Annotated in this window: 108 protein-coding genes, 1 pseudogene and 2 other annotated features (2 of these 111 running past the window's edge); of the genes and pseudogenes, 92 read left to right on the top strand and 17 right to left on the bottom strand. The window is 49.5% G+C overall.

Going from position 1 to position 115343, the window contains the following annotated elements:
- The 3 genes from NYE54_RS11575 to NYE54_RS11585 form a co-directional block, all read left to right on the top strand.
- Window positions 1-860: the 3' portion of a carbohydrate ABC transporter permease gene (locus NYE54_RS11575; protein WP_339272056.1), read on the top strand. Its footprint begins 61 nt before the window's first position; the window shows 860 of its 921 coding nt (coding positions 62-921); its start codon lies beyond the left edge, outside the window; the stop codon is at window positions 858-860.
- Between the two features lie 44 nt (window positions 861-904).
- A complete protein-coding gene (locus tag NYE54_RS11580; protein ID WP_339272057.1) occupies window positions 905-2524 on the top strand; it encodes an extracellular solute-binding protein in 1620 nt (539 codons plus the stop codon).
- A gap of 460 nt (window positions 2525-2984) precedes the next feature.
- Window positions 2985-4055, top strand: a complete 1071-nt coding sequence (locus NYE54_RS11585; RefSeq protein ID WP_339273466.1) for a Gfo/Idh/MocA family oxidoreductase — start codon at window positions 2985-2987, stop codon at window positions 4053-4055.
- Window positions 4056-4061: 6 nt separating this feature from the next.
- Here the strand turns inward: NYE54_RS11585 and NYE54_RS11590 are convergent, their stop codons facing one another.
- Window positions 4062-5036, bottom strand: coding sequence for a hypothetical protein (locus NYE54_RS11590; RefSeq protein WP_339272058.1), 975 nt, complete (start codon window positions 5034-5036; stop codon window positions 4062-4064).
- A gap of 417 nt (window positions 5037-5453) precedes the next feature.
- Between NYE54_RS11590 and NYE54_RS11595 the strand changes: the two genes are divergently transcribed.
- Window positions 5454-6716 (top strand): IS110 family transposase, encoded by a 1263-nt coding sequence (locus NYE54_RS11595; protein ID WP_098748207.1) that lies wholly within the window; start codon window positions 5454-5456, stop codon window positions 6714-6716.
- A 602-nt stretch (window positions 6717-7318) separates the two neighbouring features.
- On the opposite strand, the gene NYE54_RS11600 is transcribed toward NYE54_RS11595, so the two are convergent.
- Together NYE54_RS11600 and NYE54_RS11605 are read right to left on the bottom strand one after the other, a co-directional pair.
- Window positions 7319-7885 (bottom strand): redoxin domain-containing protein, encoded by a 567-nt coding sequence (locus NYE54_RS11600; protein ID WP_339272059.1) that lies wholly within the window; start codon window positions 7883-7885, stop codon window positions 7319-7321.
- A gap of 86 nt (window positions 7886-7971) precedes the next feature.
- A complete protein-coding gene (locus NYE54_RS11605) occupies window positions 7972-8640 on the bottom strand; it encodes a Crp/Fnr family transcriptional regulator (protein ID WP_339272060.1) in 669 nt (222 codons plus the stop codon).
- Window positions 8641-8830: 190 nt separating this feature from the next.
- On the opposite strand from NYE54_RS11605, the gene NYE54_RS11610 reads away from it, so the two are divergent.
- From NYE54_RS11610 to lysS, 12 genes and pseudogenes are all read left to right on the top strand, one after another.
- Window positions 8831-10462: a cobyric acid synthase gene (locus tag NYE54_RS11610; RefSeq protein ID WP_339272061.1), complete on the top strand. Its 1632-nt coding sequence runs from the start codon at window positions 8831-8833 to the stop codon at window positions 10460-10462.
- 194 nt (window positions 10463-10656) lie between these two features.
- A complete protein-coding gene (locus NYE54_RS11615; RefSeq protein WP_339272062.1) occupies window positions 10657-11529 on the top strand; it encodes a hypothetical protein in 873 nt (290 codons plus the stop codon).
- 23 nt (window positions 11530-11552) lie between these two features.
- A complete protein-coding gene (locus NYE54_RS11620; protein WP_339272063.1) occupies window positions 11553-11792 on the top strand; it encodes a glutaredoxin family protein in 240 nt (79 codons plus the stop codon).
- Between the two features lie 375 nt (window positions 11793-12167).
- Complete coding sequence (locus tag NYE54_RS11625; protein WP_144023399.1) at window positions 12168-12383, top strand: hypothetical protein; 216 nt, start codon at window positions 12168-12170, stop codon at window positions 12381-12383.
- A 24-nt stretch (window positions 12384-12407) separates the two neighbouring features.
- Window positions 12408-13088: a hypothetical protein gene (locus tag NYE54_RS11630; RefSeq protein WP_339272064.1), complete on the top strand. Its 681-nt coding sequence runs from the start codon at window positions 12408-12410 to the stop codon at window positions 13086-13088.
- Window positions 13085-14284, top strand: coding sequence for a glutathionylspermidine synthase family protein (locus NYE54_RS11635; protein WP_339272065.1), 1200 nt, complete (start codon window positions 13085-13087; stop codon window positions 14282-14284). Before NYE54_RS11630 ends, NYE54_RS11635 begins: the two co-directional genes overlap by 4 nt.
- Entirely contained in the window at window positions 14285-14956 is a 672-nt protein-coding gene (locus NYE54_RS11640; RefSeq protein WP_339272066.1) for a signal peptide protein, read from the top strand. It begins immediately after the preceding gene.
- Window positions 14953-15345, top strand: a complete 393-nt coding sequence (locus NYE54_RS11645; RefSeq protein ID WP_215156138.1) for a DUF350 domain-containing protein — start codon at window positions 14953-14955, stop codon at window positions 15343-15345. Before NYE54_RS11640 ends, NYE54_RS11645 begins: the two co-directional genes overlap by 4 nt.
- A 34-nt stretch (window positions 15346-15379) precedes the next feature.
- Window positions 15380-16402, top strand: a complete 1023-nt coding sequence (locus NYE54_RS11650; protein WP_339272067.1) for an ion channel — start codon at window positions 15380-15382, stop codon at window positions 16400-16402.
- A 321-nt stretch (window positions 16403-16723) separates the two neighbouring features.
- Window positions 16724-16907, top strand: a pseudogene (locus tag NYE54_RS11655) (ROK family protein); the annotation flags it as partial.
- Window positions 16908-17080: 173 nt separating this feature from the next.
- Window positions 17081-18385, top strand: coding sequence for a Gfo/Idh/MocA family oxidoreductase (locus NYE54_RS11660; protein WP_339273467.1), 1305 nt, complete (start codon window positions 17081-17083; stop codon window positions 18383-18385).
- Window positions 18386-18510: 125 nt separating this feature from the next.
- Window positions 18511-18779 (top strand) — a binding site (T-box leader).
- Between the two features lie 96 nt (window positions 18780-18875).
- Entirely contained in the window at window positions 18876-20402 is a 1527-nt protein-coding gene (gene lysS / locus NYE54_RS11665; RefSeq protein WP_339273469.1) for a lysine--tRNA ligase, read from the top strand.
- 81 nt (window positions 20403-20483) lie between these two features.
- On the opposite strand, the gene NYE54_RS11670 is transcribed toward lysS, so the two are convergent.
- Window positions 20484-21434 carry a GntR family transcriptional regulator gene (locus NYE54_RS11670; RefSeq protein ID WP_339272068.1) on the bottom strand — a complete coding sequence of 317 codons (951 nt, stop codon included), beginning with the start codon at window positions 21432-21434 and terminating at the stop codon, window positions 20484-20486.
- Window positions 21435-21582: 148 nt separating this feature from the next.
- On the opposite strand from NYE54_RS11670, the gene NYE54_RS11675 reads away from it, so the two are divergent.
- From NYE54_RS11675 to NYE54_RS11730, 12 genes are all read left to right on the top strand, one after another.
- On the top strand, window positions 21583-22104 hold the full coding sequence (locus NYE54_RS11675; protein WP_215156132.1) for an HPP family protein: 522 nt from the start codon (window positions 21583-21585) through the stop codon (window positions 22102-22104).
- 769 nt (window positions 22105-22873) lie between these two features.
- Complete coding sequence (locus tag NYE54_RS11680) at window positions 22874-25132, top strand: hypothetical protein (protein WP_339272069.1); 2259 nt, start codon at window positions 22874-22876, stop codon at window positions 25130-25132.
- Window positions 25133-25150: 18 nt separating this feature from the next.
- Window positions 25151-26344 carry a HEAT repeat domain-containing protein gene (locus tag NYE54_RS11685; RefSeq protein WP_339272070.1) on the top strand — a complete coding sequence of 398 codons (1194 nt, stop codon included), beginning with the start codon at window positions 25151-25153 and terminating at the stop codon, window positions 26342-26344.
- 43 nt (window positions 26345-26387) lie between these two features.
- Entirely contained in the window at window positions 26388-27755 is a 1368-nt protein-coding gene (locus tag NYE54_RS11690) for a glycosyltransferase (RefSeq protein ID WP_244878917.1), read from the top strand.
- Between the two features lie 61 nt (window positions 27756-27816).
- Entirely contained in the window at window positions 27817-28623 is an 807-nt protein-coding gene (locus tag NYE54_RS11695; RefSeq protein ID WP_098742905.1) for a response regulator transcription factor, read from the top strand.
- A 176-nt stretch (window positions 28624-28799) separates the two neighbouring features.
- Entirely contained in the window at window positions 28800-30161 is a 1362-nt protein-coding gene (locus NYE54_RS11700) for a nucleotide sugar dehydrogenase (RefSeq protein WP_339272071.1), read from the top strand.
- Between the two features lie 17 nt (window positions 30162-30178).
- A complete protein-coding gene (locus tag NYE54_RS11705) occupies window positions 30179-31087 on the top strand; it encodes a hypothetical protein (RefSeq protein ID WP_339272072.1) in 909 nt (302 codons plus the stop codon).
- A gap of 424 nt (window positions 31088-31511) precedes the next feature.
- Window positions 31512-32999 (top strand): polysaccharide deacetylase family protein, encoded by a 1488-nt coding sequence (locus NYE54_RS11710; protein WP_339272073.1) that lies wholly within the window; start codon window positions 31512-31514, stop codon window positions 32997-32999.
- A gap of 1 nt (window position 33000) precedes the next feature.
- A complete protein-coding gene (locus tag NYE54_RS11715) occupies window positions 33001-34314 on the top strand; it encodes a nucleotide sugar dehydrogenase (protein ID WP_339272074.1) in 1314 nt (437 codons plus the stop codon).
- 19 nt (window positions 34315-34333) lie between these two features.
- Window positions 34334-36205, top strand: a complete 1872-nt coding sequence (locus tag NYE54_RS11720; protein ID WP_339272075.1) for a glycosyltransferase — start codon at window positions 34334-34336, stop codon at window positions 36203-36205.
- Window positions 36206-36237: 32 nt separating this feature from the next.
- Window positions 36238-37995: a polysaccharide deacetylase family protein gene (locus tag NYE54_RS11725; RefSeq protein ID WP_339272076.1), complete on the top strand. Its 1758-nt coding sequence runs from the start codon at window positions 36238-36240 to the stop codon at window positions 37993-37995.
- Window positions 37996-38024: 29 nt separating this feature from the next.
- Complete coding sequence (locus NYE54_RS11730; protein WP_339272077.1) at window positions 38025-39113, top strand: glycosyl hydrolase family 18 protein; 1089 nt, start codon at window positions 38025-38027, stop codon at window positions 39111-39113.
- Between the two features lie 203 nt (window positions 39114-39316).
- Here NYE54_RS11730 and NYE54_RS11735 read toward each other — a convergent pair whose 3' ends face one another.
- Window positions 39317-41464, bottom strand: coding sequence for a YhgE/Pip domain-containing protein (locus NYE54_RS11735; RefSeq protein ID WP_339272078.1), 2148 nt, complete (start codon window positions 41462-41464; stop codon window positions 39317-39319).
- A gap of 29 nt (window positions 41465-41493) precedes the next feature.
- Window positions 41494-41880 carry a hypothetical protein gene (locus tag NYE54_RS11740; RefSeq protein WP_339272079.1) on the bottom strand — a complete coding sequence of 129 codons (387 nt, stop codon included), beginning with the start codon at window positions 41878-41880 and terminating at the stop codon, window positions 41494-41496.
- A gap of 181 nt (window positions 41881-42061) precedes the next feature.
- On the opposite strand from NYE54_RS11740, the gene NYE54_RS11745 reads away from it, so the two are divergent.
- Window positions 42062-42571, top strand: coding sequence for a Crp/Fnr family transcriptional regulator (locus tag NYE54_RS11745; protein WP_076320827.1), 510 nt, complete (start codon window positions 42062-42064; stop codon window positions 42569-42571).
- Between the two features lie 138 nt (window positions 42572-42709).
- Here NYE54_RS11745 and hmpA read toward each other — a convergent pair whose 3' ends face one another.
- A complete protein-coding gene (gene hmpA, locus NYE54_RS11750) occupies window positions 42710-43915 on the bottom strand; it encodes an NO-inducible flavohemoprotein (protein WP_339272080.1) in 1206 nt (401 codons plus the stop codon).
- Window positions 43916-44404: 489 nt separating this feature from the next.
- On the opposite strand from hmpA, the gene NYE54_RS11755 reads away from it, so the two are divergent.
- A complete protein-coding gene (locus tag NYE54_RS11755) occupies window positions 44405-45097 on the top strand; it encodes a YitT family protein (RefSeq protein ID WP_076320829.1) in 693 nt (230 codons plus the stop codon).
- A 71-nt stretch (window positions 45098-45168) separates the two neighbouring features.
- Here the strand turns inward: NYE54_RS11755 and NYE54_RS11760 are convergent, their stop codons facing one another.
- From NYE54_RS11760 to NYE54_RS11770, 3 genes are all read right to left on the bottom strand, one after another.
- A complete protein-coding gene (locus NYE54_RS11760) occupies window positions 45169-45351 on the bottom strand; it encodes a hypothetical protein (protein WP_076320830.1) in 183 nt (60 codons plus the stop codon).
- A 136-nt stretch (window positions 45352-45487) separates the two neighbouring features.
- Entirely contained in the window at window positions 45488-46453 is a 966-nt protein-coding gene (gene msrA, locus NYE54_RS11765; RefSeq protein ID WP_339272081.1) for a peptide-methionine (S)-S-oxide reductase MsrA, read from the bottom strand.
- Window positions 46454-46544: 91 nt separating this feature from the next.
- A complete protein-coding gene (locus NYE54_RS11770; RefSeq protein WP_076320832.1) occupies window positions 46545-47156 on the bottom strand; it encodes a VTT domain-containing protein in 612 nt (203 codons plus the stop codon).
- 517 nt (window positions 47157-47673) lie between these two features.
- On the opposite strand from NYE54_RS11770, the gene NYE54_RS11775 reads away from it, so the two are divergent.
- Both NYE54_RS11775 and NYE54_RS11780 read left to right on the top strand, forming a co-directional pair.
- Window positions 47674-48375 (top strand): TerC family protein, encoded by a 702-nt coding sequence (locus NYE54_RS11775; protein ID WP_098742919.1) that lies wholly within the window; start codon window positions 47674-47676, stop codon window positions 48373-48375.
- A 92-nt stretch (window positions 48376-48467) separates the two neighbouring features.
- Window positions 48468-48782, top strand: a complete 315-nt coding sequence (locus NYE54_RS11780; RefSeq protein ID WP_076320834.1) for a hypothetical protein — start codon at window positions 48468-48470, stop codon at window positions 48780-48782.
- A 102-nt stretch (window positions 48783-48884) separates the two neighbouring features.
- Here NYE54_RS11780 and NYE54_RS11785 read toward each other — a convergent pair whose 3' ends face one another.
- Window positions 48885-49703, bottom strand: coding sequence for an AraC family transcriptional regulator (locus tag NYE54_RS11785; protein ID WP_076320835.1), 819 nt, complete (start codon window positions 49701-49703; stop codon window positions 48885-48887).
- Between the two features lie 140 nt (window positions 49704-49843).
- On the opposite strand from NYE54_RS11785, the gene NYE54_RS11790 reads away from it, so the two are divergent.
- The 10 genes from NYE54_RS11790 to NYE54_RS11835 all read left to right on the top strand — a co-directional run bounded on the left by NYE54_RS11790 (window position 49844) and on the right by NYE54_RS11835 (window position 60044).
- Window positions 49844-50944, top strand: a complete 1101-nt coding sequence (locus NYE54_RS11790) for a Gfo/Idh/MocA family oxidoreductase (protein WP_339272082.1) — start codon at window positions 49844-49846, stop codon at window positions 50942-50944.
- Between the two features lie 172 nt (window positions 50945-51116).
- Window positions 51117-52202: a Gfo/Idh/MocA family oxidoreductase gene (locus tag NYE54_RS11795; protein ID WP_339272083.1), complete on the top strand. Its 1086-nt coding sequence runs from the start codon at window positions 51117-51119 to the stop codon at window positions 52200-52202.
- Between the two features lie 70 nt (window positions 52203-52272).
- A complete protein-coding gene (locus tag NYE54_RS11800) occupies window positions 52273-53241 on the top strand; it encodes a sugar phosphate isomerase/epimerase (protein ID WP_076320838.1) in 969 nt (322 codons plus the stop codon).
- Window positions 53242-53284: 43 nt separating this feature from the next.
- The gene (locus NYE54_RS11805; RefSeq protein WP_339272084.1) at window positions 53285-54007 is read left to right on the top strand and encodes a ThuA domain-containing protein; all 723 of its coding nucleotides are present in this window, start codon (window positions 53285-53287) and stop codon (window positions 54005-54007) included.
- Window positions 54008-54183: 176 nt separating this feature from the next.
- Entirely contained in the window at window positions 54184-54852 is a 669-nt protein-coding gene (locus NYE54_RS11810) for a uracil-DNA glycosylase (protein WP_213645198.1), read from the top strand.
- A 147-nt stretch (window positions 54853-54999) separates the two neighbouring features.
- Entirely contained in the window at window positions 55000-55320 is a 321-nt protein-coding gene (locus NYE54_RS11815; RefSeq protein ID WP_076320841.1) for a helix-turn-helix domain-containing protein, read from the top strand.
- A gap of 181 nt (window positions 55321-55501) precedes the next feature.
- The gene (locus tag NYE54_RS11820) at window positions 55502-56179 is read left to right on the top strand and encodes a hypothetical protein (protein ID WP_339272085.1); all 678 of its coding nucleotides are present in this window, start codon (window positions 55502-55504) and stop codon (window positions 56177-56179) included.
- 178 nt (window positions 56180-56357) lie between these two features.
- Window positions 56358-58796, top strand: a complete 2439-nt coding sequence (nirB, locus tag NYE54_RS11825) for a nitrite reductase large subunit NirB (RefSeq protein ID WP_339272086.1) — start codon at window positions 56358-56360, stop codon at window positions 58794-58796.
- Between the two features lie 94 nt (window positions 58797-58890).
- On the top strand, window positions 58891-59208 hold the full coding sequence (gene nirD, locus NYE54_RS11830) for a nitrite reductase small subunit NirD (RefSeq protein ID WP_339272087.1): 318 nt from the start codon (window positions 58891-58893) through the stop codon (window positions 59206-59208).
- Window positions 59209-59255: 47 nt separating this feature from the next.
- Entirely contained in the window at window positions 59256-60044 is a 789-nt protein-coding gene (locus tag NYE54_RS11835) for a formate/nitrite transporter family protein (RefSeq protein WP_339272088.1), read from the top strand.
- A gap of 529 nt (window positions 60045-60573) precedes the next feature.
- Here NYE54_RS11835 and NYE54_RS11840 read toward each other — a convergent pair.
- Both NYE54_RS11840 and NYE54_RS11845 read right to left on the bottom strand, forming a co-directional pair.
- A complete protein-coding gene (locus tag NYE54_RS11840) occupies window positions 60574-61383 on the bottom strand; it encodes an IS110 family transposase (protein ID WP_339272089.1) in 810 nt (269 codons plus the stop codon).
- Window positions 61347-61688 carry a transposase gene (locus NYE54_RS11845; RefSeq protein WP_339272090.1) on the bottom strand — a complete coding sequence of 114 codons (342 nt, stop codon included), beginning with the start codon at window positions 61686-61688 and terminating at the stop codon, window positions 61347-61349. Before NYE54_RS11845 ends, NYE54_RS11840 begins: the two co-directional genes overlap by 37 nt.
- A 577-nt stretch (window positions 61689-62265) precedes the next feature.
- On the opposite strand from NYE54_RS11845, the gene NYE54_RS11850 reads away from it, so the two are divergent.
- Window positions 62266-62691, top strand: a complete 426-nt coding sequence (locus NYE54_RS11850) for a transposase (protein WP_339272091.1) — start codon at window positions 62266-62268, stop codon at window positions 62689-62691.
- Between the two features lie 161 nt (window positions 62692-62852).
- Here the strand turns inward: NYE54_RS11850 and NYE54_RS11855 are convergent, their stop codons facing one another.
- Together NYE54_RS11855 and NYE54_RS11860 are read right to left on the bottom strand one after the other, a co-directional pair.
- Window positions 62853-63011: an asparagine synthase gene (locus NYE54_RS11855; RefSeq protein ID WP_071223816.1), complete on the bottom strand. Its 159-nt coding sequence runs from the start codon at window positions 63009-63011 to the stop codon at window positions 62853-62855.
- Between the two features lie 88 nt (window positions 63012-63099).
- Window positions 63100-63828, bottom strand: a complete 729-nt coding sequence (locus tag NYE54_RS11860) for a Crp/Fnr family transcriptional regulator (RefSeq protein ID WP_098742928.1) — start codon at window positions 63826-63828, stop codon at window positions 63100-63102.
- Between the two features lie 276 nt (window positions 63829-64104).
- On the opposite strand from NYE54_RS11860, the gene adhE reads away from it, so the two are divergent.
- From adhE to NYE54_RS11960, 20 genes are all read left to right on the top strand, one after another.
- Window positions 64105-66714, top strand: a complete 2610-nt coding sequence (adhE, locus tag NYE54_RS11865; protein ID WP_076320847.1) for a bifunctional acetaldehyde-CoA/alcohol dehydrogenase — start codon at window positions 64105-64107, stop codon at window positions 66712-66714.
- 318 nt (window positions 66715-67032) lie between these two features.
- Entirely contained in the window at window positions 67033-69279 is a 2247-nt protein-coding gene (pflB, locus tag NYE54_RS11870; protein ID WP_339272092.1) for a formate C-acetyltransferase, read from the top strand.
- 43 nt (window positions 69280-69322) lie between these two features.
- Window positions 69323-70066 (top strand): pyruvate formate-lyase-activating protein, encoded by a 744-nt coding sequence (gene pflA, locus NYE54_RS11875; protein ID WP_339272093.1) that lies wholly within the window; start codon window positions 69323-69325, stop codon window positions 70064-70066.
- A 204-nt stretch (window positions 70067-70270) separates the two neighbouring features.
- Entirely contained in the window at window positions 70271-71629 is a 1359-nt protein-coding gene (locus NYE54_RS11880; protein ID WP_076320850.1) for an extracellular solute-binding protein, read from the top strand.
- A gap of 91 nt (window positions 71630-71720) precedes the next feature.
- Entirely contained in the window at window positions 71721-72605 is an 885-nt protein-coding gene (locus NYE54_RS11885) for a sugar ABC transporter permease (RefSeq protein WP_339272094.1), read from the top strand.
- Window positions 72605-73432 (top strand): carbohydrate ABC transporter permease, encoded by an 828-nt coding sequence (locus NYE54_RS11890; RefSeq protein WP_076320852.1) that lies wholly within the window; start codon window positions 72605-72607, stop codon window positions 73430-73432. The genes NYE54_RS11885 and NYE54_RS11890 overlap by 1 nt, the downstream gene beginning before the upstream one ends.
- Window positions 73433-73454: 22 nt before the next feature.
- Window positions 73455-75311: a sensor histidine kinase gene (locus NYE54_RS11895; RefSeq protein ID WP_339273471.1), complete on the top strand. Its 1857-nt coding sequence runs from the start codon at window positions 73455-73457 to the stop codon at window positions 75309-75311.
- Window positions 75289-76074, top strand: a complete 786-nt coding sequence (locus NYE54_RS11900; protein WP_076320853.1) for a response regulator — start codon at window positions 75289-75291, stop codon at window positions 76072-76074. Before NYE54_RS11895 ends, NYE54_RS11900 begins: the two co-directional genes overlap by 23 nt.
- A gap of 99 nt (window positions 76075-76173) precedes the next feature.
- A complete protein-coding gene (gene nagZ / locus NYE54_RS11905) occupies window positions 76174-77814 on the top strand; it encodes a beta-N-acetylhexosaminidase (RefSeq protein ID WP_339273472.1) in 1641 nt (546 codons plus the stop codon).
- 155 nt (window positions 77815-77969) lie between these two features.
- A complete protein-coding gene (locus NYE54_RS11910) occupies window positions 77970-80699 on the top strand; it encodes a copper amine oxidase N-terminal domain-containing protein (protein ID WP_339272095.1) in 2730 nt (909 codons plus the stop codon).
- Between the two features lie 231 nt (window positions 80700-80930).
- On the top strand, window positions 80931-81401 hold the full coding sequence (locus tag NYE54_RS11915) for a Fur family transcriptional regulator (protein WP_076320855.1): 471 nt from the start codon (window positions 80931-80933) through the stop codon (window positions 81399-81401).
- Window positions 81398-81655, top strand: coding sequence for a membrane protein insertion efficiency factor YidD (gene yidD, locus NYE54_RS11920; RefSeq protein ID WP_076320856.1), 258 nt, complete (start codon window positions 81398-81400; stop codon window positions 81653-81655). The genes NYE54_RS11915 and yidD overlap by 4 nt, the downstream gene beginning before the upstream one ends.
- Window positions 81656-81781: 126 nt before the next feature.
- Window positions 81782-82041: a binding site (T-box leader), on the top strand.
- Window positions 82042-82129: 88 nt separating this feature from the next.
- On the top strand, window positions 82130-84118 hold the full coding sequence (metG, locus tag NYE54_RS11925; RefSeq protein ID WP_339272096.1) for a methionine--tRNA ligase: 1989 nt from the start codon (window positions 82130-82132) through the stop codon (window positions 84116-84118).
- 395 nt (window positions 84119-84513) lie between these two features.
- Complete coding sequence (locus NYE54_RS11930; protein WP_339272097.1) at window positions 84514-85608, top strand: zinc ABC transporter substrate-binding protein; 1095 nt, start codon at window positions 84514-84516, stop codon at window positions 85606-85608.
- A gap of 101 nt (window positions 85609-85709) precedes the next feature.
- A complete protein-coding gene (locus NYE54_RS11935; RefSeq protein ID WP_076320859.1) occupies window positions 85710-86459 on the top strand; it encodes a metal ABC transporter ATP-binding protein in 750 nt (249 codons plus the stop codon).
- 45 nt (window positions 86460-86504) lie between these two features.
- A complete protein-coding gene (locus NYE54_RS11940; protein ID WP_076320860.1) occupies window positions 86505-87311 on the top strand; it encodes a metal ABC transporter permease in 807 nt (268 codons plus the stop codon).
- A 17-nt stretch (window positions 87312-87328) separates the two neighbouring features.
- Entirely contained in the window at window positions 87329-88042 is a 714-nt protein-coding gene (locus NYE54_RS11945) for a cytochrome c biogenesis protein CcdA (RefSeq protein WP_213645188.1), read from the top strand.
- Between the two features lie 153 nt (window positions 88043-88195).
- Window positions 88196-88621 (top strand): transcriptional regulator MntR, encoded by a 426-nt coding sequence (gene mntR, locus NYE54_RS11950; RefSeq protein WP_076320862.1) that lies wholly within the window; start codon window positions 88196-88198, stop codon window positions 88619-88621.
- 116 nt (window positions 88622-88737) lie between these two features.
- Complete coding sequence (locus NYE54_RS11955; RefSeq protein WP_339272098.1) at window positions 88738-90297, top strand: family 10 glycosylhydrolase; 1560 nt, start codon at window positions 88738-88740, stop codon at window positions 90295-90297.
- Between the two features lie 78 nt (window positions 90298-90375).
- Window positions 90376-91299, top strand: coding sequence for a patatin-like phospholipase family protein (locus NYE54_RS11960; RefSeq protein ID WP_339272099.1), 924 nt, complete (start codon window positions 90376-90378; stop codon window positions 91297-91299).
- A 48-nt stretch (window positions 91300-91347) separates the two neighbouring features.
- Here the strand turns inward: NYE54_RS11960 and NYE54_RS11965 are convergent, their stop codons facing one another.
- Window positions 91348-91680 carry a hypothetical protein gene (locus NYE54_RS11965; RefSeq protein ID WP_339272100.1) on the bottom strand — a complete coding sequence of 111 codons (333 nt, stop codon included), beginning with the start codon at window positions 91678-91680 and terminating at the stop codon, window positions 91348-91350.
- A 6-nt stretch (window positions 91681-91686) separates the two neighbouring features.
- Complete coding sequence (locus NYE54_RS11970) at window positions 91687-92679, bottom strand: DUF1385 domain-containing protein (RefSeq protein WP_076320866.1); 993 nt, start codon at window positions 92677-92679, stop codon at window positions 91687-91689.
- A 163-nt stretch (window positions 92680-92842) separates the two neighbouring features.
- Between NYE54_RS11970 and NYE54_RS11975 the strand changes: the two genes are divergently transcribed.
- The 29 genes from NYE54_RS11975 to recN all read left to right on the top strand — a co-directional run.
- Window positions 92843-93340, top strand: a complete 498-nt coding sequence (locus tag NYE54_RS11975; RefSeq protein WP_339272101.1) for a YqhR family membrane protein — start codon at window positions 92843-92845, stop codon at window positions 93338-93340.
- Window positions 93341-93417: 77 nt separating this feature from the next.
- On the top strand, window positions 93418-93864 hold the full coding sequence (gene aroQ / locus NYE54_RS11980) for a type II 3-dehydroquinate dehydratase (RefSeq protein ID WP_076320868.1): 447 nt from the start codon (window positions 93418-93420) through the stop codon (window positions 93862-93864).
- A 30-nt stretch (window positions 93865-93894) separates the two neighbouring features.
- Window positions 93895-94965 carry a Xaa-Pro peptidase family protein gene (locus NYE54_RS11985; protein WP_339272102.1) on the top strand — a complete coding sequence of 357 codons (1071 nt, stop codon included), beginning with the start codon at window positions 93895-93897 and terminating at the stop codon, window positions 94963-94965.
- A 91-nt stretch (window positions 94966-95056) separates the two neighbouring features.
- Window positions 95057-95614, top strand: a complete 558-nt coding sequence (gene efp / locus NYE54_RS11990) for an elongation factor P (RefSeq protein ID WP_076320870.1) — start codon at window positions 95057-95059, stop codon at window positions 95612-95614.
- Window positions 95615-95855: 241 nt separating this feature from the next.
- Window positions 95856-97109 carry an aspartate kinase gene (locus tag NYE54_RS11995; RefSeq protein ID WP_339272103.1) on the top strand — a complete coding sequence of 418 codons (1254 nt, stop codon included), beginning with the start codon at window positions 95856-95858 and terminating at the stop codon, window positions 97107-97109.
- Between the two features lie 201 nt (window positions 97110-97310).
- Window positions 97311-97577 (top strand): YqhV family protein, encoded by a 267-nt coding sequence (locus NYE54_RS12000; protein ID WP_076320872.1) that lies wholly within the window; start codon window positions 97311-97313, stop codon window positions 97575-97577.
- 98 nt (window positions 97578-97675) lie between these two features.
- Entirely contained in the window at window positions 97676-98674 is a 999-nt protein-coding gene (gene spoIIIAA / locus NYE54_RS12005) for a stage III sporulation protein AA (protein ID WP_076320873.1), read from the top strand.
- Window positions 98667-99185 carry a stage III sporulation protein SpoIIIAB gene (spoIIIAB, locus tag NYE54_RS12010; protein ID WP_076320874.1) on the top strand — a complete coding sequence of 173 codons (519 nt, stop codon included), beginning with the start codon at window positions 98667-98669 and terminating at the stop codon, window positions 99183-99185. The genes spoIIIAA and spoIIIAB overlap by 8 nt, the downstream gene beginning before the upstream one ends.
- Window positions 99186-99201: 16 nt before the next feature.
- The gene (spoIIIAC, locus tag NYE54_RS12015; protein WP_007129715.1) at window positions 99202-99405 is read left to right on the top strand and encodes a stage III sporulation protein AC; all 204 of its coding nucleotides are present in this window, start codon (window positions 99202-99204) and stop codon (window positions 99403-99405) included.
- A 10-nt stretch (window positions 99406-99415) separates the two neighbouring features.
- Entirely contained in the window at window positions 99416-99805 is a 390-nt protein-coding gene (spoIIIAD, locus tag NYE54_RS12020) for a stage III sporulation protein AD (RefSeq protein ID WP_071223846.1), read from the top strand.
- Window positions 99806-99820: 15 nt separating this feature from the next.
- Window positions 99821-101029: a stage III sporulation protein AE gene (spoIIIAE, locus tag NYE54_RS12025; RefSeq protein WP_339272104.1), complete on the top strand. Its 1209-nt coding sequence runs from the start codon at window positions 99821-99823 to the stop codon at window positions 101027-101029.
- Between the two features lie 41 nt (window positions 101030-101070).
- Window positions 101071-101793 carry a stage III sporulation protein AF gene (gene spoIIIAF, locus NYE54_RS12030; protein WP_339272105.1) on the top strand — a complete coding sequence of 241 codons (723 nt, stop codon included), beginning with the start codon at window positions 101071-101073 and terminating at the stop codon, window positions 101791-101793.
- A gap of 14 nt (window positions 101794-101807) precedes the next feature.
- Window positions 101808-102452 (top strand): stage III sporulation protein AG, encoded by a 645-nt coding sequence (gene spoIIIAG, locus NYE54_RS12035; protein ID WP_339273474.1) that lies wholly within the window; start codon window positions 101808-101810, stop codon window positions 102450-102452.
- A 65-nt stretch (window positions 102453-102517) separates the two neighbouring features.
- Window positions 102518-103390: a SpoIIIAH-like family protein gene (locus tag NYE54_RS12040; protein ID WP_339272106.1), complete on the top strand. Its 873-nt coding sequence runs from the start codon at window positions 102518-102520 to the stop codon at window positions 103388-103390.
- Window positions 103391-103559: 169 nt separating this feature from the next.
- Window positions 103560-104063: an acetyl-CoA carboxylase biotin carboxyl carrier protein gene (gene accB, locus NYE54_RS12045; protein WP_076320879.1), complete on the top strand. Its 504-nt coding sequence runs from the start codon at window positions 103560-103562 to the stop codon at window positions 104061-104063.
- Between the two features lie 54 nt (window positions 104064-104117).
- Complete coding sequence (accC, locus tag NYE54_RS12050; RefSeq protein WP_076320880.1) at window positions 104118-105461, top strand: acetyl-CoA carboxylase biotin carboxylase subunit; 1344 nt, start codon at window positions 104118-104120, stop codon at window positions 105459-105461.
- 118 nt (window positions 105462-105579) lie between these two features.
- Window positions 105580-105993, top strand: a complete 414-nt coding sequence (locus tag NYE54_RS12055; RefSeq protein ID WP_009591235.1) for an Asp23/Gls24 family envelope stress response protein — start codon at window positions 105580-105582, stop codon at window positions 105991-105993.
- 72 nt (window positions 105994-106065) lie between these two features.
- Window positions 106066-106605, top strand: coding sequence for an alkaline shock response membrane anchor protein AmaP (amaP, locus tag NYE54_RS12060; protein WP_076320881.1), 540 nt, complete (start codon window positions 106066-106068; stop codon window positions 106603-106605).
- A gap of 15 nt (window positions 106606-106620) precedes the next feature.
- A complete protein-coding gene (locus NYE54_RS12065) occupies window positions 106621-106854 on the top strand; it encodes a DUF2273 domain-containing protein (RefSeq protein WP_076320882.1) in 234 nt (77 codons plus the stop codon).
- 176 nt (window positions 106855-107030) lie between these two features.
- Window positions 107031-107489, top strand: coding sequence for a transcription antitermination factor NusB (nusB, locus tag NYE54_RS12070; protein WP_076320883.1), 459 nt, complete (start codon window positions 107031-107033; stop codon window positions 107487-107489).
- Window positions 107490-107550: 61 nt separating this feature from the next.
- On the top strand, window positions 107551-108411 hold the full coding sequence (gene folD, locus NYE54_RS12075) for a bifunctional methylenetetrahydrofolate dehydrogenase/methenyltetrahydrofolate cyclohydrolase FolD (protein ID WP_339272107.1): 861 nt from the start codon (window positions 107551-107553) through the stop codon (window positions 108409-108411).
- 1 nt (window position 108412) lies between these two features.
- Window positions 108413-109783 carry an exodeoxyribonuclease VII large subunit gene (gene xseA / locus NYE54_RS12080; RefSeq protein WP_339272108.1) on the top strand — a complete coding sequence of 457 codons (1371 nt, stop codon included), beginning with the start codon at window positions 108413-108415 and terminating at the stop codon, window positions 109781-109783.
- Entirely contained in the window at window positions 109773-110033 is a 261-nt protein-coding gene (xseB, locus tag NYE54_RS12085) for an exodeoxyribonuclease VII small subunit (protein WP_076320886.1), read from the top strand. The genes xseA and xseB overlap by 11 nt, the downstream gene beginning before the upstream one ends.
- A gap of 22 nt (window positions 110034-110055) precedes the next feature.
- Window positions 110056-110931, top strand: a complete 876-nt coding sequence (locus tag NYE54_RS12090; RefSeq protein ID WP_339273476.1) for a polyprenyl synthetase family protein — start codon at window positions 110056-110058, stop codon at window positions 110929-110931.
- Between the two features lie 109 nt (window positions 110932-111040).
- Window positions 111041-112948 (top strand): 1-deoxy-D-xylulose-5-phosphate synthase, encoded by a 1908-nt coding sequence (gene dxs / locus NYE54_RS12095; protein WP_339272109.1) that lies wholly within the window; start codon window positions 111041-111043, stop codon window positions 112946-112948.
- A 20-nt stretch (window positions 112949-112968) separates the two neighbouring features.
- On the top strand, window positions 112969-113841 hold the full coding sequence (locus tag NYE54_RS12100; protein ID WP_076320889.1) for a TlyA family RNA methyltransferase: 873 nt from the start codon (window positions 112969-112971) through the stop codon (window positions 113839-113841).
- Window positions 113842-113909: 68 nt separating this feature from the next.
- Window positions 113910-114401, top strand: a complete 492-nt coding sequence (locus NYE54_RS12105) for a hypothetical protein (RefSeq protein ID WP_339272110.1) — start codon at window positions 113910-113912, stop codon at window positions 114399-114401.
- A gap of 17 nt (window positions 114402-114418) precedes the next feature.
- Entirely contained in the window at window positions 114419-114868 is a 450-nt protein-coding gene (gene argR / locus NYE54_RS12110) for a transcriptional regulator ArgR (RefSeq protein ID WP_076320891.1), read from the top strand.
- Window positions 114869-114919: 51 nt separating this feature from the next.
- Window positions 114920-115343, top strand: the start of a protein-coding gene (gene recN, locus NYE54_RS12115; RefSeq protein WP_339272111.1) for a DNA repair protein RecN. Its footprint extends 1316 nt past the window's final position; 424 of the gene's 1740 nt are visible here — the first part of the coding sequence; its start codon is at window positions 114920-114922; its stop codon lies beyond the right edge, outside the window.

Below are 115343 nucleotides of genomic sequence, written 5' to 3' on the forward strand. Positions count from 1 at the left end.
ACAGGGTGCTGGAGATCGGCCTGTATGTATTCGCTGTCTTGATGCTGATTGTGTTGATCTACCCGCTATACTTCATCATCATTGCTTCGTTCAGTGAGCCGGCGGCGGTAGCGAATGGACAGGTATGGCTTTGGCCCAAGGATTTTACGCTGGCAGGCTATCAAGAATTGCTGAAGCACTCTAATATATGGATTGGGTACCGAAATACGATTGTGTATACGATTGTAGGTACCGCCATCGGCTTGGTGGTTAACATTTCTGCGGCTTACGCGCTCTCGCGAAAAGACCTCGTGGGCCGCAAATATATATCGCTGCTCTTTATTTTTACGATGTTCTTTAATGGCGGTTTGATTCCGACCTTTATGACGATCCGCGATTTCCATCTGTACGATACGTTTCTTGTCATGGTGCTGCCGTTTTCGGTTGCAGCCTTTAACATCATCGTGGCACGGACTTTTTTCCGGAGCAGTATTCCGGAGGATTTATGGGAGGCGGCCCAGCTGGATGGCTGCGGAAATCTGAGATATTTCGTGACCATCGTGATTCCGCTATCGAAAGCAGTCATCTCGGTCATTGCCTTGTGGACGGCCGTGGGTCATTGGAACTCCTATTTCAATGCCCTGATCTATCTAAAAGATACGAACCTGTACCCACTGCAGCTCATTTTGCGAAATATTCTGGTTACCAACCAGATGCAATCCGCTATGGGTACCGGAGAGGCCGCAGCCATAGCGCTGCGACTCGCCAATATTATGCGTTATGCAGTCATTATCGTCGCAACGGTACCGATTATGTGCATCTACCCGTTCGTGCAGAAGTATTTCAATCAGGGGGTGATGATCGGAGCCGTGAAGTCGTAAAGCCGGATAGATCTATTAAAAATAATAATTGGGGGAATGGTTGAATGGGAACAATTAAGGCAATGAGGAGACATCGTCTGAAGCTGGCTGCCGTCATCATGTTGGCCGGAGTACTGCTATTAAACCTGACGGGCTGCAGCGGCGGCAAGAGCAATGATACTAAAACGGATACCGAAGCGGCTTTTAACAAAGAAGGTCTGCCGATTGTCAATGAGCCAATAACGCTGGATGTGCTGACCGTTCGCTGGGGCAACATGGGAGATACGTTCCTCCAGAACCAGTGGCTCAAGGATTTAGAGAAGGAGACCAATGTCAAAATCAATTGGCAAATCATGTCCTCGAATGATTGGGGCGAGCAAAAATCGATCATGCTGGCGAGCGGTACGCTGCCGGATATTATTTTCGGCGATATCGTATTCAGCGATTCCGATATCGTGAACAACCTGTCGTATTTCCGCCCGCTGGATGACTACATCGATCAATACATGCCGAACCTGAAAACGGCGCTGGAAGAAACGCCCGAGATGAAAAAGATGAGCACATTCCCGGACGGGAAAATCTACTCCTTGCCGGCGCGGCTGCCGTCAAGGCCGAAAGCATCGATCCAGCCGATCATTAACAAAACATGGCTCGACCAGCTCGGACTGGATATTCCGGACAACACAGACGAACTGTACGAGGTGTTCAAAGCGTTTAAAGAACAGGATCCAAACGGCAATGGCAAGGCCGATGAGATTCCGGTCAGCGGATCGGGGAACATCAGCATCGACCTGCTGAATCCGTTCGGCATCACGGACATTAACGGCAACAGCATGATGGTCATCGATAACGAGCCCGTGTTCTACCCGGTGACGGGGAACTACAAGGAAGCGATCAAGTGGGCGCATAAGCTGTATTCGGAAGGCCTGATCGACCAGGAGATCTTTACGCAGGACAGCACCATGTCCACGGCGAAGCATCAGAATCCGGATGCGGCGCTGATCGGTTTCTCCAACCAATGGGTGCCGGATGCGGTGTTCGGGAAGTGGAAGGATCAATATATTGCGATTCCGTCCATCGCCGGACCTGACGGAAAAAGGTATCAGGGCGGCGAGCCTCAAGGCATGAGCCTGCGGAGAAACGAGTTCCTTATCACCACGTCGAACAAGTATCCGGAAATTTCGGCTCGTTGGGCGGACCAGTTCTACACCAATGAAGCGAGCATCCAGAACTTCTGGGGCGCCATCGGCACGGTGATTCAGAAGAACGACGATGGGACGTTTACGCTCATGAGTCCGCCGGAAGGCACGAGTGCGGATGCGTGGTACTGGGAGCAATCCGTAAGGGATTTCGGTCCAAAGTACGTAAGCCCGAGCTTCGAGAAAAACATCATACTGGATGAGACCACGGGCGATGGCTTGAAGCTGGTCATCGACAAGTTGGGCAGCGATTATGTAACGACGCCGTTCCCGAACGTGATGTACAGCGCCGAAGAATTCCAGGAGCTGCCTACGCTGACAACGGATATCGACGGTTATGTCGGCACGACCCGGGCGAAGTGGATATCCGAAGGCAATATCGATGCGGAATGGGACGCTTACGTCAAGCAGCTGAACGATATGGGCCTTGAGCGGCTGGTACAAATCCGCAAGGAAGCCTATCAGCGGTATATCAGCGTCAAATAAGGATTGCCTGCATCCGTCCGGGCTGCCCCGCAGATCGAAATGCTGCGGGGCATTGTGGTTCCGGCGTGGGACGGAAACGATTTTTTGATCTGTATTCATGTATCTGCTTCAACGGAGAAGGCGGAATCATACTGGAGAAGCGAAGCGGTCCCCTGAAAGCTTTCCATCGGAAAGCTCGCAACGAAAGCATATGCTATCCCCGGATTTCAACATTATTCACTTCATTCCGAAAAAATCCGGGGGTAACAGGGATCGGAAAAACGATCCGCATGCGTAGTGATGATTATGCTTCTGAATAGCATTCTAGCGAGCACAGGAGGCAATATGAGAAAACATCAAAGTCACGGTGTGGAATGGAATACCGGCATGAGAAACATAATGAACAGGTAGCCAGCCTATATCCGAACAGCATATTCAATCCTAGTGATAGATAGATTTATAAACAAGGAGTGTTTCGATGATGAATAAATTTCGAATCGGCTTAATCGGTTTGGGCGGGATGGCGCAGGAGCACATCCGCTGGATGAATGAAGAGAACATCTATCAGTTCGTGGCCGTGAGCGACGTCAATGGGGAAGCCGTGGCCAGAGTAGGCGATCAGCTGGGGATTAAGGACGGCAAGCGCTATGCGGATTTCAAGGATTTAATTGAAGATCCTGACGTCGATGCCGTCATTTCGGTTACGCCCAACAACGTGCACGCCGATATCATCAGCGCATGCTTGCAAGCGAGCAAACCTTTTTTGGCGGAAAAACCATTTACGCGAGTCTTCGAAGAGGCCATCTCCTTGCTGGAGCTGTATGAGAAACAGCCCGTCCCCGCCATGATCGGGTTTACGTACCGTTATACGCCCGCTTTTCGTTATGCCAGGGAACTGATCCGTACGGGCAAGCTGGGTACGGTCCGTCACTTCTCCATTCAGTACTTGCAGGGGTTTGGCGTGCCGAACCAGCAGGTTCCCTACATGTGGAGATACAACAAAGGCATCACAGGGACGGGGACCCTGGGAGATTTAGGTTCGCATATGATCGATATGGCCCGATTTCTGTTTGGAGAATTTGAAGAAATTACGGCACAGCTACATACCATCATTCCAGAACGTAGGGACCCGGTAACGGGAGCGATGGCCAAGATCGAAGTTGATGATTTTGCCAGCTTTCAGGCACGGATGACCGATGGCATGATGGGCGTGTTCCAGACATCACGCAATGCGTTCGGTTCAGGCAACCAGCATGAGGTGTCCATTTACGGCGATCATGGCACGGTCCACGCCAGCACATTGGATCCGGAACGGGTGGTATGGATTCGCGAAGAAGAGCCCGGGCAGCTCGCTAGAACGACCATGGAAGTGCCGCAGCATTGCAAAGTCAAGCAGTATGCCGATTTTGCCGCGATATTGAGGGGGACGCCTACCGATGGAGTCCCCGGGTTTATGGACGGATACCGGAATCAAGAGGTGCTGGATGCGGTCGTTAGAGCAAGCGAGACCAAGGCCGTGGTAGAGCTTCGAAATACGGGCCAACGAATCTAGAGTTTGTCATAACGTCTTGCCCATCCAGATATACAGCGCCATCAAAGTGAACAGAAACAGGCAAAAGTTAACGCTTACAAATAATCCGCGAAGTACAGCGGAGCGGTGGAATTGAAATGGAGTTTTAAGCTCACCCGTACCTTCGATTAGGAATAAGATCAGTACCGTGTGAATGATCGTATGGCCAATGACTTCTTTGTAACCGAATACAAGGCTTGTCATAATAAAAATGCCAGATACCAGCAGAGCGGTGAATCGGCTCATGATGCCTACGATAAATGCCCACGCTAGCCCTATTTCGACAAAAGCGCTGATCATGACGAAATGCTCAATGGTAAATCCGAAGGTAGGAAGTCCGTAGCTGCCCATTACGGTGCAAGCAAGCTCGGGGATGGTCAGCTTTTCCATAGCAAGCCAAGCAAGGGACATGCCCGTACATATATACATGACGGGAGGAGCCGTTCTTTTTATTGGAGTGCCGCACACAAACAGATAATATACAATACCGAGATAGATTAAATAATCGATGGAATGAAAAATGCCGTAGGTTAATGAAGCTTGTAGATAGAGCAAGAATAGGATGGCACCGCTCACCGGCAATGTGCGTTTATAGAGCAGGCAGGCTGCGGCGGCGGAGAGACCGAGGATAATCCACATGGAATTGGTTTTGAACTCGGGTGCCAGGTACGAGCCGCTCAGAAGCTGCAGCACCAGGCCGATGGCCAGCCCTATGCGCAGAATGACTTCGGAATGGGGCCTTAGTCTGTGCAGCCATTGGTGAATTTTCATGATGGGCCTCATCTTACCCAGGGGATCGTGAAAGGCACAGGTGAGTAACAGGATCAACAATGTAAACGCTAACCAAAACAGGAACGTCAGCGTAACGATACGGGGAAAGGGCAGGGGGACCCATTCAAAGTTGTCCGTAAACCATTTGACATGAATATAGATGTTGCTAATCTTGGAGAAATGCATTACCATTCAATCAGCTCCTCCCTTAACCAACTCTAGTCACCTATCCAAGATAATACAATATTAGATAAAAAAGTATATTGCTGGATGAATATATCCCCCATTTTGAAAATATTATCCCTTAAGAGCATTCATAGACAGCATTTGACTTTACAGTCATAGCGTCACTAAACAAGAGGGTGTCCCAAAGAGCTTAGATCTTGCGGGAGGCCCCCTTCTTGCTGTTAGAAGACGCTCCGTGTACGAATCGTTCCTACCATCGCTGTTGCCCCCACATTTCTTGGAATGGTTCTGAGCAAGACGAAATGGGGGGCAAAGCATTCCTGTATGCTCTTAAATTTCGGCTTTGAAATTGAACGAGCACCTCCTTATGATGAAAGGTGTCCACTACGACAACCACAACATCATAAGGAAGGTGCTCTTATTATGAAGTTTAAACAATCAGTTAAACAAAATCAACGAATTGAACGTATAACCAACCATCATCTCATCATTGGCATCGACATTGCAAAATTTAAACATGTCGCACGTGCGACAGACTATCGTGGCATTGAACGAGGTTCCTACCTTGTGTTCTCTAACGATCTCGAAGGATATGAAAAGTTATATCAGTGGATGCAAGCTCTAATGCTTCAGTTTAACAAGACCGATGTCATCTTCGGCGTTGAGCCAACCGGTCACTACTGGTTCAACCTAGCGTTCTGGCTTAAAGAGAGGCTGCTCGAGCTCGTTCTCGTTAACCCGTTTCAAGTGAAGCGTAACAAAGAAAACCGGGACAACTCTCCAACTAAAAACGATGTCAAAGATGCCTTGGTCATTGCCGACATGGTGAAGAATGGATACTATTCTGAAACTCATATTCACGCCGAGCCGTATCGGGCGCTTAGGCAGCTTGTGGGCACCAGAGACTTTGTGACCAAGCAAGTCTCCAGTGTCGTCAACCAGATGTATCGGTGGACTGACATGTACTTCCCTGAGTTTCAGCAGGTATTTAAGGACATCACCTCGAAGACGGCACTCGCAACGTTGGCCGAATTTGCGCATCCATCCGATCTTCGCCACTTAACGGTTGAAGACGTTATCGCCGGGTGGAGAAAACGACTGAAGCGCGCAGGCAGCCGTAAGGTATCCGCTGCCCTCATCCATGCGGCGCAACGGACAGCTGCCATTCCGAATTGTGTAGAGGAAGCAAAACTTAGTATATCGTTACTGCTGCAACAACTGCAGATGTATAACGACCAATTGAATCAACTGGAAGAAAAGATGAGTCAACTCCTTCGAAGCATTCCCACAGCAAAGCTCCTTCGTACCATTAAAGGCATGAATGATATTACGCTGGCTACGTTATACAGTGAAGCGGGTGATTTGGGCGGCTTTACTCATGGTAACCAAGTCCTTCGGTTAGCTGGCTTACATCTGTCCGAAAACAGCTCAGGTACCTACAAGGGCGAAGTGAAAATCACGAAGCGAGGGCGACCTGGACTGCGAAAACTTCTTTTCATGACGGTCTTTCATATGGTTTCCATTAATCCAGAATTTCGGGCGCTGCATCAGTACAACAAACAAGTGAAGAACATGAAAGGTATGAAGTCGATCATGAAGCTGTGCGGGAAGCTTGCTCGTATGCTTGTAGCTATGGCGAAGAAGCATTCCGTTTACGACATCAACAAAGTAACGGTCGCCGCTTAATAACCGACCACTTGCCTACTGGCTCATTCGCAGGATTCACAAGAAGCATGAAGAACCGATACGCTCGCCTAAAGGGCTCAGACCCGTGGACAAAGCAGTAACGGACTCCATCTCCTTGATAGGTGTAACGAAGGAATGAAAGGGCATAGACCCGTTGAGACATGGGAGGGCAAACCTCAAGGACGAAGATGGAGCATGCGAATAAAGGAAAACTATGGGAATTTCGCACTTCCCCTTATTTCGTTATGCCCACATTCGCCATACGGTCCCCCCTTTTGTCGCCTTCGTTGTCACATTTGTTTTCATAACGAATGAAATCCTGCGAATTAGCGAGCTAGCGCAAGAAAATTGAATCATAAGGAGGGAGGCGAGCGCTGACGCTTGTCCGGAATCGATTCGTCCTCTCCGCTACGCCGTGCGGATTGCTTACTTTTTTAGACGCAAAGAAACCGTTCTTTGGTAAAATGGAGGTTCGAACCAAACCATTTACGAAAGGAACGGTTTCTTTTGTACATTCAATATACCATGGACCAACTCTATCTGCCAATGGATTTGGATTTCCTTTTACCGCTGAATGCGACATAATGACAGGCTCAACCCGGCTAGGGAAGCTGTGTTCCGGCAGCATAACGTTCAACGGTTTCATAAGGCAGATGATCGGTAATAAGACGACCGTAATGCGCAATCCGTATGATGCCGTCCTCATCCAACACAAACTCTGCCGGAATCCGATTAAAATTTGAACCTTCTTCCGGCGTCAGCTTGAAACCTGCCGCTTCTGCTTCATCCGTGAATTGATGCACATTCGGTTGTGCTAAGGTGGCTTGTGTCTTGGCTACCGAAGTCTCGACTCCATAGCGAGTGTAGAGCTCCGCATTCGGATCGGCAATAAGAGGAAATGGAGCATTCTGCTGACCGACATGCTGATGAAGTGCCGCTTCCGGTGATTCGAAAACGCAAATGACATCGAGATGATACTGCTGCTGCCACTGAGGATATCGCTGAATAAACTGGTGCACCCTCAGATTGCATAGTGCACAGGCTGCGTTACGGAAAAAAGCGAGAAGTAATTTACGTCCGCGATGGTTTTCTAGTGAAATGATATTTCCATTTTGATCTACGCTTTGGAATAATGGAGCATAATCTCCGGGTTGGAGCACATTGTTCATTTTGGATTTCCTCCTGGGTTAACGGTATATAGGCGTGAGGCCTATTACCAATGTAGCAGGGAGGACTACATTGCTCTGTGACTAGGTCACATAGCAGTTTCTGTTAGACAGCCCCGGTTTATAATTTTCACCCAGCCTCTTCCTGTTTCCAGCCATCCTTTCTTTTGGAAATGGCCCAGCGTACGGGAGACGACCTCTCTTACGGAGCCAATTTCATCAGCAAGCTCTTGGTGGGTTGTGTGTACTAACGGATGTTCTTCCGAGGTGATGCGCAGCAGAGTCCTGGCAAGGCGCTGCTCCAGCGGTAATGACTGTCTTTCCTGCAGCATATTTGCCATCCGCAGTGTTCCATCAAGCAGCCCACCAAATATAGCGCTACGGATGGGTTCATATACCTGCAGCCAACGGAGAAAGCTGCTTTTCAACACATACAATACCTCTACCTCGGACTCGGCAATGAGAGTCCCCGGATAATCCTGCCCACTAAGCCCGCTAAGCACGAGGAGCGAACAGACTTCACCGGCTGATAGTATGTTTAACACCGATTCGTTGCCATCTTCGTTGATGATTGTGATACGGGCCGATCCGCTGATCAGGAACATGCCATACATCGTGGCATCCTCTCGATGAAAGATTCTCGATTTGGCATCAAAATGTTTTGTGAAAGCTTTAGCGTGGATCCATTCTTCTGGCGGTACGACTTTCAAATAAGGAAAGATGCCGGTTATCTGCTTCTCATTCAGTTCAGGTTTCATGGTTGGTTTCCGCCTTTCGGTAATCATGCACGGACATGCGAAACTGCTATTCTTTATTGTTAACATTTCGGGCTGACAAAGTTCAAGAGAATTTTCTGGATTTCATGCGGGAAGAACTCCTTTAGCGATGCGATGGTTTTGCTATAATGATGTGAGCAAGCGATTTAAGTCAGGGAAAAGGGTGAAGAAGATGAATGAAACGCAATACATAAGGGATACGCCTACGAAGATCAGGAAAAGACAGGGAGCAGTGCTCATGCTGCAGGGCACCGCTTCGGATGTAGGCAAGAGCATCGTAACGACGGCGCTATGCCGCATATTTCTACAGGATGGTTATCGTACGGCTCCATACAAATCGCAAAATATGGCTCTTAATTCCTACGTGACGCTGGATGGCAAAGAGATCGGCAGAGCACAAGGCGTGCAGGCCGAAGCCTGCGGCATTGCCGCAACAACGGACATGAATCCGATCCTGATGAAGCCGATAAAGGACATGTTTTCACAAATCGTGATCCACGGCGTTCCCCACATGCAGATGAGTGCGATGGATTACAGGACGCAGTTCCTGCCGAAGGCCAAAGAGATTGTGCTGGATGCACTGGATCGTCTACGGGAGAGCTACGATATCGTTGTCATGGAGGGCGCGGGAAGTCCTGCGGAGATCAATCTTAAGGATCGGGACATTGTTAACATGAATTTGGCAGGATGGGCGGATTCGCCGGTTATTCTGGTTGCGGATATCGATCGCGGCGGCGTGTTCGCTTCCATTGTAGGTACGCTTGAACTGCTCGAGCCCCATGAGGCGGCCAGGGTCAAAGGGTTTATCATTAACAAGTTCCGTGGGGATTTAGCACTGCTTCAGCCGGGACTGGACTGGCTTGAAGAGCGGACAGGCCTTCCCGTGCTGGGCGTGCTCCCCTATATTCAGGACATGCGAATCGAGGCCGAGGACTCGGTTGTACTGGATGAGCTTCAATATCAAAGACAGGAAAAACGCGACCTCGATATTGTCGTTATCCGGTATCCGCGTATTTCGAATTTTACGGATGTTGAAACGCTGCGCTGGGAGCCGGATGTTGTCGTTCGCTTTGTCCAATCGGTGGATGAACTTGGCACGCCGGACGTCATTATTTTGCCTGGTACCAAGGATACGATCAGTGACCTCGGATTCCTTCAGGATCGGGGCCTGGCCGATGCGATCTTGAGGCAGACGCAGCAGCGGGATGTGCAGTTGGTTGGCATCTGCGGAGGATATCAAATGCTGGGCGAGCAGCTGTCGGATCCGCATGCGGTCGAAGGAAGCGTTCGGGAAGCGAAGGGGCTTGGCCTTCTGCCGATTCGGACTTCCTTTTTGAAGAATAAAAGGACGGTTCGGGTGAAAGGGGAATTGTTACCGGAACATCCGCTGAGGTTCGTTACTTCGGATACAGAGGTCGATTTTACGATTACGGCCTATGAAATCCATATGGGCGTGACCGAATGGAGCGCCGTGTCTGACGGCTCAGGACACCGCCCGCTTTTTTCGATTGAAGCAGATGGTACAGATTCTTTAAAGGCAATAGAAGATATTCAGCCGCACATTGAAGGGATTGCTACTTCTGATGGCCGTATATGGGGAAGCTATTTGCATGGCTTGTTTGACAACGATGTCTTCCGCAGGTCCTGGCTGAACGGCATTCGGATAAAGAGGGGTCTGATTCCAATTCCGGAAACGTTTAAAGCAGAAGAACGCAAATTCGCGGAATTTGACCGTGTAGCGGACATCGTTCGTAATCATGTGGATATGAAAAAAATATATGAAATCATCGGTTATGCGCATTGAAAGATGGGGAATGCATCCGATCATTCGGGTAATAATGATGAATAGGAAGATAACACCATGCACACGGCATGGTGTTATTTGCGTGGAGCGAAAAGAAAAAAGTTGATTAATTATAGGATAGGGGGGTATACTAAATATAGAGGCGGATGAAAAAATTCATCTTTCAGTATATCCCCTGATTGGAGTGATAGCCCATGTTGAATAGGAAGGGCACCATACTAACCTTAACGGGCATACTTGCTTTTGGATTGTTGACAGCATGCGATAACGCGAAGCAGGCCCCTGATACGGGCGGTCATGGCGGAAACCATGAAAAGGAAAGCGGAAGCCGGGAAACGAACGGGCACAGTGAACACGCTGGCGGTCATGAAACGGCCTCAGATCATTACAACGCTGCATTTACATGGAATGAACCGGCAAGAGCAGGTGCTGAATCTGAGTTGACGATCCAAATTACGGATAAAGACGCTGGACCTGTCCAGGATTTTGATGTCAATCATGAGAAACTCCTGCATCTGATCATAGTGAATCGCGATTTGTCCTTCTTCAACCATATACATCCGGATTACAAGGAGAATGGCGTATTTACCGTGAACACGACATTCCCGGCTGGCGGCGAATATAAATTGTTCGCAGATTTTGTGCCTAAGGGTGCTGGAGGGACCACGCTTAGCGAATGGGTTCAGATTGAGGGAGAAGCAGGGAAACCTTCGGCGATTCAACCGGATTCCAGCCTGATCAAACAAGTAAACGGCAAGGAAATTGAGCTGAGTTTAAGCAATACTTTATCGAATGAAGAGGTTGTGCTCACCTATCAAATTCAGGATGCGCAGACGAAGCAAGGCATCAACAACCTCGAGCCTTATCTGGGCGCAGTCGGGCACGTTGTCATTCTGTCCGCAGACGCTGAGCAGTACATCCATGTGCATCCTCTAGACGAGCAGAGTACAGGACCCCAAGCGGAATTTGCTACTACCTTCCCCCACAGCGGTATCTACAAGATCTGGGGACAATTTCAGCATCAGGGTGAAGTGATGACCGTGCCTTTTGTCGTTGAGATACAATAATTTCAGTTGAAGGAGTGATCGATATGACAGAACCATTGAAAATCTACACCATCCCGACTTGCAGCGATTGCCATCATGCCAAGCGTTACTTCAAGGAGCAGGAGGTTCCGTATACAGAGTATGATTGTACACAGAACCCGGAATATCCGGAAGAAGTGCGACGGTTGACGGGAAAACAGATTGTGCCTACGATCGTTATTGGTGACAACGTATTTATCGGATTTGCCGATAACTTTCAGGAAATCCGGGAATTGATGAAATAAATAAGGGTTCATGGAAGTGAAGAAGAAGCATGGATTGTTCCCCGCGGGAGGATCTATGCTTCTTTTAACGTGCGTCTATTTTCACACCGCGCCAATGGCCATAATTGCAACTCGGAGACGATGTTCATGAAATTTGATGCTACACCATATAAAACGTAAATAATGAGGTATTGTACGGCCAGAATGTTCGTTTTCATCAGTTTTTTAATGGTAATTCGCAGGTGTAAATAATCAGTAGCGGTGTTATTATATGGGTTGCGTCTTTTGGAAAAGATCATTGTGGCAAGCGTTGATAGCCCATTGAAATTTCTTGAAACGATTCGGAATATAACACGTATCAATACTCACTGCTTAGATGGAAGGGGTAGACACACAGTGGATAATGGAATGAACGTTATTTTGTTTGAAAAGAAGCCGGACGGTGAGCTGGTGCAGATCGAAGAACGGTCATGGACGATGAACATGGTTGCTGCACTGGAGCATGTGAATTATATCGTTGTTGGCGGCCGGGAATACGAAACGATTGAAGGCAGATTAAATGTAGACACGGGCAAACTTGAGCTTCTGCTCGTTCCGATGCGGAACGATTAATCTTGTCCGAAAGGAGAAACCATCTTGAGTAATGAAAAAGACAAAAAAGATCAGCCAACATCTAAATGGCTGACGCCGGAAGGCAAACCGATTCGGGTCCTGTCGAGCTCGCTGGGCATTGCCTTGTTAGCGAACGCATTTCTGGTATCGGGCGCGGCAGCGAAAGACCTTGCTTCGGAAGCGGTTACTTCATCCGAAGAGCCGCAGCTGGTGTCCTGGTCGACAGAAGAAGTGAAGAAGTATTTTGACAAGAATGTGGATTGGAACATTCCGTTTCCTAGTGAGGAAAAATTCCAGGAAGAGCCGGTAGAAGGAGCCGCTGCAGGATCGGGTTCGGGCGGCGGAACAACGATCGTCAACAACTATGGCGGGTACAATTCCGGTTTCGGCTGGGATGACTTGCTGCTCTATCACATGTTGTTTAACAATGGTTCCTATTATTCATCCAGCGGATGGTACAACAATCATCGCGGTTATTATGCGAATAACGGCAAGCCTTATAAACCCCGCACGTATTCGAGTGGTACGTTCCAGAATAAACCGGTGGTGAACTCCAATGTTCGCCCGAAAACCTCCACTTCATCGTCAGGAACGATTACGCGCCGCTCCACGTCGTCCAAGTCTGGTGGCATCGGCGGAAATTCCAGCGGGTTCAGTTCCTCGGGTTCGAAATCCAGCTCCAGATCTGGTGGTTTTGGAGGATGAGTCACGACAGCGTATTCACCGTATCGGGACAGCCTAGCCCCAATCGGGATGGGCGGGTATCTGAGCTCGCGGAGCTCGGCTTTACCTGGGCGGATCTGGAAGGGGAAGCCTACTGGATAGACCAGATCGTCACCATACGTCATGAGACCTATCGTGAGCTGGAAGAAGCAGCCGCGATATTATGGGCCATGTTGGACAAAACCGTTCGTTATATTCATCGCAATCATCATATATACAGCTTGATTGGCATTCCGCCTATCCTGTGGCAGATGCTGGATGAATGTCCGCTGCCGGAAGAGGGATTGATCAGTAGGTATGCCAGGTTTGATTTCGCTATTGCCCATGATGGCAGCATCAAGCTGCTGGAGCTGAATGCGGACACGCCTACAGGTTATGTTGAAGCTTCCATTGCAACGCCGTGGATGTGCCGTCAGGTCGGTATTGTCTCTCCCAACGAACGGATGCAGGAGCTGGTCGCACAAGCGTGGGGAGCGGAGCGTCCGGATACGGCTGCCTGCATCGCTTATGGCGAACATAAAGAGGACTCCGGTACGATCGAAGCGTTGGTTCGGCACAGCGGGCTGGATATCCGACTGGTGGATTGTCTTGATCTGTGGGTGGATGAAGGTATGCTGAAGGACGGCGATGGCCGGGAGATTCACCGGATGTTCGCCCTATATCCGAAGGAGTGGATGTCCGTCGATGATGGCGGAGATGCTCTTGCTTATGCCATCGAGACGGGACGCCTGCAGCTGTTCAACTCGCCGCACAGCATTTTACTGCAATCCAAAGGACTGCTTGCCGCCATGTGGGGGATGTATGAGCTGGGCCTTTTGTTCGATGAGACAGAACGGGAAGCCATCGTCAATTATATGCTGCCCACTTACAACAAACCGGTATTCTCCGGTAATTTTGTGTCCAAGTCGATGTTCGGCCGCGAGGGTGGTTCTGTCAAGCTGTACGACCAGGCCGGACAAATCGAGGTAGAGGATCAGGACGGATATGATACAAGTGTCATGTTTCCGACGGTCTATCAGCGGAGGGCAGACCTGGCTCGCATCGAGACGGCGGAGGGCCATTTTCATTTACTGACAGGATTGTTCGTCCTGAATGGCACCCCTTGCGGTTTGCTGGGACGTGCGGGCGGTTTGATTACGGGTAATTCCAGCCATTTTATCGCAATGGGAGTGAAATAAATGCAGTTGAAACAAGATAGAAGGCAGCATAGCGGTGCTCCTAAGGGAAAGAGGAAACCTCCGGTCGTTCTGGCGGTACTACTATTATCCCTCATGGTCTTGGCGCTGAGTGCATGCTCCAATAGGTCCACGGTATTTCATACCGGATCGGAGGAAGTATCTTCAACCTCTGCTCGCGTGCCTTGGGACTACCGGATCATTGAAGGAACCGTCGGTGATTTGATTGGCGGCGATATGACCGTGCTGCCGGATAACGAGCTCCTGCCGAACGATAACAACTATGCTACCGGGGACAAAATTTGGACGCTTCAATTCATGGATGCGGAGCTTACCACGGATGCGAATCAACGTAATGATATCCGGTTATCGTCTTGGCAGACCCTTAAGTCGTTCAAGGACAAAAAGACGGCAGAATCGGATTTGACCAACCTGAAAGTCACGGTCAAAACTGACGTGAAGTTGGTTGGGGTTTATAAAACAACGTATAAAAAAGACACCAGGCATTTTGCTGTCATTGAACTGCCGACGGGCAATCGGATCAAGCAGCCGATCGATGAGAAGCGTTATGCCGCAATGGAAAAGAAGGACAAGGTTGATGTTGTATTGGAGGAAGTGCATGATTTCGCCGATTACGACTTGGCCTATGCAAAATTTCGGGGGTGGGCGGATTGACGGTCGTCATTAATATTGTAGTAAGTGTAATCTGCATTATCGTGCTTCAATTACTGGGTATGTTGATTTTCAGCTGGATGACCCGGTTTAACGACATGGAAGAGCTGAAGAAAGGCAATGTCGCGGTTGGTCTTGCCTTTGGCGGCAAGTTTATGGCAACAGCCATTATTCTGGGCATATCGGCGTATACGAATTCATCGATCTGGCACATGATACTGTGGTTTACCGTCGGGTATGTATGCTTGATCGTTGCCTATTGGGTATTTGAGCTGGCTACGCCGGGTCTTAAACTTTCCGAGCACCTGCAAAAGGGGAACGTAGCGATTGGCATTCTGCTTGCGATGGTGTTTATCGGTACAGCCTTTGCAATCAGCAGCCTGATTATTTAGAACGAATGGCACCATGGAGGAGAGGAGCAGAAACGTGCACTTTTTTCTAAGATTATCTTTGAAAATGATGCGTCTGCGCAAAACAACGATCAGCGTTCTTGTGGTACTGTTTGTGGTGCTGTGCTCGACCCTGGCATTTCTGCTGGAGCCCGAAACCTTTCACCATTGGTTTAACGCCCTTTATTGGGTGCTTACCACGATGGCAACCGTAGGTTATGGCGATTACTATGCAGCTACCATGCCAGGCAAGATATTAACGATATTCATCTATATCTTTGGCATCGGGCTGTTGAGTTTGGTGATCGGTAAGGTGATCGAATCGTTTGGAAGCATGCAGCGGCAGAGAGGAGCGGGCAGGTTGAATTTTAAGGGTAGTGGTCATGTCATCATAATCAATTGGAGCAAAAAAGCAATGTCCGCGATCGATGAGATTTTGTCGTATTCGCCGAAGTCCGAGATTGTGGTCATTGATGATACCAGTCAGCATCCTGTCGAACATCTCGAACAGGTTCATTTTGTAAGCGGCGATCCTGCAGCGGATGACGTGCTGATAAGAGCCAACATCCTGGAGGCCAGATCGGCCATAGTCTTTGCGGATGCTCGGATTGACGAATCGGCTCTCGTGGACGGCAAGTCGCTGCTGATTGTTTCCAGCATTGAACGGATTGCGCCAAATGTACATACCACGGTGGAGATCGTGCAGGAGAAGCATGTTCAGAATTTCCGCTACAATCATGTGAACGAGTTTGTGCTCTCGCACGATGCTGTGTCCCGATTAGCCGTACGCGCGGCCCTGCAGGAAGGAAACTCAGATGTGCTGATGCAGCTGCTCAGCCGCCAGCATGGCGATGATATTTACGAAGTGGCTTTAAATCCTGCATGGAATACTTACGGCGATGCCTTTCAGGATCTGCTGCGGCAAGGAGCGACGCTTATATCCGATCGCAACGACCTCAGCATCAACCGCAAGCTCGATGTGCCGATTCCGCGGGATGCGAGATTGTATGTGGTTTCGGACGAGGCGACCTATAAGCGGATTACCGGCAAGCTTGCCTGATAGGTGGATAAGTAAAATTTTGAACAATGGGGCTGTCCCAAAAGCAGGTCTACATACTTGACGAGATAGCTCGCCTTATGAAAAAAACGTTACAAATAAAGAAATGGCAGTACAGAGGAGAACATCCCTGAACCGTCATTTCTTTGTTTTGGTCTATTGCCGCCTTCTTCAGCAGGTTATGGGTGAGCGAAAGCCACCCGACCTCTGGGCGCACTTTGGACAAGCGCCAGGTCATTGACGTCAAGTGCGGTGCATCTTTCTGTAAAAATCACTGCTATCCAGCGTGATTGCCTTTATACTGGAAACTGAAAGAGTACCATACTTGGTACCGGCGTCGGAGCGGGTGCCGTGGTGGACGGCAAGCTGATCCATGGCCTGTCCCAATGGGACATATTATTGTTCGCCTCCGGAGGACACCTACGAAGGCACGTGTCCGTACCATAAGGATTGTCTTGAGGGCTTGGCAGCCGGCCCGTCGCTCGGTAGACGCTGGGGCATGGCCGGCGCGGCATGCCTATCCCTTGGTCGCTTGATGGATAAAGGATTTTTCCCTTTATATAAACGCCTATAAAATTTGGATTGTTCTACAATTGACTTAGGCAGAAGTTCGGGTATACCATACTATGGTAGATTGCCCGATGATGTTGTATCCACTTCATAGTTTCACAAGGAGTAATCATTATGACAATAAAGGCTATATTGATCGGCGCCGGTGTCCGCGGTGCGAACGTTTACGCACCTTATGCCAGGAATCACCCGGATCAATTGCAGTTTGTCGCAGTAGCAGAACCGGATCCGATACGAAGATCTTCGTTTGCGATGCAGTACCATATACCGGATGACCAGATCTACGAGGATTGGCGCGATGTGCTTCAGAAGCCTAGGTTTGCTGATGCTGTTTGGATCTGTACCCAAGATCGTATGCATTATGATGTTGCCATGCTTGCTCTTCGGCAAGGGTATCACGTCCTGCTTGAGAAGCCTATTTCCCCTTCCCCGCTGGAATGCCTGGAGCTGGAGGAGACGGCCCGAAAGAGCAACCGTTTACTGACTATCTGCCATGTTCTTCGATATACCCCATTTTGGTCCGGCATTCACCGGATTATTGAACGGGGCGATATCGGCAGGGTGGTGGATATTCAACTCAGAGAAAATATTGGATACGCGCATATGGCCCACAGCTATGTTCGCGGCAATTGGAATAATACAGCTTCGGCGAGTCCGATGATTTTGGCCAAGTCCTGCCATGACCTGGATTTGATCTCTTGGCTGATGGGGCAGGACTGCGTACGCCTTACTTCTTTCGGATCGCTGTTTCACTTTACCAAAGACCAGGCGCCGGAGGGGGCGACGGAGCGTTGCTCTAGCGGCTGCCCGCATCTGAAGGATTGTTGTTATGTGGATCTCCGCTACTATATGGGAGAAGGCCGGCGGAGAGCCAAGCATTTTTCGGACGATCTGTCCGATGCAATGATTCGGAGACAGCTGCCGAATACGCCGTACGGGCGCTGCGTCTATCACTGTGACAATGACGTCGTCGATCATCAAAACGTCAACATGCAGTTCCAGAACGGCGCAACGGCATCATTCTCGTTGTCCGCGTTTACGCATGACAGCTCCCGCACGGTTCAGATTTCAGGGACGCGCGGCGAGATCCGGGGGAATATGGCAAGACAGGAGTTTACGGTATATTCCTTCGTGGATGGCGGGCGCACGGAGATCCGGGTTGAAGACGAGGGCCGCGAAGGAACCGATTCGATGCTGAACGAGTTTTGCGAGCAGGTCAACTGCTTTACGGGCAGTTCCTTAACCTCGGCATCGGCTTCGATTCAGAGTCACATGATGGCATTTGCGGCAGAGGAATCCCGCTTGAATGAAGGGCAGTGCATTGAGTTAGGAAAGTTGATTACCAATTACAGAGAGGAAGCCAGCATTTTCCGAAACTCGAATGAAAACGGCGTCAATCGTTACTGCACCGTATGAAGACGAGGGGTGCTCCAGAGTCAAACCATGACTTTTGGACATCCCCATTTTTGGTCTGGCTGCCCATTAAGGGATTGACATTCGGATTTGCTTGGATTAATATGGCTTAAATATTACGAACACTTAGAAAAGCGATGAAGAGAAGAGTAGTTAAGATACGTTGTTTGCAGAGAGCTCCTGCCTGGTGAGAATGGAGCAGCAATATTCTTAATGAACAAAGACTCGGAGCTGCGTATGGAATTGGGCGGTTTGCTCAAGGATGTTACGCCGGGACTCTCCCGTTACAGAGATAGGGTATAAGCATCGTGATGCCGTACCTGAAGAGGTGAAGATGGCGACAAATTCACAAACCGGGGTGGTACCACGAAGCGTTTATAAAGCTCTCGTCCTCAAGATGACAATCTTGCGGATGGGAGCTTTTTTTGGTTGATACTAAAAGTAAAGGCAGGGGATCAGAATGCATTGGTCAGAATAATGGGCAGATCAGTTAATCGAGAGGTTTCCTGACAAACCGACTCTGGTATGCGCAGCCGGCATCAGCCCTTCCGGGGCTGTGCATATCGGCAATTTCCGGGAGATCGTAACGGTCCATTTTGTGGCAAGAGCGCTGGAAAAGAGGGGCAGGGACGTTCGTTTTATTTTTTCATGGGATGACTTCGATCGGTTCAGGAAGGTTCCCGCGGGGCTGGATCCGGCGTTTGAAAAGTTTATTGGCATGCCGTACGTCGAGGTTCCTTGTCCGTTCGGATGCCATTCTTCCTATGCGGCGCATTATGAGCAGGAGTTTGAGGCTTCCCTGGCGGCATTCGGGATCCAGCCCGAATTTATATATCAAAGCCGGGAATATCAGTCTGGACGATATCATCCGTTCATTCTGCATGCGATCAAGCACAGGGCCGAGATTTATAATATACTGCATGCCTTCAAAACGGGCGGAGCCCATGAGTATGAGCGAAATAGTTACTATCCTGTAAACGTGTATTGTCAGGTATGCAGAAGGGATACCACCGTCATACAACACTTCGACGAACCCGGAGAGAGCCTGACCTATGCCTGCCAATGCGGGCATCAAGCCACCTTGCCGATCCTTCGGGCAAACAATATCAAGTTGCAGTGGAAAATCGATTGGCCCATGCGCTGGAAGATGGAATGCGTGTCGTTTGAACCCGGGGGCAGAGACCACTCATCTGAAACGGGCAGTTATAACGTAGCCAAGGTCATTTCGGAGAGAATTTTCGGGAATCCGCCACCTTCGTATGCAGCCTATGAGTTTATTCGGATCAAGGGGAATCAGGCCAAAATGTCCAGCTCGACCGGAACCAATTACACCCCAGGCGATCTGCTGAAAATATACCCGCCTGAAATCATCCTGTATATGTTCGCGAAATATCAGCCGGATGCTTCCTTCCATATTGGACTTGATGAAGACGTGATCCGCAATTACACCGAATATGAACGATATCGGAATCAAGATGGTTCCAAGCACATGAGCGGCGATATTCAAGCAACGCTGGAACTTTCCGGGACAGACGGAAAACCGGGGCCGACTCCGAAATTCGGCCAGATCTCCGGCATACTGCCGCTCGTGGATTTTGACCGGCAGCTTCTGCAGGAGGTTTTGCACCGAGTGGGCGAAAAGGTTGAGCCGGAGCTGCTTGAACCCATTGCACGGCGAGCTGAGCATTGGATCAAATACCATTATCCGCAAAAGCAAATCTCCGTGAACGAAGAACAGGACCATGAGCTGTACGGGACGCTGGATTCAGTGGAGAAGCAATGGCTTCATCACTTTTGCGATCTGTTGAAGGATGATAAGCTCGATGATGCCAGCCGACTGGAGAAGATTTATGCGATCTGCCATCATGATGACAGCAAGACGGTGAGGAAAAATCAGAAGAGGTTGTTCGGTCTCATCTACCAGTTTGTCCTTCACCGCCATGAAGGTCCCCGTCTCCCGATCTTGATCCAAGTTGTCGGTGTACATCGACTGCTCGCTCTGCTGGATTTTCGGGAATGACACTTGGGTCAGCGGTCGGATGGATATATTCCAAAGTTAAAAACGCCCCTGTTTAACATTGGGCGTTTTTTCCTATAGAGTTCAGACCATCTCTCTCAGAATGCTTTGGCTGCTTTTTTCCAGCGTCATAGGAAACATTTTCACTTTCCCGGGCGATAAGGCTAGAACCTCTTCATATGCGGCGGCAGATGCATAGACCAGATCAGATTCCTCGATCCGTTGCAGTAGGTCCTCCCGATTATCCAGTCCAGCCAAGCTGGCGTAGACCCCTTCAATACCGGCTTCTTCCATGCGGCTGGCCATCCACTGTGCACCTGCCTTACCCAAGCAGACAAAGCTGATATTACTTCCTGGTGTAAGCCGGGCAATATCAAGTAGGACCGACGTTTCCGCATTCGCGCCAATGACGGATACTTTTTTGTCGCTGCATAGGGCCTTTACTTCGTTATCGTGGTTTAATGTCGTGATTATGAGGTTTGAGTACTCCAGTGCCTCGAATAAGGCTTGTTTTCCCGTCAACAGATCCTCCAGAAATACCGTTTTCACTTCGGCACCCGTCATTTGCTCAATCGCTTTCTGATAAAAGGGATAATCATGTTCTTTACATTCGATGAACAAAATCCGCTGTTTCGTGTTCAGGACAGGCTCCTGCAGCAGCGTATAGGCGAGGGATGCGGCAAAGAACTCGCTCGCGGGGATGTTAACGGAGCTAAGCTCCTCCGTCGTTCGCTTTACCAGCTCATGCATGAGCTTTCTGCGAGTTCTGAGCTCTTCTACCTGTGCGTTGTTTAATACCTGCGTACCTTTACCCTTATGCATCGAGACGATCCCCTCATCCTTCAACTGGTTGTAGACCAGATTTACGGTATTGCGGTTCAGTCCCAGCAGATCCGCCAGCGCACCGGCCGGAGGCAGCATATCAAAGGGTTCGATCTGTCCAATCCCAATCAACCACTTTAATTGCTCTTTGACCTGTGTGCTGACATTAAGGGTGGCGTGCGGGTCGACTCGAAGCATGAGTTTATGCGGCATAACGAAACCTTCTTTCCTAGTCAACTAGTAATTTAACTTTACATAATTATTTGTCAATTATCAAGAAAAGTATTGACATATATGGCTGTAAGTCATTATCTTATATATAACTAAATAACTAGTTAATTATGAATATCGGAGGGTTACAATGAAGGATCAGGCAGCAGCATATGTACAAAAAATGAAAGGTGGGGCTAGAAGTCCGTTGACCGTCCGTCCCATGAATATTGCCATTGGTTTTATCGGCGGCGCTATTTCCATCGGGTTATTAGCTCTTCTGACGTCGCTTGCAGAGAGTATTTGGATCATGGCACCTTTTGGTGCGAGCTGTGTGCTTGCGTTTGCGGTTTGGGATGCGCCGCTATCACAGCCAAGGAACCTCATTGGAGGGCATCTGATTTCCACTTTCACGGGACTTGTAACGCTTGAGGTTCTGGGGGACGGAATCTGGGCTATGGCCATTGGTGTGGGAGCGGCGATCAGCTTGATGGGCATAACCAAGACGACCCACCCTCCGGCTGGTGCAGATCCCTTGGTTGTCATTATGGCTGGCAGCGGCTGGTCATTCTTATTTACGCCGGTGCTTGCCGGCTCGGTCATGATCGTGGTTGTGGCTCTGCTCGTCAATAATGCGGTAAAGGAGCGAAGATATCCGACATTTTGGTGGTGAAGGCAGTTTTTTCTTTGATGAATAAACGGTAATCATGGTAATATCTTCAATCTTATATCGTCAACAACAGACTCGGATCTACAAGGGACCGGGTCTAATTTATGTTGTTTGGCCGCGGATCTGAAATTTCCCAAACTAATTTATATACCACGATGCGAGGGAATCCAAACCGAAATCATAAAAAATAGGAGATACTTACCACTTGATCCCGGGTGTCAAATCTATAGAATATTACACAATCCCGGTACAGGACTCTATTCTTATTTTGTATAAAAGGTTAATATTGCCAAACCTTTACAGAATGCGGTTCTCAGCCGTTTTTTTATACGACTTTGGTATCAAATTTGTAATAACTATGGATAATGATGTAAAAATGACCGGAACTTTAGCAATTTTTCTGCGTTTAACCTTATGATTCACGAAAATTTTCTGAAAATCTTCGTCATCTCGCTGCGTTCCTCTGATGGACTGAAGTCGTGCGGTTCCAGCCTTATCGGGCTGCGATGCTTTCACTGCACACAACTAAACATCAGACTGTGAAGTTGTCAAATGACAGGGACGAGGAGGCAGCGGAACGCTTTATCGGGGGAAAAATGTGGAAGAGGTTTGTTTTACTTCTTTTTGACTACTATCGATATTGGAAAAGTTGGTAAAGAAGGAATATGGTATCGGGAAAGCATCGGCTATACAATGACGAGTATGGCTCAGTCGTCATATGTCGGTGCAGCAACAAGCATGTCATAGAAAGGGCAGGTGAGCAACGAAGACGATGAGCAGGCGAAAATGGTGGGTGATCGCAGCACTTTGCACAATAGTGCTTCTCTGCGGTGCTGCTGTAATTCAAGGATATCTACGGCCGTCATTAAAAACGTATGCGGATGCGGACGGCGTGAAAATGAAATTCAAAACAGAGGGAACCTCCTTTCTGGAATATGAGGATGACGAAGTTTGGAAAGAGGTTTTTGCCAAAGGCGTGAATCTTGGGGCAACCGTACCTGGACATTATCCCGGTGAGCTTCCGGCAACGGAGGAGGATTACCTTCGCTGGTTTAAACAGATTGATGACATGGGAGCGAATGTAATCAGGGTCTACACCGTGCATAATCCGGTCTTTTATTCTGCATTGGTGAAATATAACCGGGATAAAGGCGATGACCCCTTGTACTTCATGCAGGGCATTTGGTCACCGGAGGAGCAGCTAATCGAGCGTAAGGATGCGTATGACGAAGAAATCATCCAGACGTTCAAAGCGGAGATATCGAAGGCTGTTGCTGCTGTCTACGGTGATATCAACGTTGAGCCGAAGCATGGACAGTCGAGTGGCAAATATAAGGTCAATGCAGGCAAGTACCTAATGGCCTGGCATGTGGGAACCGAATGGGACCCTGCCATGGTCGATAACACTAACACGGTACATAAGGATGTTCCTCAGTATGAGGGGTCCTATTTCTCGGGGACGAAGGACGCAAGTCCCTTCGAGAATTGGCTGGCATCTTTATTGGACTATACAGCTGCCGAGGAGCAGAAGTATGGGTGGCAGCATCCGATGACATTTACCAATTGGGTCACAACCGATGTGCTTGAGCATCCGGGGGAACCGCTGTTTGAGGAAGACCTGGTGTCTGTCGATGCGAGGCATGTAGAACCGGTGAACTGGGATGCAGGATATTTTGCCGCATACCATGTGTATCCGTACTATCCGGATTTTTTCCGTACGGACAAAACATTACAGACCATTCCCGATGGGGATGGGGGGTACAACACGTACAAAGCCTACTTGCGAAAATTGAAGGCAGCGTTCGAGGATATGCCGATTATGGTCACCGAATACGGCGTACCGTCATCCATCGGTATTTCACACCATGGTCCTGGAGGTAAGGATCAAGGGGGACACGACGAAGCTGAGCAAGGCTCGGTTAACGTCTCGCTGACCCAGGATATCTACGACGAAGGTTATTCCGGGGCCATCTTGTTCATGTGGCAGGACGAATGGTTCAAGAAGACATGGAATACGATGCCTTTTGAAATACCGGCAGACCGCCGGGCATTCTGGTTGAATGTGCTGACGAATGAGAAGATGTTCGGCGTTCTTGCCATGCAGCCGGGCAAGGCAGAGCAGATCACGATCGACGGAGATCTCAGCGATTGGGATAAGGTCCCCGAAGGGGAAGTCAAGACCTGGTCCGGAACAGCTCCGGGCGTCAAGAGCATGAAGCTGACACATGATGAGGCCTATCTGTATATCGGGATGGAACTGGAAGAAGCATTTGATCCCGAACGTTCCAAGCTCTTTATCGGTGCAGACACGATCCCTGGCGGCGACATTCCCAAGAAAGAGCTGGCTGGACGAACGCTCAAAGGCGGGGCTTTGGAAACTTTAATTCAGTTAGGCCAAGAGGATGAGTCCCAGGTCACCATAGCACCATCATACGATTTCCACAGCCGGTTGTACGGTAAGGAGGGATATTGGATGCTGCCAGGTGAGGAAGCCAAGGGGACCAAGGATGATCCTGTAGTGCCTGGAGGTTCGTTTCATTCCTGGAAGCTGGCCATCAGCCTGCTGATGAATCCGCCGGATACCCGCTTCTCCCATCCGTTTGTGGATGAGAGAGTGGGGATGCTGAAACGGGGGACCAGTGATCCGCAATCTCCGAATTTTAATTCTCTTACAGCCTGGCAGTATCAAGACAGATTCGTTGAGATGAGAATCCCTTGGATGCTGCTCGGATTCGGGGATCCGAGTTCGCTGCAGGTGCTGGATTACAGTCCGCTTCAAGACAAGCGTACATTCAGCACGATCACAGCGGAAGGGATCCGGCTGGCTCCGTGGATCGCACAGCGATCTAAGAACAACGGGGATTCAGCGTCAGGATCGGCGGAATCCATCAACCTGGAGGAGATCGAACCCTATACTTGGGAGCTGTGGGAAGCAACCAAGTACAGTGAACGATTAAAACAAAGCTATTATGATATGCAGGACATATTCACCCGTCTGCCTGAAACGGAGCGGGAACCAGATGCTAAATAAAAGGAGGAGCCATCGGATATGTTTTCAAATTTAGAAATGGCATACGTCTTCGCCTATGTATGTCTCGGCCTTATTGCAGCCGGCATTATCCTGTTGTTCCAAATGAAGATCAAGCACAATGCCATACAAAGAGAAACGGAACGCTTAACAGAAAAACATCATGATTATTTTGTGTATGTGCAGAGTCATCTGCATGACGATACGACGCTGGAGCTTCCGCCGGGCAAATTGACATCGGCAGAGCGCCGAGTCATTCAAGCCAAGTTTATCGAGTGGATCGAGCAATTCAAAGGGGACGCCAGAGAGAAGCTCCTGCGCTTATGCCGGGAAGCTGGATTTGTAGAAGAGGAGATTCGGGCATTATCCAGCCTGGGAAAAGACCGCCGTATTGAAGCGGTCTACCGCCTTGGGGGGATGCGTGCGGAAGAGGCTGTGCCGCAGCTTCAGCATCTGATGAACCGTACGAAATATGGTCCGATGACCATCATCATTGCACGGGCGATTGCCAAAAGCGCAGTTCAGTCACAGCAGATTCGAGAAATGTTGTCCAAGCTGCTGTCCTACGATAAAGCCATTCATCATATGGCTGCTGATATTTTGCTTGAAACCCGGCTGGATTCGGCCAGCCTTATGCGCAAGCTCTTGGATGATCCCGATCCTGGACTGGTCAAGGTTTCGCTTGTAGCCATGTGGGGGCAGGCCATTCCGGCTGTCGTGCCGGCACTCGATCGATTGGTCGGATCCGAGGAAAAGGATGTGCGTGCGGAGGCGGTCAAGCTGTATCTTGGCTCCTACCCGGCCCTGAAGGATGATACCATTGCGGAGCTCATGAATGATCATGAGTGGGAAGTACGCGCAGCAGCGGCAAAAGCGCTGGGACGGCTTCATGCCGCAGGCAGCATTCCGATTCTGGCTTCCGCCTTGAAGGACGAGAATTGGCATGTGCGCAACAACAGCGCGGAGAGCCTGGCCATGTTGGGAGAACAAGGCTTCGAGACATTGTGCCAAGCCGCGTTGACAGGAGAAGGTCCGGCCAGGGAAACGGCCTTGTACCGGATCGAACGGATCATGTCCAACGAAGTCGAATACGAGCAAGTTGAACAAATGGTGGCCTTTAATAAAAAGAAACTGGTGTACGATCGTTATTTCGGTGTTCAAACGAACAAACGGATCGGCACAGTTGCAGGAGTAGGAGGAGATTACACTGCTTAGAGATATCCTGCTCACTTACGGTATGGTGGCGATATATTACGTCATGATCGTTAGCGCGCTTTATTTTGTAATTCTGATGTTTTCTTTCAGAAATATTAAAGATATTTTCAGACGCGCGACGTATTCCAAATACAATACGCTCTCGGGTTCGGAACTGGTTCCATCGGTATCTTTGCTGGTTCCGGCCTATAACGAAGAGCTGACCATTGCGGAGAATGTCCGCTGTCTGATGACGCTGAACTATCCAACCTACGAGGTCATCGTCATCAATGACGGATCCTCCGACGAGACGCTGAAGGTGCTGATTGAGGAGTACGGTTTGACACTGCTGCCCAATCCGGAGGTCCGCGGCAACATCAATACGAACAAGGTTCGCGGCATTTATTATAATCCGCAGTACCCGCAGCTTTACCTCATTGACAAAGAGAACGGCGGTAAGGCGGATTCATTGAACGCGGGCATTAACCTGTCCCGTTATCCGCTGATTTCTTCCATCGATGCCGATTCATTGCTGGAGAAGGATGCGCTGATTCGGATGGCCCGCATGTATATGGAGAATCCCGAGGAAACGGTGGCCATCGGCGGGGATGTTCGAATCGCCAATGGCTGCGTGATTGAGAACGGAGAGGTTAAGGACGTATCCTTGCCGCGCCGGATATGGCCGATGTTCCAATCAATCGAATATATGAAAGCTTTCCTGGGAGGACGAATCGGGTGGAGTCATTTCAACGGACTCATCATCGTATCGGGAGCCTTCGGCTTGTTCCGCAAAGATTATGTCATTGCGGTGGGCGGCTATCGGGGAGGTTACCCCGGGGAAGATATGAACATCATTATCAAGCTGCACCGCTATATGCTGGAAAATAAAATCAAATATCGCGTTTCCTTTTGCCCGGAAGCGGTGTGCTGGACGCAAGCGCCGGACAGCTACAATATTTTGTCCAATCAGCGCAAGCGCTGGGGACGGGGAAACTTGAAGAACATGATCGAGAACCGCGATATGGTGTTCAATCCGAAATATAAAGTCATGGGCTTGTTGACGATGCCCTACAACGTTATTTTTGAAGCGCTAAACCCTTACTTCAGAATTACGGGCCTTCTGGCTCTGCTTGGATATGTTTTGCTGGATATGACAAATTGGCATGTGCTGGTCGTGTTTGGACTCGTCAATTTTTTAAGTGGGTACCTGCTCAGCGTGGGCGCTCTCATCCTGGAGGAGATGGCCTTCCGCCGGTATACCAAATTGTCCGATCTGGTGAAGATGCTCCTCTTCTCGGCACTCAAATTCGTGGGTTACCACCAGTTAGGTGTGCTGTGGAGAGTGCAGGGGCATATTCAATATCTGCAAAACAACAATTCATGGGGTACCATGACCCGGCAGAGCTGGAAAGATAAGAACAAGGCTGCCTGACTTCAAGGCCCGGTTCATATGTAACAGCATCAAAATATAAAGAGAGGTGGGACCTACAGTTATGTCTCAATCCGCAACATTGCAACGCGTGCAGGCCGTTGATTTTTACGGCCGCCTGGAGGAGGAAGTGAGAAACCATAGCCATGGGACAGCATTGCTGTTTCTGTACTGTGCAGGCAATCCGTCCGAGACGGAGGCTGGGCTGGCGGAGGTTCAAAACTTTGTGGACCAGTTGTCCGGCGTGAATGGTGAGGTACTGCAAGACACCAATACCGGTGTATTGGCTGTTACCTTGCCTGGATATTCGCTGGATGCCGCCCATTATCAGGCGCTGCTCCTGAAGCAGCATCTGCAAGGCCGTTTGGAGCAAGCAGATCCGCGTATTACGCTTGCAGCGCTTACCGAAGCGCCGTCAGCGTTGACGCTGAAGCAGATGGCGGAAGCGGCCAAGCTCAGCACCTCTTCGGATATTCATATATTTACGCAGGAGGAAGCAGACAGCGGTCAAAACCGCATTCTCATCGTGGATCAAGATGCCACGGTGAGGGAGTTTTTACAGATCCGCTTGACCATGCAAGGTTATGAAACACTTGAAGCGGTAGATGGTCTGGAGGCACTGGATCTTATCCCGAAATGGGAGCCGGATCTTGTGCTGACCGAGCTCAATCTGCATGGCATCGATGGACTGCCTTTCATTCATCATATCCAGCAGCTGGATGTGAAGGAACCGCCGAAAATTGTGGTATTAACCGAAAAACGTGTGGAGCAAACGATCAGCCAATGCTTCCAAAACGGGGTGGATGATTACGTAACCAAACCGTTCTCGCCGGTGGAGCTGGATGCCCGCATCCGCCGCTGCCTTCATTAAACACATCGTTATTAACGCTTTTAGTTTGATCAGAATTGATGAATGATACGTGATTACTTGAGCTGAGAGGTTCTTTAATCGCAAGGAGAGAGTTCAACAAAACGAGGTCTGTCTTTTGGCGAATGGGCAAAAGAAATAGACAAATAGACTATACATCCGATGGAGGTTGAATACTTGTGAATGAGGAATATGAAACTTTATTGAGTGCCATTGAGAATAAGAAAGCCGTTCTGGGTGTTGTGGGACTGGGCTATGTAGGATTGCCGCTGGCTGTAGAAATGGTAAAACAGGGATTCACGGTCATCGGTATCGATCTGGATTCTGACAAAATTGACCGGATTTACCGCGGCGAGTCCTATATTACGGACATCTCGTCCGAAGAGCTTGCGGCATGCATGGAAACCGGACGCTTTAAGCCGACAACGGATTACAGCATGATTGCTGTGATTGACGCGGTCAGCATCTGCGTGCCAACGCCGCTCAGTGAGAATCAGGACCCGGATACTTCCTACATTACAATGGTAGTCGATCAGCTCAAGCGCTTTATGAAGCCTAATCTGTTAATTACGCTGGAAAGCACGACTTATCCGGGAACCACGGAGGAGCTGATTCAACAGCCGATTGAGAAGCTCGGTTATAAGGTTGGCCAAAACTTTTATTTGTGCTTCTCGCCGGAACGGGTCGATCCCTCCAACAGCCGGTTCAATACACGGAATACGCCGAAGGTCATCGGCGGAACGACGGAAGCCTGCCTAAAGCTGGGCGAAGCGTTGTACAAGCAATACGTGGAGACGGTGGTACCCGTCAGCAACCCGAAAGTGGCGGAAATGTCCAAGCTGTTGGAGAATACGTTCCGCAGCGTGAATATTGCCTTTGTCAACGAGATGGCCATGATGTGTGACCGCATGGGCATTGATGTATGGGAAGTGATCAATGCAGCGGCAACCAAGCCGTTCGGATTCATGCCGTTCTATCCGGGACCGGGCATCGGCGGCCATTGCATCCCGCTGGATCCCATGTATCTGTCCTGGAAGGCCAAGGGTTTTCGCTTCTATAGCAAATTCATTGAGCTGGCACAGTCCACCAACGATAATATGCCTTACTACGTGATCAACAAGACGGCTACGATTCTGAATGAATATGCCAAATCGATCAAGCGCTCCAATATCCTGCTGTTAGGCATGGCTTACAAACCGGATATCAGCGATTTGCGTGAGTCTCCGGGTCTTGAAGTATATGAACAGTTCAAGGAAAATGGTGCCTATGTGGATTATTACGATCCGTATGCCCACAGTTTTGTGGATAAGCAAGGCGGGACGATTCACAGCGTGGAGTATGATCTTGCGAAATTCAGCCGTTACGATTGCATCGTCCTCATTACAAACCACAGCAATCTGGATTATCATTCAATCGCTTCGACCGGCGTGCCGATCTTAGATACGCGAAATGCATTTAAAGCATTCGCCGAACCTCATATTTACAAGATCGGCCATTCTGTTCAGCATGTAGCTGAGCCGGGTGAGGCTGTCTTGATCTAATGAAATGGACGAGAAGAATGAGGCCTATACACGCAAAAGCGAAGTGGATCATCCTGGTTGCCGGCATCTGTCTTTTGCTGCTGATCCTTTTTCTTCTCCCGTCAGGCAAGGTGAATCAGAACAAGGCTACATGGCTGTGGGATGCAAGTCTGATCCGAAGTGAAACGGAGGAGATTGTAGCCTTTAGCGGCAGGGAAGGCATTACAACGATCTTTTTGCAGATTCAACAAGAGGTGACGGACGAGGAGTACCGCCATTTTGTGGCCGCAGCACATCAGCAGGGCATCAGTGTTCACGCCTTGAACGGTCAGCCGGATTGGGCTTATGAAGAAGGCCGGCGAAAAGGGATGGAGCTGCTGACCTGGCTGGAAGCGTACAATCGTACGGCTGCGCCTGAGGAGAAATTCGAGGGCGTGCAGTTTGATGTCGAGCCTTATGTGCTCCGGAGATGGGGCCGCGAACAGGCACAGGTGGTGGAAGAATGGAGCGCGAACATGGAGGTTTGGGTGCAGGAGGCGAAGCGTCAGGGGCTCTCGTTCAGTGCCGCCGTTCCATTCTGGCTGGACTCGATACCCGGACCTCGGGGCGCGGATGCCGACTCGTTCAGCCGCTGGATGATCCAGAATACGGACGCGATTGCCGTGATGGCGTACCGGGACAGCGGGGAGCAGATGTATGAGTTGTCCAAGGAAGAGCTGGAGCAGGCGGATGAACTCGGCAAGTCCGTCTGGATCGGCATGGAGCTCGGAGATACGGAGGAAGGCGAGCATCTGACCTTCTTTGCCAAGAGCGAACAGGAGATGGAGGACGAAGCCCTGCGTGCCGCCAAACTTGGCAGCGACCATTCCTCCTTTGCGGGAATGGCCGTCCATCACTACCAAGCTTGGGTTCATAAACGAACCGCGATGGCTGGGGAAGAGCCTTGATTTGCATGAGATTTCATTACGATTTCCAGGTTAAATGGTAACAGCATGAACAACATGAATCATTCACTATTCAACATACCTTCGAAGGTCTTTATAGACTTTCGGAGGTATTTTTTTGTCTGATAGAAGATGAGGCCCCGGTTGAATCGGAAATTGTTTAGAAATTGTATAGAACTGAATTCTATAATGTGAATCATCAAGCGGCAAGGGGTAAGAGTCGGTTTTGAAAAAACATGGGACAACGGATTACATAAGCTGGACGACCGGGGTTCGTTATTGTAATTCAAAGATATGAAAATGATGAAAATCTATGAATTTTTCAAAAAAGTTATAGCAATTATGATACGTTGGTGATATATTCTATTGGTTTATTCAGGAAGGGCTTTAAGAAAAACCCTGTTTGAAATTTAAAAGGAGTATACAGATGAAAAGAGATTCTAGTAAAACCCGAAAGTTATACATACTTACCAGAATGACCGGACTGTTGTTAACCCTGGCGTTATTGGGTGGTTGCGGTCTTTTTGGAGGTAAGCAAGCTCCCGGCGATGAAGCGGGCGGTTCGACAGCGGCTGTTCAAAAAGTAGAACGGTATACAGGAGAGAAGAGTAGGGAAATCCCGTTTGTTTATACGGCCAAGAAAGAATTAGCGCTTACCTTTAACGGCATGGGCGATAAAGCGACCATGATGGCCCTGATCGATGAGCTGGATGCGTACGGAATCAAGGCGACCTTCTTTCTTCCGGGCATCCGAGTGGCGGAGGAACCGGACATCGCGGATGCCATTTTGTCCAGAGGTCATGAAATTGAGAACAATACGCTCAATCAGCTCGATATGAATCAGCTTGATTACGATCAGATCTATAAGGAGATCAAGCTTGCGAACGATGTCATTGAGCGGGAAACGGGCGTCCAGCCCCGCTATGTTCGGACACGCTCCGGCGATTATCCGGAAGAAGTGCCACTGGCAGCCGCGCATCTCGGGATGAAGGCTGTTGTAAGTTATAACATCAATCCTAAGGACCGCAACATGCAGAGTGCTGAAGAGATTGGAGAGTATGTGACCAGGTTCATCTCCAGAGGCGGCATTATTTCCATGAATACCGACGTCAATCCGGAAGTGATATCTTCTATTAAATACATCGCCCAGGCAGTGGACGATATCGGATATCGATTGGTCACGCTGGATGAGCTGGTGCGAAATGGCGGCGAGCGAAAACCGCTCGAGTTAATTCCGGGATACGACGCTGCGAGAATGAACCCGGATTATGAACAGGCGAAATATGAACTGGTTTATAAAGTCAATACGAACAAAAAAGAAATTGCCCTGACGTTTGATGATTTCGGTAGTGATAAAACGGTTACCCGCATCCTTGATATTTTGGCGGAGCATGACGTGAAAGCCACCTTCTTCCTGCGGGCCAAAGGAGTGGAAAGCAACCCGAATTTGGCGCGGGCGATGGTGGAAGGCGGACATGATGTGGCTAATCATTCCTACAGTCATCCCGTCGTGACATCGCTAACGCCCGAAGAGCTACAGAAGGATGTCGTCAAGGCCCACCAGGTCATTACGGAGGCCATACAGCAGCAGCCTGTCATGCTGTTTCGTCCGCCGACCGGCGTGGTTGATGATGAACGGGCCAAAGCGCTGGCGGCTACCGGTTACCCGGTCATTGCGATGTATGATGTGACGACGCTGGATTGGGATGTTTCCAATAGTGCCGACGATATTGTGAACGGGGTAATGACAAAGACACAACGGGGAAGCGTCATTTTGCTGCATATGCTGGATGACATTCATACCATTGAAGCTCTGCCAAGTGTGCTGGAAGGGCTGAAGAATAAAGGAAATACGTTTGTAAAAATGGCGGACATGATGCAGCTGCAGGACAAAGCCGCAATGGAGATGGAATAATATGGAATTATATGAAAATATGCTGGACCGCGTAGACAGACTGGCGGTCGTCGGTCTTGGATATGTAGGCCTGCCGCTGGCGGTCGCATTCTCAAGAAAGCTGGATGTCATCGGCTTCGATCTGAGCGAGGCCAAGGTGCAGCAGTATCGCAGCGGATTCGATGCTACCGGTGAGATCGGAGATGCTTTGCTTACGAACTGCACGGCTGCCTTCACTTCGGATCCGGACAAGCTTAAGGAGGCTCGCTGCTTTATTGTGGCCGTTCCGACACCCGTGAAAAGCGGAAATGTCCCGGACCTGAAATTCGTGCGCAATGCCAGCCGGTTGGTCGGCCGCGCATTGACCCGGGGAGCGGTTGTTGTGTATGAGTCAACGGTATATCCGGGCGTTACGGAGGAAGTGTGCATTCCGATTCTCGAAGAGGAGTCCGGCCTGCGCCTGGGCGAAGATTTCAAGGTGGGGTATTCCCCGGAACGGATCAATCCCGGAGACCAGGTGCACCGGCTCGAGACCATCGTGAAAATTGTGTCCGGCAATGATCCGGAGGCGCTGGAAACGGTTGCCAGTCTATATGAGCTGATCATTGATGCGGGGGTCCATCGGGCGGAAAGCATCCGGGTTGCGGAAGCGGCCAAGGTTATCGAGAATGCCCAGCGCGATATCAATATCGCCTTCATGAACGAGCTCTCCATGCTGTTCAATCAGATGGATATCGATACGAATGCCGTGCTGCGGGCGGCGGAGACGAAGTGGAATTTCCTCCCGTTCCGGCCGGGGCTCGTTGGCGGGCATTGCATCGGAATTGATCCTTATTATCTGACATATAAGGCCGAGGATACGGGATATCATTCCAAGATTATTTTGGCCGGGCGGCATATCAATGATGGAATGGGGAAATACATCGCCCAGCATGTCATTAAACTTGCGGTTCGCCATGGTATTGATCTGATGAGGGCGAAGGTGGCGGTAATGGGTCTGGCCTTTAAGGAGGACTGCCGGGATATCCGCAACTCCAAGGTCATCGATATTATCCGGGAGCTGCAGGACTACGGGATCCAGCCGATGGTGGCGGACCCGCACGTGGACCGACATCAGGCATATGAGGAATATGGTATCGAGCTGTCGGACATGAGTGAACTGAGAGACATCCAGATTGCGGTGGTCGCTGTTGCTCACCGGGAGTTCAAGCAGCTTGGGGTTGCCGAATTCAAGGACATGTTTAGCTCTGCAGAGGCGAAGCTTCTGATCGACGTGAAGGGAGCTTATCCAAAAACCGAATATGAAGCGAATGGCTTTCATTATTGGAGTTTGTAGATAACGATGGGAGAAAGCAATGAGGATTATAAAAAGAAAGCAACCGAAGATCACCAAGGAAGTTCTTGCGGTTCCGCGTACAGATAGACGTACTCTTTCCTATGTACCCGATCCGGAGCAGATCCGTTTGAACGCGGACCGAAGAGGCAACCGAGCACAGCAGCCTGGGGATGATGTGTCCAGCTCTGAATATTTAAATAAGCTGCGTATGCTCAGCTTGCGTTATGAAGCGGAATTCGAAGTATGGATCGTTCCCAAGGGGAAAAAGAAAAAAGCAGGAATTAAGGGACAGGCTGCCGATATTTCGGCCACCGGCCTGCTGCTCAGGCTGCCGGACGACGCTTCTGGCCTTGAAGTGGGTGACACAGTGAAGGCCCGATTCCGTATCCCGCCGGGCTCCATGCCCGAGGGTTTCGAATCGGCCGTAAGGATGGATGCAAGCGTCGTTCGTCGGGCCACGAATTCGGCAGAATCCGGTGAAGAGCATATGCTGGCCTTAGAATTTGAGAAGCCGCTGACGGAATATTTTCAGCGCAAACGATGGGGCTATTCCGTGTATTCTGCCAGCGCCTTGATGTTCATGGCGGTGCTCTTCATCATACTGATGCGGGCCGAGAGCATTATTTATTTCAAATACAACATGGTGCTGTATTTGTACAGCTTAATCGCAGCTCTGTTTCTGCTGACACGCTACCTGTTCGGGGCGTTATATCGCGATGTGCCGATCAATCCGGATTATACACCGGGGGTTTCGATTATCATCCCCTGCTTCAATGAAGCGGATTGGATCAAACGTACGATTCTCAGCTGTATTAATCAGGACTATCCGGTAGATAAGCTGGAGGTCATTGTCGTTGATGACCGATCGACAGACCAATCGGTACAGCAGATCAAGGATATGATTGAAGTGATTCACTCCGAGGCGGAGCGTTACGCTACCCGCGAACGCTTGTCCTATACGGTGCTGCCGGAGAATGCGGGCAAGCGGGTCGCGCTTGTCAAAGGTGTGGAGATGGCGAAGCATGATTTGGTGGTCTTCGTGGATTCCGACAGCTTTCTGGACCCGATGGCGATTCGCCACCTCGTTCAGCCTTTTCAGGACCCTAAGATGGGTGGCGTTGCCGGCCGAACGGACGTCGAGAATAAATATACCAATAACATGACGAAGCTGCAGACGGTCCGTTATTATATTGCATTCCGGATCATGAAAGCGGCAGAGTCTTGGTTTGACAGCGTGACCTGCCTGTCGGGCCCGTTATCCTGCTATCGGAAAGAGCTCATCATGCAGCATGCGGACGCCTGGCTGAACCAGAAGTTTTTGGGCAGACCCGCCACCTTCGGGGATGACCGAAGCATGACAAACTTTATTTTGAAAACACATCGTACCGGTTACCAGGATTCCGCCATATGCTCGACAATTGTCCCTTCACAGATGAAGGTGTTCCTGAAGCAGCAGATGCGCTGGAAGCGCTCCTGGCTGCGCGAGTCGCTCCGGGCCGGAAGTTTTATTTGGCGCAAAGAGCCGTTTATGGCATTGTTTTTCTACATAGGCCTGATCGTGCCGATTGCCGCGCCTGTCGTGGTTGCCTATAACTTGATGTACGTGCCGATCGTTCATGGCATTTTCCCAGGGACTTTCCTGATGGGCTTGCTGCTGATGGCGCTGCTGATGAGTCTTGCCCACCTGCTGTTTCGCAAGAGCAGGCTCTGGGTGTTCGGCTTCGTGTTCTGTCTGTTCTATGAATTTGTCCTGTTATGGCAGATGCCGGTGGCCTGGTTTACCTTCTGGAAGTCGACATGGGGGACCCGGGAAACGCCGCAAGATATTGAAGCGAGAGAGAAGAAGGAAGCTCGCAAGCGCAAAGGCAAAAAATTCGGATTACCGTTCTGATCGTGTCAAAGCGGTTGAAGTGAGGATGACAAATGGGTAAAAAACGAAATGCAGCCCTCAATGTTCAGCGAAAAAATCGCCGCAAAATCATCAAAGTTACGGCACAGGTTGTTGTATTGGCCGTAGTTGTCGTCCTGCTGGCGAATGCAATTTTCGATTTTCGCACCTATAAGGAGCCGGACAAATCAGCCTGGCGTCAGGATCAGGGCTTTATTGCGCTATCCTATTTTGGAGTCGGTCGCACCGGGACATCCAAGCTCGTATCCAAGAGCCAGCTGGACGCCCAGCTGAGGGCTTTATATGAACAGGGCTACACTACGATTTCGCAGCAAGATATTATGGATTATTATCGTAATGGCAAGAAGCTGCCGGATAAAGCGCTGTACCTGTCCTTTGAAGACGGACGGAATGACTCCGCGCTGTTTGCGCAGCCGCTTCTGGAGAAATACAACTATAAGGCCACCTTCCTGTCCTATGCCAACAAAATGGGCAACAGTGAACGGAAATTTCTGCAGCCGAAGGATATGCTGAAGATGACCCGCACCGGTTATTGGGAGCTTGGGACCAACGGCAACCGGCTGACTTATATTAATATTTTTGATCATGAAGGCCGTTATATCGGCGTTAAGGACGAAAGCGAACTGACCAGCAAATCCAACGTGGAGTATTACAACCACTATTTGATGGATTTCATACGTGACGAGAATATGATTCCGCTCGAGAACCGCGCGGAGATGGAAGAACGGATCCAAGCGGACTATGAAGCGATGAATAAGGTTTACACGAAAGCGCTTGGTTACGTTCCAGGCACGTATATGATCATGCACGCCAATGCGCTGGGCGGAGGCATGAATCAGCTTGTAGCCAATGCCAATACGGAGCAGATTCGGCAGTTGTTTGGGATGAATTTCAACCGGGAAGGAATGGCCTTCAATTCGAAGGATAGCGATCTTTATAATCTGACTCGAGTCCAGCCTGCTCCTTACTGGTCTACCAATCACCTGTTGATGAAGCTGCACAAGGACCAAAGACAACCTATGCAGTTTGTGCGAGGGGACAAGCAGCAGGCCGATAAGTGGGAGCTGCTTGGCGGAGCGGCTGAATTTGCGGATAACCGTTTCGTGATCACATCGCCTCCGGCCCAGGCAGGGATCGTTTATTTGAAGGGCAGCGAAGAGTCTGACATAACCGTCTCGGCGAAGGCACTCGGTAATGTTGTAGGACGGCAGTCCATCTATGTCCGTTACGACCGGACGAAGGGCTCTTACTTAAGGCTTCTTCTGGAGAACAATAACGTGGTGGTAGAACAGAAGAGAGCGGGTCAAGCACCCGAGGAGCTGTTCACCTATACCTTGCCGAAGGTCGAGTGGGGGGAAGAGGACCTGCAATTCGATAAGGCATCGGTATATACCAAGGAGCAGACGCAGTCCGGAGACCGGGATGATGAGAATGAGTATCCGGTCAACATACTTGGCAACCGTTGGCTGGAGATTTCGGTGAAAGGCCATTCCCTGTCCGTGAGTGTCGATCAACAGTTGATTCTGGATCAGCAGTCTGTGGATGTTTCGATTGGTGCAGGGGGCGTGGCGTTTGAATCGCAATATCATGAGCAGAATGAGAAAGATGATATTTATGACGCTGTTTTTGAAGATGTCACCATTAAATCCGAGCCTGCGAGCGGTGATATGAAGCTGCTGTTTACGAACAAGCCGTCCGGACTGACCGGTGTCCTGACAGGCGTGCAGAGAAGTTTGAGCCGGGCGGTTGACTGGGCTGTGGAGACTTTTTAAAATTCGGATGGCGTAGGACGTGAACAAGAATGAAGAATCGCAGGAGGAAATGGGCAGGAGCTCTGGTCCTGATGGCTTTGTGTGCTGCTGTCTCTTTCTGGTGGCTGCGCACCGAAGAGCAGGAGAAAGCGCTGCAGGTTCAGTTACCGCAAACGGGAGTGAAGCTGTCTGCCTGGATTACGGATTGGCAGTGGAGGACGGGCATTACGGATCTGAAGCAGCTTGGTAGTGAGTTTGAAGAAATTCATTTTTTTGCAGCTTACTTCAATCATAAAGATGAACTCCATTTTACTTCGGATTTTCGGGAGGGGCTGCCTGAGTTTCTGGAGATTTCCCGGAAAGGGAAACAGCTTCGCCGGGTACTGACCATCGTAAACGATCGCTTTGATACCGATGGGACGGCGGACCAGAAGGATCCAGAGCTCATCTCCCGGATCGTGGCTACTCCGGAAAGCCGCAGCCTGCATATCGGGCATATTCTGGCTGTGGTATCCCAGCATGGCTTTAGCGGTGTGGAACTGGATTACGAGAAGGTACGCAAGGAAGATTGGGCGAATCTTTCCACTCTGTACAAGGAGCTGTATGAACGTTTACAAGCGGAGGGTTTCTCTCTTCGAATCGTGCTGGAGCCGGGGATATCCCAGTCATCCTTTGAGCTGTTGCCCGCAGGTCCTGATTATGTCCTGATGGCATATAACTTGTACGGAGGGCATAGCGGACCGGGGCCAAAGGCGGATCACGCCATGATAAGGAAGCTGGCAGATAAACTGCAGGGGATTCCGGGAGACCATGCCATCGCATTGTCGGTTGGCGGGTTTGACTGGGCTAATAACGGCAAGGTTGTGTCTTTAACGGAAAAGCGTGCGGTGGAACTGGCGCATTCCATCTCGGACAATCCGAAGCGGGACCCGTCAAGCGGTGCCCTGTATTTTGAATATACGGACGACCAAGGTTTCGGCCATACCGTATGGTATGCAGATGGAATGACCATTGCCGGCTGGATGGATACGGCGAGAGACGCGGGTATATCGAAGATTGCGATCTGGCGGCTTGGGGATATGGAAGAGGATACGTTGCAACAGTTGAAAGCTTATCATCAGCAATCCCAACATAAGTGAATGTATACGAAAAGAAAGGACATCCCATGGCTTCAAGAAGCCGCTCGGGGTGTCCTTTTGCGTAAAATGACTCATGTTGTAGTCAAATAGTCTTTCTGTGTGAGTATACGGACCGAAAGGAGGCTAAGATGGCCGACCAGCCATCCAAGCATGCCCCGAACAACGCATCGTGTGCACAAGGAGCAGTGCGCACGATGTACAAATTAATGGATGAGCTTCGAGGCTTTCGCTTTGCGGACGAGACCGCCGCTGGCCCGGTTGATCGGCTTCTTGAGTGCAATCCCGATCATCAGCGCAATTGCCGCGAAGATCAGCATGAACAGGACATCCCGGACGACAATATCCCATAGAATGCCACCAACGGCTTCCCTCATCATGCTGATGGCGTAGGTGAATGGCAGATACGGATGCAATGCTTGGAAGAACGGCGGTGTCATCTGGATCGGAAACGTTCCGCCTGCGCCTGCAAGCTGCAGCACGAGCAGTACGATGGCCATCGCTTTTCCGACATTACCGAATACGGACACCAGCGTATATACAATCAGCATGAAGATGGTGCTAATCAGCAGCGCAAACAAGATGAACCAGCCCGGATTCACCACATAGGTTCCCAGCAAATAGATATCACCCAGGGTAACGAATAGCGCTTGGAACAGGGCAATGGTCAAAAAGGTTAAATAGCGTCCGAAGTAAACCTCGATGCTGCGGAAGCTTCTCTCTTCATCATGAACCTCAACGGAGAGCAGGGAAACAAGCAGCAGGGCACCTACCCACAAGGATAACGTCGTGAAGAAGGGAGACATGGCGGACCCGTAGTTCGGGATAGGGTAGAGTCGATTCTCTTCCAACGTAACAGGCTCGGCAAAAAACTGGCTTTCGAGCTCGAAATTATTTTGAAGCAAATCGATAACCTCTTGGATATCCCCTGCAGCTTCCATCTCACGCAGCCGATTCGCCAGCTGTGTAATTCGAAGCTCGGCCTCCGGCAGACGGCTTTGGGCCAGCTGTACTTCTTCGCCGCCTACCTTGAGCCCTTTCTGGGCATCTTTGAGCAAATGCTGAATGTCGGGGACGCTGGCAAGCGCCTGGGTCAGCTCATGCTGAACACGCTTGGCCGTGCCCGCGCCCTTGGTGAAGGATTTGCTTATCGCTGGACCGATCTCCGTATCGTATCGGCTTAACACCGTGTTGGTTAGTCCCGTAATGTCATCGTTTAGCTTCTTCAGCTTATCGATGGCATCTGCAGGTGTTTCTTCTCCCCGTTCCACGGCTTGCGCTATGGTTTGGAGCACGGTTTGGGCTGAGGTCCATCGTGCGGCAATATCCTCAAGCTTAGCCGCCCCTGCAGCTGCCGCCGGGGAGATCGAGCCCAGTCGCTTGAACAATTGACCCAGCCGGGTCGCGGCTTGCGCTGCTGTCTTGGCGCGTTCCTGCGCAGCGTTCAGGCGGCTGGCAAGCTCCTTCGGGTCGATGTCGGCTTGTCCTAGAGCGTCCAGCACTTGCGAGAGTGCTCCGGTGGTTGCAGCCAGTACCTCCAAGTCCTGACGCAGAGCAGGCTCCAGCGATTTCGAGGCACCAGCGGCCTCATTCGCGAACTCCGCCAGCGCACCAGCCATAGCCTTGCCGTCCGTGGCGATTTCTTCAAGGCGAGGCAGAGCGGTGCCAGCTTGCTGAACCAATCGGTTGGCCAGCTTAATATCCTTTGCGGCTGTGCCCACCGCTTCATTGAGCTCCGGAAAGCTTTTTTCAAGCCGGAACAGAAGATTTCGTACTTTATTGATGGCCGGGAGCTGGTTCTCGATCTCAATCCCGAGTGTGTTGAAAATCTCGAAGATGGTGCCGTTGGCGGTTTTGATGAAGTTTTTGCTGATTTCCTCTACAACACCGGATGCGCCCTTGGCCGTCACTTTGGGAGAAATGGCGTTGATTTTCTCGTTTGTATAATAGAGGATCTGAGCTTTGACAGGCTCATTGCTCAGCACGGTGCCGATCCGGGCAGAGAAGTTCTCCGGAATAATGATGGCGGCATAATCATCACCGTGCCGTACACCCTGAATGGCGTTCTCACTATCCTCCGTAAACCGCCACCCCAGCTTCTCATTTTGATGGAGGGACTCCACGATTTCTTTACCCAGGTTAATGGGCTGGTCGCGAAGAGTGGTGCCTTTATCCAGGTTGGCAACCGCAATAGATACACCGGAGGTCTGGCCATAGGGATCCCATGAGGCCTCAATGTTAAACCAGGCATACAGAGAAGGAAGAATAGCAAGCCCGGTAATGATGACTCCTGCAGCCCAATTACGGATGATTCTATGGATATCGGCAGAATATATGTGAAAGATATTCTTCATGCGGGCTCCTATCTTGTACGTAGTTGGTGCTAGTATGCCGCAAAGTCCGTGCCAAGATACGAAACGAGCCGATCCTTTATCTCTTCCTTCAGGGAGTGCCATTCGCAGAGAAGACTGCATTCATATCCGCGACACAAATACTGAACCTGCAGCCCTTCCGCGGCTGTACGGCTCTGGCTATGAATCCGGATGCCGCGCCGCCTCATCTGCTGCTGCATGATCCAGGCATGATCCGAATCTTCTTTTTTAATTAGCTGCAGATTTAAGATATAGAGGTCAGCCATTTTGAGTGTAAGGGTCTTGAGAATTTGAATATCCCGCTCGAGAACAGACTGAATGAAGTGATGCAGCACATAATCTCGGATCAGGGCTTCGTCTTCTAGTGAAGGCGGAGGAGGCGTGGAAGGCTTCATCATAAGAGACACATCCTAAGACATGAAATACATAAGAACATATGTTCTATCATACACATGGTATGCCAACAATATACGGCGTGCAACCATTAAATATTGGCAATTGTTTATTGATCCCAGTGGATTCATGGCGGCATATCGTTTACACTCCTGATAACTGCATTCATCAGGAGGCGATTCATTAATGATTCTTCATAAAGGCGAAATATTGTTCAGGCAAGGGGATAGCGGGGACCATCTATATCACATCCGGAGCGGATTGTTCAAGGTGACCCGTCTCCATCCGAACGGCAATATGGTGCTTTTCAATATTTTATATCCTGGTGAAACGGTGCCGCATCATTCGTTGATCAGCCCGAAGGAGACACATGGAACGGCGATCGCTCTGATCCAGAGCGAAGTGGAGCTCATATCGGCTGAAGCTTGGTACCGCCAGCTCGAGGAGGATCCGCAGAAACCGCTCGAGGTCGCCAGATTGCTGCAGGAAAAGGTGCGGTTCATGCAGATGAGGCTGGATCACTTGACGGTAGGAGGGCCTGCGGAGCGGCTTGAACTGCTGATCCAGTGGCTGGATGAGTATTCACAGGGAATACACTTGACCGAGTATCTGACTCAGGAAGAGATCGGACAGCTGATCGGCGTGAGAAGAGAAACGGTAAACCGGCTGCTGCGGGAACAGGGCAAGCACATCTAGTCCGAATTACGAACGATATAAACGGGGCAGGATACATAGGAACTTCTTCGCAGAATAATCTTGTTCAACCCAAAAGGGTGCCTGTCTTTATGCAAGACAGGCACCCTTTGATTAGGCTTGACTCCGTAATATGGTTAATTAATCTTCCAATGTACCTGCCGGGCCAAAGAATTCATAATGAATCCGGTCGGAAGGTACCTCCATGGATTTCAGTTGACTGTTAACGGCACGCATGAACGGAACCGGACCACAGAAGTAGAAGTCGGCTTTCGCATCGACGGTTTTGCGAAGGAAATCAAGATCAATATAGCCTGTTTGGTGGCACTGATCCTCGGATTCCGGCTGTTCATAAATGACGTAAGAGGTTAGCTGCGGATGCTTGGAGGCGAGTGCATCGATATGAGACTTCATCGCATGCTGACTACCGCACTTGGCCGCATGGATATAGGTTACTTTCCGGCCGGGTTGATTCAGCAGTACGGTTTCCAGCATAGCCACCATCGGGGTCAAACCGACACCGCCGCTGATCAAGGCAAGCGGAAGGTCACTGTCCGTATCCAGGGTAAATGTACCCGCCGGAGCTGTGACCTCGAGAACGGTCCCAACCTCAGCCTGACGGTGCAGCCAACTGGAGACGATGCCGGCAGGTTTTCCTTCTAACTCATCCTCACGCTTGACCGTTATTCTGTAGTAAGGCTGACCCGGTGCGGACGAGAGACTGTAATGACGATTATGATAATAGGTTTCACCTTCAGGTTTTACCCGGAGCGTAATGTATTGACCGGGTTCATAAGCGGAAATCTCACCGCCATCTTGTGGGACCAGATAAAAGGAAGTGATGACAGAGCTTTCTTCCACCTTCCGGTCAATCACGAAATTACGGTATCCGCTCCAACCGCCGGTCTCGTTCGCCGCTTGTTGGTACATATCTGCTTCAATGCCGATGAAGACATTGGCAATGGCGCCGTAAGCTTCGCCCCAGGCCTCGATAATTTCGGGTGTTGCGGCATCTCCCAGCACTTCTTTCATGGCGGCGAGCAGTGTTTCGCCGACGATTGGATAATGCTCGGGCAAAATGTTTAATGCCCGGTGCTTGTGTCCGATCTGCTTAACAACCGGCACGATCGCTTCAAGTCGGTCGATATGGGCTGCGGCGGCGTACACGGCATTGGCAAGGGCAAAGGGCTGTTTTCCTTCTCGTTGATTCGCATGGTTGAATATGTTAAGAAGCTCCGGATGATGATGAAATAATTTTTGGTAAAATGCAGTCGTGATTGCCGTTCCATGAGTTTCAAGAACAGGAACGGTCGATTTAACGACTTCAATCGTATGCTGGCTTAACATGTGGACTCCCCCTGATTCATAAGTCGAATTCGTGTTCAATTTAAGTATAGACAAGGGAAGAAAGGGCACTTGTGATTTTGGTCACATCGGATTTAGCGAATATGTGAACAGAACAGCGATATTTTTATGGAGGAGAGTTCTGAAAGCGGGTTTTTTTACATATTTCATATATATATTCCAGTTCATTCTAGCCAGCTGTTTAGCTTGTATGCCAACTGTGTTATAATAATATTAGCAGTCTAATTAAAACGAGAAAGGATCAGGATACCATGTGTCCCCGAAGGACGAATCCCCAAAGGACGATTTGGAAACGTTATGATCTCTCATACACATAGCTTCCTTCGTAGAGCGAAGTCGGACGTCAGAAGACAAGGACGGTCTCTCACGAAAGGATGGGAACTATGGTTCGAAGGATGAACTCCTCCAGGTTGCCTCTATGTAGAGATTGGCCTATGTCTGACCAATCTACTACGACAAGAGGGATCCTGTATGAGGAAAAGACAAAACACAATTATCACGATGTCGGCGATGTTGTTCGGAACGTTTTTAATGGCTTTTACGTATTATCACATTAATTTTCACAATCATTTAACTGAAGGCGGCTTTGTCGGCCTTGCGCTGCTTGGCAAATATGCGCTTGATATTCCGCCTGCATTAAGTATGGTCCTCATGGACATACCGGTTCTGCTGATTGCCTTGTTTATCAAAGGTCGGAAGTTCATTATCAATACCGTTGTTGCGGCGAGCATGTTCACGTTGTTCTACGCATTGATCGAGCGGTATTCCACGCTTGTGATCGATCTGAATCATAACTTGCTGGCAGCCGCGCTGCTGTCCGGTTTATTGACGGGCTTTGGTGCTGGTATCGTGCTTCGCTATGGCGGGGCGACAGGCGGTGACGACGTGATCTCCGTGCTGTTCAGCGAGTGGAGCGGGCTTAAGGTAGGGACGGTGTTTTTCCTAATGGATGCCGTAGTTCTGCTATTATCGCTATTCTACATGCCATTGGTTGAAACCTTATATACTATATTAGCCGTATCGATTGCCGGACAAGTGATCACCATCACAGTGACGTACGGTACCGAGAAAACGGAAAAGAAACCGATTCGGAAGGCGGTCCGTGCCCCAAGCACTCCGGTTACTCCGAAGACAGCGCAGCCAACTGTTAGCGGCCGTTCATAATACGGTCCAACTAAGAGAAGCTCACCCGCATGCAGGGTGAGCTTCTTTCGTATTCTATGATGTTGTTAAGATTACTCCTCGTCTTTGGGATGATTCTCATCCCATTCCTGTGCCTTGGCGGTGGCGATAGCGATGGCACGTCCTTCGTCGTAGTCTTCCTCCAGCAGGGCATTGGCAATTTCCACGGCTTTATTCCTAACTCGCGGCTCTAGATTTTTCATGGATGGCGGATAATCATGTTTGTTCCAAGGCATATTTCGATCCCTCCAGTTCAACTGTTATTCGTATGTAGTGTATATTACCCCGTGTAACCAAATTGAATAAGCGTGTTCAATGGCACAGAAAAAGTGCATTGCCCCCTGAAGGACAATGCACTTGGGATACTTCGATTTATTCAAACAACTGCAAATACTCGCCATAACCTTCCTTTTGCATCTCTTCCTTCGGTACAAACCGCAGTGCCGCGGAATTGATGCAGTAACGAAGTCCGTTCGGTCCAGGACCGTCATCAAATACATGACCGAGGTGCGAGTCTCCTTTTTTGCTTCTTACCTCGGTACGGACCATCATATGGGTGAGATCCATTTTTTCCTTGATGTTGTATTCGCGAATCGGACGGGTGAAGCTCGGCCATCCGCAGCCGGCATCATATTTGTCCGTAGAGCTGAAGAGCGGCTCGCCGGATACGATGTCCACGTAAATGCCTTCTCCGTGATGGTCCCAGAACTCATTGTGGAACGGAGGTTCGGTTGCGTTATTCTGGGTTACTTCATATTGGATCGGTGTCAGGCGCTGTTTAAGCTCGGCGGGGTCTACCGAATCCGACCAATGCTGCTCAATGAAATCCTCGCGTCCCGAGCCTTTGCGGTAGCGTTTGTAATGGCTCGGATTTTTCTTGTGATAATCCTGATGGTATTCTTCAGCTTCATAGAAAGTTCTGGCTGGTATGATGGGCGTTACGATCGGCCCGTCGAATCGTCCGCTGGCAGCTACCTCTTCTTTGGATTGTTCGGCAAGCTTGCGCTGCTCCTCCGTATGGTAAAAAATAGCGGTCCGGTAAGATGTCCCCCGATCATGGAATTGTCCGCCCTCATCCGTAGGATCGATTTGCTGCCAGAAGAGCTCAAGCAGCTTTTCATAAGGGAACACTTCCGGGTTATATGTGATTTGAACGGCCTCGTAATGACCCGTTGTATCAGAGCATACCTCTTCATAGGTCGGATTTTCCTTATGGCCGCCCGTATAGCCGGAAACGACCTTCAGAATGCCCGGCAGCTCATCAAAAGGAGAGACCATACACCAGAAGCAGCCTCCCGCAAAGGTAGCCAATTCACTTGGGGTTGAACGATTATTCATCTATTATCCCTCCATCGTTATAACATTTTAAATGTAAGTCTTACTCTATATTATAATCATTTTGGTCAGGGAAACCAAAACAATGCTCCATTTAATTCTGTCTCCCTTTATACCACCGGATAGCGGCCAGACATAATGCGGTAACTAGCATGAGTCCGCCCGCGATACTTGCAAAGAGGAGCGGGTGATCGGCAAACCCGCTGCCTAGCCAAGCATACAGGAGAATCGCAGGTATTTTACCGATGGCTGAAGCGGTTGTGTACGTCCAAAATGGTATGGATGCGACACCGGCATAAATATTGACGGCCATTTGCGGTATGATGGGCAGTAGGCGCGCGAGCAGGATCGACTGAAAGGGGCGCCGTTCGACCACGGCTGTAAACCTATTGACAGCCGCATATTTACTGAGCAGTCGCCTGCCGGGCTCCTGGTACAAGGACCGTACAGCCGCATACAGGATGACGGCCGCTATCGTGGTTCCGAACCACGAAATGGCGGCAGCCCAGACGGTTCCATATGCATAGCCAAGAATAGCGATGATGACTTTGTAGGGTGCAATGGGAAATAAGGCAAGCAGGGTTGCCAGTAGGATCATCAGGTAGAGTGGGGGATTTCCTCCTAACCAGTCCATGATCTCTTGTCGGTATGCAAAAGCCAGCGTCAGTGCTGTTGTATAAATTGCGGGTATGATCCATCTCTTCATGAAGAATCCTCACTTTGCGAAATTCAACCAGAATAGCACCATGATAGCAAAAAAACAGGAATACTGCTCACATTTGAGACAGCTAAGCATCGTATCTAGGGTGGAAAAAATTGAATATACAAGCGATTTTTCATATGTTATAATATGTCCAACCGAATAGTTCCCAAAGGGGAGTAGCTTCATAAGAAAACCTTCTATCGTGGCCTTTTCAAGGATGAGCGACCGCGATTCAAAGGTAGGTTTTCTTGCGATATAGAATTTTATGGGCTCACTGATAACTTATAAAATCTATATCGTAAGTAAAGTCGTCATTACGGGATTAACCATCCCCGGCTTTATTGGCAACGATTATGTTGTTTAGCGAGACCTTTGCCTGATTTATTTATGAATGAGGTGGAGGTCTATTTTTGCGCCCAAAAAACGCTGTAGACCTTATTAACTAAGGCAACAGCGTTTTTTTTGGATGGAGGACATCGGTAGGTAAATCTAAAAAGAATGAAGAAAGGATGGGAGAAACATGGATTTGATGTCGATGGAATTTTGGACGGCGCTGCTATCAATTGTCCTCATTGACCTTGTGTTGGCAGGCGATAACGCGATTGTTATCGGGCTTGCCGCTCGTAATGTCCAGAAAGCGGACCAGAAGAAGGTCATCCTGTGGGGTACCGTCGGAGCGATTATCATTCGTATCGTGGCCACCCTCCTCGTTGTACAGCTCTTAATGATCCCTGGCTTACGCTTGATCGGTGGGTTTGCTCTGTTGTGGATTGCCTACAAGCTGATAGTGGATGAGAAGCAGCATGAAATTTCCGCTGGCAACCAGATGTGGGCGGCAATCCGTACGATTATTATTGCGGACGCGATGATGGGACTGGATAACGTGCTTGCTGTAGCTGGCGCTGCTGGGGAAAGCTTCATGCTTGTTATTATCGGACTTGCGATTTCGGTTCCAATTATGGTGTGGGGCAGTACCATTATCCTGAAGTTGACGGATCGCTTTCCAATTATCATTACGATCGGTGCTGCGGTGTTAGCCTGGACCGCATCAAAGATGATTGTGGAAGAGCCGATGATTCACAGCTGGTTTGCCAATGGCGTTCTGAAGTATGGTTTTGAAATTCTCGTTATCGCCATAATCATCAGTCTTGGAACTTGGATGAAGAAGAAGAATGACCAAAAAGCGAAGAGCAACCCGGTACAGGTCAAGATGGTCGACTAGTCTAGACTTTGTATGAGCTCAAAGTAAACGGTATAATGTCTTCATGAACGAAGAGAGCGCCGAAGCCCTTTTCGCATGAGGAGGGGTAATACATGGAATTCACGGAAAAATCCGTAGAAGAACGGATTGCGGAATCATACCGTCAGGACGAGGATATGATGATCCTCGTTTTTGCCCAGTGGTGTGTGAATCACGGACTGGACCCAGCGGAACTGTACCGTAAGGCATATCCGAATCAGCCGGATAATGAGCGGCTGGCACGGGTGCTGGAATTAACGGTGCCCAAGGAAGAAGCTGGTGAAATACCGGATCAGACCCTACTTGGTGTCCTGTCGTTATTTGGTAATGAAGACTTGGCTATCGTTGTAGCCGAGGCAGCGGCCACGCTAGGCCCTGATAAGAAGTAAATGTGGAATCATGGCATATCTTACATGTGATTCAAGAGAGAAGCGGGTCGACCAAGGAAAAAACCTTGGTCGACCCGCTTTTTATCGCACAGATAGGACGGCTCAATTTGACGTTCGACTGGCCATGCGGAATTGTTTAGGCGAAACGCCGAATCGGGAGCGAAAAACGCGGTGAAAATAAGTATAGTTGGCAAAGCCGGAAGTTTCGGCGACATCCTCCAGCGAGAGAGGGCTGAACACAATTCGTTCCTTGGCCATGCTCAGGCGAACGTCCATGGTGTATTGCATGATGGTAGTGCCAAACGCTTCTTTGAACAGATGAACTGCCCGGGAGACACTGATGCCGACATGGGCAGCGACATCCTCCAGCTTGAACATCGAGGAGGCATTCTCTTCAATGTAATTTTTCATGCGGTAGGCTAAATACGTCTTGGGCGTGGTCGATGGCTGCTCCGATAACAGGCGATCCACTTCGAGACACAGAATTCGTACCGTGTAATCCGAAATCTCCGGATAAGGATCGGATACACGACGCTGCTCCAGCAGAATTTGCCGAAACAGACTCAGGTAACGCTCTTCCAGTGGAACCCGAATTTTGGTTGGGCGTTTCTTGGAATTCCACCACGCGTCAGCCCATGCCCCCTTAAAGAAAATATGGTAATCTCCGCTTTCGATGGTTAATTCACCCAAAGCGTTATATTCGTCATCTATTCGTAGTTCATAGGGTTGTCCTGGCGTGAAGATTAACAGATCCCCTGCCTCAACGAGTGACAGTTTGTCATCAATTTTGGCACGGCATTTGCCGTCGGTCTGCCATCGCATCAAGTAGGTATCGAAACCGTCAGCCAGGGACATCTTGAAAGGTTTACGATGAAATGAGAAATCCGCTGCTACGACTTGGTTGGAAAGATTTGAATCCATTGCTAAAGTCCCCTTTGAAGAATAAGAAAATAATGACCAGATTGTTCATGTTTTAATCATATTCTTCATTTTAAACGAAAGCATAAAAGAATACCATGGTACTAGTCCGAGCGCATCTAAACACTCAAGGAGTGACAGCGATGAAAAAAATGAAAGCAGGTATAATTGGCTGCGGAACCATCAGCGGCGTATACTTCACGAACTTAAAGAACAGCCCTTGGGTTGAAGTCGTGGCATGTGCTGACCTTATTCCGGACAACGCAAAGAAAAAGGCCGAAGAGTTCAACATCCCGAACGTGTATACCGTCCAGGAGATGCTTGCACAGACTGACATTGAGTTTATTATTAATCTGACCATTCCGGCCAGCCACGCCAATGTGGATATCGCTTCCCTGGAAGCAGGAAAGCATGTGTACAGTGAAAAGCCGCTGGCGATTACCCTTGAGGAAGCTCGCCGTGTGCTAAATATGGCAGATCAAAAAGGACTTCGCGTAGGCTGCGCACCCGATACGTTTTTGGGCTCCGGCGTACAGACGGCTAAAGCCGCTATCGAATCCGGGCTGATCGGCAGACCTGTTGCCGCAACGGCGTTTATGATGGGTTCAGGACCGGAAGCTTGGCATCCTAATCCTGAATTTTTTTACGCGTCGGGTGGAGGTCCAATGATGGATATGGGTCCTTATTATGTATCGGCCCTGGTAGAGCTGCTTGGTCCTGCAAGCCGGATCAGCGCATCCACAGGCATCCAGATTCCAGACCGCGCCATCGGCTCTGGCCCGCGCCAAGGACAACCGATCACGGTTCAGACTCCAACGCATTTGGCAGGAACGCTGGATTTTGAGAACGGTGCCATTGCAACCATGATTACCAGTTTTGATATCTTTGGCGGATCGAATCTGCCTTGGATCGAAATCTATGGCACGCAGGGAAGCCTGAGTCTCGGGGATCCGAACTTCTTTAACAGCGAAGTGAAGCTCCGGAAGCACGGCTCCGATGAATGGGAGCTGCTTGACCCTGCATTTGAATGCGGGAAGAACGAGCGGGGGCTCGGTATCAACGATATGATCCAATCGATTCATGAGCAGAAGGACCATCGCGTCAGTGCCCGTCTGGCATACCACGTGCTGGAGATTATGCAGTCGTTCCAGCAGTCTTCGCTGGAGGGCAGACATATCGTTCTGCAAAGCACATACCGCTACGGCAAACTTCCGGCGCCGCAGCAGATAAACAAGGTGGAGTAGCGAACTGGCAGCCCGGTTCATATTCTTGTACACTGGTTATGAACGACATGCAAACCAGCTTCTGACGGATCTGACAGGATGATGAGTTCTTGGCTAGGATCCGCATGAAAGCGTTGCACTAATATTTGGAGAGTTTTCAAAATGATCAAATGCCTATGGGGAGGAAATGGACATGTCGAAAACATTGAAGATCGGAATTATCGGTTGCGGGGGAATCGCTAATGGCAAGCATATGCCGAGCTTGAAGAAGCAGGCGCAGGCCGAATTGGTAGCTTTTTGCGACATCGCCCTAGAACGCGCGCAGAAGGCGGCTGCCGAATACGGGGTTGAAGGCGCGAAAGTATACACGGATTTCAGGGAACTGCTGCAAGACGGCAGCATCGATGTCATTCATGTGTGTACCCCGAACGATTCGCACTCCGAGATTACGGTTGCATCCTTGGAAGCCGGGAAGCACGTGATGTGCGAAAAACCAATGGCGAAAACCGTTTCCGAAGCCAAAGCCATGCTGGACGCCGCTAAGCGTACAGGAAAAAAACTTACCATCGGTTACAATAACCGTTTCCGGGATGATAGCATGTATCTGAAAGAGGTCTGCGAGGAAGGCGAGCTGGGCGAGATCTACTACGGTAAAGCACTAGCTGTTCGCCGCCGTGCCGTTCCGACCTGGGGCGTATTCCTTGACGAAGAAAAGCAAGGCGGAGGTCCGTTGATCGATATCGGCACCCATGCACTGGATTTAACCTTGTGGTTGATGGATAACTATAAGCCGAAGAGCGTGCTTGGATCCACGTTCCATAAACTGGGTCAACGCGAGAATGCGGCGAATGCGTTCGGTCCTTGGGATCCGAAGGAGTTCAAGGTAGAGGATTCGGCATTCGGGTTCATCACGATGGAGAACGGCGCAACGATTATTCTGGAATCCAGCTGGGCTCTTAACGTCGTTGAGACGGGCGAAGCCAAAGCCGTCCTTGCGGGTACGGAAGGCGGAGCTGACATGAAGGACGGTTTGCGTATTAACGGCGAGAAAATGAGCAGATTGTATGAAACCAAAGTGGATTTGAATGCTGGCGGCGTCGCGTTCTATTCCGGTTCCAAGGAAAATGATGCGGACCGTGAAGCCAGAATGTGGCTGGAAGCCATTGTTGAGGATAAGGATCCTGTGGTTAAACCGGAGCAAGCGTTTGTTGTAACGCAAATTCTGGAAGCGATCTATGAATCGGCGAAGACAGGAAAAGCGGTTTATTTCGATAACTAAATATTACATCATTACTAATACTCATTACTAATACTCATTACTAATACTAAGGTAAACCAGGAGGTATACAATGAAATTAGGCGTATTTATGGTATTGCTGAGCGGACGTAAATTGGAGGATGCTTTGGACTATGTGGCATCCAAGGGGCTTAAAGCGGTTGAGATCGGAACAGGCGGTTATCCGGGTAATGCGCATTGCAACCCGGTCGAGCTGCTGGAGAATGAAACCGCGCTGAAGAACTTCAAAAATGCGGTGGAATCCCGTGGGTTGATTATTAGCGCACTGAGCTGCCACGGCAATCCGCTTCATCCGCAAAAAGCAATCGCGAAAGAGTTTCATGACACATACGTAAAAACGGTAGAACTTGCCGAGAAGCTTGAAGTACCTGTTGTTAACACATTCTCCGGCTGCCCAGGCGACCATGAGGATGCCAAATACCCGAACTGGCCCGTTGCGCCTTGGCCTAACGACTACCAAGAGATTCTGACTTGGCAATGGGATAACAAGGTCATTCCTTACTGGACCGAATGGGGTAAATTTGCCGCAGACCGCAATGTGAAGATTGGTTTGGAATTGCACGGCGGCTTCTCCGTTCATACGCCAGGCACGCTGCTCCGCTTGCGTGAAGCTGCAGGCGAAGTGATTGGGGCCAACCTGGATCCGAGTCATATGTGGTGGCAAGGGATTGATCCTGTTCAAGCGATTCAAATTTTGGGCCGCGAAGGGGCGATCCACCACTTCCACGCGAAGGATACAAGCATTGACCCGATCAACGTGAACAAGCACGGTCTGACCGATATGCAGTCTTATGCCAACATGCTGGATCGCGCATGGCAGTTCCGCAGCGTAGGCTATGGACATGATGTGAAGGAATGGGCTGATATGATGAGTGCCCTTCGTCTGGTTGGATATGATTATGTCGTAAGTATTGAACATGAAGATGGATTGATGTCCATCGAAGAAGGCTTCTCCAAAGCGGTGCAAAACCTTCAGCAAGTGCTGATCGAAGAGCCGCTTGGGGACATGTGGTGGGTCTAACAGCGTAGAGTAAGCCGAATAAGCAATTAGGGGGAACAGCAACATGCTTAACGTAACCATTTGGAATGAATTCGTGCACGAGAAAATCCATGACGAGGTTCGCAGCGTTTACCCGACAGGGATTCATACAGCATTGGCGGAGGGTCTGCAAAATCCGGATTTTGTCATCAGAACGGCAACGCTCGACCAGCCGGAGCATGGATTGACGGACGATGTACTGGATTCAACCGATGTGCTGTTGTGGTGGGGGCATATGGCTCATGACCAGGTTAGTGATGAAATCGTAAACAAGGTCGTTAAACGCGTGCAGGATGGGATGGGGCTGATCGTTCTTCATTCCGGACATTTTTCCAAGCCGTTCAAAGCGTTAATGGGTACGAGTTGTGATTTGAAATGGCGCGAAGCAGGGGAACAAGAGATTATTTGGAGCGTGAATCCAACGCATCCGATCGCGGCGGGAATTACAGGTCCGATCATCATCGAGCACGAGGAAATGTACGGGGAATTCTTCGATATTCCAGCCCCAGATGAGCTGGTATTTGTCAGCAATTTCGAAGGCGGCGAAGTATTCCGGAGCGGTTGCACGTTCAAGCGCGGTCATGGGAACATATTCTACTTCCGTCCGGGGCATGAGACCTATCCAACCTACTACAACCCCGAAGTGCTGAAAGTGATCACCAATGCGATTAACTGGGCTTATTCCACGGCAGGCAAGCAAACCTTCGGCAACAGTCAGCCGGTTCGTGCGCTTCCCGTTTTAGTCTAAGCTATGAGCAGCATTTTTTAAAAAGCAATGAGTTCACGAGTCGTTCAGGGTGTAGTCCTTGAGCGGCTCGTTTTATCGTTAATGATGAATGTTCACGGAAATGTTTTTGCCGGCTAGGGATAGAATATACCTAAGTATGGGGTATTGTATGATATACAAGAAGGGGGGCTGTACACATGAGTGAAGTACAAAGCGCACCTGTAGATCCCGCAACCATCGCCATATGCCAGGCCAAGCTGGCCCATCAACCCGTTGAGGGCTTCCTGCTCGGAAGGGGAGTCCGCTTCGCCAAAATTATGTTTATTGGAGAAGCACCCGGGGCCCATGAGGTTCTGGAAGGCTTACCTTTTGTAGGGCAGGCCGGACAAGAGATGAACGCCTACCTGGAACGCCTGAACCTGACCCGGGAGCAAGTGTATATTACCAGTGCCATGAGAAGCCGGCCTTATAAGGAAAAGGTAATCGTGAGGTCCACGGGCGAGAGTGTCATCAGCCGTTCCAATCGCACACCGACGAAGGCGGAAATATTGGCCCATGCACCTTTGCTTGATGAAGAGATTCGATGGGTTCGCCCGCACATTATTGCACCCATGGGAAATACGGCGCTGCACCGGTTAATCGGAAGCCATGAAACGGTGACATCGCTGCACGGCAAACTGATGGAGGGGCCGGTCCAGCAAGCAACCGATCCGGAGAATCCAGATAGGGGTTATATGTTCTCGGCGGAAACCTATAAGATATTCCCTCTATTCCATCCAGCGGCGGTACTGTATAATAGGAAATTATCCACTTGGATCGAGAAAGATTTGGATATTTTGGCTCGTATATTATGGGATAAGCGCTGATTTTATGGGAAAAAGGGGCTAGGTGGTTTTCAGTTTCTCGGAAATGTGCTAAAATGAAACATACTTACAATTCGTAAGTTTTCTAGATTTTTAATTAAGCTTATGAATTTCTATAAACAAGGTGACTTCGTAAAGAGGTGAAGGGATATGGAAGTTACAAATGTTACGATGTGTCCCCGTTTTGAATCTGCATTTTCTTTTCTGGGCAAACGGTGGAACGGTTTGATTATTCAAACGTTGATGAGCGGGCCTAAGCGCTTTAAGGATATTTCGAATTTGATTCCGTCCATGAGCGATAAGATGCTCTCTGAGCGGATGAAGGATTTGGAATGCGAAGGCATTTTGATTCGCCATGTTTATCCTGAAACACCGGTACGTATTGAATATGAACTGACTGAAAAAGGCAAGGCACTTCGTCCGGTGATGGAGCAAATTTCATTCTGGGCGGAACAATGGGTCGAAAGATGAGTCATCTTAAGACTCCCCTTGATGATTAAACCCTGGCATGAGACATCCTCATTTCAGGGTTTTTTTCTAAATGGAAGTATGATTCCTGTTTCTTTACGGTAAGAATAGGTGGACATGCACCAAGCGGACGCAGCTGCTATATGATGTAAAAAACCCAGCAGCATATCAAGGAGGCGAGCCCATGACCAAGCGAACGTATATCTCCCGTTTTCATTATGGACAAGAGGACATCTCAGAACTTGAAAACGCTTCATTAAAAGTGCTTCATATTTTTGAGAAGACCAAACGGATGCTGAGCCAGTATGTGCCGGATTCCTTGTGGTTAGCTGCGTCTGGAACAAGCCCGGAATCTGCAGAATCCGTTAGCCATAGCGGTGCCGATGCTGTTGATATGTTTCAGAAATGGGTCAAAGCCCCCGGCGGATGGAAGTTCATTGGTTATGAAACCGATCGATTTCATGCGTCCACCGGGCAGAATATAGGACGAACGGGAAGATTTCTGCAGATGATCATCTGGTCACTCTATGAGAAAATCGTAATGCTGCATCCTTTCCTTGGCAGCGAGCCGTTTTTTGACGGGGAAGAGCTGGATGTGATCGCAAATTATTTTGTGCCTACGTATATCAGCGCCGTACCGTTGGTGGAACAAGGAAAAGCCTTTAAGACTATTCAGGCGGGCATCGTTCTATATCAGGAGCATATCCAGGCACCTGCCGTCATTATGCAATCGGATCGAGGCTTATTGGAGGGGAACTGGATGACCGGGGTGAACCTGGACGCGAAGGGATTTGCCGGGATTCGCCCTTATTTGAAAGTTCCTAGCGGCGAACGAGCCTATATGGAAGCCGATATTATATAGAGAGCAAGCCTCCTCATAACCTTGTTCGATGTGGACAGGGTTATTTGGCATTTTTATTTTAAATTTTAATGATTTATGTGAAATATATCACAAAAATTAATGCGATCAGACGATATAATTTATGTGAAAGCAACGGAATACCACGATCTAGATAAATGTGTTGGGGAGGAATCAATCGATGTCCAATATAAAGAGAGAAAAGTTAGTTGTCATCGGCAACGGTATTGCCGGGATTAGTACGGTCGAGCAAATCATTAAATTGGGTGGGAATTTTGACATCACCGTCATTGGACAGGAGCCTCATCCGAATTATAACCGCATCATGCTGTCGTATGTGTTGGAAGGCAGCAAAACCTTGAATGATATTGTATTGAATGATTGGAAATGGTACGAGGATAACCATATCACTCTGCACACGGATGCCACTGTAACTGCCATCGATGGGGAACGCAAGGTCGTGACCGCCGACAACGGATTGACTGTGCCTTATGACAAAGTCATGATAGCAACGGGCTCGAAGCCCTTTATTTTACCCGTGCCGGGCAGTGACAAAGAAGGCGTTATCGGTTTCCGAAACATTGCCGATTGCACGCAGATGCTTCAAGCCGCTAAGGCGTACAAGAAAGCGGCTGTCATTGGCGGGGGACTTCTGGGTCTGGAAGCTGCCAAGGGATTGGTTAGCCTGGGCATGGAGGTGACGGTGGTTCATCTCATGCAGGATTTGATGGAGAGCCAGTTGGATTCGATGGCATCCGGCATGCTGAAAAGGGAGCTTGAACAGCAGGGTATCAACTTCTTATTAGGCAAACAAACAACCGAAATATTGGGAGATACCAGAGTTACGGGACTCCGCTTCAAGGATGGGGATGAGCTTGATGCCGACCTGGTGGTCATGGCAGTGGGCATCAGAGCGAACACCGAGATCGCTAAAGCGAGCGGGATCGAAGTGAACCGGGGAATCGTCGTTAATGATTATCTTCAGACTTCCTGGCCGGATGTGTATGCGGTCGGCGAATGCTGCGAGCATCGGGGCGCGTGCTACGGCCTGGTTGCACCGTTGTTCGAGCAGGGACAGGTATTGGCGAAGCATCTATGCGGTGTGGAAGGCAAGCCTTACGAGGGAAGCATTGTATCGACGAAGTTGAAAATCAGCGGTGTGGATGTATTCTCTGCCGGAGAATTCATGGAGCAAGCCGAGCACTCGGTGATCACCGCAAAAGATGATTGGCGCAAGACCTATAAGAAAATATTAATTCGCGACAATATCATCGTTGGGGCGATATTGTTCGGAGATGTGAGCGATTCGGCAAGCCTTCAATCCATGATTCGGAAAAAGACAGCCATGACGGATGAGATTTACGATTCGATCATGGGTACTGACAGCGCAGGAACAGGAAATGGCAAGGCATTTTCACTGGAGAAGATGCCCGATGATGAAATCGTGTGCGGCTGCAACGGCGTAACCAAAAAAGCCATTGTGGATGCCATTACTCTACAGGGTTTTACGACAGTGGATGAGATTAAAGCTTGCACAGGAGCTACCCGCTCGTGTGGCGGCTGTAAACCTGTCGTGGAGCAAATACTCCAGAGCGTATTGGGCGATGGCTTTAAGGCGGCAGGCAAACAAGGCATATGCTCGTGCACAACGCTTGATCGGGACGAGATTGTCGCCGAAATCCGTGCCAAAGGACTCAAGACAACGAAAGAAGTCATGCATGTTCTAAACTTCAGCAATCCGGAAGGCTGCTCGAAATGCCGCCCGGCCATTCATTATTATCTGGCGATGCTGAACCCGGTAACCCATCAAGAAGAGAGGGAATCCCGTTTTGTCAACGAACGGATGAACGCCAACATTCAGAAAGACGGCACGTACACGGTCGTCCCAAGAATGTACGGCGGCGTTACCACACCGGAGGATTTGAAGAAAATCGCGGATGTATCGCTTAAATATAATGTGAAGGTTGTAAAGGTTACCGGCGGACAGCGTCTGGACCTCATCGGTGTTAAGAAGGAAGATTTACCGAGCGTTTGGGAAGAGCTCGATATGCCGTCGGGTTATGCTTATGCCAAATCGCTGCGGACCGTGAAGACCTGTGTAGGTTCCCAATTTTGCCGTTTCGGTACGCAGGATTCGATGGGCATGGGGGCATTCCTCGAGGAAAAATTCGAGAGACTGGATTTCCCGGCGAAATTTAAATTGGCGGTCAACGGGTGTCCGCGAAACTGTGCCGAGTCGTGCACGAAAGATATCGGGATCGTAGGCAATGACGGTGGATGGGAAATATTCGTTGGAGGCAACGGCGGAACGAAGGCACGTCTGGCTGATTCGTTCTGCAAAGTGAAAACGGATGAAGAGCTGGTCGAAATCTGTGGAGCCTTGATGCAGTATTACCGTGAAACCGGCAAGTACCTGGAGAGAACATCGGAGTGGGTAGAGCGCTTGGGACTGGAACAAATCCGAGCGGTTATCCTGGACGATACCAAGCAGCGTAAGGAACTGGTGGAGAGAATCGAGCTTGCCTTGCAGCAAGTCGAGGATCCGTGGAAGAAAGTGCTGAACGACGAGAAGCTGCGCAATACGTTATTTGAGGATGCAAAACCGGTCAGCAGCAAATAAAAGAGGGAGGAATCTACTTCCTCTTGCCGCCTGAACATGGAGAGTTTTTCGCAGTATGGATGGGGATAGAAAAGAGAAGTGGAGGTCGAATGTTATGGAAACTGGAAAATTTATTACGGTAGGGAATGAACATGATTTTCTATCACAGATCGGAAGGGTGGTCCAACTCGGAGATCGGGAGATTGCCGTCTTCCAGACTTCGGATCATCAATGGTTTGCGCTGGACAATCAAAGCCCTCATCCCAAAGGTGGGCCACTCTCGGAAGCCATTGTATCCGGGCACTACATCTACGATCCGTTATATGACTGGAAAATTGAGCTTTCAACCGGGCTCGTACAGGCTCCGGATAAGGGTCAGGTTCGTGTATACCCGATTCGCGCCGTGGACGGAAAGGTTGAGGTGGGTGTTTAAGGCCAGCAATCGCATAATAAACAGACGAAATCAAGGGGTGGTATCCCATGTTTAAAACAGATGTGGAAGCCGTTGTCAATGCCGCCGTCGGTAAAAAAGAGCAGATGAATCATAATCTGCTGCGCTATATGGTATCGGCTATGCTGGCCGGCGCGTATGTCGGCATAGGGATTGTATTAATCTTTAAGCTGGGGGCGCCGCTCGCAGCTGCCGGTTCACCTTTCCAATCCCTCGTCATGGGAGCTGCATTCGGGATCGCGCTCACGTTGGTGGTGTTCGCCGGGTCAGAGCTGTTTACTGGAAATCACATGTTTTTTACGATAAGCACATTATCCGGACGAACGACGATGGGGGATACGCTGAAAAACTGGGTACTCGTGTTTATCGGCAATCTGGCTGGAGCGATTCTGCTCAGCTATCTGGTGTATGCTTCCGGCCTGTTCAATGGCCTGCCGCCGGACCATCTCATCTTCACGGCTGCTGCCAAGAAAATGAATGATCCGTTTATGGAGCTGTTCTTCAGAGGCATCTTGTGTAACTGGCTTGTCTGTCTGGCCTTGTGGATGGGAATTCGGGCCAAGGGAGAAACGACAAAGCTGATCTTAATATGGTGGTGTCTGTTTGCCTTCATTGCAACAGGGTACGAGCATAGCGTAGCTAATATGACACTTCTGACGCTCGCGACGATTTTACCGGGGCATCCCGAAACCATTTCCATTAGTGGATGGATCAGCAACATGGTGCCGGTCACGCTGGGGAACATCCTTGGCGGCGGATTGTTTGTAGGGATGGCTTATTGGTTTATCTCGTCGGGAAAAGGGAGCAAGCAAAAGTAGGTTTTGTAGGCGACATCGATGAGAAGGAGCAGTTCCGTAAGCAGGTTTGCTCACTTGATAGACAGCCGAAAAGAAGGGGGTGTCCCAAAAGATCTTAGATCTGGCGGAATGCCCCCTTTTCCTGTGAGGAGACGCTCCGTGTACGAATCGATCCTCCCATCGCTGATATGAACGAGAACTGTCAAATAGCAGTTTGTAACTCCCTTGTTTTTCCCAATCCCCCTTTATACAAGAGAGGGTGTAAAAACTGAACTAGAAGGCAAAAGCTATCAACGGTGAGCAGTCTGATATCCGCGGGTTTTGTATACCGCATGTTTTCTCTCCGTCTGCAGAGAGTGCACCACGAACTGTTGTCGTGCGTCGTTTCCTTTGGAGGGATGGCACATAGCGATGGACGTGGATTCTCTCTTACGGCTTTTCCCTTTGCCTTCTAACTCAGTTTTTCATCTTCCACCTGTTTTTTTGGGGAACGGGATCACCTTGAATCAACCATTCTCACAATACGACTAGATTCCAATAGGAATGGTGATCACCTATTTATCCTTTTCTCTTCAAGTTCTCGGGCAATCGACCAAATAAATCCACTTAGTTCACGCGCCACGGCCACAACTGCTTTGCCACTAGGCTTACCCTTTGACAGCATTTTCGTGTATTTTCGATGTAGTCGATGCTGTGCCTTCCAGGATATGGCCTGAATTTCAGGAGATTTTCCTTGTTGACGTTTCTTTAACTCTCCTTGTAGCGCAGGTTTATAGCGGTAACTCCAAGCGGATTCGACCAATAAACGACGAAGGTGCGTATTCCCCGATTTCGTAATGTTTCCCTGCCATCGGCTTTGGCCACTTGAGTATTCCCTCGGCACCAAACCTGTGTACCCCATGAAAGCCTTCGCATTACCAAACCGGGTAAATGAACACACTTCCGCTACGATTCCTGTTGCTGTCGTTTCAGCTACTCCACGTAAGGTTTGAAGGGCTTGTATTAAGGGGGCGTGGTGCCCTTCCGTGGCTTCTTCGTGAATGGCTGCTTCCAAACGCTTCAGACGTTCTTCATTTTCATCCATCTGATGCAGCATTTCCTGCAGAACCAAACGTTGAGAAGCGGACTCGAATGGAATACGTCCTAACCATAACCGGTATTTAGCCGTCCAGCGGCGAAGTGGCTCTTTAGGTGCAATCTGATGACGAAGGAGAAACTTCCCGATCCGCTGCCGGATTCGAGCTCGGTCTTCCTTAACATCTTCACGCATTCGTACCAAATCACGAAGCGCTTCTTCCTCTGGAGTAGGTACATGCACACGTGTTAATTCACCTGCTCGAAGTAATTGTGCCAGACGCATCGAATCCCTACGATCCGTTTTACCCGTTCTCCTGGACGACTAGGCATAAGTGATGGGGCGATAACAATGCAGTCATATCCATGTGCAGTTAGCAAACGAACTAAAGGATATCCTGTTGGACCTGCCTCGTAACAAACGCTTAATTCATTGGGTTGGCCTAACTTCCTCAATACTTTCAAGATGTGATACTCGGTATGAGGAATCGTGCCCAAATACCGAGCGCCTTCTCTTCCTGGATCAGCTACAGATACAGCAATATTTTCCTTCGACACGTCTAAGCCTACGTATTTTATGGTATCCTTCATAGTACAGACTCTCCTTTGCAATTTAGCTCTGATTTTGGTTTTGGTTTAGCTTCTACTACACCATTATTCCCAAAATTAACCTAAGATGTTGCAATTACGGGGAGTCTGTCTCGTTCATGATAACTGTTGCCCCCAAATTTCTTGAAATGGTACTAGGCAAGGATGAAATTCGGGGGCAAAGGCGACCGCTCTCACTTGTCCGGAATCGTTTCGTCCTCTCCGCTACGTTGTGCGAAAACATACTCTAGACATACGAAAAGAAACCGTTTCTTGGTAAAATGGAAGTGCGACCCACCATCTACGAAAGGAACGATTTCTTTGTACATTCAATATACCATGGACCAACTTTATCTGCCAATGGACGGGGAGGATGACATTCCTCCTTATCATCTTGTTCGCATCGTCAATGAATCGGTCAACCGAAGTGGCAACAAGATATCAGCAAGCTAGACAACTGGCAGTACGACGAAGCAGAAGATACATGGACGTGTGCGGCTGGGCGAAAGCTGTGGTTTCGCTATGAAAGTAAGGAAACGATGGTAAGCGGATATGAAATACGAAAGGACACTACCGAAGCGTGAGCTGCGAAGGGTGTTCATGCAAAGCTGCTTGCACGAAAGCTCAAGGGAACCGGGAAATCAGCGTAAGTCTCAGGTATCTTCGTTACAAGCAGCAAGTGAGAGAGAAACTTCGAAGTGAGGAAGGCTATGCGTTGTCGGTGCGGCGAATGGTCGAACCGGAGAGTGGGTTTGGGCAGTTGAAGAATAACCGGGGATTCTGGCGATTTCTGCTTCGAGGACTGACGAAAGTGAGCCTAGAGGTCGGATGCCTTTCGCTTGCCATAATCTGCTCAAGCAAGAGGCAACGGACCGAAAAGCAAGAAATGGCGGTGCAAGGAGATAACATCCTGAGCACCGCCATTTCTTTATTTGACACATTTTTTAATCGGACGAACCGTCCGTCAAGTGAGCAAACCTACTTATGGAGACAGCTCCTTCTTTAACGATATACGAACGAGATGTTTTGGAGGCTTTACCTCCAAGCCAAGCAGATGAAGTGGAACCTAATGAGTAAACAAAGAAACCGTTCCATTGGTAAATGGTGAGTTGTCCTTCCATTTACCAAGAAACGGTTTCTTTTTGTGTACCTTGTCTTCCAAATCCTTTACCGATGTTCCACCAGGTCAATCGCACCAAGCACAATATGAGCCAGTCCGAAGCCGAGAATACCGGTTGCGGCAAGTTTATACTTGCTGCCAAGCAGAGCGGCACCCGAAGCAGAAACCACAGTTCCAAGAACAGCAGGAATCAATCCTTCACGCATGCTGAGCACTCCCTTTAATTTGGTTTGGAAAGACAAGGTTTATTGTAAGCAGATGACTGTATATTATGCACAGAAGGGAGAAGGCCGATTAAATCCGGCAGATTTCGTTCGGACACAGCTCGCAATGGCAGATTTCCTGCAGCATCGGAAGATCTTTAATGACAATCATTCCGCCGGCATATTCGATGGCATCTTTTTTGCGTAAGTCACTCAGCATCCGGTTCACGCTTTCGCGGGTGGCCCCAATCATGTTCGATAGATCGGTGTGGGTAATCTTCTTGTTGATGAGAATGGTATCATCCGCTTGATGCTGTCCGTAGGTGTTGCTCAGACGGATCAGTGTCGATGTTAAAGCACCGGGCTTACCGTACATCATGAGATCCCGGAATTTGGTCTGGGTGATGCGGTGGTGTATGCCCATCCACTTCATAAAATCAATGGCGAAGTCGCAATGCTGACAGATCAGCAGCTCCAGATCCTTGTGCTCAATGACACCGACAACGCTATCCTCCAGCACCTCTGCCGAGAAACTGTGATTGTTGCTGAAGAATGGATCGGCTTGCCCGACCATGTCTCCTGGATGGTACATATATAGAATGAGCTCTTTGCCTTCATCAGTCGATTTGGTTAATTTAATTCTTCCTTGTTTAACGTAGTACAGCTTGTCGGCAAAGTCGCCTTCCCAGAACAAATGGGATCCTTCAGGGAGTACCCTTTCCTTCATGCTGACCAGCAGACGGTTGCGGTTTTGTTCCGAGAAGCACTGCGTGTTCCCTAAGTTTTCGATTTCCATTACATGGTCTACAGTAGTATTCATGTTGGTATCCCCTAACATCCTAAAATTTGATCTGTTTAATCTTTAAATACATTATAACGTGAAAACATTCACTTTTGGGGGAGAATAAGAAGGAAATCGTGGCGAATTTTCAAACTTTGTGATCTCTTTCACTTAAAAGGAGGGAAAGACAGGCATAAATTACACAGAAAAGAAAAATATTTATATTGTGAAATATTTCACATGAATTTAGAGAAGGCTGTGTTACGATCAAAGCGTAGACGAGAAAGAAACATGAACCATGGGAGGATGAGAGATATGGCTGTGAGCAAAGGAACGGTTGAAGTTAAAGGACAAACAGCATCGGAGTACATTCAAGGGCTGATTGACAAGGCGAATCGAGCCAAAGAAAAGTTTATGGAATTGAATCAGGAACAGGTCGACGGGATTGTACAGGCGATGGCCATGGCAGGCCTTGAGAAGCACATGCAGCTGGCAAAGATGGCGGTTGAGGAAACGGGACGCGGCGTGTACGAAGACAAGATTATCAAGAACCTGTTCGCCACAGAGTATATCCACAACAGCATCAAGTATGACAAAACGGTAGGTATTATTGAAGACAACGCCTATGACAGCTTTCAAAAAATAGCAGAGCCGATTGGGATTATCATGGGGATAACACCGGTAACCAATCCGACCTCCACAACGATATTCAAGGCGCTGATCTCCATTAAAACAAGAAACCCGATCATCTTCGGATTCCATCCATCCGCGCAGGCATGCAGCCGGGAAGCCGCGCTGATACTGCGGGATGCCGCCGTGAAACAAGGTGCTCCTGCCGATTGCATCCAGTGGATCGAAGCTCCTTCCATGGATAAAACCAATGCACTCATGAATCATCCTGACGTCGCCTGCATTCTGGCCACGGGCGGTTCGGCAATGGTCAAAGCGGCATACAGCTGCGGCAAGCCGGCCCTCGGCGTAGGACCAGGTAACGTGCCTTGCTTTATAGAGAAGAGCGCGGACCTGGATCAAGCAGTGAACGATTTGATTTTATCGAAGACCTTTGATAACGGCATGATCTGCGCTTCGGAGCAGGCTGTCATTATCGAAGAGCCTATCTATCATACAGTGAAGAAAAAAATGATTGCCAGCGGCTGTTATTTCGTCAACAAGGAAGAGCTGGCGAAACTGACTGCGCATGCGATGGTATCGGAGAAATGTGCGGTTAATCCGTCCATCGTCGGAAAGCCGGCAGCTAAGATTGCCGAGGCTTGCGGTTTCGAGGTACCGGAAAGCACCAAGATCCTGATTGCCGAGCTGGAAGGGGTCGGTCCGGCTTACCCGCTGTCTGCCGAGAAACTGAGTCCGGTTCTGGCCTGTTATAAGGTGAAGGATGCGGAGGAAGGCATAACACGCGCTGAAGAGATGGTTGCTTTTGGCGGCATGGGCCACTCGTCGGTGATCCACTCGCACAATGAAGACATTATTATGAAATTCTCGGATCGGATGAAAACCTGCCGCATCCTGGTGAACCAGCCTTCTTCGCAAGGCGGTATCGGGGATATCTACAACACGAACCTGCCATCGCTGACGCTGGGTTGCGGCTCGTATGGACGTAATTCCACATCGTCGAACGTGACGGCTGTCAATCTAATCAACGTGAAAAGGGTGAACCGCAGAACCGTGAATATGCAGTGGTTTAAAGTACCGGACAAAATTTACTTTGAAAAAGGCTCCACGCAGTATCTTGCAAAAATGCCGGAAATCACCCGTGTTGCGATCGTTACCGACCCCATGATGGTGAAGCTGGGTTATGTGGAGCGGGTAGAGCATTATCTGCGTCAGCGCAGAGTGCCAGTGGCCATCGAGGTCTTCTCGGAGGTAGAGCCGGATCCTTCAACAACGACAGTAGAACGCGGAACGGAGATGCTTGCTAGGTTCCAGCCGGACTGCATTATCGCCCTCGGCGGCGGATCGCCAATGGATGCAGCGAAAGCGATGTGGCTGTTCTATGAATACCCGGATACGGACTTTAACAATCTGAAGCAAAAATTTATGGATATCCGCAAGCGGGTCTATAAATATCCGAAGCTTGGACGGAAAGCGAAATTCGTTGCCATTCCAACAACGTCGGGAACTGGCTCGGAAGTGACTTCGTTTGCCGTCATCACGGACAAAGGGCTGGGGAATACCAAGTACCCGCTGGCTGATTATGAGCTGACACCGGATGTGGCGATTATCGATCCGGAATTTGTATACACGTTGCCTAAAACAGCGGTAGCCGATACCGGTATGGACGTTCTGACACATGCTATTGAAGCCTACGTATCGGTGATGGCCAGCGATTATACGGATGGGCTTGCCATCAAAGCCATACAGCTCGTGTTCCAATATCTTGAGCAGTCGGCGCTTACCGGTGACAAACTCGCCCGCGAGAAAATGCATAATGCTTCGACGCTTGCCGGCATGGCTTTTGCGAATGCGTTCCTTGGCATCAACCACAGTCTTGCGCATAAGTGGGGCGGCCAGTATCATACGGCACACGGACGCACCAATGCGATCCTGATGCCTCACGTCATTCGTTACAACGCCAAGAAGCCAACAAAATTCGCGGCATGGCCTAAATATACCCATTTTGTGGCTGATGAGAGATATGCTGAAATCGCACGGATTCTCGGGCTGCCGGCAAGAACAACGGAAGAGGGCGTAAACAGTCTGATTGGCGCGATCCGGGAGCTGAACAGCAAGCTCGGTATCGAGGAGTCGTTCCAGCAGCTTGGCATCGATCCTAAAGATTTCGAGAAGAATGTTGAGCATTTGGCGGACCGGGCTTTTGAAGACCAGTGCACAACGAGCAATCCGAAGCTGCCGCTGGTGACAGAGCTCGCAGAAGTTTACCGCAACGCATTCTACGGTCGGTTCTAAATAGGATAGGCTCTGAATGCCGATCATGAAGATCCGGGAATATGTTGAGGTAAGTGATGCAAGACAGACTCGGAGTGATAAAAATCACGGAAAAAGATAACTTTGTGATTAATATCACAGATGCGAGGGATCAACAGGACTACAATAAAGGTGTAGCAAGAAGCTGAATCTCAGGTCTTTGATAAAGAAGCTTGAAGGTACAAGGCGGGGTAGTGGCATCATTGATCGTGAAAATAATCACATTTAAAGATCTGAGATAGATCAAGGTGTGGCCTCGCCTGTCCTTGCAAGCCCCAGCAAATCTAGGAGGGATTCAATATGTCGGTGATTGAAAAAGAAACAGGCTGGAAAGGTTTTAAATCAGGTAAATGGACCAAGCAAATTGACGTTAATGATTTTATTGCAGAGAACATTACTCCCTATTATGGCTCTGATGAATTTTTGGCAGGACCCACGGATAACACCAAAGCATTGTGGGATATCGTATCGGATTTAACCAAGAGAGAACGGGACAACGGTGGGGTACTGGACGTGGATGTCCATACACCTTCAACCATCACTTCTCATCAACCTGGCTATTTGGATAAGGATAAAGAACAGATTGTCGGCGTTCAGACCGATGAGCCGTTCAAGCGTTCGATCCAGCCTTTTGGCGGGATCCGGATGATGATTGATGCGTGCAACGCATACGGCTTTGAAATGCCGCAGGCCGTTGTAGATATCTTTAACGGCATACGCAAAACGCATAACCAAGGCGTGTTTGATGCCTATACTCCAGAGATGAGAGCAGCGCGCAAGGCCGGGATTATTACGGGACTTCCCGATGCGTACGGTCGCGGACGTATCATTGGTGACTATCGCAGAATATCGCTATACGGTGTAGATGCTCTTATTCAGGACAAATTGAGAGAACTCGGTGAGCTTGAAGTGGATGCTATGGATGAGCCGGTTATTCGTTTGCGGGAAGAATTGTCTGAGCAAATGCGGGCCCTCAAGGAACTGAAGGAAATGGCGGGTATGCACGGTTTTGACATTTCCAAACCTGCAAATACGGCGAAGGAAGCATTCCAATGGTTGTATTTCGGTTATTTGGCCGCGATCAAGGAGCAGAACGGTGCTGCGATGTCGCTTGGCCGGGTATCTTCTTTCCTTGATATTTATATTCAACGGGATCTGGCTGAAGGCAAGCTAACGGAAGAAACAGCTCAGGAACTGGTCGACCATTTCGTTATGAAACTTCGGATCGTGAAATTCCTGCGTACGCCGGATTATAACGAGCTGTTCAGCGGGGATCCAACGTGGGTAACGGAATCCATCGGCGGCATGTCGATAAACGGTGAGACGAGAGTGACCAAGAACAGCTTCCGTTTCCTGCATACCTTGTATAATTTGGGGCCTGCTCCAGAACCGAACTTGACGGTGTTATGGTCGGAGAAGCTGCCGGAAGCCTTCAAAAAATATTGTTCGAAAGTTTCCATCGAAACCAGCTCGATTCAATACGAGAATGATGATCTCATGCGTCCGATTTACGGAGACGATTACGGCATCGCCTGCTGCGTATCCGCCATGCGCATCGGGAAACAGATGCAGTTCTTCGGAGCCAGAGCAAACCTTGCCAAAGCGTTGCTCTATGCGATCAACGGTGGTAAGGATGAGAAATCAGGCGCCCAAGTTGGACCGGAATATCCGGCTATCGCTGCCGAGGTCCTGAGTTATGATGAAGTCATGAAGCGATTCAAGCCGATGATGGAATGGCTCGCGAAGCTCTATATGAATACACTTAACGTTATCCATTACATGCATGACAAATACAGCTATGAACGGATTGAGATGGCGCTTCACGACCGGGATATCCTGCGCACGATGGCATGCGGCATCGCAGGCCTGTCCGTAGCAGCGGATTCACTGAGTGCAATTAAATATGCAAAGGTGAAGCCGGTACGCAATGAGCAAGGAATTGCAGTGGATTTTGAAATCGAAGGCGAGTTCCCTTGCTATGGCAACAACGATGATCGCGTGGATAGCATCGCCGTTGAATTGGTCGAGACCTTCATGAGCATGATTCGCAAGAACAAGGCTTACCGTGACGCAATGCCGACCCAATCGGTGCTCACGATTACGTCGAACGTCGTATACGGCAAGAAAACAGGAACCACGCCGGATGGACGTAAGGCAGGCGAGCCGTTTGCGCCGGGCGCAAATCCGATGCACGGACGCGATAAGAAGGGAGCTCTCGCTTCGCTGACTTCCGTGGCCAAGCTGCCTTATGAGGATAGTCTTGACGGCATCTCGAACACGTTCTCGATCGTGCCGAAAGCCCTTGGTAAAGAAAGTGATATCCGTGTGAACAATCTGGTTGCGATGTTGGACGGTTATTTTGGCAGCAAGGCACACCATCTGAACGTCAACGTATTTGACCGGGAGCAGTTGATCGATGCGATGGAGCATCCGGAGAATTATCCGCAGTTAACGATTCGGGTATCCGGTTATGCAGTTAACTTCGTCAAACTGACGCGTGAGCAGCAGCTCGATGTCATTAACCGTACGTTCCACGGATCGATGTAAGGATGGAAGACAACCCTAGCGGATACAGAAAGGATGACGCACCATGCTAAAAGGTCATGTACACTCCATAGAAACGTTCGGAACGGTGGACGGTCCGGGTATCCGCTTTGTGCTCTTCATGCAGGGCTGTCTCTTGAAGTGTCAATACTGCCATAATCCGGATACCTGGGGACTGCATGAAGGACGCGAGATGACGGTGGAGGACGTGCTGGCTGAGATTGAACCTTATCTGAGCTACTACCGTTCATCGGGCGGCGGGTTAACCGTCTCCGGTGGTGAGCCGACATTGCAGTATCCCTTTGTCACGGAGCTGTTCAAGGAAGTGAAGCGCCGCTGGAATTTGCATACGACGCTGGACAGCAACGGCTATAATGAACCGGAGAAAATCTCGGAATTGCTGGAGTTTACCGACTTGGTGCTGCTTGATCTGAAGCATATCAACGACGAGAAGCATATCAAGCTCACTGGGAAGTCGAACGAAAGGACGTTAAAGACGGCCCGCTGGCTGTCTGACCATGATCGGAACATGTGGGTCCGCCACGTCTATGTGCCGGGCATCCATGACAGCGAAGAAGACTTGATTGCGCTCGGTCAATTTATTCGGACACTGCACGGCGTCGAGAAATTCGAAATCTTGCCTTACCATCAGATGGGCGTTTACAAATGGAAGGAGCTCGGCATGGCTTATCCATTGGAGGGCGTACCTTCACCTTCCGAGGAAGAAGTGGCACGCGCTTACCGATTGATTGGTGAGATACCTAAGAAAATAGAGATAGTCCAGAGCTAATAGATTTCTAATTAATTTCGTATATGCGTTACGATTACTGACAACAACCTTTCCCCATATGGAAAGGTTGTTGTTTTTTTGTAGAGGATTTTATCCCTTGGCAAGAAAAATATCGGCCTATCGAAAAATGGAATCGCTTTCTATAATGAAGATGTGAGGAAAACGCCTATCAAATAAACAAACACTTCGGGAGGGTCAAAGACAATGAAGAAAAAGGGTCTGGCATTATTAATGTCGCTTCTGTTCGTCTCATCCACGCTTTTGTCTGCATGCGGCGGCGGTGACAAGGCAGCAGAAAAACCGTCAGGTGGTTCGGAAGGAACGGTCAGCAATGAGCCGTTTGAAATCACCATTCGCCATACGCAAGTAGGTGAATCCAAGAAGTTTCGTCTGGCAATGCTGAACGATGTTGTTAGTAAGACCGAAGAAGCGGTGCCCGGGCTTAAAATCAAGCTGGACGCTGTAGACTCTGAAGTGAACCGGAAAGAGAAACTGAGAGGCGAGATGGCAGCCGGTAAGCCGCCGGAAGTATTCGATGTGTTCGGCAGCCCGGATGCAGGCGTATATTCCAAAGAAGGCCTGATGCTTGATTTGACCCCAATTTTGGAAGAGCTAGGCATTAAAGATAAATTTTCTACGCTGGACCCGTTTACACATGACGGCAAGATCTACGGATTGCCGATTGGCATTTCCATTGAGGGTATTTTCTATAACAAGGATTACTTCACCCAAAAAGGTTTGAATGTTCCTAAAACATTGGCTGAATTGGAGCAAATTGCCGAAACGATCAAAGCCGACGGGAAGATTCCTTTTGCCCAATCCTCCAAGGATGCTTGGATTCCGCTCATGACCACGAACAACCTGTGGAGCTATTACGCAGGGCCAGAGGTTACTTACGGCTTCAAAACCGGGGAAACCAAATGGACCGATCCAAAAGTCGTGGAAGGTGTGAAGAAGCACCAGGAATGGGTTGAGAAGGGATACTTCAAAAAAGGCGAGCTCGGCTTCGAATATGCGGATATGAGAAACCAAATGATCACTGGCGAAGCCATCATGATGATGGACGGATCGTGGGCAAACTCCGTATTTAGAGATCCGGCTCAAGCAGGTGATTTGGTAAATAAGGTCGGATACTTCAACCTGCCTCCGGTTAATGAAGGCGACCCTGTCATCGTCATGCAGGACGCAAACAACGGATATGGGTTCTCGGCAGCGGTAGCAGAAGATCCTCGTAAACTTCAAGCGGTTAAAGAATTCATTAAAAATATGTGGACAGATGAAATGCAGCTGCGCGGTCTGAAAGAAGACGGTGTACTGCCGGCAATGAAGATGGAGCTGGCAACAATGAACTCCACTTCGGATGATCCGCTTATGCAGGACATTTTCAAAGGCGTCAGTGAGATCAGCAAGTCCTTCCCTGCCTTCGATGGCCTTGTTCAAGCAGATGTGAACACCGCACTGAGCATGGGCATTCAGCAGGTCATTGGCGGCGAGCTTGATGCCGAGAAGATGCTGGAGAATGTGCAAGCAGCGCAAGAAGCGGCCAATGCTTCAGAGGAGTAACTAAAATTCTAGACGAAAGGGCGCCACCCGCTGCGGTACATGGGGGTGCCCTTTTGCCTAAACAACATCAGACATAAATACGGAGGTTACCATGAACAAAGCGCTGAGAAATCCTCTGATTTACATCGTTTTTGTGCTGCCGGCATTCTTATTGTTTCTGGCTTTTTTCATATACCCGATCTTTACTGCGTTTGACAACAGCTTTACGAGCTGGAACGGCATCTCCAAAGATGTGAAGTACATTGGGCTCGATAACTATGTGACAGCCTTGAATGATAATGCTTTTTGGAAGGCTGTCAGGAACAATGTTTATTTCATTCTCTTTTCCTGTTTGATCCAGGTTCCGACGATCGTATTTTTCTCCCTGTTAATCGCAAACGTGAAGCGTTTGAAGGGGCTTTATAAAACCGCGGTTTTTGCACCATCCATCATGTCGACGGCTGTGATCGGCATTTTATGGGGATTCATTTACAACCCGGACTTTGGCCTGATGAATGAGATTTTAGGGCTGGTTGGAATTGAACCCATCTACTGGTTATCGGATAGCAAATGGGCCATGATTGCCATCCTGATCACGAATGCGTGGCAATGGACTGGCTTTTACATCGTGATGGTTCTTGCCGCAATTCTATCCATACCCAAAGAGCTGGATGAGGCTGCGGCAATTGATGGCGCGACAGGGGTCCAAAGAGCAACCAAAATCACGCTTCCATTAATTATGCCAATTATCTCTGTTGTGATCATGCTTTCGATCGCGGGAGCCATGAAAGCGGCGGACATTATTCTGGTTATGACCAAGGGCGGGCCGGCCGGCTCAACCGACGTTATGGCGACATATATGATTCGATATGCGATTACGAGCTTCAAGCATGGCTTTGGCAACTCGATCGCCGTGCTGATCTTCCTCTTCACGATTATCGTAACGGTGCTCTACCAGGTGCTGGTCGCAAGACGCAACGAAAGGATTGAATACTGATGAGAGCAATAAAGAAACTGATCCCGCACATTTTTCTGATGGCTTACTTGCTCGTCATACTATATCCTTTCCTGTTCGTCCTGTTCTCTTCGGTGAAGGTGGATAACCAGTCTATTGCAACGAACCCTTTTGGTTTGCCAAGCACGCTGATATTTGATAACTATGTTAACGCATGGGTGAACGCCAAGATTAGCACGTATTTCTGGAACAGCTTATACATCGGCGTGCTGTCAGCCTGCTTGTCGATTCTGTTTGCAGCGATGCTGGCCTTTGCCGTGACGCGGATGAGATATAACCGGATTAGCGCCATCGTCTTTCAATGTATTTTGATAGGCATGCTGATTCCGAATAACTCTCTCATGCTGCCGATATATGGCATCATGAGGCAGTTGGATATTTTGAACACGCACATGGCCCTGATTCTACCGTATGTTGCCAATGCCATCCCGTTCTCGGTTATTATACTGGCTGCCTTCATGCGGTCGCTGCCCGGTGAAATCGAGGAGGCTGCGGTTATTGATGGATTGAGGTCCGGAGGGTTGTTTGCTAGAATTATCTTACCTCTGACTGTTCCGGCTATCGTTACCGTATTTATTATCAATTTCCTGGGTAACTGGAACGAATTCTTGCTTGCTAACTACTTCCTATCGAATGATGAATTGAGAACGCTGCCTGTCGGCATGGTCGGTTTCAGGGACGCCTACAATATGAACTACGCACAAATGTCTGCGGGTATCATATTCAGCGTGCTGCCGGTCCTTATCATTTATGCCGTTCTGCAAGAGAAGATCATTGAAGGCGTCACCGCAGGAAGCGTCAAGGGGTAATACTAGGAGCAGGAGCATGCGTATGAATTTGCGGAACAAACTATTCACGGCCTTTTTGGGGCTCATTATTATTCCGTTATTTGTGCTGGGCCTATTTACATTCTTTATTACCTACAATTCGATTGAGAAAAAGTACAGCCAGCAAGCCGAATATTCTCTTAAAGCAATCAGCTACAGCATTCTGAACGTGTTTAAGGAGATGGAGTACGTCACGGATAACGGGATTGCCACCTCTGTCTTCGCCATGGCGCTGAACGCCAAGGATCCCGATGCGCAGAACCTGATTAAGGAATCCAATGCGGACCAGCTGAAATTGAACGACAGACAGCGAAGCTTTCGGAATCTTCTATATAATCATCCAGCGATTAGCTATGCGTTTTTATATCATTTTAATAAAGAGTCACCATCGATTCCTATTTTCAGTAAAGAGGATTTCAGAACGCTGCCTTATGAAAAGTTTAAGAATAGTCCCTTACATGAAGAGGTGGTTCGGCTTAACGGAATTCCCAAATGGCTGGCTCCGCACGAATTTCCGGAGTTGACGGGAGCGGATCCGGTATTCACCCAGATCCGGCTGATTAAGGATGTCACGACACTCCGCAAGCTGGGCATTCTTGTCGTCCAGATCAAGAGGTGGGAGTTTGAAGAGATTTTCCGCAATTTGACACTCCCTAACAATCTGCAGAACACATCTTTTATGTTGGTCAACAATGAAGGCTTCATTCTATTTGACCCCAATAACGATATGGATGGTCAAAATATCAGTCAATATATGAAGCATGACGTTGAGTTTAAGCAAGGCTACCAAAGTTTTAAAGCCAAGTTTAATGGCAAAGAGAATATTGTTTCTATCTATCATCTGAATGATTACGGCTGGAATCTCGTCTCGGTGACTGACTGGAACTCGTTATCGCAAGAGGTTACTTCCTTTGCCAAGTGGTTCTTCGTCATTATGGGCCTCTGTCTGGTTACCGCGATTGTGTTCAATCGTCTGTTTATGAATAGGATTACCGGGACGATTGCTGTTATCGTTAGGTTCATGCGCCGTGTTGAAGATGGGGATTTGAACGCGAGAGTTGAAGAGAAGGGAGAGGATGAACTGCTGCTGCTGTCGAAAGGGTTCAACAACTTGATGAACCGGATCAACAATCTGTTTGCGCAGATCAAGAAGGAGCAGAGGCAGAAGACCGACGCGGAGATGCGTGTGCTGCAAGCGCAGATCAAGCCGCACTTCCTCTTTAACACCTTGGAATCAATCAATGTTCTCGCTGTCCAGAATGAAGGACGCAAGGTCAGTGAGATGGTTTACCGGCTTGCCAGCATCTTGCGGATCAGTATTCAGGAGAAGGAAGAAATTACGCTGGATGAAGAAATCAAGCACTTGCAGAGTTATCTTGAAATCCAGAAGTTTCGATTTGAGGACTTGTTCGAATACGAGATTGACGTGCCGAAAGAGCTTATGCACAGCCGTATCCTGAAGCTGACGCTGCAGCCGCTGGTTGAGAACAGTATACAGCATGGCTTTGAAGGCATTTCTTATACGGGATGGATACGCATCTCTGCATGGAAGGAACTCGGTAATGTCATTATTCGGGTCGAGGATAACGGACTCGGCATGACCGCTGAGCAGTTGTCCATGTTTGAATATATGGTGTCCGAGGATAACGGATCCGAACAGGTGACGTTGCAGAATCTCAAAGTGAACCAGGAACGACGGGGACTTGGGCTGCGGAGCGTGGCTGACCGACTTAGAATTCAGTACGGGGATTATTACGGTCTGTTCATATGCTCAAGCCGCCCCGGCGGCACCGTTATACAATGCGTCATACCCAATTATGACAGGGGGGAAGGGCAGCATGTTGAAGGCATTATTAGTTGATGATGAGGCTCCCATCCTGAACAATCTCAGCAAGGTTCTGCCTTGGGAAGAGATGGGCATGAAGGTTGTCGGACTTGCCCGAAGCGGGATGGAAGCACTTGAAGTAGCGGATCAGTACAACCCGGATCTGATACTGTGTGATATCCGGATGCCCGTCATGGACGGACTGACTTTTATTACGAAGATTCGGGAGAAAGGAAGCCGGGCGGAAATCTTTTTGCTGACGGGGTATCAGGAGTTTGAATATGCCCGGGAAGCAATTAAGCTGGGCGTCAAGGATTACATCAGCAAGCCAATTCATTACGGGGAACTCGAGATGAAGATTCGTGATATCGGGGAGGAAATCCGCAAGAAGAGGGCGAAAGAGAAGTATTACAGCACCGTTTCGCTTATTGATGAGGCTCCGAATCCCGAAGCCGTAAAGAAAACGCCGGAACAATTGGTAACGTCTGCTCTGGAGTATATCAATACCCATATGGGGCAGGATTTGGGGATTGAGGAGCTTTCGGAGCATCTGGGCATCAGCTCCAGCTACTTCTGTTTATTGTTTAAGAACCATGTCGGACTCACCTTTGTGGAGTACTTGACGAGACAGCGGATGGAGGCAGCCAAGTTCCTGCTGGTGAACAGCGATAAGAATATCGCTCAGATCGGCTCCTTTGTCGGTTATCATGAGCGGCGGTATTTTACCAAGGTATTTCAGAAGGCTACCGGCATGACGCCATCCGAATTCCGGGAAATGTCCGGAGAGGCAACGGTATAGGTTTTGATAGGACCCATGCAGGCTGCTAAAGTCATCACTAGATCAATCCCGCCTGGCTTGCAAAGTCCTTTAAATTGATAGAAGGTAGGTATGAAATCAATGAAATGGACGGCAGCAGATTTATCGTTAGAACAAAAGGTAGGACAAATGTTTATATGCGGCTTCAACGCGCTGACGCCGAATGAGCATGCCAAGATACTGATTGAACAATATCAGGTCGGGGGCATCTGCTATTTTCGCCGGAATGTGAAAACGCTGCCTCAGCTTGCCGAACTGTCGGAGTCCTTACAGCAGCTCGCATCGGACAGCCAGAAGTTCCCGCTTCTGATCTCGATTGATCAAGAGGGCGGTATGGTTGCACGAATTGATCATGAAGGCATCAGCCGCATTCCGGGGAATATGGCGCTTGGAGCAGCGGGCAGCGCGGAGGCTTCGTACAGGGTAGCGCAAATCGGGGCGCGCGAATTGCGTTCACTTGGTGTAAATATGAACTTCGCTCCTTGTCTCGACGTGAACAACAATCCTCGTAATCCGGTCATCGGCGTGCGTTCCTTCGGCGAAGATCCTCAAGCTGTTGCCGCTCTTGGGACTGCGGCAATGAAGGGATACCAGGAAGAAGGTGTATCCGCTACGGCCAAACACTTCCCGGGCCATGGCGACACCAGCGTCGATTCTCATCTCGGGCGGGCTTCTGTACCGCATGATTTGGAACGGCTCCGCAGCGTGGAATTGTATCCGTTTGCGCAAGCGATCCAGAACGGCGTGGACGCCATCATGACGGCTCACGTCAGTTTCCCGGCGATAGAGCCGAGCGATCTGCCGGCGACGCTCTCTCATGCCGTGTTAACGGGTTTGCTGAGGGAGGAGATGGGGTTTGAAGGTCTGATCATAACGGACTGCCTTGAGATGCACGCAATCTCCAAAGAGTACGGGATTCCGGAGGGCGCGATACGCGCGATCGAAGCGGGTGCGGACTGCGTACTGGTCAGCCATAATCTATCGGAGCAGACGGCGGCGATTACGGCCGTCATTGAGGCTATCCGCAGCGGGAGACTCCCGGTAGAGCTGATCGACAAGGCTGTAGATCGGATATTGGCGCTTAAGCAGCGTAATGCAAAGCTCGCTGAGGAGCTTCCGGTCTACCCGATTGGCGAGGTTGCGGAAGAGACCAAACAACTGCTGGCTCAAATTGCAGGCAGAGGAATCACGCTGGTGAAAGACGAAGGGCAGCTGCCTCTTAAGCCGGAGCAGGCCGTTGCGGTGATCTGGCCTGAGCTGCTTCAGGCAACCCAGGTGGATGAAGCATGGAGCAAGAGCTACACCTTAGGGGATGCCTTGAGAAGTTACGGGGTTCAGGCAGACGATCTGCGTGTCGGAACGGATATGTCCGACGAAGAGATAGAGCAAGCCGTTAAGGCAGCTGAAGGATATAAACAGATTGTAGTAGCTACGTACACCTCCGAGAGCCGTCTTCCCGCCGGCCAGCAGAAGCTGGTGAACAAGCTGGTTGAACTTGAGGATGTGGCACTTGTTATCGTCGCTACCCGTAATCCCTATGATATCAATGATCTTCCGCCGGTTCCGACGTATTTGTGCAGCTACGAGAACACACCTTATTATATGAATGCAGCCGCGGGTGTCTTAATAGGACGGGTTACGCCTGAGGGTAAGCTCCCGGTAGGAATCAGCGAGACTTATCCGCTTGGCTGGAGCGGTAATCAGGACTATGTCAATAATTAAATAAGGGTTGCTCAAACCGGAGTCTTCCTACCCAGGAATGCTCCGGTTTTCCTATTTTCCAGCCTTTTCTGAGCAACTTTTGGGGAAAGTCCGCGTCTAATAGTATGTCCAATAGAGGCAGACAGACTATACTGAGAGTTTTAAAGGAGTAGAGAATGAATTTCAAGAGAATCTCGATGATTACAGTCCTTGCCGCGGCCCAGGTATCCATGGCATTTCCCGCGGCAGCTGAATCACCGGATATTACAGCTCCGGCGCTAAATAGCCAATCAGCGCTGCAGTCCCCGGTGGAAGGACAAAGCCAGCAGAGTGGAGAACAACAGACGGACTTGCAGCAAGCGGAGGAAACATCAGCAACGCCAAAGGAAACATCTTCTGATTCAGTCGAAGGTACGATTAGCGATCCGAATGCCGAACCTTCTGCACCCAATGAGCAGCAGGAGGATACGGAAAACGATCCTTCCGATAATGAGGTTTCAGAGAACGAAGAGGGCAGCCCATCCGGAGAGCCCGAAGTCAGTACTTCCAAGTTTTCTGCGAATGAACTTGTACTGATGATGAACAGCAATGTGATGTACCATAACGGCAAGAAATACAAAGCGGGTCAGCCGATGGCTGTGAAGCAAGGGGTATCCTATGTCGCCATTCGCGCCATGGTTGAACGTGCAGGACTGAAGCTGTCTTACGATAATAAAACGAAGGAAACCATCATCCTTAAGGATGGTAATGAACTTCGGTTTACGACAGGAAGCAGCAACTATAAAGTCAATGGACAGGTACGTTCGATGAAAGGCCCTGCCTACCAGAGCAACAATGTGTTTATGGTTCCGTTAACCGCGATCACGCAAGCGCTTGAAATTCCATACCAGGTGAACCAGCCCGAGAAGAAGGTTATTCTCGATCTATCCGGTATGGGCAGCGGCAACGGTAATGGTGAACAGCCAGGCGGAAATAACGGCGGGGGATCTGGCAGCGAGGTTCCGAATATACCGAATCTCGGGCCCAATGATCTCATCTTGATGATGAACAGCAACAAGATGTATCAGAACGGGAAAGCGTATACGGCAGGTCAGCCGATGGCAGTTAAGAACGGCGTATCCTATGTTGCCATTCGCTCCCTCGTTGATCGTGTCGGCCTGAAGCTGACCTATGACGGAAAGACTAAGGAAACGATTATTATCCGCGGTAACGATGAGCTTCGTTTTAAGACGAACAGCAGCGTTTACACCGTGAACGGGGTCAGAAAATCGATGAAGGGACCGGCTTACCAGTCCAACAATACGTTCATGGTGCCGCTGACCAGCATTACGCAGGCGCTGGACATCACCTATCGGGTGGACCAGCCGAATAAGCGGGTTATCCTTAGCTTGAGCGCAAAGCCCGTAGCTTCCTTCACGGTGCAGCCTGGTGAGATCCTCGCCGGACAAACAACGGTTACGTATAAGACGAATGCCTATTCGCCGACGGGCCTGGCTATTGTTGACGAGCATTGGGAAGGCCGGGAAGAGATTTTTGACGAACCCGGCGTGCATACGGTTTCCTACTCGGTACAGGATTCCAGCGGGGAGTGGAGCGACCCGTATATATTGAGCATTCAAGTATCCGCTCCGAATACGCCGCCTGTTGCCATGTTCGAAACGGATAAACAGGAATATAAGATCGGTGAGAAAATAACGTACATGAATATGAGTTATGACAACGATCCTGGCGATGAGCTTACGTATAAGTGGGAAAACAACGATCAGGCCTTTTTTACGGCAGGACCGCATAAAGTGCTGTTGATTGTTACTGATAAACATGGAGCGACCAGCTCATACGAGAAGATTATCAACGTAACGAGCGAAGTATTGTATACGCGTGATCAATTCAATCAATTGTTTACGGGCATCGGCGACAAATACACCTTTGACGGATCCGCTGTGCCGACATGGAATCTGATGCCGATTACAAGAAGCTCCGAACCTTATTTGTTGATTCGCAGCAACTCTCCGGAAACCGTCTATCAAGAGGGTATCGTCTACCGCGAGGTCGGCAATGCCAGCACGCGATTCATGATCCACCACTTGAACGCAACCGGGAAGAACATGAAGATGTACGTCGTCGCCACTAACATCAACACTATGACGGCGCGTCTGACAACCGAGTATACGGGAATAGGCGGTCCGATTAATATACCGACTGCCACGGGAAAAGCAGCTGTTCAGCGTTACCTCGAGTCTATGCAATCAGCTGATTCATTCAAGACGATCTCGCTCGCGCCTGGGGAAAGCCGGGTCATTCTGCAAGACTTGAGCGCGCAAACCTTGAAGAATCAGCAGGTGCTGTCCATGTTTGCTGATCTCTATTCGGATTCACCGATCCGGTATGATGTCATCATGATTGATGAAGCCAAGGATCCGATTCAAAAGCTTCCTTACCTGAAGCTCCATCCGAGCGATGGCGTTCATAACCGGGGAACGTACCCGGACTCGACACGGATCATTGAATCCCATGATCTGGTTGGCAACACGCCTACCCGTCTAGCGCTCGGTGACAAGACAAACGATCCGAATCTGGAAGGGTATGACGGCATTAACGGTTCATATCAATCCAATGCCGGGAACTTCGGTGTGCTTTACAAAATCAAGCTGCACCGCGTAGCGCCCAATACGCTGATCACGCTGAATCCGCGTGGAGGCAAGTACATGGGTGCGCTGATGGTGAACGGAACTATCATTCAGACGCCGAATACAAGCGGAGGCGCTATATCTGCACCGAATGAAGCTGCCGTTCTCTATCGTACGGGGAATTACGAGCAGACCGTGGAAATCCTGTTTACGGCGGCGCCGGGAAGCAGCTTGCCAATCAACTTCCTGTTCCAGCCGCTTCCGCAAGTGAAGAACTAATCCACTATTTATTCATAACAAAGGGACAGCCTTACAGCCAGCACATGGTTAGGGCTGTCCTTTTTGTTGGCTCTTGCCAAGGGATCTCGTCAAATGCCAAGTGTTTCGCGTTCCGGCCGGCGCAGTACCTTGCAGGGGTTTAGTCTATCCACAACCGCTTTCATTGACGCTGTCTTATTTTTCAGGCATTATAAGGAGAGAGTATCTTCAAGTAGAGGAGGTTACCTCCGTATGCTTACGACGGAACAGATCATCGACGCCATGTCGGAACATGGGCTGCGCATTACCGATCAGCGCAAGACGCTTGCCAAATTGTTTGGGGAACATCCTGGATATTTGACGGCCAAGGATGTGTACGAATATATGGGCCGGAAGTACAGCGGTTTGAGCTTTGATACAGTGTACCGGAATCTTCGGGTATTGTACGAACTCGGTGTATTGGAGCAGGTAGTGTTCGAGGAAGGCATCAAGTTTCGAGGACGATGCAGCGAAGAGCATCATCATCATCACATGATTTGCCTGCAGTGCCAGAAGACGTACCCGATTACGTTTTGCCCGATGCAGCTGACCGATGCACCGGATGATTTCCAGGTGGTTCAGCATAAATTCGAAGTGTTCGGTTACTGCCGGGACTGCGGCAAGGACAATACCGATAAGGAAACTTCACCAGCCAGTGGAGGAAAGCGGGACAGCCGGGTATGAGCACGGCACGTAGGGTAGTGAAGGTGCCGATACACTTCTATCGGAAATTCATTTCTCCGTTGAAACCGGCGACTTGCCGATTCTACCCGACTTGCTCGGCCTATGCACTGGAAGCGATTGAGGTACACGGCGCGCTGAAGGGCTCCTGGCTGGCGGCCAAGCGAATAGCAAGATGCCATCCGTTTCATCCAGGCGGCATTGACATGGTTCCACCGCGCAAGGATAAGGTGTCGTCTTCATTGACAGAGAAATAGCGTTTTTGGGGTATCCTAATCGATACGAAGCGGAATGGCATGCTGTCTTTGGACATAGCCATCCCACGGAACGCGACTCACCTTGACACACCGCAGCCCGTTTGATTAAAATGTAAGAAATTATAGGTATATCCGAGGAAGAGATAAGTACGAAAAGCTTGCCTTGAACAGAGAGCCGGAACAGCTGGAAACCGGTCTTGGCGAATTTCGGAAAATGGTCTTGGAGGATCCGCTTTTGAGCGCTGCAGTCCAGGTAATAAGGCTGCCGTAAAGAAGCGGCGTGAGCCAGCGTTAATGGACGGCCGGATGACGGCAGATGAGCCTGTTACCCGTAAGGGGACAGGGAATTTGGGTGGTAACACGTGAGAACAACTCTCGTCCCATGGGGACGGGGGTTTTTTGCTGTTTACTGCTGTTTTTCAATAAGAGATTACTTGGTACAAACAATCAATTTCACGGTAAAGGAAGGTTACTATGGCAGACAAAAAGACTTTTTATATTACAACGCCAATCTATTACCCAAGCGACAAGCTGCATATCGGCCATGCTTATACTACGGTGGCCGGCGACGCCATGGCTCGTTACAAACGGCTTCGTGGATACGATGTCCGTTATTTGACGGGGACCGATGAGCACGGACAGAAGATTGAACGCAAAGCGGCGGAGGCTGGGAAAACCCCGCAGCAGTTCGTTGACGACATCGTGGCAGGCATCAAAGACCTGTGGAAGAAGCTGGACATATCCAACGAAGATTTCATTCGCACAACGGAGCAGCGCCACACCAAGGTTGTGCAGGAGGTATTTGAACGTCTGCTGAAGCAAGATGACATCTACAAGGGTGAATACGAAGGCTGGTACTGCACGCCTTGTGAGTCGTTCTTCCTGGAACGTCAGCTTGTCAACGGCAACTGTCCGGACTGTGGCCGACCAGTAGAGCTTGTGAAGGAAGAGAGCTACTTCTTCCGCATGAGTAAATATGTGGACCGCCTGCTCCAGTATTACGAGGAGAATCCGGATTTCATTCAGCCGGTATCCCGCAAGAATGAGATGATCAACAATTTCATTAAACCGGGTCTTGAGGATCTGGCTGTGTCCCGTACGACCTATGAGTGGGGCGTGAAGGTGAAGAGCGATCCAAAACACGTGATCTATGTGTGGATTGACGCACTCCTAAACTATATAACGGCACTCGGATACGGTACGGAGGACACCAGCCTGTATGACAAATACTGGCCGGCCGATGTTCACCTGATGAGTAAGGAGATCGTCCGTTTCCATACGATCTATTGGCCGATCATTCTGATGGCGCTCGATGTTCCGCTTCCGAAAAAGGTGTTTGCTCACGGCTGGCTGCTGATGAAGGACGGGAAAATGTCCAAGTCCAAGGGGAATGTGGTCGATCCGGTTACGATGATTGACCGGTATGGTCTCGATGCGCTTCGTTATTACCTGCTGCGTGAAGTTCCATTCGGAGCGGACGGCACCTTTACGCCGGAAAGCTTCGTGGAACGGGTGAACTCCGACCTGGCCAATGACTTGGGTAACCTGTTGAACCGTACCGTGGCCATGGTCGATAAATATTTTGACGGAGTCGTTCCGGCTTTCTCCGCTGGCGTAACGCAGTTTGATGCAGCGATCGAGGAAGCAGCTAAGTCGGTTTATGAGAAAGTCGAAACCGCTATGGAAAATATGGAATTCTCGGTTGCGCTGACGGCGATCAGCCAGTTTGTCAGCCGCAGCAACAAATACATTGATGAGACACAGCCATGGACGCTGGCCAAAGATGAGAGCAAACGAAATGAACTGGCATCTGTCATGAGTCATTTGGTGGAGACGCTCCGTGTGGCATCGATCCTGCTGCAGCCGTTCCTGACCCGTACGCCGAAGAAAATGTGGGATCAGCTCGGTCTGGCGGAAGGCGAATGGACGACTTGGGAAAGCGGACGCCAGTTCGGAGCCATACCAGCTGGAACGAAGCTTCAAAAGGGCGAGCCGATATTCCCACGCCTGGATACAGAGCAGGAAGTGGCCTACATCGCAGAGGCGATGACAGGCGGTACGAAGGCCGCCCAGGAGGAACCTACGACCTCGGCAGCAGCTTCGTCCGCCGAAAGCACGGAGGAGCCTGTAGAGCTTAAAGAGGAAATCGGCATTGAGGATTTTGCCAAGGTCGAGCTGCGCGTAGCGCAGGTAATCGCTGCTGAGCCGGTTAAGAAAGCAGATAAGCTGCTCAAACTGCAGCTTGATCTCGGATTTGAGCAGCGGCAAGTGGTATCCGGCATTGCGAAGTTCTACAAGCCGGAGGAATTAGTCGGACGCAAAGTGATTTGCGTAACGAACTTGAAGCCGGTGAAACTTAGAGGTGAAATGTCGCAAGGTATGATTCTGGCCGCCTCCTACGGCGACCAGCTGACGCTTGCAACGGTGCCGGATGGCATGCCTAACGGTGCCGTTGTCAAATAAAAAGCTCTCTCATTGAATTAAGTCGCGATAGACGGTGTACCCTATTAAAGGGTACGCCGTTATTTTTTCCTTTAAGAGGTTGTTCAAAAAGTCCGCTTTTGATCACGAAGCGAATCAGGAAGTAGTTCGGCATCGAATCTTGAATTCAGCCGGGCCTTCCGGTGCTCACGTACCCAAAACGTACGCTCCGCTCCTGACGTCCCTAGCTTCATCCAACCTTCTCGGTGCTGAAAATCGACCTTTTTGAACACGCACTTTAATAAGGGGGATATAACATCTCTATTGAAAATTAATAGTAATTTTTACGATTTGGTTGACAATGATGTTTGCCTGCTCTTATAATCTTGTTAGTAAAGATTACGATTAATTGAACGGAGCGGATATGGGAGATGAACATGAACAAGAGAAAGAGAGAAAGCAAACTTAACAGTTGGACCTGGAGTGTGACCTCTATATTGTTGGCGGTACTCATCCTGTCGGGGTGCGGAAGTAAATCTGGCGGCAGCATTGTCGAAGGCAAGGTAAACGTCATTACGACCTTTTATCCAATCTATGAGTTTACGAAGGAAATTGGCGGGGACGACGTCAATGTTGTAAATCTTCTGCCAACGGGCGTGGAACCGCATGATTGGACACCGCGCAGCCAGGATATCGTGAATACTTCCAAGGCTCAGCTGTTTCTCTATAACGGTGCCGGATTGGAAGGCTGGGTACCTGGGTTTCTGAAGGGACTTGATAAAGATACGCAAGTTAAGCCGGTTGAAGTCAGTCACGGGATCAAGCTGATCGATGCCGTGGGAGACGATGGTCATGGACACGGGGCAGCAGCTCATGAAGAAGAGCACGATCACAGCCATGAGGAAGGCACCGAAGCAGAGCACGATCACAGCCATGAGGAAGGCACGGAAGAAGACCATGCGGGCCATGAACACGAGGAAGCGGCCGCTGGGACTAGCGCCGACACACATCATACGGATCCGCATACATGGGTAAGCCCGAAATCGGCACTGGTCATGGCAGAGAATATCAAGAATAGTCTTGTCGAGGTGGATTCCGAGCATAGGGACGGCTACGAACAGCGCTTTGAAGCCCTGAAAGAGAAGCTGGTCAAACTGGATAACGATTTCACAAGCGAGTTGTCCAAAATGCCGAAAAAAGACATTGTCGTTTCCCACCAGGCATTTGGCTATCTGTGCCGGGATTATGGCTTGACGCAGCATGCGATTATGGGACTTTCGCCGGACGCGGAGCCCAGAGCGCAGGATATAGTAAACCTGACCAAAACGGTGAAAGAGAAGGAAGTCAAATATATTTTCTTCGAAGAGCTCATATCGGATAAACTTGCCAAAACGCTGGCGAATGAAGCGGGCGTGGAAACCTTGGTATTGAATCCCGTGGAGGGACTGACGAAGGAGCAGGCAAGCGGCGGTGACAATTATTTCACGCTAATGGAGAAAAATTTGCAAAATCTAACGAAGGCTTTACAATAAGGAAGATGGGGGAGCATATCCCCCTCTTCTTTCGTGTTATGAACGTTTATGATGTTCATATATTTAGATAGAAAGACTACAGAGAGAAAGGCGGCCTGGTTATGGAGCCGGCAGCACAGGATTGCCACCAACCTATTGTACAAATCAAGGATGTATCCTTTCATTACCGCGAGCAACAGGTGATCAAGGATCTCAATTTCACCATAAAAGAGCGGGACTTTGTAGGTATTGTCGGGTCTAATGGGGCAGGCAAAACCACGTTGCTCCGCATGATTGTTGGATTGCTGCCTGCCGCGGAAGGGTCTATCGAACTCTTCGGTCAGCCGATCCGTAAGTTTCAGGACTGGGAGCGAATCGGGTACGTTCCGCAGAAAAATTCGTTTAATCCGCTGTTCCCCGCCACTGTGCGCGAAGTCGTCATGTCCGGGCTATATAATCGGAAGAAAATGTTTCGCCGTTTGAACCGTCTGGACCACCAGAAATGTGAGGATGCTCTGGAAGTGATGCGCATTCAGGATATTGCTGATAAGCGGATAGGCGCTCTGTCCGGTGGACAGCAGCAGCGCGTTTTTCTCGCTCGGGCGCTCATTAATCGTCCGGATCTGCTCATACTTGACGAGCCTACGATCGGCATTGATGCCGATACCCAGGCCGGATTCTTTGAATTGATTACCCATATGCATGCCCATCATCGCATGACGTTTTTGATGGTTACCCATGATTTGGACATGGTTAAAGACTACTTGGGAGAATCGCCGGTATCGCAGAACGGAAAAATTCAGTTTTTTGTCAGACATTCTCATGATATCGAAAACTGCGCAGAAGTGGATCTGCAGCATTCGCTCGTATAATGTATAGAAACAAACTTTTTGAAGCAGGAGAAGGGGACGTTATCATTGCTTGATATTTTGTTTAGCGATTTTTTTCAGCGGGCGCTGATCGGAGGAGTTCTGATTGGTATCACAGCCCCGCTAATCGGGATATTCCTCGTGCTGCGGAGGCTGTCCATGATCGGCGATACGTTGTCACACGTCACGATTGCGGGTGTGGCACTCGGATTTCTGATCGAAGTATATCCGCTTGCCGCAGGACTTGTATTTGCGGTGCTGGCCTCGTTTGCGATTGAGAAGCTGCGAAAGGCATATAAAAGTTATGCCGAGCTGTCAATCGCCATTATTATGTCTGGCGGCGTTGCGCTTGCTTCGCTGTTTTTCACCTTGGGAATGGGCTATAATACGGATGTTATGAGTTATTTGTTTGGCAGCATTTATACGCTGGATTCCACGGATATTTATATGGTGGGCGGTGTAACCGTCGTTGTCATTGCGGTTGTGGTTATGTTCTTCAAAGAGTTCTTCCTGCTCAGCTTCGAGGAGGATGCAGCCAGTGTCAGCGGCCTGCCTGTCAAAATGATGAATATGATCATTACGGTACTGACCGCGCTTGTCGTAAGCACCGCCATCAAAATTGTGGGTGCGCTTCTGGTCTCCGCATTGTTGGTGATTCCGGTAGCGATCAGTTTATTGCTGGCGAGAAGCTTCCGAAGCTCCATCGTATTATCGGTTATCATCTCCGAAATTGCCGTTATCGGGGGACTGATGCTTGCGGGCATATTTAATTTGGCACCTGGCGCGACTATCGTGCTGCTGCTAATCAGCTTGCTTATCATTACGCTTGTCGGCAAAAAGGGCTTTACGACATAAGGGGGTTCTGAAATAAAATGGCTGATATTAATATCGGCATCGCGTTTGCTGCCGGTTTTGCTTCTTTTATATCTCCATGCTGTTTACCGCTGTACCCGTCCTACTTATCTATTATTACAGGCATGTCGGTCAATGACCTGAAGAGCGAACAGAACCGCAAGGAAGTCCGATTCCGGACCATGACGCATACACTCGCGTTCATCCTTGGATTTTCTGCCGTTTACTATACCCTCGGTTGGGGTGCTGGCTTATTCGGGGAGTTCTTCACGGAATATCAGGACCTGATCCGTCAGCTGTCCGCGCTGCTTATCATCGTGATGGGACTTATGCTGATTGGTATTTTCCAGCCTAGGTTTCTAATGAAGGACCGGAAATTCAATTTTAAATCCAAACCGACCGGATACATAGGAACATTTCTGTTTGGCATCGGGTTTGCTGCAGGCTGGTCGCCATGTGTCGGACCGATTTTAACGGCCATCATCGCACTGGCAGCTTCCGATCCGGGAACCTGGTTCCCGCTGATTACCTCTTACTCTTTGGGGTTTGCAGTACCGTTTTTTATCCTGGCCTTTTTTATTGGCTCCACCCGTTGGATTCTGAAGTATTCAAACATCTTGATGAAGGTCGGCGGTATATTGATGATTCTGATGGGGGTTCTGCTCTTCACGGATCAAATGTACAAAATTACGATTTGGCTGCAAGGCATTACGCCGGAGTGGCTTAAATTCTAAAGCTGGGGGGGAAGGCTGGTCCAATTTATAAGTCATTATTGGCATAGGATTGGACCAGGACTTGCCAACCGGTCTCAAAAACATGTATCATTACTAGTGCAGGTAAAACAGTTTTTTGCACGGGTTATGTAATTATAGAAAAGAGGGAATAAGATGCCGACACCTAGCATGGAGGATTATTTGGAGCGCATCTACAAGTTGATCGACGAAAAAGGATATGCGCGCGTTTCGGATATTGCCGAAGGCTTGGAGGTTCACCCCTCATCCGTCACGAAAATGATTCAAAAGCTGGACAAAGACGAATATTTGATCTATGAAAAATATCGTGGTTTGGTTTTGACCAGCAAAGGCAAAAAAATGGGCAAACGGCTCATGGAACGTCATCATTTGCTTGAGGAATTCCTTGAGATGATAGGTGTACAGGATGAAAATATTTATAGGGATGTTGAGGGAATCGAGCATCATTTAAGCTGGGATTCCATTATGAGAATTGAGACGCTTGTGGAGTATTTCAAGCGCGATGAGAATCGACTTCAGGATTTGCGTGACGTTCATAATGAATTAGTCAACGAATCGTAATGTGGCATCTGTCCGCTTGTGACAGATGCTTTTTTAAACTGAATCGTCATATTTCTAGTGTTATACTAATAAGTTAGATTACCTGCAAATTTCATATTTTCGGAGGATTAATAGAAATGAAGCTTCGTAGATGGTTTTTGGTGCTCATTATGTTACTATTGTGTCTCCCGTCGGTGGTCCCAACTGCGCAAGCGAAGGCAGCTCCAATCAGTATTCAGTTGGACGGCGTAACCTTAAACAGTGACGTATCTCCTTACATATTGCCGAAGGTTAACGTAACCATGGTTCCTACGCGGATTATCAGTGAAGGCCTGGGCGCTTCGGTAGCCTGGAATCAGAAGTTAAAGACAGTAACGATCGGGATGGACGGTTCGAGCCTCCAATTGACATCCGGCAGCAAAACTGCGCTTGTGAACGGCTCATCCATACCGCTGGATGCATCGGTTGAAGTTAAGACCGGCCGGGTTATGGTGCCGCTGCGGTTTATCAGCGAGAACCTGGGTGTGCAAGTTGAATGGAACCAAGCGGCACAGCGCATCTCGCTAACGACAGGCACGGACGTCGTTCTTCCACCACCGGTATCCACGGGGGATGAAGTCAGAGGGGCCTGGATATCCACGGTGTTCAATCTGGATTGGCCGAAAACAAAGACCAGCGCAGAACAGCAAAAGGCATCTTACATCGCCTTGCTGGATTCGCTCCAGGAAGTGGGCATTAATACCGTGTACGTGCAGGTACGTCCGGCTGGCGATGCATTGTATCCTTCAACTATAGTGCCATGGTCCAAGGTGCTGACAGGCATTCAAGGAGCAGATCCGGGGTATGACCCGGTAGCTTTCATGGTCGAGGAAACGCATAAACGGAATATGGAGTTCCACGCATGGTTCAATCCTTTCCGGGCAAACACCGATATTTTGACAGCATCACTCGATCCATCCCATGTTGCGCTCAGCCACCCGGATTGGATCGTGAACATAGGTAAGCAGCTGTACATTAATCCAGGGATCCCGGAAGCTCGGCAGCATATCATCGATACCATTATGGAGGTCGTGAACGGATACGATATTGACGGTATTCACCTGGATGATTATTTCTACCCATCCAATACGGTTTTCAACGATGATGCGGCATACCGCCAATATAACCAAGGTGCTTATTCCAGCCTTGCGGATTGGCGCCGGGGAAATATCAATGCATTTGTGCAGACGCTCGGAGAGAGCATACACCGTGTGAAACCTAATGTGGAATACGGAATCAGTCCTTTCGGCGTATGGCGTAACCAATCCGTGGATAAGACGGGATCGGATACAAAAGCGGGTGTGACGGCTTATGACAGCATGTATGCCGATGTGAGGGCCTGGATTCAGAACGGCTGGATCGATTACGTAGCTCCGCAAATCTACTGGAGCATGAGTAACCCTGCCGCCGATTATGATAAGCTGGTTGACTGGTGGGTTAGTGAAGTGCAAGGAACCGGCGTTGACCTTTTGATCGGTCATGCACCCTACAAACTGGGAACCAGTGAGATTGGTTGGCAGAGCGCATCGGAGATCATCAATCAACTGAAGTATAATCAGAATTATGCCGAGGTTAAAGGCAGCATTTTCTTTAGAGCAGAGAATATTTTAAACAATCCGTTAGGCATTAAAGATCAATTGCAATCATATTATAGATAAATCGGCACGTCCTATAGGTATGAAACATCCCCCGCGCTCATACATAGTCATTAGACCATGTGAGGCGGGGGATTTTATATGCAAATCAATGCGGTATTTGAAGGTGGGGGAGTCAAGGGAATCTCGCTTGCCGGGGCTGTCAAGGCGGCGGAGAATGCCGGCATGGAATTCAGCCGCGTTGCCGGAACGTCCTCCGGATCCATCGTGGCATCCGTGCTGGCAGCAGGTTACCGAGCAGATGAGATCAAGCGCATCATTGAGGAGACGCCTTTTCATTCGTTTCTCCAGCGAGCACCGATCTTTAACACGAAGTTGATCGGTCCTGCCTTGCGGGTGTTGATTAAGAAGGGGCTGTATTCCGGAGAAGCCCTGGAGAACTGGATTCGGGAAATCCTGCTTGCCAAAGGGATATTTACTTTTTCGGACATCCCGGCAGGCAAACTATATATTGTGGCTTCCGACATTACGAATGGAAGGCTGCTGGTGCTTCCGGACGATCTTCGCCAATATGGCATAAACCCTGCAACATTTCCCGTGGCAAAGGCTGTGCGCATGAGCTGCAGCATTCCGTATTTTTTCGATCCTGTCATTCTTCGTTTATTGGGCAGGGCTGCCAAGGGCAAAACGTTTGGAGAACAGTTTGTTTATATCGTGGATGGGGGGCTGCTGAGCAACTTTCCGTTATGGCTTTTTGACCGTGAGTCGAAGGGAGGGCCTAAGCCGCTGCCAGTGCTTGGCTTTCAGATGGTCGGAAAGAATAGTAACTTGCCCCATCTGATCGATGGCCCGATCGGCATGTTAACCGCCATGTTCGAGACGATGCTTTCCGCTCACGATGAACGCTATATTGAACAGCAAAATCGCAATCGAACGATCAAAATTCCGACGCTTGGCATTAGCACCACTCATTTTAATCTGACCAAGGAAGAGAGCGAAAATTTGTACAATTCGGGATTAACGGCAGGTACGATGTTTTTCACTTGCTGGAAATCCGAACATTAAAAAAACCGTCCAGCCGGCATGAGTTTGCGCGGTTGGACGGTTTTCTTGTTAGTGATATTTAGGAACATCATCGGATGGGTCGGATTTTCCTTTTTGCCCATCGATAACTTGAAACGGGTACTGTTTACGTTTTGCAGTTGGACTGCTCTTCCGTACGGTGCTGTTTTTTGCCGCCAACTTTGCTGCCGTTCGCTTAGAAGGCTTCACCTTGGGCCGCTTGTTCAAACGGCGAGGCGGAAACTTGTAGAGCACATACACGACAGCAACAATAATGAGTGGAATCAAAATATTCAGTCTTGAACCAGGGTCTAACAGGAGTACCAGTAGCCCTATGGCGGCTAACGTGATCGCCGTCCAAAAAATGATCGCATGCCTTCTCATGGATTATCACCCTTTCGCGGGATCCAGCACACTTCCTGTCACAGATTGGTGAACTGTAACATTCTCGTATTGAGCATCTAACTCACGCATTCTGTTAAAGGATGCGATGGATACTTCAACTTGATCATCATTAGGTTCCTTCGTCGTTAGAAGCTGCAGCCACAGACCGGGATAACCGAGGAAACGGAGTACCGGCATGTCTCGCATGGCATTGGTAAGTTTCAGGAACTCAAAGGAAACGCCAAGCACGACTGGAAGAAGCGCGATTCTTTGAATGACCCGTTGCGTCATGGTATCCCATGGCACCACCGAGTAGACAACAACGCCGAGAACAATGGTCAGCATCATGAAGCTGCTGCCGCAGCGATAATGCAGTCGTGTATATTTCTGAACATTCTTCACCGTCAACTCTTCGCCAGCTTCAAATGCGCTGATGACTTTGTGTTCAGCACCGTGGTACTGGAACAGTCTCTTAATGACAGGTGTCTGGGAGATCGCCCATAAATATACAAGGAGCAGTATTAATTTAATTACGCCTTCAATCAGGTTATGCACAATATAGTGATCAAATGTATTACCAAAAAAGAAATCCTCTACAAAAACAGGAACGAGTGTAAACAGCAGCTTGCCGAATACAAAGGAAAGCACACTGACGGCGGCCACACCGATAATCATGCTTAAACTCCAGCCTGAGTCTTCTTTCTCCTTCTGTTTCTCACGTTCTTCCGGCTCCAGGGTATCGTCAGCATATGCATCCGCAGAGTAATTCAAATGTTTGGAACCCTTAATTGTAGAATCTATGAGACTGACGATGCCGCGAAGAAGCGGAATCTTCCGCAGCTTCCGAACCCATGTCTTGTCTTCGCGAGGCACCTCGAGAAACTTGATTTCGTTATTTTTACGCCGTACGGCCGTCACATTCACATGCTTTCCGCCGAACATAACGCCTTCGATTACAGCTTGGCCTCCATAGCTGATCGGGGTTGACTTATCGGACAACCAGTTCACCCTCCCTGACATGTTTTTCGTTCTATGAACTATTGTATCGAATTTTGAAAGTAATTTCTAGTTGGATTAGCCGTAAGGGAAGCGGAGCATACTACTTTCAGAGAAGAACGGGGTAAGAGCAATAGTTCGATGACTTAGAGAGGAGAATCATTAGATGCATGAACATCAATTTCGACAGCAGAACCAAGTCACCAATCCATTTGTGTTTGCCCTGGAGCTGGGCTATTACGCAGGTCTGATTTGGGGGGGCGTGGTCTGGATATTTTACTGGTTAAAATTCACGAAGGTGCTGCCGGGCTTTTTGCTGGAACCATTCTTCAAGCATGAATTCCTAAAGACGACTGCCGGACAAATCGCCGGTTGGCTGTCCTTTATCGCGTTTTCCGTCATCGCTTCCCTCATCTATGTCACCTTGTTCAGGAAGCTGAAGGGCCCGTGGCCCGGTATTGCTTACGGAATCATATGGTGGGCGGTGCTGTTCGTCGCGCTCCATCCATGGCTTCGGCTGACGGACCCGGTGAAGAAGCTGCCGTGGGATACAAACATCTCAGAGGTTTGTATTTTTATATTATGGGGACTATTTATCGGTTATACGATTGCGCAGGAATTCACCGATGAGAAACTGCGCGAACCGAAGAAGGTAACAGGCTAAGCAATAAAAACTTCTCAACCCTATGCCGCCTATGGTAAAATAGCTTTTGGTTATTTGACGAAAAGGTGGGAAGCCCTATGAAATCCATATGGGTGATAAACGGACCGAACTTAAACCTGCTCGGCTTCCGTGAACCGGGCATTTATGGTTCACTCAGCTTGCAGGCGATCGAAGATAATTTGCGTAAACAGGCGGATCTCGCCGGTATCGGTATTACCTTCTATCAGTCTAATCATGAGGGTGCTATCATTGACCGTATTCATGAAGCAATTGGACAGGCGGACGGCATACTACTTAACCCGGGAGCACTGACCCACTACAGCTACGCTGTACGTGATGCCATCAGTTCTGCCCGTATTCCGACAGTGGAAGTTCATCTATCGAACATTCATGCCAGGGAGGAATTTCGTCATACCTCCGTCATCGCACCTGTTGCTGTCGGACAAATCGCGGGTTTTGGCGCAGCGAGTTACACACTGGGCTTGTCGGCCCTTTTGCAAGTCCTGAACGACCCAGAAGGATAGCTTGGGAAATGGGTGAGAGGAGAGGTTAGAATGAGTAACAAACGAGTGGTTAAACTGCGCGAGAAACTTCAAGGCAAAGGCTTAACGGCTATGCTGGTTGCAAGCCCGATCAACCGCAGATATTTGACAGGCTTTACCGGGTCTGCCGGCTATGTGCTGATCACACGGGATAATGCCTATCTCTTGACGGATTTCCGCTATATGACTCAAGCTCCACAGCAAGCCGTCGGCTTTCAAGTGGTTGAGCATGGACCGAAGGTTATGGAGACGGTCAAGGATTTGCTATCTTCCGAGGGGATTACATCGCTTGGATTTGAACAGGACCATGTTACATACGGCGTATTTTCCACCTATTCGGAACAGCTCGCGCCAATTAGCCTGGTGCCGGTTTCAGGTCTTGTAGAGGATTTGCGGATATTCAAGGATGAGGAAGAATTGAGCATTATGCAGCGGGCTGCCGATTTGGCTGATCAAACGTTCAGCCATGTGCTGACCATTCTGGCTGCCGGCAAAACGGAGCGGGAAATCGATCTGGAGATGGAAATGTTCATGCGCAAGCATGGCGCCACAGCGTCTTCCTTTGATACCATTGTCGCTTCCGGTGAGCGTTCGGCTCTTCCGCACGGCGTTGCCAGCGAGCGTGTCATTCAAGGGAACGAATTCGTTACGTTTGATTTCGGTGCGCTGCTTGACGGATACTGCTCTGATCTCACAAGAACCGTTGCGCTCGGAAGTCCTGATCCTAAACTGAAGGAGATTTATGATATCGTGCTGGAAGCACAGCTTCATGCACTGGATCATATTAAACCTGGTATGACAGGACGCGAGGCAGACGCCTTAACTCGTGATATTATAACCCGTTATGGATACGGGGAATATTTTGGACACAGCACGGGGCATGGTTTGGGTATGGAGGTTCATGAATCTCCGAGACTGTCCAAGCTGAGTGATGATGTGCTGAAGCCGGGTATGGTGGTAACGGTGGAGCCGGGCATTTACTTGCCTGGGCTTGGCGGTGTCCGAATTGAAGATGATATCGTCATTACGGAATCGGGTATTCATATACTAACAAGCTCGTCCAAAGACTACACTGTGCTATAAAAGGCTGTTCAAAAAGATAGCTTTTTGAATTTGTACTTTAGGAAAATGATGTACTATATTAATTAGACCGCATCCTTAGGAGGGAATCTTAGTGATTTCAGTTAACGATTTTAAAACAGGTTTGACCGTAGAAGTAGATGGCGATATATTCACCGTTTTGGATTTTCAGCACGTAAAGCCTGGTAAAGGCGCAGCTTTCGTGCGTTCCAAATTGAAAAACCTGCGCAACGGCAACACCGTAGAGAAGACGTTCCGTGCAGGTGAAACGATTGGCCGCGCGATCATCGACAATCGTGGTGTACAGTATCTTTACGCCAGCGGTCAAGAGCATGTATTCATGGATAACGAAACTTACGATCAGTTCAGCTTGACTAGCGAGCAGCTGGAATGGGAACTGAACTTCCTGAGAGAGAACATGAATGTAAACATCATCAGCTACCAAGGGGAAATCCTCGGGATCAACCTGCCTAACAGCGTGGAGCTGAAAGTTGTTGAAACCGAGCCGGGAATCAAAGGCAACACGGCTACGGGCGCAACGAAGAGTGCGAAAGTGGAAACCGGCCTGAATGTACAAGTTCCGCTGTTCATTAATGAAGACGATGTGCTTCTGATCGATACACGCGAAGGTAAATACATCTCCCGTGCATAGCAGGCTTTAAACGGGACCCTTCAACGATTGACGGGGTGCCAATATCTTCTAAACAACGAGACTCCTGTACGTATGTACGGGAGTCTTTTTTGTGATGGGCGAAAGCCGATGCGGTAAGCCCGAGTTCTTTTTGCCTTGAAAAGCCTTGACGGGATGACTCACTTTCGTATTATACTGTTTTAAAGTGAGAAACCACCTGAATGCTGTTACATACTGATATTAGTGGGGAGTGAAAGAAGCATTGTCACTGTACGTCATGAAATTCGGAGGCAGCTCTGTAGGGGATACAGAACGTATGAAGCGTGTTGCCAGAAGAATTGTAGAGAAACAAGATGAAGGTCATCAATGTGTAGTCGTGGTGTCTGCTATGGGGGATACGACAGACGATTTGATTGACCAGGCAAAGCTGTTGAACGAGAATCCGCCCGCGCGGGAAATGGATATGCTGATGACCACGGGAGAGCAAATATCCATATCGCTGCTATCCATGGCCATTCACGGTCTCGGACGCAAGGCAAAGTCTTTTACCGGCTGGCAGGCGGGGTTCCGAACGGAATCGGTCCATGGCAAAGCCCGCATTACGGATATTATGCCAGAGCGCGTGTTTAAAGCGCTTGACGAAGGGAATGTCGTCATTGTAGCGGGATTCCAGGGAATGTCTGAGGATGGAGAGATTACAACGTTTGGACGCGGGGGATCAGATACCACGGCGGTTGCTCTAGCGGCTGCCATCCAAGCGGATGTATGCGAAATATATACAGATGTGGACGGAATTTACTCCACGGATCCGCGAGTTGTTAAATGTGCGCGGAAGTTGAAGGAGATTTCCTATGACGAGATGCTGGAGTTAGCCAATCTTGGAGCAGCTGTTCTTCACCCGCGTGCGGTTGAGTATGCGAAGCATAATCAAGTCAAGCTTGTCGTCAGATCCAGCTTTAATCATAACGAGGGTACGGTTGTTAAGGAGGAAACAAGCATGGAACAAGGTGTGGTTGTCAGCGGAATTGCATTTGACAAAAATGTGGTGAGAATTAGTATTCTGGGCGTTTCCGATACGCCAGGCGTTTTGGCTCAAGTGTTCGGAGAACTTGCAAAAGAAGCGATTGATGTTGATATTATCGTACAGAGCGGTGTGCAGAACGGCGAAGCAGACTTTTCCTTTACCGTTTCCTTGGCCGATCGGGAGCGTGCGTTGTCAGTTATTGAACAAATCCGGAGCAAAACTCCGTATCGTGACGTTACCTCGGAAGACCATCTGGTGAAAGTATCGATTGTTGGCGCTGGCATGGTCAGTCACCCGGGTGTGGCCGCGCAAATGTTTGATGTCATCTCCCGGCAGGGGGTCAGCATCAAAATGGTCAGCACGTCCGAAATCAAAGTATCCTGCGTCATTGAAGGAACCAATCTGGAAGGTGTCGTGCAGGCGCTTCATACCGCGTACGGATTGGATACGGATCAGCAGGCTTCCGTTGGCGGACCGCAGGTTCGGCGATAACCTGTTTTTATGTAATCATTTTCTGCAATCATATCGATATTAAATAGAGTAATCCCGGTCCATAGCGGCCGGGATTTTTTGCGTTGTCCGAAAGATTCAAAGTTCGCTTCTATGAAATTGAAAAAATAGAGATAAAACGAGAGTACCTCGCATATTTTTAAACATCACACATGTGAACAAGGAATAAGGAGGATATATAGCATGCTGGACAAGTTTGTCGCTAGTATGGCCACGCTTCGTTTTTTCTCTGGCAGTCTCGAGATTGTGGCGGCCATCATCATGCTGCGTCTGAACCAAGTTGATAAAGCGCTGGCTGTGAATTCGGCTCTGGCTTTCATGGGCCCGCTGGTACTGATTCTGACAACAACGATTGGCCTTGTGGGAATGGCAGATAAATTGTCGTGGGGGAAGATCGGCTGGATTTTGTGCGGCGTCTCCTGTCTCTTATACGGCGTTCTAAAAAAATGATAGATTCGCTGCATATTTTTCAGGTACAAGCATACACATGGGATATGAAGTTCTCTTATTAGAAGATGATCAAAAAGGACAACCTGGGGGAAATTGATATGACATTGAATTGGTTAGACCTGTTTCCCGAAACCGTAAAACGAATGCTGCTGAGCCTGTCGAATGAGCTTCTCAATCATGTAGAGGAGGTACGTATCCGGGAGGAACGTCCGCTGGAAATTAATTCGGCGGGCAAGCATCATTTTCTGGACCGGCGGGGCGGGCTTACACTGCGGCCTGATGAAGCGTATAAGCCGACGCGTGAAGATACCCATCGGTTGCTGGATCTAATCAGTAACCATTCCCTCTACACCATGGAAGAGGAATTGCGAAAAGGGTTTATCACGATACCTGGGGGGCATCGGGTCGGGCTCACCGGCCGGACGGTGCTCAGCGGGGGTAAGGTTGAACACATTCGGGATATTAGTGGATTTAATGTCCGGATTGCCAAGGAGGTTCAGGGAGCGGCGGATGACATCATCCCGCATTTACTTGACCGGAAACGGAAAAGGGTGATGCACTCGCTGATCTTATCCCCGCCTCAGCAGGGCAAAACAACGCTGCTCAGGGATCTGGCGAGGCAGATCAGTTACGGCAAGTGGGGGAATTCGGCCGTGCATTGGCCGGGAATGAAGGTAGGCATCATCGACGAACGTTCTGAAATCGCCGGTTGTTTGCGCGGAGTCCCTGGATTCGACGTAGGTCCGCGTACGGATGTGCTGGATGGTTGTCCGAAAGCTGAAGGGATGATGATGATGATCCGTTCAATGTCCCCGGATGTGCTGATTGTGGACGAGATCGGACGGCCTGAGGATGCGGAAGCTGTCATTGAAGCCTTGCATGCAGGAATTAGCGTGATTGCAACGGCACATGGCTCATCCATACAAGATATGCGGGGGCGACCGGCACTCGCCGGTCTTTTGGAGAACCGAATGTTTGAAATGTATGCCGTTCTCAGTAGAACAAGCGACCAAAGATCATACAAGCTGTATGACGGAGGTCAGCGAACGCTTCAGACGGCTGCAGTCGGTCCGCCGGGCGGTGATGCCTATGCTTAAATTGGTCGGGGCTGTGCTTGTGCTGGGAGCCGGAACTTTAGCCGGATTTTTTCAGGCCCAGCAATTCGCAGCAAGACCCAGGCAGCTGCGAGAACTTATTCTCGCGCTTCAACGGCTGGAAACGGAGATCAGCTACGGTTTGACGCCGCTACCCGATGCGCTGGAGCGAATTGGCGATTCCCTTCGTGAACCGCTCAGATCCTTATTTGCCTCAGCCGCGCTTTACATGAGACCCGATTATGGGTTATCCGCACAGGACAGCATCCGCAAGGCACTGGGCGAATACTGGAAGCGAACATCAATGAAAAGTGCCGAGCGTGAGGTGTTGGAGCAGCTAAGCGGCGTTCTTGGCACCAGTGACAGGCAGGACCAGATCAAACATATCGCTCTGGCCGTGGGACAGCTCAAGCATGAAGAAGCAGCGGCAAGGGATGACCAGGTCAAATATGAAAAGATGAGCAAAAGTCTGGGACTGCTCATTGGAGCATTGATCGTCATTTTGATCTTTTAGCGAGGTGCCAAGGGAAATGAACATTGAAGTGAACGCCATCTTCCAGATTGCCGGTATCGGGATCATCATTGCCATGATTCATACCGTCCTGAAACAGATGGGGAAAGAGGATATGGCACATTGGGTAACCCTGATCGGGTTTGTGGTTGTGCTGTTTATGGTAGTCAGATTGCTCGACGATTTGCTCAAGGAAATCAAAAGTATTTTTCTATTCCAGTAGGTGGACTTATATGGAAATTATCCAGGTGGTAGGACTGGGCATCATCGCTACCGTGCTGATCTTGGTTGTCAAGGAACAGAAGCCGCTCTTTGCCTTTCTTCTGGCAGTGGCAACCTCACTTCTCATCTTCCTGTTCCTGATCGGGAAGATTGGAAATGTCTTATCCATGCTGGAAGATTTGGCGGAGAACTCCGGTGTCCAGATCATTTATCTGAAGACCGTTCTGAAAATCATCGGCATTGCCTATATTGCGGAGATGGGGGCCCAGATCGTACGAGATGCCGGACAGGAATCGATCGCATCCAAAATAGAACTGGCGGGAAAAGTGCTCATATTGGTGCTCGCTGTACCGATTATCGGGATCATCATCGAGACGGTCCTGAAGCTCCTCCCGGCTTGAAAAAGGTGGGGGGACATGGTTACAGGAGTTATACTTCGAAATGGCTTGGCTGTGTTTCGTCTACTGATCCTGATGTTGTTTATGTCCGGATTGTTCTGCGGAACAATAAGTGCGACCGCCGCGGCAAATCCGGCCGATGAGTGGGTAGAGCAGCAGACGCAGCAGCTGCCGACAGACCAGGTCGAGAAATACTGGGACCGGCTCATGAAGGATTACGGCGGTTTCTTCCCGGATGGAAAGACGCCGTCCCTGATGGATATGCTGCTGCCGGGCGGCGATGGTCTTAGCTTCAAAGGGGTTATGTCCGGAATCGGAAAGTATTTGTGGCACGAGGTGCTTTATAACGGCAAGCTGCTGGCGACCATTGTGATGCTGAGCATCATGAGTCTGATCCTTGAGAATCTGCAGACGGCCTTCGAAAAAAGCACCGTGAGTCGGGTTGCCTATACCATCTGTTACATGGTTGTCCTGGTCATTGCCGTTAACAGCTTCAGCATCGCGATTGGATATGCCCGGGACGCCATTACCCAAATGATCGATTTCATGATGGCGATGCTTCCCTTGCTCTTTGCACTGATGGCTTCGATGGGCAATGTCGTGACTGTCTCGGTGGCTCATCCGCTAGTCATCTTCATGGTACATACGGTAGGTACGCTGATCAGCACGATTGTGTTCCCGCTTCTGTTCTTCGCGGCTCTGCTGCATCTGGTTAGTTCGCTATCCGAAAAGTACAAGCTGACCCAGCTGGGCAACCTGCTGCGAGGAGTTTCAATGGGCGTTCTGGGCGTGCTGCTTACCGTGTTTCTGGGGGTTATCTCCGTCCAAGGACTTACCAGCTCGGTTACGGACGGTGTGACGATCCGGGCAGCCAAATATGTAACCGGCAATTTCGTTCCGGTAGTCGGCAAGATGTTCGCAGATGCAACGGATACCGTGATCTCGGCCTCATTACTCGTCAAGAATTCCATCGGGCTGGCAGGGGTCATCATTATTTTGTTCCTTTGCGCATTCCCTGCGATCAAGATCTTGACGCTTGCCTTGATATATAACGTCGCAGCGGCCGTCATGCAGCCGCTCGGAGACACCCCGATCGGCACCTGCCTGCAGACGATCGGAAAGACGATGCTGTATGTTTTTACAGCTTTGGCCGCAGTCAGTATGATGTTCTTCCTGGCCATCACGATTCTGCTCACGGCAGGCAACATTACCGTCATGATGAGGTGAGGCAGAATATAGCGGCGGCTAATCTTTAGGAGGAATGACGAATGGACTGGCTTGGAGGTTGGTTGAAAAGCGTCATCATGGTAGTTCTCTTTGCAGCCTTCGTTGATTTGATACTTCCCGGCAAAGCGCTTGAACGATACGCCAGATTAGTCCTGAGCCTGTTGATTCTGCTTACGCTGCTTAGCCCGATTATCACATTGATAACGGATCCCCCTGAGAATCAACTGGCGATGGAGCTGGAGCGGCAGGAGAAAGGTCTGCCGGATGAGGTTCAGCTGGAGCATATTCTGGCACAGGCCGAGAAGCTGAAGGAAACGCAGCAGAGTCAAAGCCTTCAGTGGGCAGGCAACGAATTGGCCCAGGTGATGAAAGAAGAGATTGCGGCAGAAACGGGGGAAGCGGTTCAGGAGGTCAAGGTGGTACTAGCTGCAGTTGCTAGACAGGACAAGGGATATGCAGGCGCTACGATACGATCTGTTGATGTAAGACTGGTTGGAGGTGAATCGGAGAATGCAGAGGTAGAGAACAGCGATGATAAGCAACCCATCGGCATAGAACCTGTGGATTCCGTTCAGGTGAATGTTGAATCCATGCAATTGGAACGGGATGGGAAGGCTGCGGCGAAAGCGAATGCAGAAGCAGTGAGCAAGGCCGAGGAAGCAAGAGCAGAGCCGGTTCGGAAATACATTAGCCGTCGGTGGGATTTGGAGCCGGATCTGATTACGATCTATATGCCAGGGCAGGAGCAGGATAAGAAGCTGTAGCGGAGGTGAGTATGATGGGAAATTGGTTGAAGCGGTTGGAACAATGGCTGGGCGGAGGTGCTGGCGGAGCAAGAAGAATGCAAACCTTCAGGTGGTTTATCATTCTTGGTCTGATCGGCGTTGCGATTATGCTGTTCAACTCCTTCGTCAATGTGAAGAAGCTGGATCATGAGAATATCGGTCGCGAGCCGCCGCCGGAGACGGCTGCGGTCTCAACGACCCAAGGCGGGACTTCAACCAGCGGCGGCGGTGAGTTTGAAAGTATCGAGCAGGATTTTGAAATGCGCACTAAAACCATGCTGGAACAGATTGTTGGGGTTGGGTCCGTCGATGTCATGGTGACTGTGGAATCTACAGAGGAATTGGTCGTCCAGCGGGACATGAAAGATACACAGGAACTGACGGAGGAAACCGATGCTAACGGAGGTAAGCGCCATGTCACAAGTTATCAGCGTGACGGCCAGATTGTCACTTATGAATCTTCCGGAGAAGAAACGCCGATCGTCACCAAGAAGATCAAACCTCAAGTCCGGGGGGTGCTCGTCGTAGCCAAGGGAGCCGAGAATGATGTTGTTAAGAGCTTGATCGTGGATGCGATCCAGCGAGGCCTCAATGTCCCGTCTTATCGTATATCCGTTGTCCCGCGTAAACAGGAATAACCGCAGCCTCTCGAATGATCCGATCATTCGTGCCAAGGTTTTCATTCAAAGGAGGAAACGTTCAAATGAATAACAAAAGACAAACCATATGGTTAGTATCCATGCTCAGTTTGATGGTCATCCTGTCAGCCTACTACTTATTCACCGACGATTCGGGAACGAAAGCGCCGCCGGTTGCCGAGAGCACGCAAGTGGACGGTCAGAAGCCAGGTGCCGGACAAGAAGCAAACGGAACCGCAGGCACTGGCGACGAGCTGGTTGTGAACGAAGTGCTTGAAGAAGGTACTGACGGTGATTCCGGTGCCAATGAGCAAGGAACTGCAACAGGCGATACAGGTGCGGCCGGTACAGAAGACCCTGCAGAAGCAACACAGGGTGAGCAAGGGGATCAAGGAAAAGCAAGCGGCGAAGCCGGTAAAACGGAAGAGCCGGAAGTGAAGGAATCCCAAGAGGGTGCCGAGAATTCCAAAGACGCTAGCAGCACAGACAAAGAGGGCGCCAAGGACTCCAAAGACACAAGCAGCACCAGCAACGGTAAGAAATCGGATGAAGAAGTGCTGGAGCAAGTGGCTGCCAATGCAACATCTGCAGCAGCCCAGTTGGAGTCCTATAAATTGGACCGCTCACAAAAAAATATGAAATTATACGATGAGTTAATGACAAAGATCGACAATCATGAAAACAAGCCGGAGCAAACAGCTCAAGCTACCGAGCAGCTGAAATCGGCCGAAGCGAGAGAAGAAGTGATTCTCAGCATCGAAGAAGCCCTTCAGCAGCAATACGGAAACGCCGTTGTGAAGGAAGAGAGCGAGAAGTATAATGTGGTCGTACTGAGTGAGAAACTCGATGCCAAAGGTGCAGCCGGCATCGTGAGTCTTGTGATGAAGGAACTGAAGGTTTCGCCGGATAAAGTAACCGTTCAATATGTTGCGCCATAAGCTTGTCCGCAGATTTCAACATAAATCACGGATATATTATAAAACCGAAAGAGTCTAAGGATTGCCTTGGGCTCTTTCTATTTCGCTCGATTGTGATATAATACTCTAAGCTATTGACTGACTGTCCTAAGCAAGGGCTTCCAAGAAAGTGAAGGAGTGAACGTCGATAATGTTTAAATTAAACGAAATCAAGGAACTTATTAAGCTGGTGGATCAAACATCCGTGCATGAGCTGGAAATTGAGAGCGAAGGTACACGCTTATCCATTAAGAAACCCAATGCAGCCGAGGTGGTTAACAACTATCAGGCGGCGCCGCAAGCGTTCCTACCGGCACAGCAAGTGATGGCACCACAAATCGTACAGCCGAATACGGGGAATCAAGCACCTGCAGCTGCACCACAGCAGGATTCCGTGGAGGATGGCAACAGCTCATTACATAAAATCGTATCACCGATGGTAGGAACTTTCTATCGTTCCCCATCGCCTGAGGCTGGGCCATTTGTCAGCCCCGGGGACAAGGTGACTGATAAATCGACGGTCTGCATCATTGAGGCCATGAAGCTGATGAATGAACTGGAAGCAGAGATCAAAGGCGAAATCGTAGAGGTTCTCGCACAGAACGGTCAACTTGTAGAATTCGGGCAGCCTCTGTTTCTGGTGAAACCGGAGTAATATGGAGGGACTCGCCAAGAACGAGAGTCGCAAGAGTCCGAAGGAGGTTACTGCATGACATTTCAAAAAGTGCTAATCGCGAACCGGGGAGAGATTGCCGTTCGTATCATCAGGGCTTGCCGGGAACTTGGCATCGCAACGGTGGCCGTATATTCGGAGCCGGATCGGGAATCCCTGCATGTTCGCTTGGCGGATGAGGCCTATTGCATCGGCCCTACGTTATCGAAAGACAGCTATTTGAATTTTACCAATATCATGAGCGTTGCTACACTGACCGAGTGTGACGCCATTCATCCCGGGTATGGCTTTTTGGCCGAGAACGCGGATTTCGCGGAGATTTGTGAATCCTGCAACATTACCTTTATCGGTCCTTCCGCTGATGCGATCAACCGTATGGGAGATAAGGCTGTTGCGAAGCAGACGATGAGGGATGCAGGTGTTCCGGTTATTCCGGGATCCGACGGATTGGTCGAGGATTTAAATGAGGCCGTTATGCTTGCCCGGGATATCGGATATCCCGTCATTATCAAGGCTACTGCAGGTGGCGGAGGTAAAGGAATTCGGATCGCCGAGGATGAAGAATCGCTGGTTAAACAGATTACAAACGCACAGCAGGAAGCCCAGAAGGCCTTCGGCAATGCAGGCGTCTATCTGGAAAAATATTTGACTGGCATGAAGCATGTAGAGATTCAAATTATCGCCGACAAACATGGCAACGCCGTGCATCTCGGGGAGCGTGACTGTTCTGTGCAGCGCCGGAGACAAAAGCTTGTTGAGGAAGCTCCTTGTCCGGTGCTAAGTGAAGAGGTACGCAGCCGGATGGGCGAAGCCGCCGTTCGGGCCGCAAAGGCCGTTAACTATTCCGGTGCAGGTACGCTTGAATTTTTGCTCGGCCAGGACGGTCAGTTCTATTTCATGGAGATGAACACGCGGATTCAGGTGGAGCATCCGGTGACCGAGATGGTGACCGGGGTTGATCTGATTCAGGAAATGATCTCCGTTGCCGAGGGCAACACGCTTTCTTTCACGCAAGAGGAAGTAGTTATTAATGGCTGGTCCATCGAATGTCGGATTAATGCCGAGAATCCGGACAAGAACTTTATGCCTGCGCCTGGAACCATTCAGTTCTATTTGCCTCCAGGAGGTCCTGGCGTGCGGGTAGACAGTGCGGCATATCCCGGTTATACCATTTCGCCTTATTATGATTCGATGATTGCCAAGCTGATTGTATGGGCGCCGACCCGCGATGAAGCCATCGCGAAGATGAGGCGCGCACTGGCTGAATTCGAGATTGAAGGGATCTATTCAACGATCCCGTTCCACCAGAAATTGCTCAAGCATCCTACCTTCTTGAAGGGTGACTTCGATATTAAATTTTTGGAAGAAAATGAGATTTGAAACCTTTGGCCAAGTTTGTCATAAACTTGGCCAAATGGTATAGTATGAGTAATAAGAGCGCATGCCTTAAGCAGTTGGGGTGCATCCGCTAACTTATTCCGAAAGGTGTGTTGAGACAATGGCGGAAACTTTGCCTACAGAATTTGAACGTACAGATATTGGTGAAATTCAGATCGCTCCGGAAGTTATTGAAGTCATAGCTGGACTTGCTACGGTAGAAGTACGTGGGGTTGCAGGGATGAGCGGAGGCTTTGCAGGCGGCATTGCCGAGCTGCTCGGACGCAAAAATTTATCCAAGGGTGTTAAAGTGGAAGTTGGACAACGGGAAGCTGCTGTTGACGTATCCGTTATCGTGGAGTATGGTCATCGTCTTCCTGAAGTAGCCGGAGAAATCCAGCGCAACGTGAAACGTTCGATTGAGAATATGACAGGGCTTACGGTGATTGAAGTCAATGTACATATTCATGATGTCCATTTCATGAAATCCGTAGAGAAGACGGAAGAATTGGATCTGGCTCAACGCGTGAAATAAGAATACTTTCAGGCTAGCCCTGGGCAGCGATGTCGAGGGTTTAATCTAATTTTAAGGAGGCTGTGCTAAATCGTGGCCAAATTAATGGACAGACTTTTGCTGTTTATCTACAGCTTAAGTATCGGTGTCATATCCGTAGTTGCCATCCTCCTGTTGAGTGGCGCTGTTCCGTATGAATTAACAAGCGTTCAGGAACAACGCCTTTTCTGGGCTGGAATTATCGTAGCTGCGGTTTTGTTTTTGCTGAGCATCCGTTTCTTCTATATCTCCGTAAGGCGCGATCGCTCGAACCTGAATTCCATCGATCAGCGCACGGAGTTTGGTGACATTCAAATCTCTGTGGAGACGATCGAGAATCTCTGTCTCAAGGCGGCTTCTCGCGTCCGTGGAGTCAAGGATTTGAAATCCCGGATCAAGGTATCCCAATCGGGTCTTGATATTGCGATACGCGCCGTGGTCGATGGTGAGGAATCGATTCCTACACTGACAACGGAAGTACAGAAGCAGGTGCACGACTTTGTTGAAGATACAACAGGAATACCCGTGTCATCCGTATCCGTATATATTGCTAACGTGGTTCAGGCACCAAGCTTCAAGAGCCGCGTGGAATAGAGGTGAGCTTCCCCAATGCCTTGGAAAGAAATATGGGAGAGTCACAGAGGAAGAATTGCCGGGGTGACCGGCGGGCTTGTGTGCGGACTGATTTACTTATTATCCGGTTTTTGGGATATGCTGTTCTTTGCATTAGTGGTATTTATCGGCTATATATTTGGCAAGCGCAAGGATCTGAAGCAGGGCTCCGTGTTCCACTTTCAGGAATGGGGACGATGGCTTTCCGAGCGCTGGCGGCCGTTTAAATGAACCCTGTGATATGCTTTCTCCGGAAAAAATGCTGAGGACAGGTGTAGTGCGCCTTTTTTGCGGAGAGAGATATTCACAGGTTTTTTTTTGGCCTTTTAAATGTTGTCAAGTCTTGACGGCAAATGGATCATACTAATTAGAAAAATGGATTCAGCAGGGTCCACAGGAGGAACAAAATGAAAAGACGTGTAGTAAGAGAGATTGTCGTTCAAAGCCTTTACCAGATGGAGATGAACGAAGTCGACAGTGTGGAAGCCGTGTCGATGCTGCTCTCGGAAGCGGCCGAAGAAAATGAGACCGAGCGGGTCATCGGCGACGAAGTTCAAGTGAAGGAGTATGTGCTGCAATTGGTCAATGGAACCTGGGAATCCAAGGATTCAATTGATGAACTGCTCGCTCATTATTTAAAAGGCTGGCAGGTAAGCCGTCTTTCCCGTGTGGATCGTCAAATCCTGCGTTTGGCTGTATATGAACTGACATCCCGTGAAGATGTGCCTGGCAAGGTAGCTGTTAATGAAGCGATTGAGTTGTCCAAGCATTTCGGAACCGAGGAGTCAGGGAAATTCGTCAACGGCGTACTGGGCCGGATGATTCAGGAGCTGGATCAAGTCAAGGCGAAGCTGCGTCAGTCTTAATCTGTACGCTTAAGCTCAGCTTGAAACGATATCATTCCATCATATTGGAGGAGAGATTAGGATGACAGCAGCAACGATAATTAGCGGAAAACAGATTTCTGAAGAAATTCGCAAGGGGATTGCGTTAGAAGTAGAACAATTGTCCAAGCAGAATGTACGTCCTGGTTTGGCTGTTGTACTTGTAGGGGATGATCCGGCTTCGCATGTTTACGTTCGTAACAAGGAGAAAGCATGTCAGGATCTAGGTTTTTATTCCGAGGTGCATCGTCTTTCCGCGGAATCCAGCGAGGAAGAAGTGCTGGCGCTCGTGGACAAGCTCAACGCCCAGGAATCCACTCACGGAATTTTGGTCCAGCTCCCTTTGCCCAAGCACATCCATGAGAAGGCCGTCATTGATGCGATTGCAGTGGAAAAGGACGTTGACGGTTTCCATCCGGTTAATGTGGGTAACCTCGTGATAGGCGACGACAGTCTGCTGCCATGCACACCTGCCGGCGTGATTGAAATGATCAAGCGGACAGGCATTGAGATTGCAGGCAAGCATGCTGTTGTAATCGGGAGATCCAATATCGTTGGCAAACCGGTATCCCTTCTCCTCCAGCGCGAGAACGCCACTGTTACGATGTGTCACTCCAGAACGGGGAATATGGCTGAAATCGCTCGTCAAGCGGATATCCTGGTTGTAGCGATCGGCAGAGCGAATATGATTGATGCCAGTTACGTGAAGCCTGGCGCGGTCGTGATCGATGTCGGCATGAACCGTTTGGAGAACGGAAAGCTTGCCGGGGACGTTGACTTTGAGAGCGTGAAGGAAGTGTCAGGTCCGATTACTCCGGTTCCCGGAGGGGTGGGACCCATGACCATTACGATGCTCATGCAGAATACCTTGATAGCCGCCAAAAGGCTGAATGGGTTGAACTGATATGAAGTCGGCAGATCCAGGACGAGTATTATCCGTTAAAGATTTAAACCGTTATATCCGCATGAAAATGGAAGGCGACTCCAGGCTCTCCGACGTATGGATCCGCGGTGAAATTTCGAATTTCACCCATCATTCCAGCGGACATATGTACTTTACCTTAAAGGATGAAGGCAGCCGGATTCGTGCGATCATGTTTGCGACTCATAACCAGAGGCTCCCTTTTATACCGAAGGAAGGCTCTCGCGTTATTGCCAGGGGTAATGTGTCGGTATATGAACGGGATGGTCAGTACCAATTCTATGCGGTTCAAATGCAGCCTGACGGGATCGGCAGTTTGTACCTTGCTTATGAACAGCTGAAGTCGAAGCTTGAGGAAGAGGGTTTGTTTGCAGCCGAGCGCAAGCGGCCTTTGCCGCGTTATCCTAAGACGATTGGTGTTATTACCTCGCCAACGGGTGCCGCTGTTCGGGATATTATGATTACGATCCGGAGACGGTACCCTCAGGCAAGAGCGATATTGTATCCGGTGCTGGTTCAAGGCAAAGGGGCTGCTCCTTCAATCGTGAAGGCTATTCGAACGATGAATGACATGGCTGAGGCCGATGTGCTCATCGTTGGGCGCGGCGGCGGATCACTCGAAGAACTGTGGGCATTTAATGAGGAGATCGTTGCAAGAGCTATTTATCAATCCAATATTCCTGTTATTTCCGCCGTTGGACACGAAACCGATTTTACGATTGCCGATTTTGTAGCGGATTTACGAGCCGCTACGCCAACGGCCGCCGCGGAACTCGCGGTACCGAGCAGTGCGGAACTGAGGGGACAGCTTGTACAAAGACAGCGCCAGCTAAACCAGGGACTTCAGCAGCGTCTTAAGCGAAGTCGTGACCGTTTAGTTTCGCTCCAGCGTTCCCCGGTTCTGGTTCATCCTCGCCGGTATATGCTGCAGCATGCCGAACGGTTGGACATGCTGTCCCAGCGGCTGCAGGGCAACCTGAAATCCCAGCTGTCCCTGGTCCGCCAACGGCAAAAATCACTGCATCAGGGATTAATCCGGTATAATCCGCGAACCCAAGCGGAGTTCGCGGCGAGAAGAAAAGATCAGGTGAGCCGGCAGTTAATGAACGCGATGCAGTCGATCATGAAATCCAAGATGTCGCAGTTGCAAACCGAAATGCGGCATCTCGATGCGCTCAGTCCGCTGAAAATTATGTCCAGAGGATATAGTCTCGTGTATGACGAGCAAGAGCAAAAGCTTGTCAAATCCATCGAAGATGTTCAGTTAGGCGATTTGGTTAACGTGAGGGTCAGCGATGGACAACTGCAGTGTCAAGTGTGGGGAATGAAGGAGGATGAAGAGAATGGCGAATGAAACATTGGAGATCAGTTTTGAAGAAGCGATGGCTCAGCTCGAGACGATTGTAGAGCAATTGGAAGATGGAGACGTGCCGCTGGAAAAAGCCATCGATTTGTTTCAACAGGGCATGAAGCTGTCGCAGATGTGCAGCAAAAAGCTGGAGCAGGTGGAGCAAAAAATCGAAATGATCGTAGAAGAAGGCGGAGAACTGAAGCGTAAGCCTTTTGGTGGATCGCTTGATGAGACAGGTGAACTAGGTGAATAACAGACTTCCGATTCATCAATATATGAATGATATTTGGGACAGACTGGATAGCGAGCTTACCAATCTTTTTCCGCCGGGTTGGAAAGTTCCTGAAACCCTTCGCCAGTCCATGTCGTATTCTTTAATGGCAGGCGGAAAGCGAATGCGTCCGCTGCTTGTCATTGCTGCATGCGAGGCGGGAGGCGGCAACCGTGACGCAGCCCTTCCGGTCGCTTGCGCCGTTGAGATGGTTCATACATATTCTCTTATACATGATGATCTGCCAGCGATGGATGATGATGATTATCGCCGCGGCAAGCCAACAAATCATAAGGTTTTTGGCGAAGCAAGCGCTATTTTGGCTGGTGATGCCTTGCTGACACATGCTTTTTACAGCGTAATCCAGGCTTCCAGAAAGCATGGCATTCCGGCTGAGCGTGTGCTGTCGATTGTGGAGGATCTTGCAGAGTATGCAGGTCCGCGGGGAATGGTAGGCGGGCAGGTTGCCGATATGGAGGGTGAACAAGGGATAACGACGCTAGAGCAGCTTGAGTATATCCATCTGCACAAGACGAGTGATCTGATCATGTTCTCGCTGATGGCAGGCGGGCATCTTGCCGGGTGTTCGGAGTCCCAGATTGAATCCTTGCGAACCTTTGGGCATCATATCGGCCTTGCTTTTCAGATTCAAGATGATATCCTGGATCTGGTCGGGGATGAGTCCAAGCTTGGGAAGCCGGTGCAAAGCGATGTGAAACAGGAGAAAGTAACGTATCCGTACTTCATCGGTTTGGACGCATCCAGGCGTGAAGTTGAGCGCCTGACAGCAGAATCGAAGCGGGTCATTTCCGAAGGGAATTTCAATGATCCCTCCAGATTGCTGGAGATTGCAGATTTTTTGATGGCGAGGGACCACTAAGCACGCTTTACATGCAAACGGTTTTTTTATGATATAATGTCTGTTAATGGCTGAATTCATATCAGCTAATGAAACGTAAACTTAATCAAGGAAAGCGGGGAGATTCTTCGTGCTTCTTCCAAATATCAAGCATCCCGAACAAATTAAACATCTATCGGTGGACGAACTCGAGGATTTAGCAGGGCAAATCCGTCATTTTCTAATCGAAAAGCTGTCCGTTACCGGTGGCCATCTTGCACCGAATCTGGGAGTGGTTGAACTCACGCTGGCCTTGCACTATTGCTTTGACAGCCCTCGTGACAAGATGATTTTTGACGTGGGCCATCAAGCCTATGTACACAAGATCTTGACCGGACGGATGGATAAATTTGATACGCTCCGTAAATACAAAGGCTTGTGCGGCTTCGTAAAGCGTTCTGAAAGCGAGCATGATGTCTGGGAAGCCGGACACAGCAGCACCTCGCTGTCTGCTGCAATGGGTATGGCGATGGCGCGCGATCTGAAAGGTGACAACAACCGGGTTATCGCCATGATCGGTGACGGTGCCCTTACCGGCGGCATGGCGTTTGAAGCGCTCAACCATATTGGCCACGAGCAGAAAAAGCTGATGGTCATCCTGAATGACAATGAAATGTCGATTGCACCGAATGTGGGTGCCATGCACAATTACCTAAGCAAGATCCGTTCCGATCGTTATTATCTTCGTGCCAAGGACGAAGTGGAAATGCTCCTGAAGAAAATTCCTGCCATCGGCGGCAAACTCGCCAAAACGGCAGAGAAGATGAAGGACAGCCTTAAATATATGATGGTTCCCGGCGTTTTATTCGAGGAACTCGGACTTACCTATCTGGGCCCTGTAGACGGACATGATCTAAACAAACTGATCGATACGTTAAAGCAGGCCGACAATGTGGACGGACCCGTTCTGATTCATGCCGTCACAACCAAAGGCAAGGGATACCGGCCGGCTGAATCCGATTCTCATAAATGGCATGGAATCACGCCTTATAAGATTGAATCCGGCCAAGTTCTTAAAGCGGTAGGAAATCCGATGTATACGGAAGTATTCGGACAGACGCTGGTTGAGCTGGGGGAACAGGACAATCGGATCGTGGCCGTCACGCCGGCGATGCCGGGAGGCTCCGGCTTGATCCCGTTCAGCAAGAAATTCCCTGACCGTATGATCGATGTAGGGATTGCCGAACAGCACGCCGCGACCTTGTGCGCAGCATTGGCAATGGAAGGCATGAAGCCTGTATTTGCGGTGTATTCCACGTTTATGCAGCGTGCGTACGATCAAATCGTGCATGATATTTGCCGTCATAACGCCAACGTGATGTTTGCGATTGACCGTGCCGGCTTTGTTGGTGCAGATGGCGAGACTCATCAAGGGGTATACGACGTAGCCTTCATGCGTCATATTCCGAATATCGTCATTATGATGCCAAAAGACGAGAACGAGCTTCGTCATATGATGAAAACAGCACTCGATTATAATGAGGGACCTATCGCATACCGTTACCCTCGGAACAATGTGCGCGGCGTTCCAATGGACACCGAACTGGTACCGATTCCTATCGGAACTTGGGAAGTCGTTCGTCCTGGCGAAGGATACGCCATTCTGGCAGCGGGTCCTATGGTTCAATTGGCTGAAGAAGCGGCGGAGCAGCTCAAACGGGAAGGAATTACGGTACAAGTCGTAAACGCCCGTTTCCTTAAACCGCTGGATGGAGGTATGCTGCGGAATCTGGCCGAGACGGGGACGTCCATGCTGGTTCTGGAGGAAGCTTCGCAAGCGGGTAGTATGGGCAGCGCGGTTTTAGAGTTTTTTGCGGAGCAGGGAATCCATGATGCGGTTGTATCTTTAATGGGGATCGAAGACCGGTTTATCGAGCATGGAAGCATACCGCAGCAGCGTGAAGAAGTAGGGCTGACATTGGATTCGGTTTGTCAGGAGATCCGGAGCTTGAAGAATGCTCGGACAGCCGTACTTGGCAAGAGAAGTTTTATGTCTTAGTAAACCATCGGGAGTATAATATGGATTCATCTCAGAAAGAACGAATTGATGTCCTGCTCGTGGAGCAGGGATATTATGAGAGTCGCGAAAAAGCCAAAGCCGCGATTATGGCGGGTCTGGTCTATGCCGGAACCGAGCGGATCGAGAAAGCCGGCATGAAAATTCCAAGGACGTCCGAACTGAAAGTCAAAGGCTCGGTTCATCCCTATGTCAGCCGTGGCGGATTAAAGCTTGAGAAGGCGATTCGTTCATTCGATATTGATATGAAGGGGCGTACGATGCTGGATATCGGCTCTTCGACTGGCGGCTTTACGGATTGCGCGCTCCAGCACGGAGCAAGTTATGTGTACGCAATCGACGTCGGTTATAACCAGTTGGATTGGTCGCTTCGTAACGATGAACGCGTTTGTGTCATGGAGCGAACCAATTTTCGCTATATGACGCCGGACGACCTGAATGGCCCTCAGCCGGATTTTGCCAGCATTGACGTTTCGTTTATATCCCTTCGCATTATTTTGCCGCCTCTGAAGATGCTCCTGGGTAAACCGGGAGATGTGGCTGCTCTGATCAAACCTCAATTTGAGGCAGGTCGGGAGAAGGTTGGTAAGTCCGGCGTGGTTCGGGATCCGAAGGTTCACAGGGAAGTCCTAACGCAAGTGCTGACTTTTGCAGATGAAATTGGGTTCAAATTAAAGAATCTTACGTTCTCTCCGATTACGGGAGGGGAAGGCAATATAGAATTCCTGGCCCACTGGCGTTTAGAGCCGGAGGTTTCTGAAAGCTCGGAAGAACCGACTCAGGGAGATGGACAAGAATCTGTCCATTTGAGTCAATGGATTGATACCGTCGTAACACAAGCGGCTCATACATTCACAGGAAACTCATCGAAATGATGGGTTTCTTTTGCTGAAAAAGAGGAATTGATGTTCTCATCCGCGAATACAAAATTCGAGGTGAGAGGATGAATGAGCGTTATGATTGGTTATTAATGATATTGCTTGGTTTCGTCGTTGCCTTGCTTATCGGTTATAGGCTGAATCGTTGGCTGATGTCGCCATCACCGGATCGACTGCCGGGCGTCCCGATCAATGAACACATTCCAGATCACCCAGCCATTGGGATGCTCGAACAAGAAGGATATGATGTGGTTGGGGGTAAAGTAAAAATAAACTTATCGTTTGAAACGGGTCAGAGACCCATTTTGAGTCGGTTGTTTATAGATTACGTTGCATCCGATGACAGTGGCGAGCTGTACATAGTCAAGCTGGCACGGGAACGGATGCCGGTCGATTGGACGGGGGCCGGCATTCGCGATCGGTTGATGCCTTTGTTGCTGCTGTATCCCGAATGTGCCGGTCTACTCTATATTGATGTAAACGAGAAGTCGATTCACCGTTTAAGCATGGATTGGTCGGACGAAGAATGGATTGGTCAAGATGATTACAACAGTTAATACTCAGGAGGCTCTTTATGAAGGGACAACGCCATATTAAAATCAGGGATATTATTACCCACCAGGATATTGAGACACAGGATGAGCTTGTAGACGCATTGCGTGCGGAAGGTTTTCAGGTTACTCAAGCTACAATTTCACGTGATATCAAAGAACTGCTGCTCATCAAGGTGCCTACGGATGATGGGCGATATAAATACTCTATGCCGACAGATCAGCGTTACAATCCTGTACAGAAGCTCAAAAGAGCGCTTATCGATAATTTTGTTTACATTGACCGTACCGGTAATCTTGTCGTCATGAAGTGCTTGCCTGGAACAGCTAATTCCGTAGCCGTGCTGCTCGATAATATGGAATGGACCCAGATCATGGGGACCATATGCGGCGATGACACGATATTGCTCATTTGCCGAACGGAAGATGACGGAGAACATGTGGTTGCCCAAATTAAAAATTTCATTTCGTAATCAATGTTGTGACTCATTGGCAGTTTTTAAGCAGTAGCGGAGGTGGGAAACATGTTAAACACGCTATCCATTCGGAATCTGGCGGTTGTAGAAAGCGTGGATGTGCATTTTTATCCGGGATTTCACGTTCTGACAGGGGAGACCGGAGCTGGTAAGTCCATCATAATCGATGCGCTGGGATTAATTGCCGGCGGCCGCGGCTCGGCTGAACTAATTCGCTACGGCTGCGACAAAGCAGAGATTGAGGCTTTATTCGAGCTGCCTGCAGGGCATCCCGTATGGGATACGCTGAAGAAGCTGGGTGTTGAAGCGGATCCAGAAGAGCATTTGTTGATACGGAGAGAACTGACAGCTCAAGGAAAAAGCACCTCCCGTATTAACGGCCAGCTGCTGAATTTAAGCATGCTGCGTGAGGTTGGAGAAAAGCTCATAAATATCCATGGTCAGCATGAACATCAAAGCTTGCTCCGTTCAG

It is taken from the genome of Paenibacillus sp. FSL K6-1330, assembly GCF_037976825.1.
GTDB lineage: Bacteria > Bacillota > Bacilli > Paenibacillales > Paenibacillaceae > Paenibacillus_AQ.

What these genes read in the sequence shown, in the direction of transcription:
- NYE54_RS11680 (WP_339272069.1), top strand. Translation starts at nt 22,874, where the DNA reads ATGAGCAGGCGAAAATGGTGGGTGATCGCAGCACTTTGCACAATAGTG.
- aroQ (WP_076320868.1), top strand. Translation starts at nt 93,418, where the DNA reads ATGAAATCCATATGGGTGATAAACGGACCGAACTTAAACCTGCTCGGC.
- NYE54_RS11840 (WP_339272089.1), bottom strand. Translation starts at nt 61,383, where the DNA reads ATGCGTCTGGCACAATTACTTCGAGCAGGTGAATTAACACGTGTGCAT.
- NYE54_RS11900 (WP_076320853.1), top strand. Translation starts at nt 75,289, where the DNA reads ATGTTGAAGGCATTATTAGTTGATGATGAGGCTCCCATCCTGAACAAT.
- NYE54_RS11735 (WP_339272078.1), bottom strand. Translation starts at nt 41,464, where the DNA reads ATGAAGAATATCTTTCACATATATTCTGCCGATATCCATAGAATCATC.
- nirD (WP_339272087.1), top strand. Translation starts at nt 58,891, where the DNA reads ATGGAAACTGGAAAATTTATTACGGTAGGGAATGAACATGATTTTCTA.
- NYE54_RS11790 (WP_339272082.1), top strand. Translation starts at nt 49,844, where the DNA reads ATGAAAAAAATGAAAGCAGGTATAATTGGCTGCGGAACCATCAGCGGC.
- NYE54_RS11800 (WP_076320838.1), top strand. Translation starts at nt 52,273, where the DNA reads ATGAAATTAGGCGTATTTATGGTATTGCTGAGCGGACGTAAATTGGAG.
- NYE54_RS12090 (WP_339273476.1), top strand. Translation starts at nt 110,056, where the DNA reads ATGAATGATATTTGGGACAGACTGGATAGCGAGCTTACCAATCTTTTT.
- NYE54_RS11610 (WP_339272061.1), top strand. Translation starts at nt 8,831, where the DNA reads ATGAATGAAACGCAATACATAAGGGATACGCCTACGAAGATCAGGAAA.
- accB (WP_076320879.1), top strand. Translation starts at nt 103,560, where the DNA reads ATGTTTAAATTAAACGAAATCAAGGAACTTATTAAGCTGGTGGATCAA.
- NYE54_RS11685 (WP_339272070.1), top strand. Translation starts at nt 25,151, where the DNA reads ATGTTTTCAAATTTAGAAATGGCATACGTCTTCGCCTATGTATGTCTC.
- NYE54_RS11740 (WP_339272079.1), bottom strand. Translation starts at nt 41,880, where the DNA reads ATGATGAAGCCTTCCACGCCTCCTCCGCCTTCACTAGAAGACGAAGCC.
- NYE54_RS11605 (WP_339272060.1), bottom strand. Translation starts at nt 8,640, where the DNA reads ATGAAACCTGAACTGAATGAGAAGCAGATAACCGGCATCTTTCCTTAT.
- NYE54_RS11885 (WP_339272094.1), top strand. Translation starts at nt 71,721, where the DNA reads ATGAACAAAGCGCTGAGAAATCCTCTGATTTACATCGTTTTTGTGCTG.
- NYE54_RS11820 (WP_339272085.1), top strand. Translation starts at nt 55,502, where the DNA reads ATGACCAAGCGAACGTATATCTCCCGTTTTCATTATGGACAAGAGGAC.
- NYE54_RS11795 (WP_339272083.1), top strand. Translation starts at nt 51,117, where the DNA reads ATGTCGAAAACATTGAAGATCGGAATTATCGGTTGCGGGGGAATCGCT.
- spoIIIAF (WP_339272105.1), top strand. Translation starts at nt 101,071, where the DNA reads ATGGACTGGCTTGGAGGTTGGTTGAAAAGCGTCATCATGGTAGTTCTC.
- NYE54_RS11855 (WP_071223816.1), bottom strand. Translation starts at nt 63,011, where the DNA reads ATGCGTGAAGGATTGATTCCTGCTGTTCTTGGAACTGTGGTTTCTGCT.
- NYE54_RS11955 (WP_339272098.1), top strand. Translation starts at nt 88,738, where the DNA reads ATGAAGCTTCGTAGATGGTTTTTGGTGCTCATTATGTTACTATTGTGT.
- xseB (WP_076320886.1), top strand. Translation starts at nt 109,773, where the DNA reads ATGGCGAATGAAACATTGGAGATCAGTTTTGAAGAAGCGATGGCTCAG.
- NYE54_RS11745 (WP_076320827.1), top strand. Translation starts at nt 42,062, where the DNA reads ATGATTCTTCATAAAGGCGAAATATTGTTCAGGCAAGGGGATAGCGGG.
- NYE54_RS12065 (WP_076320882.1), top strand. Translation starts at nt 106,621, where the DNA reads ATGCCTTGGAAAGAAATATGGGAGAGTCACAGAGGAAGAATTGCCGGG.
- msrA (WP_339272081.1), bottom strand. Translation starts at nt 46,453, where the DNA reads ATGAATAATCGTTCAACCCCAAGTGAATTGGCTACCTTTGCGGGAGGC.
- NYE54_RS11595 (WP_098748207.1), top strand. Translation starts at nt 5,454, where the DNA reads ATGAAGTTTAAACAATCAGTTAAACAAAATCAACGAATTGAACGTATA.
- NYE54_RS11910 (WP_339272095.1), top strand. Translation starts at nt 77,970, where the DNA reads ATGAATTTCAAGAGAATCTCGATGATTACAGTCCTTGCCGCGGCCCAG.
- NYE54_RS11880 (WP_076320850.1), top strand. Translation starts at nt 70,271, where the DNA reads ATGAAGAAAAAGGGTCTGGCATTATTAATGTCGCTTCTGTTCGTCTCA.
- NYE54_RS11780 (WP_076320834.1), top strand. Translation starts at nt 48,468, where the DNA reads ATGGAATTCACGGAAAAATCCGTAGAAGAACGGATTGCGGAATCATAC.
- NYE54_RS11760 (WP_076320830.1), bottom strand. Translation starts at nt 45,351, where the DNA reads ATGCCTTGGAACAAACATGATTATCCGCCATCCATGAAAAATCTAGAG.
- adhE (WP_076320847.1), top strand. Translation starts at nt 64,105, where the DNA reads ATGGCTGTGAGCAAAGGAACGGTTGAAGTTAAAGGACAAACAGCATCG.
- NYE54_RS11965 (WP_339272100.1), bottom strand. Translation starts at nt 91,680, where the DNA reads ATGAGAAGGCATGCGATCATTTTTTGGACGGCGATCACGTTAGCCGCC.
- NYE54_RS11705 (WP_339272072.1), top strand. Translation starts at nt 30,179, where the DNA reads ATGAGGCCTATACACGCAAAAGCGAAGTGGATCATCCTGGTTGCCGGC.
- spoIIIAG (WP_339273474.1), top strand. Translation starts at nt 101,808, where the DNA reads ATGGGAAATTGGTTGAAGCGGTTGGAACAATGGCTGGGCGGAGGTGCT.
- NYE54_RS11845 (WP_339272090.1), bottom strand. Translation starts at nt 61,688, where the DNA reads ATGAAGGATACCATAAAATACGTAGGCTTAGACGTGTCGAAGGAAAAT.
- NYE54_RS11670 (WP_339272068.1), bottom strand. Translation starts at nt 21,434, where the DNA reads ATGCCGCATAAACTCATGCTTCGAGTCGACCCGCACGCCACCCTTAAT.
- NYE54_RS11915 (WP_076320855.1), top strand. Translation starts at nt 80,931, where the DNA reads ATGCTTACGACGGAACAGATCATCGACGCCATGTCGGAACATGGGCTG.
- NYE54_RS11730 (WP_339272077.1), top strand. Translation starts at nt 38,025, where the DNA reads ATGAAGAATCGCAGGAGGAAATGGGCAGGAGCTCTGGTCCTGATGGCT.
- NYE54_RS12100 (WP_076320889.1), top strand. Translation starts at nt 112,969, where the DNA reads ATGGATTCATCTCAGAAAGAACGAATTGATGTCCTGCTCGTGGAGCAG.
- pflB (WP_339272092.1), top strand. Translation starts at nt 67,033, where the DNA reads ATGTCGGTGATTGAAAAAGAAACAGGCTGGAAAGGTTTTAAATCAGGT.
- NYE54_RS11640 (WP_339272066.1), top strand. Translation starts at nt 14,285, where the DNA reads ATGCAGTTGAAACAAGATAGAAGGCAGCATAGCGGTGCTCCTAAGGGA.
- NYE54_RS11720 (WP_339272075.1), top strand. Translation starts at nt 34,334, where the DNA reads ATGAGGATTATAAAAAGAAAGCAACCGAAGATCACCAAGGAAGTTCTT.
- NYE54_RS11675 (WP_215156132.1), top strand. Translation starts at nt 21,583, where the DNA reads ATGAAGGATCAGGCAGCAGCATATGTACAAAAAATGAAAGGTGGGGCT.
- NYE54_RS12000 (WP_076320872.1), top strand. Translation starts at nt 97,311, where the DNA reads ATGCTGGACAAGTTTGTCGCTAGTATGGCCACGCTTCGTTTTTTCTCT.
- NYE54_RS11895 (WP_339273471.1), top strand. Translation starts at nt 73,455, where the DNA reads ATGAATTTGCGGAACAAACTATTCACGGCCTTTTTGGGGCTCATTATT.
- NYE54_RS11770 (WP_076320832.1), bottom strand. Translation starts at nt 47,156, where the DNA reads ATGAAGAGATGGATCATACCCGCAATTTATACAACAGCACTGACGCTG.
- spoIIIAA (WP_076320873.1), top strand. Translation starts at nt 97,676, where the DNA reads ATGACATTGAATTGGTTAGACCTGTTTCCCGAAACCGTAAAACGAATG.
- spoIIIAC (WP_007129715.1), top strand. Translation starts at nt 99,202, where the DNA reads ATGAACATTGAAGTGAACGCCATCTTCCAGATTGCCGGTATCGGGATC.
- NYE54_RS11810 (WP_213645198.1), top strand. Translation starts at nt 54,184, where the DNA reads ATGAGTGAAGTACAAAGCGCACCTGTAGATCCCGCAACCATCGCCATA.
- NYE54_RS11935 (WP_076320859.1), top strand. Translation starts at nt 85,710, where the DNA reads ATGGAGCCGGCAGCACAGGATTGCCACCAACCTATTGTACAAATCAAG.
- NYE54_RS12105 (WP_339272110.1), top strand. Translation starts at nt 113,910, where the DNA reads ATGAATGAGCGTTATGATTGGTTATTAATGATATTGCTTGGTTTCGTC.
- spoIIIAD (WP_071223846.1), top strand. Translation starts at nt 99,416, where the DNA reads ATGGAAATTATCCAGGTGGTAGGACTGGGCATCATCGCTACCGTGCTG.
- NYE54_RS11585 (WP_339273466.1), top strand. Translation starts at nt 2,985, where the DNA reads ATGAATAAATTTCGAATCGGCTTAATCGGTTTGGGCGGGATGGCGCAG.
- nirB (WP_339272086.1), top strand. Translation starts at nt 56,358, where the DNA reads ATGTCCAATATAAAGAGAGAAAAGTTAGTTGTCATCGGCAACGGTATT.
- NYE54_RS11580 (WP_339272057.1), top strand. Translation starts at nt 905, where the DNA reads ATGGGAACAATTAAGGCAATGAGGAGACATCGTCTGAAGCTGGCTGCC.
- NYE54_RS11785 (WP_076320835.1), bottom strand. Translation starts at nt 49,703, where the DNA reads ATGGATTCAAATCTTTCCAACCAAGTCGTAGCAGCGGATTTCTCATTT.
- NYE54_RS12040 (WP_339272106.1), top strand. Translation starts at nt 102,518, where the DNA reads ATGAATAACAAAAGACAAACCATATGGTTAGTATCCATGCTCAGTTTG.
- NYE54_RS11635 (WP_339272065.1), top strand. Translation starts at nt 13,085, where the DNA reads ATGAGTCACGACAGCGTATTCACCGTATCGGGACAGCCTAGCCCCAAT.
- nusB (WP_076320883.1), top strand. Translation starts at nt 107,031, where the DNA reads ATGAAAAGACGTGTAGTAAGAGAGATTGTCGTTCAAAGCCTTTACCAG.
- NYE54_RS11960 (WP_339272099.1), top strand. Translation starts at nt 90,376, where the DNA reads ATGCAAATCAATGCGGTATTTGAAGGTGGGGGAGTCAAGGGAATCTCG.
- NYE54_RS11690 (WP_244878917.1), top strand. Translation starts at nt 26,388, where the DNA reads ATGATCGTTAGCGCGCTTTATTTTGTAATTCTGATGTTTTCTTTCAGA.
- NYE54_RS11975 (WP_339272101.1), top strand. Translation starts at nt 92,843, where the DNA reads ATGCATGAACATCAATTTCGACAGCAGAACCAAGTCACCAATCCATTT.
- NYE54_RS11860 (WP_098742928.1), bottom strand. Translation starts at nt 63,828, where the DNA reads ATGAATACTACTGTAGACCATGTAATGGAAATCGAAAACTTAGGGAAC.
- NYE54_RS11615 (WP_339272062.1), top strand. Translation starts at nt 10,657, where the DNA reads ATGTTGAATAGGAAGGGCACCATACTAACCTTAACGGGCATACTTGCT.
- pflA (WP_339272093.1), top strand. Translation starts at nt 69,323, where the DNA reads ATGCTAAAAGGTCATGTACACTCCATAGAAACGTTCGGAACGGTGGAC.
- yidD (WP_076320856.1), top strand. Translation starts at nt 81,398, where the DNA reads ATGAGCACGGCACGTAGGGTAGTGAAGGTGCCGATACACTTCTATCGG.
- NYE54_RS11945 (WP_213645188.1), top strand. Translation starts at nt 87,329, where the DNA reads ATGGCTGATATTAATATCGGCATCGCGTTTGCTGCCGGTTTTGCTTCT.
- spoIIIAB (WP_076320874.1), top strand. Translation starts at nt 98,667, where the DNA reads ATGCTTAAATTGGTCGGGGCTGTGCTTGTGCTGGGAGCCGGAACTTTA.
- mntR (WP_076320862.1), top strand. Translation starts at nt 88,196, where the DNA reads ATGCCGACACCTAGCATGGAGGATTATTTGGAGCGCATCTACAAGTTG.
- xseA (WP_339272108.1), top strand. Translation starts at nt 108,413, where the DNA reads ATGAAGTCGGCAGATCCAGGACGAGTATTATCCGTTAAAGATTTAAAC.
- accC (WP_076320880.1), top strand. Translation starts at nt 104,118, where the DNA reads ATGACATTTCAAAAAGTGCTAATCGCGAACCGGGGAGAGATTGCCGTT.
- NYE54_RS11695 (WP_098742905.1), top strand. Translation starts at nt 27,817, where the DNA reads ATGTCTCAATCCGCAACATTGCAACGCGTGCAGGCCGTTGATTTTTAC.
- NYE54_RS11725 (WP_339272076.1), top strand. Translation starts at nt 36,238, where the DNA reads ATGGGTAAAAAACGAAATGCAGCCCTCAATGTTCAGCGAAAAAATCGC.
- NYE54_RS11710 (WP_339272073.1), top strand. Translation starts at nt 31,512, where the DNA reads ATGAAAAGAGATTCTAGTAAAACCCGAAAGTTATACATACTTACCAGA.
- NYE54_RS11590 (WP_339272058.1), bottom strand. Translation starts at nt 5,036, where the DNA reads ATGGTAATGCATTTCTCCAAGATTAGCAACATCTATATTCATGTCAAA.
- spoIIIAE (WP_339272104.1), top strand. Translation starts at nt 99,821, where the DNA reads ATGGTTACAGGAGTTATACTTCGAAATGGCTTGGCTGTGTTTCGTCTA.
- folD (WP_339272107.1), top strand. Translation starts at nt 107,551, where the DNA reads ATGACAGCAGCAACGATAATTAGCGGAAAACAGATTTCTGAAGAAATT.
- NYE54_RS11985 (WP_339272102.1), top strand. Translation starts at nt 93,895, where the DNA reads ATGAGTAACAAACGAGTGGTTAAACTGCGCGAGAAACTTCAAGGCAAA.
- NYE54_RS11715 (WP_339272074.1), top strand. Translation starts at nt 33,001, where the DNA reads ATGGAATTATATGAAAATATGCTGGACCGCGTAGACAGACTGGCGGTC.
- NYE54_RS11600 (WP_339272059.1), bottom strand. Translation starts at nt 7,885, where the DNA reads ATGAACAATGTGCTCCAACCCGGAGATTATGCTCCATTATTCCAAAGC.
- NYE54_RS11805 (WP_339272084.1), top strand. Translation starts at nt 53,285, where the DNA reads ATGCTTAACGTAACCATTTGGAATGAATTCGTGCACGAGAAAATCCAT.
- NYE54_RS11775 (WP_098742919.1), top strand. Translation starts at nt 47,674, where the DNA reads ATGGATTTGATGTCGATGGAATTTTGGACGGCGCTGCTATCAATTGTC.
- argR (WP_076320891.1), top strand. Translation starts at nt 114,419, where the DNA reads ATGAAGGGACAACGCCATATTAAAATCAGGGATATTATTACCCACCAG.
- NYE54_RS11815 (WP_076320841.1), top strand. Translation starts at nt 55,000, where the DNA reads ATGGAAGTTACAAATGTTACGATGTGTCCCCGTTTTGAATCTGCATTT.
- NYE54_RS12055 (WP_009591235.1), top strand. Translation starts at nt 105,580, where the DNA reads ATGGCGGAAACTTTGCCTACAGAATTTGAACGTACAGATATTGGTGAA.
- NYE54_RS11890 (WP_076320852.1), top strand. Translation starts at nt 72,605, where the DNA reads ATGAGAGCAATAAAGAAACTGATCCCGCACATTTTTCTGATGGCTTAC.
- nagZ (WP_339273472.1), top strand. Translation starts at nt 76,174, where the DNA reads ATGAAATGGACGGCAGCAGATTTATCGTTAGAACAAAAGGTAGGACAA.
- NYE54_RS11930 (WP_339272097.1), top strand. Translation starts at nt 84,514, where the DNA reads ATGAACAAGAGAAAGAGAGAAAGCAAACTTAACAGTTGGACCTGGAGT.
- NYE54_RS11620 (WP_339272063.1), top strand. Translation starts at nt 11,553, where the DNA reads ATGACAGAACCATTGAAAATCTACACCATCCCGACTTGCAGCGATTGC.
- NYE54_RS11755 (WP_076320829.1), top strand. Translation starts at nt 44,405, where the DNA reads ATGAGGAAAAGACAAAACACAATTATCACGATGTCGGCGATGTTGTTC.
- metG (WP_339272096.1), top strand. Translation starts at nt 82,130, where the DNA reads ATGGCAGACAAAAAGACTTTTTATATTACAACGCCAATCTATTACCCA.
- hmpA (WP_339272080.1), bottom strand. Translation starts at nt 43,915, where the DNA reads ATGTTAAGCCAGCATACGATTGAAGTCGTTAAATCGACCGTTCCTGTT.
- NYE54_RS11835 (WP_339272088.1), top strand. Translation starts at nt 59,256, where the DNA reads ATGTTTAAAACAGATGTGGAAGCCGTTGTCAATGCCGCCGTCGGTAAA.